The organism is Thermocatellispora tengchongensis (genome assembly GCF_014202315.1).
Classification (GTDB): domain Bacteria; phylum Actinomycetota; class Actinomycetes; order Streptosporangiales; family Streptosporangiaceae; genus Thermocatellispora; species Thermocatellispora tengchongensis.
The window spans coordinates 161,740-274,926 of sequence record NZ_JACHGN010000008.1 but is presented as its reverse complement, the minus strand read 5'-3'; the positions used below and the strand labels follow the sequence as shown (position 1 = coordinate 274,926).

General features: G+C 74.8%; 101 protein-coding genes, 2 pseudogenes and 1 riboswitch (2 of these 104 cut by a window edge). Of the genes and pseudogenes, 48 read left to right on the top strand and 55 right to left on the bottom strand.

Features of this window, described 5'->3' with window-relative positions; genetic code table 11:
- A protein-coding gene (locus tag HNP84_RS20575) for a carbohydrate ABC transporter permease (RefSeq protein ID WP_221336503.1) crosses the window boundary here: on the bottom strand, positions 1–261 show its start. It extends 666 nt beyond the left edge of the window; only the first 261 of its 927 coding nucleotides appear in the window; it begins with the start codon at positions 259–261; its stop codon lies off the left edge, out of view.
- A gap of 6 nt (positions 262–267) precedes the next feature.
- Positions 268–1,647 (bottom strand): ABC transporter substrate-binding protein, encoded by a 1,380-nt coding sequence (locus tag HNP84_RS20570; RefSeq protein WP_185051383.1) that lies wholly within the window; start codon positions 1,645–1,647, stop codon positions 268–270.
- Between the two features lie 260 nt (positions 1,648–1,907).
- Here HNP84_RS20570 and HNP84_RS20565 point away from each other — a divergent pair, with 260 nt between their 5' ends.
- Positions 1,908–2,543 (top strand): isochorismatase family protein, encoded by a 636-nt coding sequence (locus tag HNP84_RS20565; RefSeq protein ID WP_185051382.1) that lies wholly within the window; start codon positions 1,908–1,910, stop codon positions 2,541–2,543.
- 55 nt (positions 2,544–2,598) lie between these two features.
- Here the strand turns inward: HNP84_RS20565 and HNP84_RS20560 are convergent, their stop codons facing one another.
- Positions 2,599–3,297: a phosphoribosyltransferase gene (locus HNP84_RS20560; protein WP_312925328.1), complete on the bottom strand. Its 699-nt coding sequence runs from the start codon at positions 3,295–3,297 to the stop codon at positions 2,599–2,601.
- Between the two features lie 153 nt (positions 3,298–3,450).
- The gene (locus HNP84_RS20555; RefSeq protein WP_185051381.1) at positions 3,451–4,011 is read right to left on the bottom strand and encodes a DUF4291 domain-containing protein; all 561 of its coding nucleotides are present in this window, start codon (positions 4,009–4,011) and stop codon (positions 3,451–3,453) included.
- Positions 4,012–4,272: 261 nt separating this feature from the next.
- Positions 4,273–4,417: riboswitch (cyclic di-AMP (ydaO/yuaA leader) on the top strand.
- Between the two features lie 12 nt (positions 4,418–4,429).
- On the opposite strand from HNP84_RS20555, the gene HNP84_RS20550 reads away from it, so the two are divergent.
- The 4 genes from HNP84_RS20550 (at position 4,430) to HNP84_RS20535 (ending at position 7,350) form a co-directional block, all read left to right on the top strand.
- Entirely contained in the window at positions 4,430–5,407 is a 978-nt protein-coding gene (locus HNP84_RS20550) for a D-alanyl-D-alanine carboxypeptidase family protein (protein ID WP_185051380.1), read from the top strand.
- A gap of 107 nt (positions 5,408–5,514) precedes the next feature.
- The gene (locus tag HNP84_RS20545; protein ID WP_185051379.1) at positions 5,515–6,465 is read left to right on the top strand and encodes an SPFH domain-containing protein; all 951 of its coding nucleotides are present in this window, start codon (positions 5,515–5,517) and stop codon (positions 6,463–6,465) included.
- Positions 6,466–6,470: 5 nt separating this feature from the next.
- Positions 6,471–6,731, top strand: a complete 261-nt coding sequence (locus tag HNP84_RS20540) for a type II toxin-antitoxin system antitoxin (protein WP_185051378.1) — start codon at positions 6,471–6,473, stop codon at positions 6,729–6,731.
- Positions 6,706–7,350, top strand: coding sequence for a GOLPH3/VPS74 family protein (locus HNP84_RS20535; RefSeq protein WP_221336502.1), 645 nt, complete (start codon positions 6,706–6,708; stop codon positions 7,348–7,350). Before HNP84_RS20540 ends, HNP84_RS20535 begins: the two co-directional genes overlap by 26 nt.
- A gap of 75 nt (positions 7,351–7,425) precedes the next feature.
- Here HNP84_RS20535 and HNP84_RS20530 read toward each other — a convergent pair whose 3' ends face one another.
- The 5 genes from HNP84_RS20530 to HNP84_RS20510 form a co-directional block, all read right to left on the bottom strand.
- Positions 7,426–8,232 (bottom strand): IclR family transcriptional regulator, encoded by an 807-nt coding sequence (locus HNP84_RS20530; protein WP_185051377.1) that lies wholly within the window; start codon positions 8,230–8,232, stop codon positions 7,426–7,428.
- Between the two features lie 24 nt (positions 8,233–8,256).
- Entirely contained in the window at positions 8,257–9,219 is a 963-nt protein-coding gene (locus HNP84_RS20525) for a PDR/VanB family oxidoreductase (RefSeq protein ID WP_312925324.1), read from the bottom strand.
- Positions 9,216–9,407, bottom strand: a complete 192-nt coding sequence (locus HNP84_RS20520; protein WP_185051376.1) for a hypothetical protein — start codon at positions 9,405–9,407, stop codon at positions 9,216–9,218. The genes HNP84_RS20525 and HNP84_RS20520 overlap by 4 nt, the downstream gene beginning before the upstream one ends.
- Positions 9,404–10,477 (bottom strand): Rieske 2Fe-2S domain-containing protein, encoded by a 1,074-nt coding sequence (locus HNP84_RS20515; RefSeq protein WP_185051375.1) that lies wholly within the window; start codon positions 10,475–10,477, stop codon positions 9,404–9,406. The genes HNP84_RS20520 and HNP84_RS20515 overlap by 4 nt, the downstream gene beginning before the upstream one ends.
- 242 nt (positions 10,478–10,719) lie before the next feature.
- Complete coding sequence (locus HNP84_RS20510) at positions 10,720–10,956, bottom strand: hypothetical protein (protein WP_185051563.1); 237 nt, start codon at positions 10,954–10,956, stop codon at positions 10,720–10,722.
- Here HNP84_RS20510 and HNP84_RS20505 point away from each other — a divergent pair.
- Entirely contained in the window at positions 10,937–12,064 is a 1,128-nt protein-coding gene (locus tag HNP84_RS20505; protein ID WP_246518400.1) for an SGNH/GDSL hydrolase family protein, read from the top strand. The genes HNP84_RS20510 and HNP84_RS20505 overlap by 20 nt on opposite strands.
- 923 nt (positions 12,065–12,987) lie before the next feature.
- Here HNP84_RS20505 and HNP84_RS20500 read toward each other — a convergent pair.
- From HNP84_RS20500 to HNP84_RS56715, 3 genes and pseudogenes are all read right to left on the bottom strand, one after another.
- Positions 12,988–13,347, bottom strand: coding sequence for a hypothetical protein (locus tag HNP84_RS20500; RefSeq protein WP_185051374.1), 360 nt, complete (start codon positions 13,345–13,347; stop codon positions 12,988–12,990).
- A 31-nt stretch (positions 13,348–13,378) separates the two neighbouring features.
- Positions 13,379–14,218, bottom strand: a complete 840-nt coding sequence (locus tag HNP84_RS53200) for an FAD-dependent monooxygenase (RefSeq protein ID WP_246518399.1) — start codon at positions 14,216–14,218, stop codon at positions 13,379–13,381.
- A 212-nt stretch (positions 14,219–14,430) separates the two neighbouring features.
- A pseudogene (locus tag HNP84_RS56715) lies at positions 14,431–14,505 on the bottom strand (hypothetical protein); the annotation flags it as partial.
- 96 nt (positions 14,506–14,601) lie between these two features.
- On the opposite strand from HNP84_RS56715, the gene HNP84_RS20490 reads away from it, so the two are divergent.
- Positions 14,602–15,240: a TetR family transcriptional regulator gene (locus HNP84_RS20490; RefSeq protein WP_185051373.1), complete on the top strand. Its 639-nt coding sequence runs from the start codon at positions 14,602–14,604 to the stop codon at positions 15,238–15,240.
- Positions 15,241–15,379: 139 nt separating this feature from the next.
- Complete coding sequence (locus HNP84_RS20485; protein ID WP_185051372.1) at positions 15,380–18,946, top strand: WD40 repeat domain-containing serine/threonine protein kinase; 3,567 nt, start codon at positions 15,380–15,382, stop codon at positions 18,944–18,946.
- 20 nt (positions 18,947–18,966) lie between these two features.
- Here the strand turns inward: HNP84_RS20485 and HNP84_RS20480 are convergent, their stop codons facing one another.
- The 5 genes from HNP84_RS20480 to HNP84_RS20460 all read right to left on the bottom strand — a co-directional run bounded on the left by HNP84_RS20480 (position 18,967) and on the right by HNP84_RS20460 (position 24,146).
- A complete protein-coding gene (locus tag HNP84_RS20480) occupies positions 18,967–19,818 on the bottom strand; it encodes a DUF72 domain-containing protein (protein ID WP_185051371.1) in 852 nt (283 codons plus the stop codon).
- A gap of 49 nt (positions 19,819–19,867) precedes the next feature.
- Positions 19,868–20,686, bottom strand: a complete 819-nt coding sequence (locus HNP84_RS20475) for a carbohydrate ABC transporter permease (RefSeq protein ID WP_185051370.1) — start codon at positions 20,684–20,686, stop codon at positions 19,868–19,870.
- Positions 20,679–21,635 carry a carbohydrate ABC transporter permease gene (locus HNP84_RS20470; RefSeq protein ID WP_185051369.1) on the bottom strand — a complete coding sequence of 319 codons (957 nt, stop codon included), beginning with the start codon at positions 21,633–21,635 and terminating at the stop codon, positions 20,679–20,681. The genes HNP84_RS20475 and HNP84_RS20470 overlap by 8 nt, the downstream gene beginning before the upstream one ends.
- Before the next feature lies 1 nt (position 21,636).
- Positions 21,637–22,887, bottom strand: a complete 1,251-nt coding sequence (locus HNP84_RS20465) for an ABC transporter substrate-binding protein (protein WP_185051368.1) — start codon at positions 22,885–22,887, stop codon at positions 21,637–21,639.
- A gap of 92 nt (positions 22,888–22,979) precedes the next feature.
- Positions 22,980–24,146 carry an ROK family transcriptional regulator gene (locus HNP84_RS20460; protein ID WP_185051367.1) on the bottom strand — a complete coding sequence of 389 codons (1,167 nt, stop codon included), beginning with the start codon at positions 24,144–24,146 and terminating at the stop codon, positions 22,980–22,982.
- Between the two features lie 74 nt (positions 24,147–24,220).
- Between HNP84_RS20460 and HNP84_RS20455 the strand changes: the two genes are divergently transcribed.
- The 9 genes from HNP84_RS20455 to HNP84_RS20415 all read left to right on the top strand — a co-directional run bounded on the left by HNP84_RS20455 (position 24,221) and on the right by HNP84_RS20415 (position 35,797).
- Positions 24,221–25,477 (top strand): Gfo/Idh/MocA family protein, encoded by a 1,257-nt coding sequence (locus tag HNP84_RS20455; RefSeq protein WP_185051366.1) that lies wholly within the window; start codon positions 24,221–24,223, stop codon positions 25,475–25,477.
- Positions 25,478–25,521: 44 nt separating this feature from the next.
- Positions 25,522–26,394, top strand: a complete 873-nt coding sequence (locus tag HNP84_RS20450; RefSeq protein ID WP_185051365.1) for an ROK family protein — start codon at positions 25,522–25,524, stop codon at positions 26,392–26,394.
- A 163-nt stretch (positions 26,395–26,557) separates the two neighbouring features.
- Positions 26,558–28,225 (top strand): hypothetical protein, encoded by a 1,668-nt coding sequence (locus tag HNP84_RS20445; RefSeq protein ID WP_185051364.1) that lies wholly within the window; start codon positions 26,558–26,560, stop codon positions 28,223–28,225.
- Between the two features lie 88 nt (positions 28,226–28,313).
- A complete protein-coding gene (locus HNP84_RS20440; protein ID WP_185051363.1) occupies positions 28,314–28,922 on the top strand; it encodes a class I SAM-dependent methyltransferase in 609 nt (202 codons plus the stop codon).
- Between the two features lie 138 nt (positions 28,923–29,060).
- Entirely contained in the window at positions 29,061–30,311 is a 1,251-nt protein-coding gene (locus HNP84_RS20435) for an MFS transporter (protein WP_185051362.1), read from the top strand.
- Between the two features lie 89 nt (positions 30,312–30,400).
- Positions 30,401–31,510 carry a tetratricopeptide repeat protein gene (locus HNP84_RS20430; protein WP_185051361.1) on the top strand — a complete coding sequence of 370 codons (1,110 nt, stop codon included), beginning with the start codon at positions 30,401–30,403 and terminating at the stop codon, positions 31,508–31,510.
- Positions 31,507–33,750, top strand: coding sequence for a CHAT domain-containing protein (locus HNP84_RS20425; protein WP_185051360.1), 2,244 nt, complete (start codon positions 31,507–31,509; stop codon positions 33,748–33,750). The genes HNP84_RS20430 and HNP84_RS20425 overlap by 4 nt, the downstream gene beginning before the upstream one ends.
- Positions 33,747–34,856, top strand: coding sequence for a hypothetical protein (locus HNP84_RS20420; protein WP_185051359.1), 1,110 nt, complete (start codon positions 33,747–33,749; stop codon positions 34,854–34,856). The genes HNP84_RS20425 and HNP84_RS20420 overlap by 4 nt, the downstream gene beginning before the upstream one ends.
- On the top strand, positions 34,853–35,797 hold the full coding sequence (locus HNP84_RS20415; protein WP_185051358.1) for a hypothetical protein: 945 nt from the start codon (positions 34,853–34,855) through the stop codon (positions 35,795–35,797). Before HNP84_RS20420 ends, HNP84_RS20415 begins: the two co-directional genes overlap by 4 nt.
- A gap of 9 nt (positions 35,798–35,806) precedes the next feature.
- Here HNP84_RS20415 and HNP84_RS20410 read toward each other — a convergent pair whose 3' ends face one another.
- Positions 35,807–36,820, bottom strand: a complete 1,014-nt coding sequence (locus tag HNP84_RS20410) for a LacI family DNA-binding transcriptional regulator (protein ID WP_185051357.1) — start codon at positions 36,818–36,820, stop codon at positions 35,807–35,809.
- A gap of 242 nt (positions 36,821–37,062) precedes the next feature.
- Here HNP84_RS20410 and HNP84_RS20405 point away from each other — a divergent pair, with 242 nt between their 5' ends.
- Genes HNP84_RS20405 through HNP84_RS20390 form a run of 4 tightly spaced genes read left to right on the top strand, consistent with a single transcriptional unit; the run spans position 37,063 to position 42,379 of the window.
- Positions 37,063–38,136 (top strand): sugar ABC transporter substrate-binding protein, encoded by a 1,074-nt coding sequence (locus HNP84_RS20405; protein WP_185051356.1) that lies wholly within the window; start codon positions 37,063–37,065, stop codon positions 38,134–38,136.
- 1 nt (position 38,137) lies between these two features.
- Positions 38,138–39,652 carry a sugar ABC transporter ATP-binding protein gene (locus tag HNP84_RS20400; RefSeq protein ID WP_185051355.1) on the top strand — a complete coding sequence of 505 codons (1,515 nt, stop codon included), beginning with the start codon at positions 38,138–38,140 and terminating at the stop codon, positions 39,650–39,652.
- Complete coding sequence (locus HNP84_RS20395) at positions 39,645–40,637, top strand: ABC transporter permease (protein WP_185051354.1); 993 nt, start codon at positions 39,645–39,647, stop codon at positions 40,635–40,637. The genes HNP84_RS20400 and HNP84_RS20395 overlap by 8 nt, the downstream gene beginning before the upstream one ends.
- Positions 40,637–42,379: a CocE/NonD family hydrolase gene (locus HNP84_RS20390; RefSeq protein WP_185051353.1), complete on the top strand. Its 1,743-nt coding sequence runs from the start codon at positions 40,637–40,639 to the stop codon at positions 42,377–42,379. The genes HNP84_RS20395 and HNP84_RS20390 overlap by 1 nt, the downstream gene beginning before the upstream one ends.
- A gap of 129 nt (positions 42,380–42,508) precedes the next feature.
- On the opposite strand, the gene HNP84_RS20385 is transcribed toward HNP84_RS20390, so the two are convergent.
- Positions 42,509–46,390, bottom strand: coding sequence for a glycoside hydrolase family 2 protein (locus HNP84_RS20385; RefSeq protein WP_185051352.1), 3,882 nt, complete (start codon positions 46,388–46,390; stop codon positions 42,509–42,511).
- Between the two features lie 164 nt (positions 46,391–46,554).
- On the opposite strand from HNP84_RS20385, the gene HNP84_RS20380 reads away from it, so the two are divergent.
- A complete protein-coding gene (locus tag HNP84_RS20380; protein WP_185051351.1) occupies positions 46,555–48,039 on the top strand; it encodes an MFS transporter in 1,485 nt (494 codons plus the stop codon).
- 14 nt (positions 48,040–48,053) lie between these two features.
- The gene (locus tag HNP84_RS20375) at positions 48,054–48,323 is read left to right on the top strand and encodes a metal-sensitive transcriptional regulator (RefSeq protein ID WP_185051350.1); all 270 of its coding nucleotides are present in this window, start codon (positions 48,054–48,056) and stop codon (positions 48,321–48,323) included.
- Between the two features lie 16 nt (positions 48,324–48,339).
- Here HNP84_RS20375 and HNP84_RS20370 read toward each other — a convergent pair whose 3' ends face one another.
- The 4 genes from HNP84_RS20370 to paaK all read right to left on the bottom strand — a co-directional run bounded on the left by HNP84_RS20370 (position 48,340) and on the right by paaK (position 52,203).
- Positions 48,340–48,948, bottom strand: coding sequence for a class I SAM-dependent methyltransferase (locus tag HNP84_RS20370; RefSeq protein ID WP_312925311.1), 609 nt, complete (start codon positions 48,946–48,948; stop codon positions 48,340–48,342).
- Positions 48,949–49,097: 149 nt separating this feature from the next.
- Positions 49,098–50,072, bottom strand: coding sequence for an alpha/beta fold hydrolase (locus tag HNP84_RS20365; protein WP_185051349.1), 975 nt, complete (start codon positions 50,070–50,072; stop codon positions 49,098–49,100).
- A gap of 132 nt (positions 50,073–50,204) precedes the next feature.
- Complete coding sequence (locus HNP84_RS20360; protein WP_185051348.1) at positions 50,205–50,831, bottom strand: TetR/AcrR family transcriptional regulator; 627 nt, start codon at positions 50,829–50,831, stop codon at positions 50,205–50,207.
- A 31-nt stretch (positions 50,832–50,862) separates the two neighbouring features.
- Positions 50,863–52,203, bottom strand: coding sequence for a phenylacetate--CoA ligase PaaK (paaK, locus tag HNP84_RS20355; RefSeq protein ID WP_185051347.1), 1,341 nt, complete (start codon positions 52,201–52,203; stop codon positions 50,863–50,865).
- Positions 52,204–52,380: 177 nt separating this feature from the next.
- Between paaK and HNP84_RS20350 the strand changes: the two genes are divergently transcribed.
- The 8 genes from HNP84_RS20350 (at position 52,381) to paaE (ending at position 58,678) form a co-directional block, all read left to right on the top strand.
- Positions 52,381–53,181, top strand: a complete 801-nt coding sequence (locus HNP84_RS20350; RefSeq protein WP_185051346.1) for an enoyl-CoA hydratase/isomerase family protein — start codon at positions 52,381–52,383, stop codon at positions 53,179–53,181.
- Positions 53,178–54,032 (top strand): 3-hydroxyacyl-CoA dehydrogenase family protein, encoded by an 855-nt coding sequence (locus HNP84_RS20345; protein WP_185051345.1) that lies wholly within the window; start codon positions 53,178–53,180, stop codon positions 54,030–54,032. The genes HNP84_RS20350 and HNP84_RS20345 overlap by 4 nt, the downstream gene beginning before the upstream one ends.
- 44 nt (positions 54,033–54,076) lie before the next feature.
- Positions 54,077–54,868, top strand: a complete 792-nt coding sequence (locus tag HNP84_RS20340) for an enoyl-CoA hydratase/isomerase family protein (protein ID WP_185051344.1) — start codon at positions 54,077–54,079, stop codon at positions 54,866–54,868.
- 102 nt (positions 54,869–54,970) lie between these two features.
- Positions 54,971–55,948: a 1,2-phenylacetyl-CoA epoxidase subunit PaaA gene (gene paaA / locus HNP84_RS20335; RefSeq protein ID WP_376771927.1), complete on the top strand. Its 978-nt coding sequence runs from the start codon at positions 54,971–54,973 to the stop codon at positions 55,946–55,948.
- On the top strand, positions 55,945–56,232 hold the full coding sequence (paaB, locus tag HNP84_RS20330) for a 1,2-phenylacetyl-CoA epoxidase subunit PaaB (RefSeq protein WP_185051342.1): 288 nt from the start codon (positions 55,945–55,947) through the stop codon (positions 56,230–56,232). Before paaA ends, paaB begins: the two co-directional genes overlap by 4 nt.
- 18 nt (positions 56,233–56,250) lie before the next feature.
- Entirely contained in the window at positions 56,251–57,087 is an 837-nt protein-coding gene (gene paaC, locus HNP84_RS20325; protein ID WP_185051341.1) for a 1,2-phenylacetyl-CoA epoxidase subunit PaaC, read from the top strand.
- Entirely contained in the window at positions 57,081–57,599 is a 519-nt protein-coding gene (paaD, locus tag HNP84_RS20320; protein WP_185051340.1) for a 1,2-phenylacetyl-CoA epoxidase subunit PaaD, read from the top strand. The genes paaC and paaD overlap by 7 nt, the downstream gene beginning before the upstream one ends.
- A complete protein-coding gene (gene paaE / locus HNP84_RS20315) occupies positions 57,599–58,678 on the top strand; it encodes a 1,2-phenylacetyl-CoA epoxidase subunit PaaE (protein ID WP_185051339.1) in 1,080 nt (359 codons plus the stop codon). Before paaD ends, paaE begins: the two co-directional genes overlap by 1 nt.
- 24 nt (positions 58,679–58,702) lie before the next feature.
- Here paaE and HNP84_RS20310 read toward each other — a convergent pair whose 3' ends face one another.
- Complete coding sequence (locus HNP84_RS20310; protein ID WP_185051338.1) at positions 58,703–60,724, bottom strand: CehA/McbA family metallohydrolase; 2,022 nt, start codon at positions 60,722–60,724, stop codon at positions 58,703–58,705.
- A 166-nt stretch (positions 60,725–60,890) separates the two neighbouring features.
- Between HNP84_RS20310 and HNP84_RS20305 the strand changes: the two genes are divergently transcribed.
- Positions 60,891–61,337, top strand: a complete 447-nt coding sequence (locus tag HNP84_RS20305) for a DUF4383 domain-containing protein (protein ID WP_185051337.1) — start codon at positions 60,891–60,893, stop codon at positions 61,335–61,337.
- 50 nt (positions 61,338–61,387) lie between these two features.
- On the opposite strand, the gene HNP84_RS20300 is transcribed toward HNP84_RS20305, so the two are convergent.
- The 7 genes from HNP84_RS20300 to HNP84_RS20270 all read right to left on the bottom strand — a co-directional run bounded on the left by HNP84_RS20300 (position 61,388) and on the right by HNP84_RS20270 (position 67,048).
- Positions 61,388–61,594: a hypothetical protein gene (locus tag HNP84_RS20300; RefSeq protein WP_185051336.1), complete on the bottom strand. Its 207-nt coding sequence runs from the start codon at positions 61,592–61,594 to the stop codon at positions 61,388–61,390.
- Positions 61,595–61,646: 52 nt separating this feature from the next.
- Positions 61,647–62,108, bottom strand: coding sequence for a four-helix bundle copper-binding protein (locus HNP84_RS20295; RefSeq protein WP_185051335.1), 462 nt, complete (start codon positions 62,106–62,108; stop codon positions 61,647–61,649).
- A gap of 72 nt (positions 62,109–62,180) precedes the next feature.
- On the bottom strand, positions 62,181–62,714 hold the full coding sequence (locus HNP84_RS20290; protein WP_185051334.1) for a hypothetical protein: 534 nt from the start codon (positions 62,712–62,714) through the stop codon (positions 62,181–62,183).
- Complete coding sequence (locus HNP84_RS20285) at positions 62,711–63,817, bottom strand: MlaD family protein (RefSeq protein WP_185051333.1); 1,107 nt, start codon at positions 63,815–63,817, stop codon at positions 62,711–62,713. Before HNP84_RS20285 ends, HNP84_RS20290 begins: the two co-directional genes overlap by 4 nt.
- A gap of 2 nt (positions 63,818–63,819) precedes the next feature.
- On the bottom strand, positions 63,820–65,028 hold the full coding sequence (locus tag HNP84_RS20280) for a hypothetical protein (protein WP_185051332.1): 1,209 nt from the start codon (positions 65,026–65,028) through the stop codon (positions 63,820–63,822).
- Entirely contained in the window at positions 65,025–66,092 is a 1,068-nt protein-coding gene (locus tag HNP84_RS20275; RefSeq protein WP_185051331.1) for a TRAFAC clade GTPase domain-containing protein, read from the bottom strand. The genes HNP84_RS20280 and HNP84_RS20275 overlap by 4 nt, the downstream gene beginning before the upstream one ends.
- The gene (locus HNP84_RS20270; protein WP_185051330.1) at positions 66,080–67,048 is read right to left on the bottom strand and encodes a protein kinase family protein; all 969 of its coding nucleotides are present in this window, start codon (positions 67,046–67,048) and stop codon (positions 66,080–66,082) included. The genes HNP84_RS20275 and HNP84_RS20270 overlap by 13 nt, the downstream gene beginning before the upstream one ends.
- Before the next feature lie 167 nt (positions 67,049–67,215).
- On the opposite strand from HNP84_RS20270, the gene HNP84_RS20265 reads away from it, so the two are divergent.
- From HNP84_RS20265 to HNP84_RS20205, 13 genes are read left to right on the top strand one after another with little or no spacing between them, the layout of a single operon-like run.
- On the top strand, positions 67,216–68,181 hold the full coding sequence (locus HNP84_RS20265; RefSeq protein ID WP_312925302.1) for an effector-associated domain EAD1-containing protein: 966 nt from the start codon (positions 67,216–67,218) through the stop codon (positions 68,179–68,181).
- Positions 68,178–68,876 carry a hypothetical protein gene (locus tag HNP84_RS20260; RefSeq protein WP_185051328.1) on the top strand — a complete coding sequence of 233 codons (699 nt, stop codon included), beginning with the start codon at positions 68,178–68,180 and terminating at the stop codon, positions 68,874–68,876. The genes HNP84_RS20265 and HNP84_RS20260 overlap by 4 nt, the downstream gene beginning before the upstream one ends.
- Positions 68,873–69,943, top strand: coding sequence for a HesA/MoeB/ThiF family protein (locus HNP84_RS20255; RefSeq protein ID WP_185051327.1), 1,071 nt, complete (start codon positions 68,873–68,875; stop codon positions 69,941–69,943). The genes HNP84_RS20260 and HNP84_RS20255 overlap by 4 nt, the downstream gene beginning before the upstream one ends.
- Complete coding sequence (locus tag HNP84_RS20250) at positions 69,940–71,463, top strand: effector-associated domain EAD1-containing protein (protein WP_185051326.1); 1,524 nt, start codon at positions 69,940–69,942, stop codon at positions 71,461–71,463. The genes HNP84_RS20255 and HNP84_RS20250 overlap by 4 nt, the downstream gene beginning before the upstream one ends.
- Positions 71,460–72,653 carry a JAB N-terminal domain-containing protein gene (locus HNP84_RS20245; RefSeq protein ID WP_185051325.1) on the top strand — a complete coding sequence of 398 codons (1,194 nt, stop codon included), beginning with the start codon at positions 71,460–71,462 and terminating at the stop codon, positions 72,651–72,653. The genes HNP84_RS20250 and HNP84_RS20245 overlap by 4 nt, the downstream gene beginning before the upstream one ends.
- On the top strand, positions 72,607–73,449 hold the full coding sequence (locus HNP84_RS20240) for a hypothetical protein (protein WP_185051324.1): 843 nt from the start codon (positions 72,607–72,609) through the stop codon (positions 73,447–73,449). Before HNP84_RS20245 ends, HNP84_RS20240 begins: the two co-directional genes overlap by 47 nt.
- Positions 73,446–75,296, top strand: coding sequence for an ATP-binding protein (locus HNP84_RS20235; protein WP_185051323.1), 1,851 nt, complete (start codon positions 73,446–73,448; stop codon positions 75,294–75,296). Before HNP84_RS20240 ends, HNP84_RS20235 begins: the two co-directional genes overlap by 4 nt.
- 28 nt (positions 75,297–75,324) lie before the next feature.
- Positions 75,325–76,515, top strand: a complete 1,191-nt coding sequence (locus HNP84_RS20230; RefSeq protein WP_185051322.1) for an AAA family ATPase — start codon at positions 75,325–75,327, stop codon at positions 76,513–76,515.
- An 18-nt stretch (positions 76,516–76,533) separates the two neighbouring features.
- Positions 76,534–77,325, top strand: a complete 792-nt coding sequence (locus tag HNP84_RS20225; RefSeq protein WP_185051321.1) for a hypothetical protein — start codon at positions 76,534–76,536, stop codon at positions 77,323–77,325.
- 1 nt (position 77,326) lies between these two features.
- On the top strand, positions 77,327–77,599 hold the full coding sequence (locus tag HNP84_RS20220; RefSeq protein ID WP_185051320.1) for a hypothetical protein: 273 nt from the start codon (positions 77,327–77,329) through the stop codon (positions 77,597–77,599).
- On the top strand, positions 77,596–78,273 hold the full coding sequence (locus HNP84_RS20215; protein WP_185051319.1) for a soluble NSF attachment family protein: 678 nt from the start codon (positions 77,596–77,598) through the stop codon (positions 78,271–78,273). Before HNP84_RS20220 ends, HNP84_RS20215 begins: the two co-directional genes overlap by 4 nt.
- Position 78,274: 1 nt before the next feature.
- The gene (locus HNP84_RS20210; protein ID WP_185051318.1) at positions 78,275–79,876 is read left to right on the top strand and encodes a DUF8588 domain-containing protein; all 1,602 of its coding nucleotides are present in this window, start codon (positions 78,275–78,277) and stop codon (positions 79,874–79,876) included.
- On the top strand, positions 79,873–82,950 hold the full coding sequence (locus tag HNP84_RS20205; protein ID WP_185051317.1) for a WD40 repeat domain-containing protein: 3,078 nt from the start codon (positions 79,873–79,875) through the stop codon (positions 82,948–82,950). Before HNP84_RS20210 ends, HNP84_RS20205 begins: the two co-directional genes overlap by 4 nt.
- A 15-nt stretch (positions 82,951–82,965) precedes the next feature.
- On the opposite strand, the gene HNP84_RS20200 is transcribed toward HNP84_RS20205, so the two are convergent.
- The 12 genes from HNP84_RS20200 to HNP84_RS20150 form a co-directional block, all read right to left on the bottom strand.
- A complete protein-coding gene (locus tag HNP84_RS20200; RefSeq protein ID WP_185051316.1) occupies positions 82,966–83,175 on the bottom strand; it encodes a radical SAM-modified peptide, FtsH ternary system-associated in 210 nt (69 codons plus the stop codon).
- Between the two features lie 2 nt (positions 83,176–83,177).
- The gene (gene amrS, locus HNP84_RS20195; protein ID WP_221336498.1) at positions 83,178–84,185 is read right to left on the bottom strand and encodes an AmmeMemoRadiSam system radical SAM enzyme; all 1,008 of its coding nucleotides are present in this window, start codon (positions 84,183–84,185) and stop codon (positions 83,178–83,180) included.
- 3 nt (positions 84,186–84,188) lie between these two features.
- Positions 84,189–84,911: a hypothetical protein gene (locus HNP84_RS51150; RefSeq protein WP_221336497.1), complete on the bottom strand. Its 723-nt coding sequence runs from the start codon at positions 84,909–84,911 to the stop codon at positions 84,189–84,191.
- Entirely contained in the window at positions 84,908–85,048 is a 141-nt protein-coding gene (locus HNP84_RS20190; RefSeq protein WP_185051315.1) for a hypothetical protein, read from the bottom strand. Before HNP84_RS20190 ends, HNP84_RS51150 begins: the two co-directional genes overlap by 4 nt.
- A gap of 106 nt (positions 85,049–85,154) precedes the next feature.
- Positions 85,155–86,249 (bottom strand): LacI family DNA-binding transcriptional regulator, encoded by a 1,095-nt coding sequence (locus tag HNP84_RS20185; protein WP_185051314.1) that lies wholly within the window; start codon positions 86,247–86,249, stop codon positions 85,155–85,157.
- A 173-nt stretch (positions 86,250–86,422) separates the two neighbouring features.
- Positions 86,423–88,114 carry a hydantoinase B/oxoprolinase family protein gene (locus HNP84_RS20180; protein WP_185051313.1) on the bottom strand — a complete coding sequence of 564 codons (1,692 nt, stop codon included), beginning with the start codon at positions 88,112–88,114 and terminating at the stop codon, positions 86,423–86,425.
- Positions 88,111–90,183 carry a hydantoinase/oxoprolinase family protein gene (locus HNP84_RS20175; RefSeq protein ID WP_185051312.1) on the bottom strand — a complete coding sequence of 691 codons (2,073 nt, stop codon included), beginning with the start codon at positions 90,181–90,183 and terminating at the stop codon, positions 88,111–88,113. Before HNP84_RS20175 ends, HNP84_RS20180 begins: the two co-directional genes overlap by 4 nt.
- Entirely contained in the window at positions 90,180–91,166 is a 987-nt protein-coding gene (locus HNP84_RS20170; protein ID WP_185051311.1) for a substrate-binding domain-containing protein, read from the bottom strand. Before HNP84_RS20170 ends, HNP84_RS20175 begins: the two co-directional genes overlap by 4 nt.
- Positions 91,167–91,220: 54 nt before the next feature.
- The gene (locus tag HNP84_RS20165) at positions 91,221–92,282 is read right to left on the bottom strand and encodes an ABC transporter permease (RefSeq protein WP_185051310.1); all 1,062 of its coding nucleotides are present in this window, start codon (positions 92,280–92,282) and stop codon (positions 91,221–91,223) included.
- Entirely contained in the window at positions 92,279–93,067 is a 789-nt protein-coding gene (locus HNP84_RS20160; RefSeq protein WP_185051309.1) for an ATP-binding cassette domain-containing protein, read from the bottom strand. The genes HNP84_RS20165 and HNP84_RS20160 overlap by 4 nt, the downstream gene beginning before the upstream one ends.
- A complete protein-coding gene (locus HNP84_RS20155; RefSeq protein WP_185051308.1) occupies positions 93,064–93,912 on the bottom strand; it encodes a PfkB family carbohydrate kinase in 849 nt (282 codons plus the stop codon). The genes HNP84_RS20160 and HNP84_RS20155 overlap by 4 nt, the downstream gene beginning before the upstream one ends.
- 1 nt (position 93,913) lies before the next feature.
- Complete coding sequence (locus HNP84_RS20150; RefSeq protein WP_185051307.1) at positions 93,914–94,942, bottom strand: SIS domain-containing protein; 1,029 nt, start codon at positions 94,940–94,942, stop codon at positions 93,914–93,916.
- Positions 94,943–95,578: 636 nt separating this feature from the next.
- Here HNP84_RS20150 and HNP84_RS20145 point away from each other — a divergent pair.
- Complete coding sequence (locus HNP84_RS20145) at positions 95,579–96,139, top strand: helix-turn-helix transcriptional regulator (protein WP_185051306.1); 561 nt, start codon at positions 95,579–95,581, stop codon at positions 96,137–96,139.
- Here HNP84_RS20145 and HNP84_RS20140 read toward each other — a convergent pair.
- A complete protein-coding gene (locus HNP84_RS20140; protein ID WP_221336496.1) occupies positions 96,136–96,528 on the bottom strand; it encodes a nuclear transport factor 2 family protein in 393 nt (130 codons plus the stop codon). The two genes, HNP84_RS20145 and HNP84_RS20140, sit on opposite strands and share 4 nt — an antisense overlap.
- A gap of 88 nt (positions 96,529–96,616) precedes the next feature.
- Between HNP84_RS20140 and HNP84_RS20135 the strand changes: the two genes are divergently transcribed.
- Positions 96,617–97,183, top strand: a complete 567-nt coding sequence (locus HNP84_RS20135) for a TetR/AcrR family transcriptional regulator (protein WP_185051304.1) — start codon at positions 96,617–96,619, stop codon at positions 97,181–97,183.
- Between the two features lie 91 nt (positions 97,184–97,274).
- Here HNP84_RS20135 and HNP84_RS20130 read toward each other — a convergent pair whose 3' ends face one another.
- Entirely contained in the window at positions 97,275–98,834 is a 1,560-nt protein-coding gene (locus HNP84_RS20130; RefSeq protein WP_185051303.1) for an MFS transporter, read from the bottom strand.
- Between the two features lie 125 nt (positions 98,835–98,959).
- Positions 98,960–99,370, bottom strand: coding sequence for a DUF7144 family membrane protein (locus tag HNP84_RS20125; protein WP_185051302.1), 411 nt, complete (start codon positions 99,368–99,370; stop codon positions 98,960–98,962).
- A gap of 292 nt (positions 99,371–99,662) precedes the next feature.
- On the opposite strand from HNP84_RS20125, the gene HNP84_RS20120 reads away from it, so the two are divergent.
- Positions 99,663–100,457, top strand: coding sequence for a putative protein N(5)-glutamine methyltransferase (locus HNP84_RS20120; protein WP_185051539.1), 795 nt, complete (start codon positions 99,663–99,665; stop codon positions 100,455–100,457).
- A gap of 173 nt (positions 100,458–100,630) precedes the next feature.
- Here the strand turns inward: HNP84_RS20120 and HNP84_RS20115 are convergent, their stop codons facing one another.
- The 9 genes and pseudogenes from HNP84_RS20115 to HNP84_RS20075 all read right to left on the bottom strand — a co-directional run.
- Positions 100,631–103,273 (bottom strand): hypothetical protein, encoded by a 2,643-nt coding sequence (locus HNP84_RS20115; protein ID WP_221336495.1) that lies wholly within the window; start codon positions 103,271–103,273, stop codon positions 100,631–100,633.
- 49 nt (positions 103,274–103,322) lie between these two features.
- A pseudogene (locus tag HNP84_RS20110) lies at positions 103,323–103,940 on the bottom strand (NADPH-dependent FMN reductase); the annotation flags it as partial.
- Between the two features lie 112 nt (positions 103,941–104,052).
- Positions 104,053–104,730 (bottom strand): VOC family protein, encoded by a 678-nt coding sequence (locus HNP84_RS20105; RefSeq protein ID WP_185051301.1) that lies wholly within the window; start codon positions 104,728–104,730, stop codon positions 104,053–104,055.
- Positions 104,712–105,863 carry an NAD(P)/FAD-dependent oxidoreductase gene (locus HNP84_RS20100; protein ID WP_185051300.1) on the bottom strand — a complete coding sequence of 384 codons (1,152 nt, stop codon included), beginning with the start codon at positions 105,861–105,863 and terminating at the stop codon, positions 104,712–104,714. The genes HNP84_RS20105 and HNP84_RS20100 overlap by 19 nt, the downstream gene beginning before the upstream one ends.
- Positions 105,850–106,917, bottom strand: coding sequence for a hypothetical protein (locus tag HNP84_RS20095; RefSeq protein ID WP_185051299.1), 1,068 nt, complete (start codon positions 106,915–106,917; stop codon positions 105,850–105,852). Before HNP84_RS20095 ends, HNP84_RS20100 begins: the two co-directional genes overlap by 14 nt.
- Positions 106,910–108,151, bottom strand: a complete 1,242-nt coding sequence (locus HNP84_RS20090) for a metallopeptidase TldD-related protein (protein ID WP_185051298.1) — start codon at positions 108,149–108,151, stop codon at positions 106,910–106,912. The genes HNP84_RS20095 and HNP84_RS20090 overlap by 8 nt, the downstream gene beginning before the upstream one ends.
- A complete protein-coding gene (locus HNP84_RS20085; RefSeq protein WP_185051297.1) occupies positions 108,148–110,388 on the bottom strand; it encodes a lantibiotic dehydratase in 2,241 nt (746 codons plus the stop codon). Before HNP84_RS20085 ends, HNP84_RS20090 begins: the two co-directional genes overlap by 4 nt.
- On the bottom strand, positions 110,385–111,818 hold the full coding sequence (locus tag HNP84_RS20080; protein WP_185051296.1) for a hypothetical protein: 1,434 nt from the start codon (positions 111,816–111,818) through the stop codon (positions 110,385–110,387). Before HNP84_RS20080 ends, HNP84_RS20085 begins: the two co-directional genes overlap by 4 nt.
- A protein-coding gene (locus HNP84_RS20075; RefSeq protein ID WP_185051295.1) for a lantibiotic dehydratase family protein crosses the window boundary here: on the bottom strand, positions 111,806–113,187 show its 3' portion. Its footprint extends 892 nt past the window's final position; 1,382 of the gene's 2,274 nt are visible here — the last part of the coding sequence; its start codon lies beyond the right edge, outside the window; its stop codon occupies positions 111,806–111,808. Before HNP84_RS20075 ends, HNP84_RS20080 begins: the two co-directional genes overlap by 13 nt.

Here is a 113,187-nt window from a genome sequence, read left to right as displayed (position 1 = left end):
CGCGGCCCAGAAGTCCGGGTTCGTCAGCAGGTAGCGATAGTTGTCCAGGCCGGCCCAGCGGTAGGTCGCACCGCCGTGCCAGTCCAGGAAGCTGAGCTGGAAGGCGTAGTACAGCGGGTAGGCGGCGAAGGCCGCGAAGAACACGAAGAACGGGGTCACCAGCAGCAGCCCCCGCCAGCCCGTACGCGGGCCGCGGGCGGCGCGCGCGGGGCGGGTGGCGGGCGCACGACGGGCGGCCACCCGGTTCGCCAGTAGCGACACGGCCGATCAGTTCCTGTCGATCAGGTTCTTCTGGATGTCGGCCGTGGACTTGGCGATCACCTCGTCCACCGACATCCTGCCGTCCATCAGGCGCTGGATGTTGGCGCCCAGGTACTTGGCGGCCTGGCCGTACCAGGAGGGGGCCGTGTAGCCGGCCGGGATGTCCAGCGCGGCCTTCGTGCTGATCGCCCAGTTGTCCACGCCGCCGAGCTGGGGCAGCCGGTCCACCAGCGGCTTGGCCGGGTCCAGCGCGGACTTGACCGACGGCACCACGGTGTTGAGGCCGGTCGGGTAGACGCTGTTCTTGGAGAACACCGTGCGGTACCCCTGGGGGTCGTAGACGGCGAACTCGTAGAAGAGCCAGGCCAGCTCCGGGTTCTTGGCCTTGGCGGGGATGACGAAGGAGCTGCCGCCCATGAGCCCGGAGCGGGCGCCGCCGGGCGTCCAGGCGGGCAGGCCGGTCACCCGCCACTTGCCCGTCGTCTTCTTCAGGCCCGACTGCGGGATGAAGATGAACCAGATCGCCCACGGCACCAGCGAGATGATGCCGTCGTCGAGCATGGTGATCTGGGCGGTGCTCGCGAACTTCTGCCGTGCGCCCAGCCCTTCGTCCACGATCGTCTTGATCCAGGTGAGCGCGCGGCGCGAGGCCGCGCCGTCCAGGGTCAGCCTGCCGGAGGGGTCCACCAGACCGTGTCCCTGCTGCTGGTTCAGGAACATCGTGTACCACATCATGCCGAGGGTGTTGTCCTGCTCCAGCGGGATGGGCCTGGCCTTGGGGTTGCCGGCCTTGATGGCGCGGGCGGCCTCCAGCAGCGCGTCATAGTCGGTGAGCGAGGCCGGGTCCACTCCGGCCCCGGTCAGGATCTCGTCGTTGTAGTAGAGCAGGCCCGGGTCGGTGTCCCAGGGGATACCGACCAGCCGGCCGTCGTGGGTGAGGACGTCCAGCTTGAACTGGACGGTGTCGTCGCGGTACCTGCCCATCAGGGCGGTCAGGTCGTAGAGGTGGTCGGCGTGCTGGCCGATCTGGTCGTCCTCCCAGAAGGAGCCGTCGGGCAGGCCGGTGCCGCTGACCAGGGCGGGCGGCAGCTTGGTGGCGATGTCCACGCCCTTGAGGTTCACCTTCACGCCGGGGTACTTGGCGTTGAAGGCCGGGACCACCGTGCGGAAGACCTTCAGCAGGTCGTCGTCGCGCATCCACAGCGTGATCTCGCCACGGGCCTGCCCGGCGGACGGGGCCGCGGAGGTACCGAGCGCGGCGGGTGCCTCCGACTCCGTGGGCACCCCGCAGGCGCCCAGCGCCCCGGCCGCGGCCAGTCCTCCCAGTCCGAGCAGCAGATCGCGCCGGGTGGGGTTGTTAGCGTTAACAAGTCGTGGGCGGACCATGTCGTCTCCTCGGGGTCCGAAGGCGCCGGCAACGGGTGGCTGACTGTCCCGGAATTGTTAACGATGCCATTCCATGCCGTCAAGGCTTGATTTCCCCTTATGCACTGGATGACTACCGGACTGTTATCGTTGCCATCCTTTGCCGGAGGCCGCGGGCGGGACCGCATGCGCGGGTGCACCGGGGGGGCTAAGTGTCCATCTGGTCATTAAGAGTGCTATCGTCTTAGTAACCAAATGGTCATTAGTGACATGGAGGCATCATGTCCCTGGAGCCCCTGACCCCGGCCAACACCACGATCGTGCTGGTGGATCACGCCGTCGGGTTCGCCAACGTCCTGCGCTCCCATGACACGGCCGCGCACATCAACAACGTCGTCGGCCTGGCCAAGACGGCCGTGCTGTACCAGAGCGGACTGGTGGTGACCAACGGGTTGCCCAGCAAGCCCTCCGGCCCGCTGTACCCGCAGCTCCTGGAGGTGATCGGGGATCACCCGGTCATCGAGCGCGGCGGCAACTTCAACGGCTTCCTCGACGAGGGGTTCGCGGAGGCCGTGCGGCGGACCGGGCGCAGGAAGCTCGCCATCGCGGGGGTGTCCACCGAGGGCTGCGTCCTGCAGACCGTCCTCGGCGCGCTGCGCGAGGGCTACGAGGTGTACCTGGTGGTGGACGCCTCGGCCAGCGTCACCGCCGAGACGCACGCCGTCGCGGTGCAGCGCATGGTCCAGGCGGGCGCCGTCCCCGTCACCTGGTTCTCCCTGGCCGGGGAGTTCCAGGTGGACCACCGGTACCCGACCGCGCCGCACTACCAGCGGCTGATGCGCGAGCACGTCGCCACCATGGGCATGGGCGTCCAGTCCTACCTGGCCGCCCTCGACCAGGCCAAGGCCGCCGTCTGACCGCCGCCGGTGTTCCCGGCCGCCGCCCCCGCGGGCCGTGCCGTACGCCGTCGTGTCAGCCGGTGTGCGCGGGGTGGGGGCCGTCGCGGTGGCGGGCGGGCGGGGACGCCGCACGGGTCAGCAGCGTGGTGACCTCGTCGTCGGTGGTCTGGGCGAAGTCGGAGTACCAGGAGCCGATGCTGAACAGGTCGCGCGGCGCGCGCAGGCAGATCACCTCGTTGGCCGACCTGCGCAGGACGGCGATGGCCTCCGGCGCGCCCACGGGCACCGCGGCGATCACCCGGGCGGCGCCGCGGGCCTGGGCGACCTGGCAGGCGGCCCGCATGGTGCCGCCGGTGGCGACGCCGTCGTCCACGACGATCGCGGTACGGCCCTCCAGCGGCGCGGCGGGCCGGCCGCCGCGGTAGCGGGCCGCGCGGCGTTCCAGCTCGGCCCGCTCGCGCCGCTCCACCGCGGCCATTTCGGCCTCGGTCAGCCCGGCGTGCTCGACGACGTCGGTGTTCAGCACCCGTACGCCCTCCTCGCCGATGGCGCCGAAGCCGAGCTCCGGATGGAACGGCACGCCGAGCTTGCGCACCACGATGACGTCCAGTCGCGCGTTCAGGGCCGCGGCCACCTCGAAGGCCACGACCACGCCGCCGCGTGGCAGCCCCAGCACGATGGGGTCGCCGTCCTTCACGTGCCCGTGCAGGCGCTCGCCCAGGCGGACGCCCGCGTCACGGCGATCGACGAACACGTGCCTCACCTCCCCCACGGATCACTCCCCCGGGCCCGGCGCTCACGACGGGGCCGAGCCGAGGGCCCCCGGATCCTCCCTTCCAGGATGCTGCGGCCGGGGCCGGTCAGGAAGGGGCCGAAAGTCAGTCGATCGCGGTCCGGGCCCGGACGACCCGGGCCTACGCGCCGGTCAATCCGCCACGGTCGCGCCGATCCGCTGCGCCAGATCCGGCGGCAGCGGGTACGGGCGCTCCTGCGGCACCCGGTCGCGGAGCCCTTCGGTGATGTCGGTGATGGAGACGGTCCAGTCCTCCGCGTAGCGGCGGATGGCCTCGCCCGACAGGCCGACCTGGATGGAGCGGTGCGGCAGCGGGTTCAGCTCGCGGTCGCGTTCGGGGTCCCACTGGATGCGGACGGGGCTCTCGCGCAGCAGCGCCCGCCAGGACTCGTGGTCGGCGTGGTGCTCGCGGTCGTAGTGGCTCAGGCAGGCGTGCGCGAGCGCCCACTCCCAGCCCTCGCGGGTGATCTCGACGGCGAGGACGTGGCTCTGGCCGGGCTTGGCGGCCCAGCCGCAGCGGTACATCATCCACAGGAAGGACGGCTTGATCCAGGTCATCCGGTCGAGCTTGAACGGGGGCACGAAGCGCTGCGCGGCGACGGCGGGCCTGGCAATGGCGGAGCTGTACGCCTGGTAGACGGTGATCGTCTCGTCGGTGTAGGCGGCGCGGATCTGCCGGAACGGCACGTTCATGGCGATCACCATGCACGAGCGCCGCCGGCCGGGGCAACGCGATTTCCGGCTCGGCGGGATGCGTGTGACGGGTGGGGCGTGCGGCCCTGACACGACCAGCCTGTCCAACTTCTCCTGACTTGTGATGTTAAATCATCTTTTACGCTAATTGCACTATTTGTCGGTTTTCGATTACCGTGCAGGCTACGGCACGCATGCGACCCACGCCCGCTGCCGTATGTCATCGCCCGGACCGCACGTCCCGGCCGCCCCCGGCCGGAGCGCGTGCGGCCGCCGAATCCGCGCCTCGCGGAGCCGGGGACCCACCCATGGGGGTGAATCGGCGCGCCCGCCAGCGGCGGCGCCCGTAGGGCACTTTCCAGCCCGAACCCGTCAGCTAACCCGGTAGGCGGCATGGAAGCAAGGAGCCGACATCCGCATGCCCCTGCAATCCCCTGACTCTCCCCGCAAGAACCGTCTTCGTTCCGCCCTCGCCGGCCTGGCGGTCGCGAGCGCCGTCGTGACCGGCGGCGCCACCGCGGCACAGGCGGCCGTGGCCGTGCCCACCGCCCCTGGCGTGCCCGCCGCCCCTGCCGGGACCGAGGTGCCCGCCGTGCCCGCCGTCCCCGCCGCGCCGGCCGCGAGCGTCGCGGACGACAACGCGCCCGCGGTGCTCGGGCGGGCGGCGTACCTGCTGGACGTCTCCACCGGTAAGGTGCGCTTCGCCAAGCAGGCCGACGTGCGCATGCCCGTGGCCAGCCTGACCAAGCTGATGACGGCCTACACCGCGCTCGCGCAGGCCAAGCCGGGCGACATGGTCACGGTCACGGCCGAGGACGTGCGGTACGCCTCCCGCGGCGGCGCCGCGGTGGCGAACCTGCGGGCCGGCGACCGCTTCACCGTCGAGGAGATGCTGTACGCCCTGCTGCTCCCCTCCGGCGCGGACGCCGCGCACGCGCTGGCCCGCACGTACGGCCCCGGCGTCGAGGGCTTCGTCGGCGAGATGAACGCCACCGCGCGCAGGCTCGGCATGCGCGACACCCTGTACGTCAACGCCGACGGCATGCCGTACGGGGGCGGAGGATACTCCACCGCGCGCGACCAGACGCTGCTCACCGAGGCGGTGCTGCGCAACCCGACGCTGCGGAAGGTCACCTCCACCCGGTACCGCTCGCTGCCGGCGACGGACGAGCACCGCGCGTACACCTGGCGGAACACCAACCGGCTGCTCGGCACGGCGGGCGCGATCGGGGCCAAGACCGGCTTCACCCGCGCCGCCGGCTACACCCTGGCCTTCGCCGCCGAGGTGAACGGCCACCGGCTGGTCGGCGTCCTGCTCGGCGAGACCAGCTCCAGCCGCCGATTCGACACCGCGGCGGCGCTCCTCGACTGGGCGGCCACCCACCCGGCGAGGTGACCGCAGGGGAGTAGTTCCGCTACCGCCGTCGCCCGCCCCTGGCCCCGTGCGCCAAAAAGTGATATCACTTTGCTAGCAAGGTGAAGGCACGAGGAAAGGGGCAGGCGATGGCCGACGCGACCGGCGGGATCGCCATCGAGGGGACCGCCGTGGAGATGCCGGCGCCGACCACGCGCGAACGGCAGGTGCGGGCGACAAGCGGGTTCATGATGCTGGGGGTGTCAACGGTGCTCGTCCTGGCGGGGATCGCGCTGTTCGTCGTGTCCATCGCCACGCTCGCCTCCGGCGCCGGGCAGGGCGGCGTGTGGCTGATGGTGGTGTCCTTCCTGATGATCATCGCGGGCGTGGTGCTGGCCTGCGGCCTCACCGCGGTGGCGCCCGGCGAGGCGCGGGTGGTGCAGTTGCTCGGCCGCTACGTCGGCACGCTGCGCACGCCCGGCCTGCAGTGGGTCAACCCGATCACGGTACGGCGGCGGGTGTCCACCAGGATCCGCAACCACGAGACCGACGTGACCAAGGTCAACGACGCCGACGGCAACCCGATCCAGATCGCGACCGTCGTGGTCTGGCAGGTGCAGGACACCGCGCAGGCCGTCTTCGAGGTGGACGACTTCGTGGAGTTCGTCGCCATCCAGGCCGAGACGGCCGTACGGCACATCGCGGGCCTGTACCCCTACGACTCCCACGGCGAGCCGCGGCTGTCGCTGCGGGACAACGCCGAGGAGATCAACGAGAAGCTGTCGGCGGAGATCTCCGCCCGCGTGGCCTCGGCCGGGGTGAAGGTCATCGAGTCCCGCATCATCCACCTGGCGTACGCGCCCGAGATCGCCCACGCCATGCTGCGCCGCCAGCAGGCGGGCGCGGTGGTCGCGGCACGGCAGCGGATCGTCGAGGGCGCGGTCGGCATGGTGGAGATGGCGCTGGACAGGCTCGCCGAGCACGACGTGGTCGAGCTGGACGAGGAGCGCAAGGCCGCCATGGTGAGCAACCTGCTCGTGGTGCTGGTCGGCGACCGCGACACCCAGCCCGTGGTCAACACGGGCACTCTCTACCAGTAACCGCCGTGGAGCGGAAGAAGATCCTTCTGCGGCTTGACCCGGTGGTGCACGACGCGCTGGCCCGGTGGGCCTCCGACGAGCTGCGCAGCACGAACTCCCAGATCGAGTTCCTGCTGCGGCGGGCCCTGGCCGAAGCCGGGCGGCTACCCGGCGGCGTGGGCCGGATGCGCCCGCGCGGACGGCCGAGGAAGACCTCTCAGGACACCCCGGACCCGAGTCCGGACGAGGAGGAGAAAGCCGATGGAGACGCTGATGAAGCAGGGTGAGTCGCTGCCGGGCTCGGCCTTCCTGCTCGCCTTCGACCTGCGCAGGGAGCGGCCGGGCAACCGCGGCGAGCTGGGCTACCTCCTGCGCGCTGCGGCCCTGGCCGAGCTGCTGGCCGGCGGCAACCTGGCGGACGAGTCGGGCAAGGCCCGCGCCGTGACCGCCCCCGCCGACCCGACGCCGCTCCAGGCGGCCGTCTGGGAGCAGATCGCGAACTCCCGGCCCCGCTCGTGGCGGCGCTGGGTCGGCAAGGACCACTCGCGGGCCTTCCACCTGGTGTGCGACGAACTGCAGGCCGCCCATCTGGTCCGCGTGGAGCGGCGCAAGGTCCTGCTGTTCCCGGTCACCCGGATCACCCCGAGCCGTCCGTACCTCTCGCGCCGGCTCGCCGAGCGCGTCGCCCGCGCCGTACGCGACGGCCGGCCCGCCGACCGCGTGGAGCAGGACGTCCGCATCCTGGCCGCGCTGGCCGGCGCGGCCAAGCTGAAGACGGTCCTGCCGGGCCGCGAGTGGCGCCGGCACAAGGCCAGGCTCGCGGAGCTCACCGCCCCGATCGAGCCGGTCGCCACGGCCCTGCGCAAGACCCTGGACGCCGCGAGGTCGGCCGCGGCCGCCGGCTGACCCGCCCAGGCCGGCCCGGCCCCGATCGCCCCGGTCCCGATCGCCCCGCGTCGATCGGTCCCGCGCCGGCCCCGGTCAGGGCCGGGCGGTCAGGGCGCGGGAGATGGCGCGGGCGCTGGTGCGTACCAGCGGGGCGAGGGCGCTCGGGGTGACGCTGCCGTGGTGCACGACGAGCGAGACCGCGGCCACGACGTCGCCGTCGGCGTCGTGGATCGGGGCGGCGACCGACAGGGCGTCCATGGTGACCTGGCGGTCGCTGACGGCGTAGCCGCGGGCGCGGGTGCCGGCCAGGGCGGCGCGCAGCTCGTGCGGGGTGGTCAGGGTGCGCTCGGTGTAGCGGGTGACGGGGCCCGCCAGGACCTGCTCCTGCACCTCGGCGGGCGCGTACGCGAGCAGGACCAGGCCGACGCCGGTGGCGGTGAGCGCGAAGCGGCCCCCGACCCGGGTGAGCACCGGCACCGCCTTGCTGCCCGCGATGCGCTCGACGAACACCACCTCGGTGCCCTCGCGCACCGCGAGCTGCACGTTCTCCCGGGTCACCTGGGACAGGTCCTCCAGGAACGGCAGCGCCGCCTCGCGCAGGCCGAGGCCGCGCGGCGCGAGCGAGCCGATCTCCCACAGCCGCAGGCCGATGTGGTAGCAGCCCGAGGGGTCGCGTTCCAGCGCGCCCCAGGCCACCAGCTCCGCCGCCAGCCGGTGCACGGTCGAGACCGGCAGGCCGGAGTGCCGGGACATCTCGCTGAGGGTGAGCGAGCGCCGATCGGGGGTGAACGCGGCCAGGATCTGCAGCGCACGGGCCACCACGGGCCCGGTGCGCTCAGCCCGCTCACCGCGTCCGGCGGGGCGGTCGGCGCGTCCGGTGGGAAGCGAGGTCACGGGCATCGGGGCTCCTGCGGTCGCGGGGTGTCACAGGTCGAGGACCAGCCTGGGGCATGCGGCGCGGGAGACGCAGACGAACATGGTGTCGTGCGCCGCCCGCTCCTCGGGAGTGAGCAGCGAGTCGCGGTGGTCCACCGTGCCGGCGAGCACCGCGGTCTCGCAGGTCCCGCAGGTCCCCTCACGGCACGAGGATAGGACCGGCACGCCGGCGTCCTCCACGACCTCCAGGATCGAGCGGTCCGGCGGCACGGTGAGGGTCACACCGGTGGCGGCCAGCTCGACCTCGAACGACTCCGCCGCGACCGGCCCGCCGGGGTCCGCGGGCGTGAACCGCTCCACGTGCAGAATGCCGGTGGGACGGCCCTCGCAGCGCTTCGCGACGGCATCCAGCAGCGGGGCGGGGCCGCAGCAGTAGACGAGCGTGTCCGGCGGCTCCCCGGCCAGGAGGGCGTCCAGGTCCAGCAGGCCGTGCTCGTCCTGAGGGCGCAGGACCACGCGGTCGCCGTACGCGGCGCGCAGCTCGGCGGCGAAGGCCATCGAGGCCGCGGTGCGCCCGCCGTAGACCAGCCTCCAGTGCGAGCCCCCGGCGTCGGCGGCCCGGACCATCGGCAGGATCGGCGTGATGCCGATCCCCCCGGCGATGAACAGGTGGCGGGGAGCGGGGTGCAGCGGGAAGTTGTTGCGCGGCCCCCGGGCCAGGACCGTCGTGCCCGGGTGCAGCTCGTCGTGCACGTACGCCGAGCCGCCCCGGCCGTCCGGCTCGCGCAGGACGGCGATCCGCCAGGTCGTGCCGTCGGCGGGGTCGCCGCACAGCGAGTACTGGCGGACGAGGCCGCCGGCGAGGACCAGGTCGATGTGCGCGCCCGGCGTCCAGGCGGGCAGCCCGGCCCCGGCCGGATCGCGCAGGTCGAGCGCCACGACCCCGTCGGCGGCCCGCCACCGGTCGTGCACGACCAGCTTGCGCTCGTCCGCGAGCCCGGCCCGCGTCACGGCGCGGCCCCCGCGCCCGACGGCGCCGCCACCAGGACGGGCGGGGGCGCGGCGTCGTGCCCGTCGGGGTGGCCGAGCAGCCACTCCCAGATCTCGGCCGGGCCCTCGGCGACATGCTCGGCGCCGCAGTGGCAGATGCCGCGCAGCAGGTCGCCGCCGGGCACCCAGACCACGCGCAGCGTCCTCATGACCGCGGCGCCGGGACGGCCGTGCCGGACGGGGCGGTGGCCTGTCCCGCCATCCTGGCCAGCAGGCGCCGGGCCGCGAGCCCGCCGGTGTCGATGTTGATCGACAGCTCCTGGTAGCCGGGCGGCTCGGTCGCGATCACCCGCTCCAGGACGTCCAGCGCGGCCACGTCCTGGAGCACCACGGTGCGGTTCTGCTCGGCCAGGAAGTCCGACACGCCCTGGTCGTCGAGGGCGAAGTCACGGGCCACGGCCCAGAAGTCGTGCGTGGAGTGCTCGGTCTCCGGGGTGATGGCGTAGACGACCTCGACGTGGAAGGCGTCCGGGTCGCTGCCGTCGGGGTTCGGCAGCACCCCGAGCGGGGCGATGCGCGAGTGCAGCTTGTACAGGCACGGCGGGGTGTACTCGATGTCCTGCCAGCGCATGATCCGCCCGGTCAGCCCGGTGGACTTGGCGTAGAACGGCGGGCACTCGGCGTCGTCCATGTGCCGGCTGACGTAGACGATCCCGGCCTCCTCGTCCACCTCGGTGGTGATCGGGGTGGCGGCGACCTCGGGGGTGCCGATGTAGCCGCCGTGCAGGTACGTCTCGTGCGACAGGTCCAGCAGGTTGTCCACCAGCAGCCCGAAGCGGGCCCGCAGCGGCTCCATGCCCGAGACCGTGGTGTAGTCCGGGGAGACCAGCCACGGCGCCCGCGGGATGCGCGCGGCGTCGGCCTTGGCCGGGTCGCCGATCCACACCCACACGAAGGAGTCCTGCTCCACCACCGGGTACCGCTTCAGCCGAGCGGTGCGCGGCACCCGGGTCTGGCCGGGCACGGCGACGCAGACGCCGTCGGCGCCGTAGGTGAAGCCGTGGTAGCCGCACACCACCTGGTCCTCCACCAGGCGGCTCGGCGCCTGCGAGAGCGGGAAGCGGCGGTGCACGCACCGGTCGGACATGGCGGTGACCTCGCCGGCGCGGGTGCGCCAGAACAGGATCGACTCACCGCAGATGGTGCGGCTGAACAGGTCATGGCCGATCTCGCGCCCGTACGCGGCGACGTACCACTGATCGCGGGGAATGGACGACACAGGCGGCTCCTTCGTGGCCCGGGGGAACGGCACGATGGTGACCCCGGTCACACCCTCGGCGGAACCGCGTTTCCCGGATGCCGGAAAACGAATCTCCGGGCCGCGCGGCGGAGGCCCTCGCCCCTCCGGGGGCCGGCCGGTCTCGGCGGCCCGCTCCTTGACGCCCCGCCCTGACCTCCCTACCGTCGCGGCTGCCAACCGGGAGGGTGGATTCCCGGCGTGCGAATTCCCGGCTTTTCCCATCACCGAGAGGACGTGATCCGATTGGGCAAATTGTCGTCGATATTAAACGTGATCGCGGCGGGAACGCTCGCCGTGACCGCGGTCGCGTCGAGTCCCGCGTTCGACGCGAAATCGGTCGCGAATACGGCCGCGCGCGCCGAATCCGCCGGCGTCGCGACGAACGGCCACTGGGTGAACACCTGGGTGTCGATGCCGCAGCTCACCGAGCCCCACAACATGCCGCCGGCGCCGTTCACCCAGGAGAACCTGGTGCTCGCCGACGCCACACTGCGCCAGACGGTGCACGTCTCGGTCGGCGGGCGGCAGATGCGGCTGCGGTTCTCCAACGCCTTCGGCGGGGCGGCGCTGCCCATCACGGCCGTCTCGGTGGCGCTGCCGGCCGGCGGCAAGGCCGGGGTCGGCGCCATCCAGCCGGGGAGCGCCCGCCCGGTGACCTTCCACGGCGGGCGGCCCTCCACGGTCGTGCCCGTCGGCGCCCAGGTCGTCTCCGACCCGCTGCCCTTCGACCTGGCCCCGCGGTCGAACCTGTCGGTCTCGGTCTACCTGGCGCAGGGGCAGGCGTCCAACTCGATCACCTCCCACCCCGGCTCCAGGACCACCTCGCACATCAAGGCCGGCAACCATGTCGCCGCCCAGGACCTGACCGGCTCCACCCCCACCGACCACTGGTACTTCCTCAGCGGCGTCGAGGTGACGGCCAAGCCGGCGACCTCCGCGGTGGCGATCGTGGGCGACTCGCTCACCGACGGGCGCGGCTCGACCACCAACATGAACGACCGCTGGCCGGACCGGCTGCTGGAACGCCTGCACACCTCCCCCGCCACCGCCGGCGTCGCGGTGCTGAACCAGGCGGCGGGCGGCAACAGGGTGCTCAACGACGGCCTCGGCCCCAACCTCCTGGCCCGGCTGGACCGGGACGTGCTCGCGCAGAGCGGCGTCGAATGGCTGATCGTCTTCGAGGGGATCAACGACATCGGCACCGCCGAGGCCACCCCCGAGGCCCAGCGGCAGATCGCGCAGGACCTCATCGCCGCCTACGACCAGATCATCGTCCGGGCCCACGCGCACGGCATCCGCGTCTACGGCGCGACACTGCTCCCCTTCGGCGGGAACACCTCCTACGACGACCCGGCCGGCTTGCGTGAATCGGCCCGCCGAACGGTCAACGAATGGATCCGCACCAGCCGCCGCTTCGACGCGGTCATCGATTTCGACCGCGTGGTACGCGACCCGGAGAATCCCCGAAATCTACGCCCGGAACTCGAAGTGGGCGACCATCTGCATTTGAACCCCGACGGCTACAAGGCCCTCGCCGACGCCGTTCCCACATGGCTGTTCCGCTGACATGACACAGGCGGCCGACCGTGAAACCAACGGGCTTGCGTTCATCCCCGAACCATGCCCCCGGCGGCCGGCCGCCCTCCCCGACCGCGGCCGTGCCCGGCGGAGGTAGGGGGTGGCATAACGGTTGGGCGCGGACACCAGGTGGCGGACGACCCCTACCTCCCCAACCCGGGCCAACGCCACCGCACCGCGCCCGGCCTACCCACGGGGACACGGCCGGAACACGGCGGCCACGCCAAGACAGCCGGTGCGTGAGCGGCCGGGAAGGGGTGTGCCCGTTCCGGAGGAGGAGACGGCGACGGCGGGAGGACAGCGCGTTCCCGCACGTTCCGGCATCCGCCTCATCCCGCCCAGAGACCCACCCCTCGCCCCACCCACTCCCTCTCACCACCCGAGAAGCAGCGGGTGTCACCCCCTCCCACCACGGATACACGCCACGCCTCCGGCGACGGGCGGGTGTGCGATCCGTAGGGGCGGATGTACACCCTCCGACCACGAACACGGGGCCACGCCTCCGACTGCCTGCGGCGAGGGGCGGGCGTGCGAACCGCGGGGGGCGGGTGCGCCCCCTCCGATCACGGGCACGGGGCCACACCTCCGACTGCCTGCGGCGAGAGGCGAGTGTGCGATCCCCGGGGGCGTGTCCACCTTCGGGAGAAGGCGCGGGGAGGCTCGCGGGGTTCAGCACTCGCCCCCATCCCGCCTGGAGACCCACCCGTCGCCCGGCCACTCCCTCTCACCACCCGAGAGGCACCTGGTGCCGCGCCCTCCCACCACCGGTATGCGGGCATGCCTCCGGCTACCAGCGGCAACGGGCCAGTGTGCGAACCGTTTGGGCACTCGCCCATCCCGCCTCGGGAAAGATCCACCGTTGCCTGACTCCCCGCGTGGGAGCCGGCACCCGGAGGGCGAAGGGCGGGCTCTTATGACTGGATGAGTCGTTCGGCGTGGTGGGACTCGTCGTCGTGTACGCGGGCGGGGTGGGCGTGGAGGAGGCGCCAGCGGGTGACCAGGCCGTCCGGGCCCTCCAGGGTGGAGTGTGCGAGTGCCGTCTCTATGCGGCGCCGGACCTCGGGCTCCATGGCCGGGTCGGCGGCGAAGAGGACGTGCAGGGACAGTTCGTGGCCGTTGTGGTCGGCGCTGGTGTGGTGGGGGGCGATGGGGCACGGCGGCTCGTGGTCCCAGTGGCCGCACAGGGCCGCGGTGATGGCGGCGCCGGGTGCTCTCGGGTCGCCGTGGGGTTCGAGGGCGACCACGGCGTCGTGGGCGAATGCCTTGCGCATGACCCATTCTCGCACGGCCCGCTCAGGCAGGTCACGAGGTCCGTGGTGCCGGCAGTCGTCCCGGGTCGTAGTCGTACAGCCAGCCGGTGGCCTTCTCGTAGAAGCGGTTGAAGAAGAACGGCATCATGATCTCGCGGAGGCGGGCGGTCACGGGTCCCGCGGTCTTGGCGTCCCGGTTGGCGGCGGCCGTCTTGGCCAGTTTGCCGGTGCGGTGGTGGCGCAGACGGTCGAAGGCGGCCAGGGCCGTGGGGACGTCCGCGGCGGTGGCCAGTTCGCGGGCGAGGGCGACGGCGTCCTCGATGGCCATCGAGGCGCCCTGTCCGGCGCCGACCGGATGGGCCGCGTCGCCGACGAGCACCGTACGGCCGTCGTGGCGGCGGGTCACCGGGGGCAGCACGTGCAGCAGGGTGGCGGCGGTCACGGCCGAGGAGGCGCCGAGCACGGCGAGCGGGGTCTTCTCGGCGGCGAACAGCTCGCTCAGCTCGGCCGGGCCGAGGGCGGACGGGTCGGGCGGCGGCTCGGCGGCGGCGACCTGCGCCGACCACCAGACGGCGCCGCCGGGCGCGGGCAGGTAGATGAAGGCCCTGCGGCGGGCGAAGACCATGTTGAAGCCCTGCGGCCGGTCGCCGGGCAGGCGCACGGGCCCGTCGGTGGTGCCGGAGACCGAGTACAGGCCCGCGTAGCGGGGCTCGGGAGCCGTGGGGTCGAGCGCCCGGCGGGTGGCCGACCAGATGCCGTCCGCGCCGACGACCAGGTCGGCGCCGGACGTGCGCTCGTCCAGTGAGCCACCGGAGAGCCGTGTGCCCACAACGATCCGGGCGCCGGCCCGCACCGCCTCCTCCCGGAGCGCCGTGACCAGGTCGGCGCGCATCGCAGCGGGTCGCCGGCTCGCCGCCCGCGCGGCACGTCGCCCAGCGGCCGGTCCCTGCCGGACCACATGCGCTGCCGCTCCACCGGGAAGCCCGCCCGCTGGACCGCGTGCAGGCACCCGAGGGCGTCCAGGGCGCGCAGTCCGTTGACGGACAGGCTGACGAACGACCCGACCGGGCCTGCCGGGTCCTGGTACGCCTCGTAGACCGTGACCCGCGCGCCGACCCGTGCCAGCGCTATGGCGCTCGCCGATCCGGCGACCCCGCCTCCGACCACCACTGCCCGCATGCCACATCCTCCTGAATCCAGATTCACCGAATCCATATTCGGCGAAATCGGGTTCAGTATGCTGATGCGGCGATGACGGCGTCAAGGAGAGGTCCTGTGGGAGTACGCAAGGCCAGGGCGGCGGAGACCGAGGCGGCGCTGAAGGAGGCCGCCCGGCGGCAGTTCGCGGAGCGCGGCTACCTGAACACGAAGATCACCGACATCACGGCCGCGGCCGGCCGGGCCACCGGCTCCTTCTACGACCACTTCGCGAGCAAGGAGGACCTGCTCCGCGCCCTGCTGGCCGACATGCACGGCGCGGCGCACGACCGGCTGGCGAGCGAGCCCGGCGGCGCCGGCGCACAGGGGGATCATCCGCCGCACGAGCTGACCGACCGCGACCAGCTCCGCGAGCACCTCGCGGTGGCCTGGCGGCTGATGCGCGACAACCGTGCCGTCATGGTCGCGCTGTTCGAGTCGGCGATGGCCGCGGGTCCCGGCGCGGGCGAGATGTGGCGCCGCCTGATCGAGGACACCCGGGTGTTCCGCGAGCATCTGGAGCACCTGCGGGAGGCGGGGCACCCGCTGCCGGGAGACCCGGAACTGGTCGCGGCGGCGATGGGCGGGATGTTGTCGATGCTCTCCTACGCGCTGCTCGACGACGGCTCGGGGTCCGGCCGCTCCGACGAGGAGGTGATCGACACGCTCACCCGGCTCCTGCTGCACGGCCTCGCCGGTCCCGGAGGCTCCGCCTGACCATCGCGCCAGGCCGCTCTCCAGGGACACGCCGGAGTTGTTTGCATACACAACGGCCGGGCGTCCTCGCCCGTGGCGAGGAGCCGGGCGGATCATCGCATTCGCGGCGGCTCGATCGGCCGCAGCCACTATGGTGCCCGTGATCGTCGAAGGGGCCGGTGGGCTGGAGGGTGCGATGGCGGCGGGCGATCCCGAGCGGCTGGGCGGGTACTGGGTGGCGCGGCGGCTCGGGGAGGGCGGCCAGGGCGTGGTGTACGAGGCGTACGACGACGCCGGCGCCCGGGTGGCGGTCAAGGTGCTGCGCCGCGGGGCGCGGGGGCGCGACTTCGCCCGGGAGGTGGCGGCGGCCCAGCGGGTGGCGTCGTTCTGCACGGCGCGGCTGATCGCGGCCGACGGCTCGGGGCCGGAGCCGTACCTGGTGAGCGAGTACGTCGAGGGGCCGAGCCTGCGCCGGGCGGTCGCGGAGGGCGGGCTGTTCGGCGGCGACCGGCTGCACGGGCTGGCGATCGGCGTCATGACGGCCCTGGTGGCGATCCACGAGGCGGGCGTGGTGCACCGGGACCTGAAGCCGGACAACGTGCTGCTCAGCCCGGACGGCCCGAGGGTGATCGACTTCGGGATCGCCAGGACCGAGGACATGTCGCTGTCGGCGGCGAGCCTGGTGCAGGGCACGCCGCCGTACATGGCGCCGGAGGTGCTGCGCGGCGAGCGGGCGGGGCCGCCCGCGGACGTGTTCGCCTGGGCCGCGGTGATGCTGTTCGCGGCGACCGGGCGCAGCCCGTTCGAGGGCCCCACGATGGCCGCGGTCATGCATCGGGTGCTGACGCTGGAGCCCGACGTCGGCGTGCTGCCGGCGTCGCTGCGCGAGGCGGTGGGACGGGCGCTGGCCAAGCGGGCACAGGACCGCCCGCCGGCGCGGGACCTGCTGCTGGGGCTGCTGAGCGTGCGCGGCGGCGGCCGGGACGACGGGGGCCTGCTGGACCGGGGCCTGAGCGCGGCGGCCGAGGTCCGGCCCTCGGTGGTGGTCACCTCTCCCCCGCTGGGCGCGGTGGCCGAGCGCGTGTACGACTCGCTCTCCCCCGCCGAGCGGGCGGTGGTGCCCGACATCCTGCTGCGGCTGATCCAGACGACCGAGGGCGGCGGGGACATGCCGCGCACGGCCGACCCCGACGAGGTGGGCGGCGGGCGGCCCGGCCACGAGGCGGTGCTGTCGGCGCTGCTCGCGGCGGGGCTGGTGGTGCGGGAGGAGGCGGGGGTGCGGCTGGCGAGTGCCGCGCTGCCCCGGGCCTGGCCGCGCCTGCGCGAGTGGCTGGACGCCGAGCGGCCGGGGCTGGCGATCCACCGGCGGCTGGGCGAGGCCGCACGGCTGTGGGAGCTGCACGATCGGCGGCCCGGCGACCTGTACCAGGGCAGCGCGCTGGAGATCGCGCGCACGTGGGCGACCGAGGGCCGGCGCGTCGTGACCCTGAACCCGCTGGAGGAGCGCTTCCTGACCGAGGGCGTCACGATGGCGGCGCGGCGGGTGCGGCGGCGGCGCCAGGTGACCGCGGCGCTGGTGGCGCTGTCGGTGGTGGCGGCGGGTGCGGGCGTCTACGCCGAGGCGCGGCGGCGGGAGGCCGTGGCCGAGCGGGCGGCGGTGGCGGCGCACCTGGACCGGGCCGTGGCGCGGTCGCTGGCGGTGCGGGCCGAGGGCATGCGGGTGAGCGACCCGCGTACGGCGATGCTGCTGAACGTGGCGGCCTGGCGGATCGGGCCGCAGGAGCCGGAGACGCGGGCGGGGCTGCGCGGCGCGGCGGCGCATCCGGCCCGCGACGTGTTCACCCCGCCGGGCGCCGGCCCGGCCACCGTGTACGCGCTGAGCACCACCGGCACGCTGCTCGCCGGGGTGCGCGACGGCGTGGCGACGGTGTGGGACGTGGCCTCGGGCCGGCAGGCCGCCCGGATCGAGGGCGTGAGCGCCGGGGCGCGGCAGGCCGCGCTGAACCACGACGGCTCGCTGCTCGCCGTACGGGACGAGCGCTCGGTACGGCTGTGGGACGTGCGCTCGGGACGGCCGGACGGCGCGGGGTTCGGCGGCGGCTTCTCGTTCCTGGCGCCCGGCTCCATGCGCTTCAGCCCGGACGGCCGCTTCCTGCACCTGCCGTCCGGGACCGGCGACGCCGTCGAGCCGGCCTGGATCGACCTGCGCACCCGGCGGCCGGTGCGCGCGCCCGGCGGCGGCCTGGTGGAGGTCCTGGGCCCCGGCGGCCGGTACGGCGTGACGGGCCTGGCCTCCGAGGGCGCGACGCCGGTGCGGCTGTGGGACCTGAGCGCGGACCGGCGGCGGGCGCTGGAGTGGCTGTCGGACGAGCTGGGCGTGGGCGGCGCGCTGTTCAGCGCCGACGGCCGCACCTTCGCCACCGTACGCGACGGCGGGGTGCGCTTCTGGGACCTCGGGACCGGCGAGAGCCGCGACTGGTGGGTCGGCGACGGGGCGGCGGGCGAGGGCCAGGCGGCGCTGTCGCCCGACGGGGCGCTGCTGGTCGTGGACAACGGCGCGGAGATCACGACGTACCGGACGCGCGACGGCGCCCGGCTCTCGCGGCTGCCCTTCGCGACCTCGGGGGTGGAGCCGCCGGCGGTGTTCGCCGCCGACGGCAGGACGCTGCGGGTCCTGGGCCCCGGCGGCACGGTGCTGACCCTGCGCCCGGCCGAGCCGGGCGGCGCCCGCGACGGCGATCACCTGGCGGTCGCGGTGGGCGGCGAGGTGGCCGCGGTGGTCAAGGGCGGCGTGCTGGAGGTGCGGCGGGCGGCCACCGGGGAGCGGCTGCGGTCGCTGAAGGTGCTGGCCCACGGCGAGGACGGGGCGTGCTTGTGCCAGGTCGCGGTCAGCCCCGACGGCGCGCTGATCGCCGTGGGCGGGTTCCTCGCCCTGCCCGGCACCCGCCCCGGCACGCCCTCGGTGGCGGTGCTGGACTCCGGCTCGCTCGCGGTGCGCGCGGCGTTCCCGCTCAGGCAGCGGCTTGAGGGGGTCGCGGAGCTGGAGTTCAGCCCCGACGCGACCCTGCTGGCGGTGGCCCCCGCCCAGGCGGGCGACGTGGACGTGGGCGGCGAGGCGCCGATGGAGCTGTGGCGCTGGCGCGAGCGCAGGGGCACGGAGCTGCGCGGGGTGAACGCCGGCGAGCAGGTGGCATTCAGCCCCGACGGCCGCCTGCTGATCGCCGGCGACGGCGTGGTCGCGGAGCTCCCGTCGGGCCGCGTCGTCCGCCGCCTGCCCACGGCGGCCGGCCAGAGCCCGGCCTTCGCTCCCCGCGGCGGCCTGCTCGCGATGGCGGGCCCGGCGGGCGTCACGCTGTGGGACACCCGTACCTGGCGTCCGTCGGGAGTGCGGCTGGATGACCGCTATCCCTCGGCCCCGGCCTTCTCCCCCGACGGGCGCTCGCTCGCCGCCTCCACCCCGGCGGGCGTCCGCCTCTGGGACGTCGCGACGGGGCGGGCCATCGGCGCGTTCACGCCCGGGGAGGAGGCGGCCGACCTGGCCTTCGCCCCCTCCGGCGCCCTGTTGTACGCCGCCGGGCCGTACGGCGAGGTGCGAGCGGAGGAGGTCGATCCCGTACGCGTGGCGCGGCGGGTCTGCGCCCTGGCGGGCCGGGAGCTGTCGCGCGAGGAGTGGCGCCGCCACATCCCCGAGCTGCCCTACCGCCGGGTGTGCGGCCATGCCCGATAGTGCGCGAGCGCGGTCGGAACTCAGAACAGGGTGAGCGGCTCGGACGGCATCGGCTCGGGCAGCGGCTCGACCTCGGGCACCAGGGCGCGGACCTCGTCGTGGAACCGGCGGGCGAGGGCCAGGGCCTCGGCGTTGTCGGGGGTGTGGATGAACACCGTGGGCGAGCGGCCCTCGCGCAGCCAGCCGGCGACCTTGCCCACCCAGGGCCGCCACCCCTCCACCGTGCGGGCGGTGTCGTCGCGGCCCAGGTAGCGCACGATCGGGCGGTCGGTGAGCGCGGGGGCGCGGCGGGGCAGGCGCGGCTTCCTGGTCCACGCCTCGCGCTCGGCGTCGCTGGTGGGCGGGCTGCGGAACAGGACGGCGGTGTCGAAGGTGATCCACTCCGCGCCCGCGCCGCCGAGCACCCGCTCCAGCAGCCGCTCCGAGCGGCCCTCGTCGAAGAAGGCGGGGTGCCGGACCTCGACGGCGTACCGGTAGGAGCCGGGCAGCCGGCGCAGGAAGGACGCCAGCGCGCCCAGGTCGGACGGCGCGAACGAGCCCGGAAGCTGCACCCACAGCGCGTGCGCCCGCGGCCCGAGCGGCTCGATCGCGTCCAGGAACGCGCGCAGCTCCTCCTCGCCGCCGGTCAGCCGCCGCTCGTGGGTGATCGTCTTGGGCAGCTTGACCACGAACCGGAAGCCGGGATCGGTCTGGCGGGCCCATGACTCCACGGTGCTCCTGGCCGGGGTCGCGTAGAAGGTCGTGTTCCCCTCCACGGCGTCGCACCAGGTCGCGTACGCGCGCAGTCGCTCCGCCGGCGCGAGCGGATGGGGCAGGAAGCGCCCCTGCCACGGCGCGTGCGTCCACATCGCGCATCCCACATGAAGCCGCATGCCCCGACGCTACCGGAGCCCGGCGCGGCCCGATCCCGGAGGCACCGGCTCAGCCCTTGATGCCGGAGTGGGCGATGCCCTGGATGAACTGCCGCTGGAGCAGGACGAAGACCGCGATGACCGGCAGCGAGGCGAGCAGCGAGCCGGCCATGAGCACCGGGTAGTCGGTCTGGAACTGGCCCTGGAGGGAGGCGAGGCCGGCGGCGAGGGTGAGCCGTTCGGGGTCGGTGTTGGCCACGAGCGGCCAGAACAGGTCGTTCCACGACCACAGCAGCACCAGCACCGCGAGCGCGACCAGGCCGGGCCGGGCCAGCGGGAGCATGACCGACCAGTAGATGCGCAGCGGGCCCGCGCCGTCGAGCCGGGCGGCCTCCTCCAGCTCGCGGGGCAGGCCGAGGAAGAACTGGCGCAGCAGGAACACCCCGAACGCGCTGAACAGGCCGGGGACGATGAGCGCCTGGAGGGTGTTCAGCCAGCCCAGCGAGGACATGATCTGGTACTGCGGGATGATGAACAACTGCGGCGGCACCATCAGCACCGACAGGAACAGCCCGAAGATCAGGTTGCGGCCGGGGAAGCGGAGCCGGGCGAAGGCGTAGGCGGCCATGGAGCACAGCAGCACCTGCCCGGCGGTGCGGGCCGCGGCCACGAGCACGGTGTTGAGGAACTGGTCGGCGAAGGGCAGCAGCTCGAAGATCCGGCCGTAGTTCTCCCAGCGGCCCTCGGGGAGCAGCGAGGGCGGCACGGCGGTGGCGCTGCTGAGCGTCTTCAGCGAGGTGATGAACTGCCAGGCGAAGGGGGTGACCATCGCCAGCGAGGCGGCGATCAGGACCGCGTGCACCCCGACGCGCGGGCGTGGCCTACGCATAGTGCACCCACCTCCGTTGCAGCCGGAACTGCGCCGCGGTCAGGGCGACGATCAGCACGAGCAGCATCATCGCGATGGCGGCGGCGTACCCGCGGTCGTTGGTGACGAAGGCGCGGTCGTAGAAGAGCTGCACCACCGTCTGCATCCGGGGGTAGGCCGGGTTGGCACGCGCGGCGCCGCCCGCGCCGGCCATGACGTAGACCAGGTCGAACAGTTGCAGCGAGCCGATCACCGAGACGACCGAGACGAAGAACGCGGTGGGCGACAGCAGCGGGACCGTGATCCGGAAGAACTGGCGGACCGGGCCGGCGCCGTCGATCGCGGCGGCCTCGTAGTACTCGGCGGGGATCGCCTGCATCCCGGCCAGAAAGATGATCATGTTGTAGCCGAGGCTGCTCCACACGCCCACCACGACCAGCGCGTACAGGGCGGTGGCCGGGTCGGCGATCCAGTTCGGGCCGTCGATGCCCACCAGCGACAGCAGGTGGTTGATCAGGCCGTAGTCGCCGTTGTAGAGCCAGCGCCACACCATGGCCACGGCCACCGGCATGGTGACCACCGGCAGGAAGAACAGCGTGCGGTACACGCCCACGCCGCGCAGCCCCTTGCGGTTGAGCAGGGCGGCGAACACGATCGCCAGCGGGATGCCGGCCAGGCCGAGCGCGGTGTAGGTCAGCGTGTTGACCAGCGCCCGGCCGACCTCGGGGTCGGCGAGCAGGCGGGCGTAGTTCTCGGCGCCGGTCCAGGTGTGGCCGCCGAACACGCCCCACTCCGTCATGGAGAAGTACGCGGTCTGCAGGACCGGCCACAGGTAGAACACGGCCAGGCCGAGACCGGTGGGGGCGATGAAGGCGAACCCCCACAGGGCCTCGGCGACCCGTCCGCGCCGGGCGGCCCTCCGGGCGGGCGCCGTGTGGGCGGCGCCCGCCCTGGTGGTGGTGATGGTCATCTCATTCCTTGGCGAGCAGCTCGTCCATCGCCTTGGCCAGGTCGGCGGCGGCCTGTTCGACGGGCTGCTCGCCGGCCCACGCCTTGGTGAGGTAGGTCAGCTCGGCCTCGTTCCAGGCGGCGGTGTTCTTGGAGACCGGGTACGGCTGGGCGTACGCCACGCTGTCGAGGAAGGTCTGCAGCTTGAACTCGGGGTGCGCGCTCACCCAGGCGCTCTGGGTGCCGGTGTAGGCGGGGATCGGGCCCTTCTTGCCCAGGATCTCCGCGGCCTGCCTGGACCCGAGGAACTTCACGAACTCCCACGCCTCGGCGGGGTGCTCGGTCTTGGCCGACATGACGTTGGCGACGCCGTGGATGATGGTGGCCTGCTTCTCGCCCCGGGGCAGCGGGGCCACGTCCACCTTGTCCTTGGTGTAGGAGTTGGCGGAGAACTCCGCGACGTTCCAGGAGCCGCCCCAGTACATCGCGAGCTTGCCCGCCTCGAACATCGCCAGCGGGACGGTGTCGGTCATGGTCTTCAGGTCGGGCGACTGCTTCTTGTCGATCAGGTCGGTCCAGAAGCGCAGGCCCTCGATGGTCTTGGGGTCGGCGTAGCCGGACTTCCTGCCGTCGGGGGAGATCACGTAGCCGCCGGCCTGGGCGATGGTGTTGTACTGGTACTCCTGGAAGCTGGTGAGCTGCGCCCCCACGGCGTAGACGCCCTTGCCGGGGTCGGTCAGCTTGGCCGCGGCCTCGCGGAAGTCGGCCCAGGTCCAGTCGTCGGCCGGATACTTCACCTTCGCGGCGTCGAACAGCTCCTTGTTGTACCAGACGCCGACGGTGTCCATGTCCTTGGGCAGGCCGTACAGCTTGCCCTCGTAGGTGTACAGGTCCACCAGGGGCTTGGGGTAGACGGAGGTGTCCACCTGCTCCTCGATCGGGCGGATCACCCCGTTGGAGGCGTAGAGCTGGAAGTTGGGGCCGTTCATCCAGAAGACGTCGGGGATCTCACCGCCCGTGACCGCCGCCTTGAGCTTGGTCCAGTAGTCGGTCCACGGGGTGAGCTGGACGTTGACGGCGATATTCGGGTGAGTCTTGGTGAACTCCGCGGCCAGCTCCTCCATCACGGGCTTCTGGTTGTTGTCCCACACCGCGTACGACAGCGTGACCCTCTCCTGGCTCCCCGCCGCGGTGGTGGCCGGCTCGTTCCCGCCTGAACAGGCGGAAACGGCCAGCACCACCCCCAGCAGGGCCGCACTCGAACGCAACCGCATGGACCTTCCTCCCGGTGGACGGGGCGCGCCGGGCGCCGTCCCAGTCGAATGGGATTAATAATGGAGTCCATAGAAATTAAGTCAAGACTCGATTAGGTCACGGGGCGTTGACCGGCGGCGAAGCGGTCCGGTGAGGTCAGCTCGGCGCCGCCGTGCAGCACGCCTTCGACGTGGTCCAGCGCCAGGCGCACCGCGCCGAGGACCACGCCCTCGTCGCCGAAGGCCGAGACCCTGACCTCGGGGGTGCGGATGCACCAGCGGTCCAGCTCGCGGCGCAGCGGCTCGGCGATGAGGTCGGCCGAGCGGGAGAACCCGCCGCCGAGCACGACCAGCTCCGGGTCCAGCGTCAGCACCAGCGCCGAGGCGCCGAGGGCGATGTCGCGCACGTAGCGGCGCACGATGCCCGCGGCCTTCCTGTCGCCGCCGCGGGCGGCCAGGAAGATGTCCTCCACCGCGCCGGGGCCGGTGGCCGGCCAGGACTTCAGGTGCTCCTGGGCCCGGATCCAGCCGGCCGCGGGCAGGGCGCCGATCTCGCCGGCCGCGTTGCCGAAGCCACGGTGCAGCCTGCCGTCGATGATCAGCCCGGCGCCGGTGCGCAGCCCGGCCAGCAGGTAGACGACGTTGCGGGCGTAGCGGGCCACGCCGCGCCAGCACTCGGCCAGCGCCGCCACCTTGGCGTCGTTCTCCACCCGTACGGGGCCGTTGACCAGCCGCCCGACGTGCCCGGCCACGTCCACGCCGGTCCACTCGGGCAGCGCCTCCGACAACATCACCCGGCCGGCGCCGTCGACCAGGCCGGTGGTCGCCACCCCGGAGGCCCACACCTCGGCGGGGGTCACGCCGGCCCCGCGCAGCGCCTCGGCGACGGCCTCGTCCACCGCGGCCAGCCGCTCCTTGCGCCCCATCTCGGGGGTCACCGCGACCTCGGCGCCGTGCAGCACCTCGCCGTCCAGGTCGGCGACCCTGGCCCGGATCTTGTGCCCGCCGATGTCCACGCCGAGCACCCGGCCCGCCTCGGCGCGGAAGCGGTAGCGGCGCGCGGGGCGGCCCACCGAGCCGGCGGTGGCGCCCGCCTCGGCCACCCACCCCAGCTCCATCAGCTCGCGCACCACGTCCTCGGCCGACGCGCGCGACAGCTTCGTGCGCCGGGCCAGCTCGGTCAGCGTGAGCGCCTCCTCCTCGCGCAGCGCGCGGATCACGGCGAGCGCGTTGAGCTGGCGGAGCCGCGACAGGTCGCCCCCGGTGAGTTCTGCGGTCACCACACCCCCTCTTGAGGTAATCGGCTTTGACCCTAATATTGATGGAGTCCAGAGGAATTACGCGAGAGGATTCCATGTCTGCGGTGACTCTAGCCCTCGTCGGCGCCGGGCTGCGCGGGCAGTCCTACGCGCGCCACGCGGTCGCGTCGGGCGCGGGCCGCGTGGTCGCGGTCGCCGAACCCGACCCGCACCGCCGCGAAGCCGTGGCGGCCGAGTTCGGCGTCGCCCCCGGCCTGGTGTACGCCGGCTGGTCCGAGCTGGTGGCCGCCGGGCGGCTGGCCGACGCGGCGGTCATCGCGACCCAGGACCAGTTGCACACCGGCCCGGCCGTGCGGATGGCCGACCTCGGCTACCACATCCTGCTGGAGAAGCCCATGGCGACCAGCGAGGACGACGCGGTGCGCATCGCCGAGGCGGCCCGGCGCAACCGGATCATGCTGGCGGTGTGCCACGTGCTGCGCTACACGCCCTACACGCGGGTGCTGCGAGGGCTGCTCGCCGAGGGGCGCATCGGCCGGCTCGTGAACGTCCAGCACCTGGAGCCGGTGGGCTGGTGGCACCACGCCCACTCCTTCGTCCGCGGCCACTGGCGCCGCCAGGACACCTCGGCCCCGATGCTGCTGACCAAGTCCTGCCACGACATCGACTGGCTGGTGCACCTGTTCGGGCAGATGCCGGTCAAGGTCAGCTCCTTCGGCAACCTGACCCACTTCCGCGCCTCCGAGCGCCCCGAGGGGGCCGCCGACCGGTGCGTGGACTGCCCGCTGGAACCGTCCTGCCCCTACTCGGCCAAGCGGCTCTACCTCGACTGCCTGGCCGACCCCGGCCGCCACTTCTGGCCGCTCGGCGCGGTCACCGAGGCGCGTACGGAGGAGGGCGTGCTGGAGGCGCTGCGCACCGGCCCGTACGGGCGCTGCGTCTACGCCTGCGACAACGACGTCGTGGACCACCAGGTGGTCAACATGGAGTTCCCCGACGGCGCCACCTGCTCCTTCACCATGAGCGCCTTCACCCCCATGGCGCACCGCCAGACCCGGCTGCTCGGCACCCACGGCTTCATCGAGGGCGACGGCGAGAAGCTGCGCGTGGTCGACTTCCGCACCGGCGAGGAGGAGATCGTGCCCGGCCAGGCCCCCGGCCCCTCGGCCGCCGACGGGCACGGCGGCGGCGACCAGGGGCTCGTCGCGGCCTTCCTGACGGCCGTCGCCAGCGGCGACCCGGCCCTGCTGCCCACCGACGCCGCCGAGAGCCTGGCCACGCACCGCGTGGTGTGGGCCGCCGAGCGCGCCAGGACCACCGGCATCGTCGTCCACCTGGACGGCCGGCCGTGACGCCCGCGACGACCCCTGCCACGACCCCTGCCACGAGCCCTGCCATGACCCCCGCCACGACCCCCGCCACGAGCTACGTCGTCGCGATCGACGTCGGCGGCACCGGGATGAAGGGCGGCCTCGTCACCGATGACGGCGAGATCGCCCTGCACCGGCACCGGCCCACCGACCGCGCCGCGCCCGTGGCCGGGGTGCGCGCCTTCGCCGCCGAGCTGGCGGCGCTGGGCGCCGCGCACTTCGGGCACGGGCCGCGCGCCGCCGGCCTGGCCGTCCCGGGCCTGGTCGAGGACGGCGTGGCCCGCTACTCCGCGACGCTGGGATGGCGCGACGTGCCCGCCGCCGAGTTCTGCGACCTGGACGTTCCGGTGGCGCTCGGCCACGACGTGCACGCCGCCGGCCTGGCCGAGGCGGAGCACGCCCCCGAGCGCGACTTCCTGCTGCTGCCGATCGGCACCAGCATCGCGGGCGCGATGGTGCTGCGCGGACGGCCGTACGCGTCCACGCTGGCGGGCCAGATCGGGCACATCCCCGTCTGGCCCGACGGGGAGGCGTGCCCGTGCGGGCAGCGCGGCTGCCTGGCCGCGTACGCGTCCGCCGGGGCCATCGCCGCCCGCTACGGCACCCCCGGCGCGGCCGAGGTGGCGCGGGCGGTCGCCGCCGGGGAGCCGAGGGCCGGGGCCGTGTGGGCGCGGGCCGTCGAGGCGCTCGCCCTCGCCCTGGCCACGTACACGCTGATCCTCGACCCCGCCGCCATCGTGATCGGCGGCGGCCTGGCCCGCAGCGGCGACCTGCTGCTCGCCCCGCTCCGCGACCGCCTCGCCGCCCGCCTCGCCTTCCGCGACCCGCCCGCGCTGCGCGCCTCCGCGCTCGGCACGCGCGCGGGCGTGCTCGGCGCGGCCATGCTCACCCGCGGTTGACCGCGACGGGGCGAATCCGGGAAGATCTCCCGGTCACCGTGGGCCGCGACCCCCGATCGCGGCCACCGAGACCTCGCGCGGCAGGCGCACCGGCCCGGTGACGCACCCCTTCCGTTCTCCCCGGCGCCGGCCGGGGTCCGGTCCTGTGGCGAGGTGGGCACGCGTGAGGCGGACAGGCGGGCGGCGGTCGCCGTCCTGGTTACCAGAACCGGCGCGGCCGCAGTCGTACGCCCTGTTCTGGTGGTGGACCGCGTTCCTGCTGCCCGCCTCGACGCTGGTCCACAGCCACGTCCCCGCCCTGAGCGAGGAGCTGTACATCTCGTGCTCGTGGTCGGGCTGGGAGCCGGCCGACACGTCATGGTCGGCCGCGGTGGCGTGGATCTCGGAGATCCTGGCCGTGCTGTTCCCCGGGATCCCGGTCGTGCTGGTGCTGTGCGCCTGGCTGGTCGCCCGCCGGGGCTCCGGCCGACCCCGGGTGCACCTGTGGGCGGCCGGGACCGCGGTCACGCTGATCGCGGGGTCGTACACGCTGTCCCGGGTGCAGAGCCTGCTGGAGCCGGTGCCCGAGTACGCCACCTGCACGGTGGACCCGGCGACGCTGAACGAGGTGTCGCCCGCGCGGATCGCCCTGGCGCTCACGCCCGCCGCCCTGGTGCTGGTGGCCGCCTGGACCGGCCTGCGCCCTCCCCCGCTCCCGCCCCGCCGGCCGGTGCCGTGGCGGCCGATCCTGGTGGCCGCCGCGTTGTTCGCGCTGCCGGTGGCCGGGGCCGTCGCCCTCATGCGCCTGACGCCGTACGAGCCCGCCGAGCCCGTGCTCGCCGCCGACGGCACGCCCAGGTACGCCCTGGCGCTGGGCGACCGGCTGACCGTGGTGGACCTGGCCGAGGGCGGCGAGCCCGTCACGGTGGCCGCGCCCGACCCCGAGTTCTACCAGTACACCGCCATCGCCCCGGACCGGGAGCCCGGCCGCTACGTCGCCTCGGTCACCACGGCGGGCGACGGCGCCTTCGGCGGGCGCCGCTCGCGGATCCACCGGGTGGACCTGGACGGCGACGGCGGCGCGGTCGTCCTCGGGCAGGTGGGGCCCGAGGTCGAGGGGATGATCTCGGACGTGGCCGTCTCGCCCTCGGGCGAGATCGCCTACGCCCGGCTGGTCGCCGAGCCGGGCGACTCGTTCGAGGTCGGCACGACCCATGTCGGGCTGGTGAACGCCCGCCGGGAGTGGTCCGCGCCCCGCGGGCAGGGCCTCGGCGCGTTCGGCGACGGCGCGCTCGGGCTGCACTGGCGCGACGCCGGCACGCTGGTCTTCCGCGCGGTTCCCCCCAAGGCGCGCTCGCCCCGCCTGGTGGCCCTGGACGTGCGCCGTCCGGGCGCCGACCTGTTCGCCGCGACGACGACGGTGCACGCCATGCCCGAGCTGAGCGACGGGCTCGCGCTCGCCCGGCCCGGAGGCGAGCGCATGCTGCTGTCCAAGAGCGCCGCCATGGACACCTGGAACCACGAACTGCTGGTGCTCCAGCCACCCGCGCGGCCACGGGTCACCGGCTCGGCCTTCCACGCGGGCTGCGGGTTCATCGCCGGCTTCACCCTCGACCCCTCCGGGCGGCACGCGCTGGTCGCGGTGGACTACAGGGCCGGCATGTACCAGGGCGACCCGCCGGAGCCGATGTGCCCGGGAGCGCCGCCGTACGCGCTGTACCGGATCGACCTGGCCCCGCCGCCGGGCGCGGCCACGCCGAACCCCGCCGGATACTCCCAGTACCCCGACCTGGGCCTGCCCCACCGATCCGTGTGGGAGGGCGACCGGCCCATCGGCCCGCTGGCGTGGTAGTTTGCCGTTCCCGCAACACCGTTTGGCGGTCCGGCATCTCAGGGGCCACCATGGGCGCGCACACGACCCGACGGGAGGCCGGAACGGAATGGACGCGCGGTTCTGGGATGAGAAGTACAGCGGCACCGAGCAGGTGTGGAGCGGCGAGCCGAACGGGGTGCTCGTCGTCGAGGTGACCGGGATGCCGCCGGGGCGCGCCCTGGACCTGGGGTGCGGCGAGGGCGGCGACGCCATCTGGCTGGCCCGGCAGGGATGGCGGGTCACCGGGGTGGACGTGTCGCGGGTCGCGCTGGAACGCGCCGCCGCGCGGGCGGCGAGCCTGGGCCTGGAGGTGGAGTGGGCGCAGGCCGACCTGACCGCCGAGGCGCCGCCGGCGGGGCCGTACGACCTGGTGTCGGCCCACTACTTCCCGCTGCTCCGCCAGGACGGCCACGCCGCCCTGCGCCGCCTGCTGGACACGGTGGCCCCGGGCGGGACCCTGCTCGTCGCGAGCCACGACCTCGCCGAGGTGCCCGCGGACCACGGGCACGGCCACGGCTTCGACCCGCACGCCTTCTACGAGCCGCACGAGATCGCCATGCTGCTCGGCGACGGCTGGACGATCGAGGTGGACGAGACCCGGCCCCGCGTCTCGCCCGCCCCGCCGGGCACCCAGCACACCCGCGACACCGTCATGCGGGCCCGGCGCCGCCGATGACCCCTGGTCCCGGCGCGGCACGGTGACCTAGGATCATCGCGTTTCCTGCTTGTCGCAACCTGGACGACCGGCCACCGGCCAGGACGTGATCGCGCCGCGGTCACGCGGGGGTCGGTCCCGGTGCCGTCTGGGGGTCGGATGACTGTCGCGCGCGTCCCGTTCCGGGCGCCTGTGGTCCTCGCGTACACCGCCTTCGTGCTCATCGGAGTCAGCGCCGGAGTGGGCGGGGTCCTGCTGCCGGCGCAGATCGGCGACTACGGCGTGGACATGGCCACGATCGGGATCACCTTCTTCACCTTCTCCGCCGGGTTCATGCTCTCCGGGGCCACTGCCGGCGGGCTGATCGAACGCCACGGCCCGCGGCTCACGCTGGCCGTGGGCGGCGGGGCGTTCATCGCGGCGGCGCTGTACACGGCCACGCGCCCGCCGTTCTGGGCGCTGCTGGCCGTCCAGATCGTGGCCGGCTACGGCGGCGGCCTGCTCGAATCGGTGCTCAACGCCTACCTGGCCAAGCTGCCCTCGGCCACCACCCTGCTCAACCGGCTGCACGCCTTCTTCGGCGTCGGCGCCCTGCTCGGCCCGCTGCTGGCCGCCTGGATGCTGACCGCCCTGCCGTGGACGGCCGTGTGGCTGGTGCTCGCGCTGGCGTGCGTGCCGCTGACGATCGGGTTCCTGCTGGTCTACCCCCGGCACGACCCGCCGGGGGACACCGCCCAGGCAGCCCCGCCCGGCGACCAGGACGCGGTGCCCGTGGCGGTGCCGCGCGGCGACGGCGGCGCCCCCGCCGCCGAGCTGGAGCGCACCGGCCTGCTGACCACCGTCCTGCGCGCGCCCGCCGTCCTGCTGGCCTCGGTGTTCCTGTCGGTCTACGTCGGACTGGAGGTCGGCGTGGGCAACTGGGGGTTCAGCTTCCTGGTGACCGAGCACGAGGAGCCCGACCTGGTGGCGGGCTACATCGTCAGCGGCTACTGGCTGGGCCTCACCGCGGGCCGCTTCCTGATCAGCCCGGTCGCCACCCGCCTCGGACTGACCGCGACCGGCATGACCTACGCCTGCCTGGCGGGCGTGACGGCCGCCTCCGCCCTGATCTGGGCCGCCCCCGGCGGCGCGGTGGCCGGCGCGGGCTTCGTCCTGCTCGGCTTCTTCCTCGGCCCGATCTTCCCCACCGCGATGGCCGTGGTCCCCCGCCTGACCTCGGCCCGGCTGGTCCCCACGGCCATCGGCGTGCTGAACGGCGTGTCGGTCATCGGCGGCGCCGCACTCCCCTGGCTGGCCGGTGCCGTCGCCGAGGGCGTCGGCGTATGGACCCTGATGCCCTTCGCCCTCATCCTGGCCCTGGTCCAGCTCGCCATCTGGCGCCTGATCGAGACCCGGATGACGCCGGAGTGATTCGCTCGACGGCCGCTCGCCGCCGCGCGATGATCGGGTGATGGACCTTTCACCGGCTGTGGCGGGCCGCCGACGGCGAGAGCGGTGTCATGCCGCGGACACTTGACGATCTGTTCCGGCTGCTGGACGGCGCCGGCCTCCCGCCCGAGGGCTTCGCCATCGAAGCCGACAAGACCCTGGCCGCGATCGGCGACCGCATGCGGCGGGGCCCGGCCGCGCGCGCCCGCGCCCTCCTGGACGACGCGATCGCCGAAGCGCGGCGGGCACGGCGCGCCGCGCTGCTCGGGATGGGGGAGCTCTCCGGCCGCCGGGCGTTCGACTTCGACGGCTACCTCGCGGAGCTGCACTGCCGGCGGGCCGGGCTGCACCTCGCGGCCGGCGATCTCGCGGCGGCGCAGGCGGATCTGGCGCTCGCGTGCCTGCTCGTGCCGGCACACCGGACGGCCGGGCCGCTCCTCGTCGAGGTCTACGAGCGTCTGGGCCGGCTGGATCTCGCCGTCTCCCGGCTCTGCCGCATGTACCGCGCCGACGCCGATCTCGGCCTGGCGATGGTCACGCTGGTGTGCAACGCGCGGGCGGGCGGCGCCCCGCCGTCCGCGGTCGCGCCGGCGCTCGACGCGATGCGCGAGCGCGAGCCGGACGGACTGTTCGGCATGGTCGCCGCCCATCAGGCGGCGACGTACGCCGACGCGCCGCTGCGGCCACAGGACGCCGAGACCCGCTACCGGCAGGCGGTGGACGCCTACATCGGCGGGCACGAGGAGCGGGTGCCCGCGCTCCTGCTGCCCGTCCTGGCCTGGGCGCCGCGGGTAGCCGAGGGCTGGATGCTCTACGGGGTCGCGCACCTGTCGCGCCTGGGGTCCGCGGACGGGGCAGGCGCCCGCGCGAACGTGGCGCACGCGGTGACGGCGCTGACCGCGGCCGTCACCATCGACCCCGGCGACGCCCGCTGCTGGACGGAGCTCGCCAAGGCGCACCTGGCCGGGGAACGGCCCGACCGGGCGGCGAACGCGGCGCGGCGGGCGGCACGGCTGGCCGCGGACGACGCGACCGCGCACGCCGTGCTCGCCGTGGCACTGCTGTCCCTGGGCGACGTGGAGGAGATGACGGCGGCGCTGCGGAACGCGATGGCACTGGACCCCGGGCACCCTCTCGTACAGGACCTGATCGCCGCGATCACACGCGAGGAGGGGACGTGACGGCCGATCGCGAGGCCATCCAGGAGGAGGCGCGGCGGCTGGGGATCGACGCGTCACTGGCCGCGATCGTCCTGCGACCGCACGTCTCCGAGGGCTACAGCCTGTACAACGACGTCGTCCTCCTGCCGGTGGACTTCCTGTCGGCGTTCGTCGCGGCCGGAGGGCTCTCCCCGGAGACGCTCGCCGCCGGCCTGAGACGGAGCGTCGAGCTGCTGCGGCCCCACGGTGACACGCTGCTCCTCGGCACCAGCCTGCTCAGCCTCGCCCAGGCGCTGCGGCTGCGGGCTTCGGTGGAGGAGCGCTGGCAGATCCTGGCCGAGGCCGTCGAGGTCTTCACGCGTCTGGGCAACGCGCGCCAGGCCGGACGCTGCCTCCTGGAGGTGGGCACCACGCTGCGCGACCACGGGCTCGACTACGACGCGCTGACGGCCTACGACCGGGCCGAGGAGCTTCTGTCGCGCGCGCAGGACGTCTCGGGGCTGCGGGTGATCCGCCATCAGCGGGCGGTGGCGTTCCGCGCCGCGGGCCAGTACGAGGAAGCCCTGCTGGAGCTGGACCGCATGGCGGGCCTGCGCCTGGAGGACGAGGCGAACCCGGCGGTGAAGGACGCCTGGCTGAGCGAGAGGATCGCCTGCCTCATCGAGACGGGAGACCTGACCGGGGCCGCCGCGCACCTGGAGGACTACCGGGCCGGCGCGGACGAGGACGCCGCGGGCTTCAACCTCGCCATCGGCCACTACCTGCGCGGCCGCCTCATGCTCGCCCGCCGCGAGGAGGAGGCCGCGATGGACGCCCTGCTCGCCGCCGCCGTCTCCGCGGCCCGCACCGTCCGGCGGCACGCGACGCTCTCCTTCAGGGTGTCCGACCGGCGGCAGCTCGACGTGACGTTCACCGCCGCGCTGGCCCAGGCGATGCGCCTGCGCCGCGGCGACCTCGTGCCGGGGATACTGGCGCTGGCCAAGTCGGTACGCCCCGGCGCGCTGCTCCCCCACGGCGGGCAGTCCGCCGGCGACGAGGGCGACGCCCCGGACGACCGGGACGGCCGGGACGAACGTGACGACCGCGACGGCCGGATGGCCTCCTCGCTCCGGGCCCTGGCCGTCGAGGCCACCAAGGCCGCCGTCTCACACCGTCATGACCGGCTGGACGCGATCTCCCGGCAGGCCGCTGCCCTGACGGACGCGCGCCAGATCCTCACCCCCGGCGTCCCTGCCGGCGGCGTCCGGCCCGCCGCCGAGCTCGCGTCCCTGCCGGCCGGCCGGCTCCCCGCCGGCGTCATGGCCGCCGAGGTGTTCCGGGCCGCCGACGACCGGCTGTGGATCGCCGCGCTGAGCGCGGGAGAGTCCGTGCTCCTGCCGACGGCCATCACCTACCGAGAGGCGGCCCTGCTGGCCCTGGGTGTGCATCGGGAGCTCGAAGCCCGTCAGCCCTGCCGGGCGCTCGACCGCCTGGGCGCCGAGCTGCTGGCGCCGCTCGCCGACCGGCTCCCCGCGCTGCGCCGCCTGTACCTGGTCCTGCCCGAGCCGCTGGCGAGCGTGCCCGTGCACGCGGCCGCCACGGACGGCGTGCCGCTGCTCGCCCGGCTCGACGTGGGCTATCTGCCGTCCTTGGAGTATCTGGCGACGGGCACGGCCGGCTCCCCCGCCGCCGCTCCCGTGGCCCTGGCCGTCTCCGACCCGGTGTACGAGACCATGGACGTCCTGGACGCGCTGCCCGCCGAGGTCGCCGCCATCGCCGACGCCTTTCCCGGCACCGAGGTGTACGCCGAGGAGCGGGCCACCACCGAGGTGCTGAAGACGGCCATGAGGGCGCCGATCCTGCACATCGGCGGGCACGCGGCCTTCGAGGGCGCACGACCGCTGCTCGCCCGGGTCCTGCTCGCCGACCGCCCCGCCTTCGCCTTCGAGATCGCCGCGCTGCGGTCGCAGGCCACCGTGGTCAACCTCAGCGGCTGCCGTACCGCGGCCGCCCTGCGGCATCCGGGAGGAGAGAGCGAGGGTCTGGCCGCCGCCTTTCTCAGCGCGGGCGCCAAGACGGTGGTGGCCACCTGGTGGCCCATCCAGGACGAGGCGGGCGCGGCCTTCAACCGGGCCTTCTACGCCGCGCTCGCCACCGGGCTCCCCGTGGAGGACGCGGTCGCCGGCGCGCAACGGAGTTTGCTCGGCACGGCACGGTTCGGGCATCCCGCCGACTGGGCGGCCTTCGTGACACTCGGCGCGGCGCTTGAGGAGTCGCCGTGACCGTGGTGGAGACGCACGGCACGCCGCTGCCGATGGCCGAGCGGGCGCCCCTCATCTCCTTCGAGGCCGAGAACTCCTTCTGGACGGGCCTGCGCGCCTCCTTCGGGCCCGTCCGGCACGAGCCGTTGCGGGGGTCCCGGCTCCTGCTGGCCTCGCTGGGCGTCGCGCTCCACCTGCCCGAGGAGACCGCGCTGCTGTGGGCGCGCTACGAGGTACGCGCCGGCGAGGCCCCCTGCGCCGCGGTGTTCCCCTCCCTGGTGACCGAGCAGGCGCAGCCCGCCGGGCCTGCTCGGTTCGAGGACGGACGGCTGGAGCGCGATCTCGTCCCCGTAGCGGGCGGCGAGATCGGCCCCGCCGTCAGCGGGTGGGTGGACGGCGGGCACAACGCCGTCTGGGACTTCCACCCCCGGCCCCCCGCCGCCGCCTGGGCCGCGCCCTATCCGCTGGCCTGCTTCGCGGCTCCGCCCGGGACACTCCAAACGCGGCACCGCCTCGTCGCCCACCTGGCGCACCGCATACTCGGCAGGCGGCTCGCGCTCTTCACGGCCTCCGTCACCGGCACCGAAGGAGACCCCATGGCAGACCGGCCGGCTTCTGGGCGGGGGCTGTCCTCGTCCGCCCACGTCGTCGCCTCCCGCGAGCGGGTCGAGGACCTGCGCGGGCTCCTGGCCACCGGCGAGCACGAGTTCGCGGTCGTCGTGGACGGCGAGCGGGTGACGGCCCTGCTGAACCTCGACGGCGCCATGGCCCTGGACCCGGCCGGGGATCTGACCGCCCTGCCCCTGCGGCCGCCGCCGGCCTTCCCGGTCGAGCGGCCGGTCCTGGAGATCGCCCAGGCCGCGCGCGCCGAGCTGGAGCGGGATCCGCGCCTGCTCGGCGTGGTGCTGCTGGACGGCGGCGGGCCGGTGGGAGTGCTGCGTACGGAGATCCTGCTGGCCCTGGCCGGCACGCCCACGCGCGGCGTGGACCGGCTCGGGGGCGACCCGCTGAGCCGGCTCGCCTTCGTCTGCCCGGTTCACGACGAGCGCGTCGAAGTCGCCTACTACGACCCGGACGACCCGCCCCGCTGCAGCCACGGCGACCTCATGAGACGGCAGCGCTCATGATCGACTCGGCCGTCACGGGCCTGGAGCGGGTCTTCGACCGCGCGTTCATCCTCGGCGCGTTCCTGCCGCTCCTGCTCTTCACGGTGCTGAGCGGCCTGCTGGCCGGCGTGGTCAGCGGCAGGGGCGCGAGCGCCGTGAGCGCCTGGGAGAAGGCCCCCGGCATCACCCAGGGCCTCGTCCTGGGCGGCCTGGTCGCCCTCGTGGCCGCCGCGGCCTATCTGGTCGCGGCCCTGCAGTTCTCCCTGCTGCGGATCATGGAGGGATACTGGCCGCGCCGCCTGGGCTTGGAGCGGCTGCGGCGGCTGGCGACCGGCCGGCACCGCCGCCGCTGGGACCGTCTCGCACAGGCCGAGCGAACCGCGGCCGAGCAGGGCCGGCTCGCCGAGCAGAACGGCCTGCAGATGCTGATGGCGCAGCAGTACCCGCCCCGCACCAGGCTCGACCTCATGATGCCCACCCGGCTCGGCAACATCCTGCGGGCCGCCGAGATCTACCCTCACGAGCGTTACGGCATCGACGCCGCCGTGATCTGGCCGAGGCTCAGGCCGCTCCTGCCCGACACGGCCACCGCCGCCATGGACGACGCGCGGGCGGCGATCGACGCGTTCCTGCTGCTGCGGTTCCTGTCCATGGTGTTCGGCACCTTCTGGCCGGTGCTCCTCCTGCTGTCCGGGCACGGGTGGCCGCTCGCGGCACTGTGCCTGCTCTCCTGGGCGGTGGCCGCGCTCGCCCATCGGTCGGCGCTGGCCACCGCCATCGCGTACGGAGAGCAGGTCAAGGCGGCCTTCGACCTGCACCGGCACCTGTTGCTGACGCACCTGGGCCTGCCGGTGCCCGAGCGGATCGCGCGAGAGCGGGCGCTGTGGGACGACCTGGCCCACTTCTACCTGCGCAACCTCCCGTTCGAGCACCCCGTGGAACCCGGGCCTCGGGCACAGTAGCCGTGCGGCTCAGGAGCGGACGCTGGACTCTCTGATGACCAGTTCCGGTTCGAAGAGCACCTGTCGGTGGCGGTGGCGTTCGCCCTCGTCGATCTCCTCCAGGAGCAGTTCGGCGGCGACGCGGCCCAGTTCCTCGCGGGGCTGGCGGACCGAGGACAGGGGGACCGCCGCGCCGGCGGCGTAGGCGATGTCGTCGTAGCCGATGAGCGCCACGTCGCCGGGGATGCGCAGGCCGAGCGCCTGGAGCCCTTGCATCAGGCCCAGGGCGAGCAGGTCGTTGGCGCAGAACAGCGCGGTCGGGCGCTCGCCGGCGGGGAGGGCGGCGAAGCGGTCGGCGGCGTGCCTGCCGGAGGCGAAGCTGGGCGAGGGCACCTCGACGAGTTCCAGGGTCGCCTCGCCGCCGGCCTCGGCCACGGCCTCCTCGGCCCCCTTGTGGCGCTCGGCGACCTGGCTGATCGTCATCGGGCCGCCGACGAAGGCCAGCCGCCGGTGGCCCTGGTCGAGCAGGTGCTCCACGGCGATCCTGCCGCCGAGGACGTCGTCCACGGCGGCGGAGCAGCGGTTGCGGCGGGTCGCGCGGTGGTCGAGCAGCACCACGGGGGTTCCCCGGTCGATGAGCTGCTCCAGCCGCTGGGTCTCGCCCGCCACGGGGGTGATCAGGATGCCCTGGACGCGCTGCTCCTCCAGGTAGTCCAGGTAGCGGCGCTCACGCGGGCCGTCCTGGTCGCTGTTGCACAAGGTGATGATCATGCCGCTGGCGTCGGCCGCGGCCTCCACCCCCTTGGCGACGTCGGTGAAGAACGGGTTGGTGACGTCCAGGACCACCAGGCCCATGGTGCGGGTGCGGCCGGAGCGCAGGGCGCGGGCCGACTCGTTGCGGACGAAACCGAGCTCGTTCATGGCGTTGAGCACCCGCTCCCGCGTGGCCGGCGCGACCATGTCGGGACGGTTCAGCACGTTGCTGACGGTCCCGACCGACACGCTGGCCAACTGGGCGACCTCCTTGATGCTCGCTATCGCCATGGGCCCTCACAGCACGAAGCGGACATTTTCTCCAATCCCAGGATCTTGACCGCAGCGTACTATACGGCGGCGCTCGCCATTGAAACGTAATAATGCCTCACTCGGCATGCAACGCGTCGCGACATCTTCGTGACCTGGAAACTTCTCTGTAACCCTTGACGCTGCTTCCGTGACAAACCTAGCCTTCCCTGCCAGGCGGCTGAAACGTTTCATTCCCCTGCGGCCGCCCTAGGGAGGCACATGTGAACGGCTCATGGGAGCGGGCGATCCGCCTTTCCGCGGTGCTCGCCGCCGTGCTCGCCGGCACCCTCGGGTGCGGCGGAACCACCCCCGCCCAGGACGCGCCGGCGGCCGACGGCGCCGCCGCGACGACGACGGCCGCGCCGCCCACCCCGCCCCCCGGCGTGGTGGAGTTCGAGCAGGCCGAGCCGGGCAGCGGCACGGGCATCACGATCGGGTTCACCCAGCTCTCGCTGGCCTCCGGCTTCCCGCAGGACGTGCAGAAGAGCGTGGAGGAGCAGGCTGAGCGGGCCGGCGCCGAGCTGATCACCTGTGACTCCAAGCTGGACGCGGCCAAGGCGCTCGACTGCGCCAAGCTGTTCAAGACCCGCGACGTGCAGGGCCTGATCACCTTCCAGGCCGACACCAACGCCGCGCCCCGCATCTGCGCCGCCGGCCCGTCGGTCCCGGTCATGGCCGTGGACATCACGCAGAAGCCGTGCGAGACCTCCTTCGTCGGGGCGGCCAACACCTACGCCGGTCAGCTCATCGGCTACGAGCTCGGCAAGTACTTCAAGGAGAAGTTCGACTGCCAGTACGACGCCTTCATCTCGCTGGAGGCGCTGCAGGTCGGCGAGGTGAACGAGCAGCGCATGGGCGGCATCCGCGACGGCTTCGCCGGCGTCTGCGGCGAGGTGCGCAACCTGCGCAAGCTGGACGCAGGGGGCGCCGGGGGCGACGTGGCGCAGAAGCTGGTGACCGACACCCTCACCGCGCTGCCGGGTCAGCACCGGATCATCCTGGTCGGCATCAACGAGGACGGCATCCTGGGCGCGCTGGCCGCGGCCCGCGCGCAGAACCGTACGAACGACCTCTACCTGGGCGTGCAGAACCTCAACCCGAAGAACTGCGTCATCTACCAGCACCCGAACTGGATCGGCAGCGTCGCCTACTTCCCCGAGCGCTACGGCGAGATCCTGGTGCCGAACCTGATCAAGGCGATCAAGGGCGAGAAGGTGGCCCCGCAGCTCCTGGTGCCGCACGTGGTGATCAACAAGGCCAACATCAAGCAGCACTACCCCCAGTACGCCTGCTGACATGGCCGTGCGACCCTTCCTCAGCGCGCGCGGCGTCCGCAAGTCCTTCGGCGCCGTGGAGGTCCTGCACGGCGTGGACCTCGACGCCGCCCCCGGCTCGGTGCTGGCGCTGCTCGGCGAGAACGGCGCCGGGAAGTCCACCCTGGTCCGGATCATCGCCGGCGACCTGCGCGCGGACTCCGGCGAGATCGCCCTGGACGGCGTGCCGCACGACGTGCGCGACGTGGCCGCGGCCCGCGCCCTGGGCATCAAGCTGATCTACCAGGAGATCAGCGACGCCCCGCCGCTCAGCGTCGCGGAGAACATCGTGCTCGGCGCGTGGCCGGCGCGGCGCGGCTTCGTACGGGGCCGCGAGACGCGGGTCCGCGCCCGGGAGGTTCTGGACGCGCTGGGCGTGGACCTGCCCCTGGACGCGCCGGTGAGCAGCCTGCGCCTGGGCGAGCGGCAGCTCGTGGAGATCGCCCGCGCGCTCACCGGGCAGGCCCGCTGCCTGATCTTCGACGAGCCCACGGCGGCGCTGTCCGACGCCGAGACCGAGCGCCTGTTCGAGGTGATCGAGGGGCTGAAGGCGCGCGGCGTGGCGATCCTGTACATCACCCACCGCCTCGACGAGGTCTTCCGCATCGCCGAGGAGGTGTGCGTCCTGCGCGACGGGCACATCGTGCTGCACGAGAAGGTCGCCGACGCGGGCAAGGATCAGGTCATCGAGGCCATGGTGGGCCGCTCGGTGGAGCGGCGCGCCCGCGGGCGCGAGGAGGCGGCCCCGGGGGCGGACCGGCCCCCGGCGGTGCGGCTCGACGGCGCCTCCAGCGGCGAGCTGTTCCGGGACGTCGCCCTGGACGCCCGCCCGGGGGAGATCGTCGCGCTGTACGGCAAGGTCGGCTCCGGCGCGTCGGAGGTGGCCGAGGCGATTTTCGGCATGCACGCGGTGGACGCGGGCGCGCTGCACGTCGGCGGCAGGCGGGTCAGGTTCCGCCACCCCGCCGACGCCATCGCGGCGGGCGTCGGCTGCCTGCCGGGCGACCGCCAGCGGGAGGCGATGTTCCGCTCCCGTTCGGTGGCGGAGAACCTGGCCGCGCCGAGCTGGCGGGCCATCGCCGGCGCGAGCGGGCTCGTCACGCGGGGGCGGGAGGCGGTGGCGTACCGGCGCTGGCACGATCGGCTGCGCATCCGCTCCCGCGACGACCCCGAGCAGCCGATCTGGACGCTGTCGGGCGGCAACCAGCAGAAGGTGGTGCTGGGCCGCTGGCTGGAGCGCGGTTCGAAGGTGATGGTGCTGGTCGAGCCGACCCGGGGCGTGGACGTGGGCGCCCGGCAGGAGATCTACCGCGCGGTCCGCTCCCTGGCGGAGCAGGGCAGCGCGGTCGTGGTGGCGACCTCCGACTACGAGGACGTCGTGGAGCTGGCCGACCGGGCGATCGTCATGGTCCGCGGCAGGACCGTCGCGGAGTTCGCCGGCGACGCCATCGGGGTGGAGGCCCTCACCGGGGCGGCAGGAGGAGTGATCGATGAGTGAGACGCTGACCCAGCGGGCGACGCCGGCGCGCGACGCCTCCGCCCGGCCGCGGGGCCGGCGGCGGGCGCCGGAGACGATCGGGCTGCTGGTCTTCCTCGTGGCGGAGATCGTCTTCTTCTCCGTCCAGTCCCCCTACTTCCTGAACTGGGACAACTGGGGGAACATCATGACCGCGGTCGCCATCACCGGCGTCCTGGCCGCGGCGGGCACGCTGCTGCTGGTGGCCGGGCAGTTCGATCTGTCGGTCGGCTCCGGCGTGGCGTTCGTGGGCATCGTACTGGTGCAGACCGCCCCCTCGCTCGGGATCGTGCCCGCCATGGCGCTGGCCGTGCTGGCCGGGCTGGGCATCGGCCTGCTCAACGGGTTCCTGGTCACCGTCGTCGGGGTCAACGCCCTGATCACGACGCTGGGCATGCTGGGCATCTTCCGCGGTCTCACTTTGGTCATCGGCAAGGGGCAGAGCATCTTCATCGAGGGGTTCGACTGGGCCACCGCCCGCCCCTTCCTGGGCATCCCGATGCCGGCCATCGTGCTCGTCGCGGTGATCGCGGTCTTCTTCGTGCTGATGCACTTCACGGTGTACGGCCGCAAGATGTACGCGATCGGCGCCAACCCGGTGGCCGCGCGGCTGGTGGGCATCCGGGTCAACCGGGTGATCTTCACCGGGTTCCTGCTGTCGGGCGCGTGCATGGCGCTGGCCGGGCTGCTGGTCACCTCCCAGCTCGGCTCCAGCTCGGCCAACACCGGGGTGGGCCTGGAGCTGGCCGTGGTCACCGCGGTCATCCTGGGCGGCACCAGCCTGTCGGGCGGCACGGGCACGATCTTCGGCACGGTGGTCGGGCTGCTGATCGTGGGCGTGCTGAGCAACGGCCTGACCCTGCTCAACGTGGACTCCTCCTGGCAGCAGGTCGCCACCGGCGTGCTGCTCATCCTGGCCGTCGCGGTGGACCGGCTGCGGCAGGCGTACCTGAGGAAGGCGGGCTGATGGGCGCGAGCGTGCGCGTCGAGCGCGGGGTCGAGGTGCCCATGCGCGACGGCACCGTCCTGCGCGCGGACGTGTGGCGCCCGGCCGAGGGCGGCCCGTGGCCGGCGCTGCTGCAGCGGCTGCCGTACGACAAGTCGTCCTCCTTCATGGCGCAGCACATCGTCGGCCTGGAGCCGCTGCCGGCGGTGGAGCGCGGGTTCGCGGTCGTCATCCAGGACACCCGGGGCCGCTACAGCTCCGACGGGGTGTTCAACCCCTACTTCGACGAGACCGAGGACGGCCTGGACACCATCGCCTGGGTGCGCGCGCAGCCGTTCTGCGACGGCCGGGTGGGCATGTACGGCGCGTCGTACATCGGGGCCACCCAGCTTCTGGCCGCCCGCGCCGCGCCCGAGGGGCTGGTCGCCATCGCGCCGCAGCTCACGGCCGCGGAGTACCACGACGTGTGGTCCTACTCCGGCGGCGCGCTGCAGCTCGGCTTCCTGCTGCTGTGGATCGCCGAGTCGCTGGCGCCGCCCGACCTGCTGCGCCGCCCGCGGGGCCCGGAGCGCGAGCGGGCCGAGCGCACGCTGCTGGAGATCCTGCGCGACCCGCACGCGGCGTACAGGCGGCTGCCGCTGGACCGCGACGACCTGGCCGAACTGGCGCCGTACTACCGCGAATGGCTCAGCCACCCGCGGCGCGACGTGTTCTGGCAGGTCATCGACCCCGGCTCGGCGCACGCGCGGATGGACGTGGCCGGGCTGCACATCGGCGGCTGGCACGACATCTTCCTGCCGGGCACGCTGCGCAACTACACCGGCATGCGCGCGGACGCGCCCTCGGCCTGGGCCAGGGAGAGCCAGCACCTGATCGTGGGCCCGTGGGCGCACGGCAACCTGGGCGACCACCAGGGCGACGTGTGGTACGGCTACGGCGGCGCCTCGGCCGCCCTGGACCTGACCGCGACGCACGCGGAGTTCTTCCGGGCGGCGGTGGAGCGGCGGCCCGCCGAGCTGCCCCGGGTGAAGATCTTCGTCATGGGGGCCGGGGTCTGGCGCGACGAGGAGGAGTGGCCGCCGTCGCGGGCCGTGGAGACGGCCTTCTACCTGCGCGGCGGCGGCAACGCCAACTCGGCAGCGGGCGACGGGCGGCTCGGCCGCACCCCGCCGGGCGTGGACGAGCCGGCCGACATTTACGTCTCCGACCCCGCCGACCCGGTGCCGACCGCGGGCGGGGCGACGTTCCTGCCCGGGGTGCTGATCGGGCGCAACTCCGGGCCCAAGGAGCAGTCCGCGGTCGAGTCCCGCGCCGACGTGCTGGTCTACACCGGCGAGCCGCTGGCGGAGGACCTGGAGGTGACCGGCGAGGTGGTGATCGAGCTGCACGCCGCCTCCGGCGCCGAGGACTGCGACTGGGCCGCCCGCCTGGTGGACGTGCACCCCGACGGCCGGGCGTACGGCGTGGTGGACGGCATCCTGCGCGCCCGGTACCGCCACGGCACGGGCCAGGAGGTGCCGCTGCGGCCCGGCGAGCCGGAGCTGTTCCGCTTCCCGCTCGGGGCCACCAGCCAGGTGTTCAGGGCGGGGCACCGCATCCGGCTCCAGATCGCGAGCTCCAACTTCCCCCGCTTCGACCGCAACCCGCAGCGGATGATCCCGCCCGCCACGGCCACCGAGGCCGACATGCGCCCCGCGCGGCAGACCGTCTTCCACGACGCGGCGCGGCCGAGCCGGCTCATCCTGCCGGTGATCCCGGGATGACCGGTGATCCAGAACTGACCGGTGATCCAGAACTGACCGGTGATCCAGAACTGACCGGTGATCCCGAAGCGACCAGTGACCCCGGGGTGACCCGTACGGGCCGCCCCGGGGCCGGGCCTGCGGGGTGGCCTACGGGGTGGCCAGGGTGATCTCGTCCAGGCCCAGGGTGAGCCCGGTCGAGGCGGGGTTCTTGCCGACGACCTCGAAGCGCACCTTGACCGGGCCCGAGGGGAGCTGGCGCACGCCCAGGTCGAGCCGCCGGTAGGTGTCGCTCGGGGCGTAGCAGTCCACCTCGCCGGCGACCTCGCCGTTCACCGAAACCCGCATGACGCCGCGGGAGACCTGGGCCTTGTAGCCCACGCTGATCCGGTAGGGCGTGATGTCGCCGATCGCCGACTCCGGCGTGGTGACGGCGGGCGCGGTGAGGGTGTACTCCACCCAGTCGCCGGTCTGCGCGGGCTCCAGCTTGGTGCCGGCGTCGCCGCTCATGTCGGCGTCGGCGAAGGTGGAGTGCGTCGCGCCGGTGGCCACGGTCGCGGGCAGGCTCTCGGTCTCGGCCACCACGTCCTTGGGCACCAGCCTGATGTAGTCGATGATCAGGTCGTGCGCGGAACTGGCCGCGTTCTTGCCGGTGACGGTGAAGCGGAACCTGGCCTGGTGGCTGGCGCCGGTGAAGGTCCACGACCCCAGGTTCAGCTCCGCCGATTCCTCGGCGGCGGCGTAGGTGTCGAACGCCGTGCCGAGCGGGGCGGTGTTGATCCGCAGCAGCGTCCGGCCGCCGGCGGGGTGCTTGCGGTAGCCGACGACCACGTCGTACGTCCGCGCGGCCACGGCCAGGTGGTACTCGATGTAGGAGCCCACCCCGTTGGCCGCCAGCCGGTCGGCCGCGCCCTCGCCGTAGGCCGCGCCGGTCACCCGCTGCCGGGTCCCCGCGATCACCTGGTGGGCGTCCACCAGCTTCTCCACCTCGACCGCGCCCGGCCGGACCGTGCCCGCGGGGGCGGCGGTGGGCTGGGCGTACAGCTCGAACTCGCGCACGTCGTACGCGCCGGTGCTGCGCGTGCCCGCCAGCCGCCAGAACCGGGCGCTGGTGGCGGTGAAGGTGAGCGTGTCGCGCCCGCCGTCGCCGGCGGTGACCGAGGCGACGGTGGTCCAGGTCACGCCGTCGGCGCTCTTCTGCACCTCGTACGCCGTGCCGTGCTGCTCGCCCCACAGCACGCTCGCCTGGGCGACCTGCGCCGGCTTCCACAGGTCCACGGTCAGGGAGGCCGCGCCGGCGGTGGGCATGCGGTAGGTGGAGTAGTTGGAGATGGAGGTGTAGGCGAGGTCGCCGTCGGTGGCGTACAGCGCGTTGCGCCGGGAGTGCTTGCCGAGCCCGGGGTTGTAGGTGTAGTCGCCGACGCTGCCGTACGACGGCTTGCCCAGCGCGAGGTTCGGCGAGGAGACCGCGGACGCGCCGATCTGGGAGACCGAGACCGGGCCGGTGCCCGGCTGGCCGTCGAAGCCGGTCACCTTCACCGTCGCCGACTCGCCCGGCAGCAGGGTGAAGTAGTTGTCGGAGGCGTGCTCGTCGGGCCGGGTGACGATCTGCACGCCGTACATGGCCGCCTGGCCGGTGTTGGTCACCGTGTACGTGCCCGAGCCGCCGCTCAGCCGCAGCTTGGCCGGGTCGGCGGCGGCCGCGACGGTGTACATCGACCGGTTGGGCTCGGTGGTGAACAGCGCGTCGTTGCGCGCCACCCGCCGCCCGGAGGCGTCCTTGACCTCCATGACCAGCACGAACGCGCCCCGCGTGTCGGGCGCGGTGAACTGCTGCGCCACCCGGGTCCGCCCGCCGTCGGCGTTGGCCGGCACGTCCACGGCCTGGGTGCGCCGGGCCAGCTCCTGGCCGTCCAGCGTGGCCAGGACCGTGGTGAGCGAGTGCCCGGTCAGGGCGGCGCGGTTGTCGTTGAGCACGTCCACGTTGGCGGTGAAGGACTCGCCGGGCGTGAACCAGTACTTGGCGTAGTCCGCGCGCACGGCGACCTTCTGCCAGACCCGCTTGAGCTGGTAGTAGCTCACCTTGGGCACGCCCTCGAAGTCCACCACCGCCCAGCCGGCCATGGGCGCCATCTCGTTGTAGGCCCACACCAGGGCGCCGGAGCTGCGCCACTTGTTCGCCTTGACGTAGCCGGTGTTGTACGACATCGCGATGCCCTGGGCGAGCTGGGTCTTGGCGGCCAGGTCGGCGTTGGAGCGATAGGTGCCGAACTCGTTGGGCCGCAGGTACTCCACCTCGTTCATCGCCCGGTACGCCCGCTCCAGCCGCTCGCCCTCGTAGGTGGCCATGGTGGAGGGGTCGGCGGCGCTGGCCATGCCGAGCTCGGACATGAAGCCGCAGGTGTTGCTGCCGTGCGCGTCCTGGTAGCCCTCCGAGCCGATCATGTGCACGTGTCCCCAGCGGTGGCACATCCCGCCGGCGGGCGAGGTGGCGAAGAACTGCCGGGTGCCGTCGTGGGTGTCGTAGGACTTCTTCACCTGCTGCACGAAGTCGAACGCCTCGGCCTGCGCCCGGTTCCCGTCGGCGGCCCCGGTCAGCTCGTTGCCGCCGGACCAGCTCGCCAGCGCCGGGTAGTTGCGCAGCCGCAGCACCATGTCGCCCGCGTTGTCGTCCCAGAGCGCGGCGTCCACCGTGTAGGTCTGGTTGCCGTGGAAGAACTCCTGCATGATCATGATGCCGTAACGGCTGGCCAGCTCGTAGAACTCGGGCAGCTCCTCGGCGCTGCCGCCGTTGACGCGCAGCATGCGCAGCCCCGCCTCATACGCCAGGCGCAGGTCACGGCGGTAGTTGCGGGACATCGTCTGGGAGCGGTAGAGCGGGTCGGCGGGCACCCAGTTGCCGCCCTGCATGTAGATGGGCTCGCCGTTGACGACGTAGGTGAGGTCGTAGTGGTCGGCCCCGGCCGAGGTGTTGCGGCGGAAGCTCAGCGACCTGATCCCGATCGTGCCCACCTCGGCGGCGTCCAGCACGGTGGCGCCCTCGGTCAGCTCGGCGCGCAGCTTGTACAGGTAGCGGCTGCCGTCGGGCAGGGTGTAGCCGTAGCCGTTCGGCCACCACAGCTTCAGCCGGTCGTACGGCACCGTGATGTCGTAGGCGACCTCGGTGCGGCCGGGGGCGGCGGTGACGCTCTTCTGCCCGGTGATGGGGGTGATGGTGAAGTTCTCCCCCGCCAGCGACCACTTCACGGTGACGGGCCGGGCCGCGGAGGTGGTGTTCAGCACGCTCTGGCTCACCCTGACGGTCGCCGAGGTGGACTCGGCCGTCAGCCCGGCGCCGATCGTCACCTTGGGCCGTCCGTCGAGGATCAGCTCATCGCCGGCGGTGGCGATCAGGTCCACCCCGCGCCACAGCCCGACGGTGCGGATGTTCTTGCGGTACTGCAGGCCGCGCCAGCTTGAGACGCTGTTGCGGATGGCCGGCCGGGCCTCCACGCCGCGCGGGTCGATCCTGGTCCTGATCGCCAGCACGTTGGTCCTGCCGCGCAGGCTCGCGGCGTCGAGGTCGAACAGCTCCTCGTCGTAGATGCCGTCGGTGGAGCCCACCTTGACGCCGTTGACGTAGACGTCGGCCAGGTCCATCGCGCCGTTCAGGCGGAGCCGGACACCGCCCCAGGTGGACTCGACGGTGAACGTGGTGCGGTACCACCATTCGCGGTCGTCCACCCAGTCCCAGCCGGTGCTGCCCAGGTCGAGCGGGTCGGGGGTGAGGTTCTGGTCGGCGAGCGTGCCGTTGGCGGTGCCCGGCACGGTGGCCCGCAGCCAGCCGCTGTCGTCGGTCGCCGGGTCGGCTGCACCGGCGGCGAGCCCGGCGTCCAGGGCGTAGTCCTTCAGCCGCCACCCGTCGCCGTCGAGGCTCACGGTCGTGGGCGCGGGGGCGGCGGCCGTGACCGCCGCGGCGGGCGGCGGCAGGGTGAGCGGCGTGAGGAGGGGCGCGAGGAGGGCGAGTAAGCAGGCGAGGACGCGAAGGAGCACGGGGACGCCTCCCGGAGGGGGGTTACGGGGGTGATTCGCGTTGATTACGAAACCCCGGCCAGGTGGGCGAGGTCAATATGCTAATACGAATTATCGTCGGCGCGATCTCACACGGCGAGACGGCCATTGACCCGAACATTAGTTGAGGTTCCATCCTCGGACCCATGACGAGAACCGCCGGGACGACGGGCAGGCGGGCGTGGGCGGGCCTCGCCGTGCTCGCGCTGCCCGCCCTGCTCGCCTCCCTCGAACTGACCGTGACGAACCTCGCGCTGCCCGCCATCGGGGAGGACCTCGGCGCGAGCGGCGCCGAGCTGCTGTGGGTCGCCGACATCTACGCGTTCCTGCTGGCCGGTTCGCTGCTCGCCATGGGCGCGCTGGGCGACCGCATCGGACGCCGGCGGCTGCTGCTGGCGGGGTCGGCCGCGTACGCGGCGGCCTCGGCGCTGGCGGCGTACGCGCCCGATCCCGCCGCTCTGATCGCCGCGCGGGCGCTGATGGGGATCGCCGGATCGACGCTGATGCCCTCCACACTGGCCCTGGCCGCCGCGCTGTTCCCCGACCCCCGCCGGCGGGCGGTGGCCATCGGGGCCGTCGTCTCCAGCGTCTCGGCGGGCACCGCCATCGGGCCGCTGGTCGCCGGGTGGCTGCTCGGCCACTTCTGGTGGGGGTCGGCGTTCCTGCTCCCGGTGCCGTTCATGGCGGTGCTGCTGGTCCTGGGCCCGGCGCTGCTGCCGGAGCGCCGCGGCACGGGCGCGGGCCGGCTGGACCTCGGGGGCGCGCTGCTGTCACTGGCCGCGGTGCTGCCCGTGGTGTACGGCCTCAAGCGCGTCGCGGCCGAGGGACCGGACCCGGCCGCCGCGGCCTCGATCGCGGCCGGGCTCGCCATCGGGTGGGCCTTCGCGCGCCGCCAGCTCCGGCAGCCCGACCCGTTCCTCGACCTGCGCCTGTTCGCCGGCCGCGCGTTCGCCGTCGCCACCGCCACGCTGGCCCTCGGCATCTTCGTGCTGTGGGGCTCCAACTACGCGCTGGCCCAGTACCTCCAGCTCGTGCACGGCATGCCGGTGCTGGAGGCGGGCCTGTGGACCGCTCCCCCGGCGGTGGGCGTCATCGCCGGCTCCACCCTGGCCCCCAGGATCGCCCGCCGGGTCAGCCCCGCCGTGGTGATCGCGGCCGGCCTGGCGGTCTCGGCCGCGGGCTACGCGCTGCTCACCCGGTCGGACGCCGGGCTCGCGGTACTGATCACCGGCGCGGTCGTCGTGTCGGCGGGCCTGGGCCCCATGATGGCCCTGGCCACCGACCTGGCCGTCGGGGCGGCCCCGCCGGAGCGCACCGGCGGCGCGGCGGCGATCTCCTCGGCGGCGCCCCAGATCGGCGGCGCGCTGGGCATCGCGGTCCTGGGCAGCGTGATCACCGCGGTCTACCGGGCCGCGCTGCCCCCGGGCGTGCCCGAGCCCGCTCACGACGGTCTCACCGCGGCGGCGTCGCTGGCGGCCACACTGCCGGAGCGGGCGGCGTACGAACTGCTGGGCGCGGCCCGCGCGGCGTACGTGGACGGCTTCCACGTGGCCGCGGCCCTCAGCGCGCTGCTGATGGCGGCCACGGCCGTGCTGGTGGTGACCCTGCTCCGCGAGAAGGCCGCGCGCTGAATATCCTCGCGGTCATGGAGCTGAACGCGGCGACGGCCGGCGACGCCCTCATCCGGCTGCGCCGCGCCCACGGGCAACTGGCGGGCGTGATCGCGATGATCGAGGCGGGCGAGGACCTGACCAAGGTCCTCACCCAGCTCGCCGCGGTCTCCAAGGCCCTGGACCGGGCCGGTTTCAAGATCGTCGCCACCGGCCTGCGGCACTGCCAGGCGGCACGCGACCGGGGCGAGGAGCCCCCGATGAGCGCCGAGGAGCTGGAGAAGCTCTTCCTCGCCCTGGCCTGACCGCCGCACCGCCGCCTCAGCGGGCGCGGCGGGCCAGGTAGACCAGGGCCGGGGGGAGGTTGCGCCAGACCGTGCGCGACAGGGTCACCTCCTCGAAGGCGGCGCGCAGGTCGCGCAGGTAGCGGCGGGCCGGGGGCGCCCAGCGGGTCCAGCCGTACGCGAACTGCGTGAACACCCCGTCGTACGCCAGCGCCCGCGCCACCACGGACAGCAGGGGCGGGTCCCCGTCGGGGCGGTAGGCCACCCAGGGCAGGCCGCTGACCACCACGTCGGCGGTGTGCAGGCCGCGCCCGGCCATCAGCTCCGGGAGGCGTACGGCGTCGGCGTGCACGACCTCGACGCCGGGGAACCGCCGGGAGAGCTGGGCGGCGAGCCGGGGGTTGAGCTCGATCGCCAGGTGGCGGCCACGCCCCGCGAGCCGGTCCTGGATGAGCCCGGTGAACGCGCCCGTCCCGGGCCCCAGCTCGACGACGACGGGCTCCCCCCGCTCCGGGATCGGCACCACCATCTGCGCGCCGAGCCACCGCGAGCTCGGCGCGACCGTGGCCGTCAGCCACGGCGCGCGCAGGAACTCCCGCAGCAGCGAGGTGGGGGCGGGTTCGGCGACGGGTCCGGTCGGTCTCACCGTGCATGCTCCAGGATCGTGGCTCGATGGGCACGATCATGCACCGGCCCCGTCGCCCTCCTCGCGTCGCACGGATGAACGCAGATAAACAGATGACCGGACATTTCCCCCGGGCAAGGTCCCCCAGGCAGGTCCCCCGGGCAGGCCCTTCAAGCGGGCAGGGAGGCGAGCCAGCCGGTCAGGATCTCGTTGACCTCCTCGGGGCGCTCCTGCTGCACCCAGTGGCCGCAGCCGTCGAGGATGTGCGAGGAGATCAGGCCCGGCAGGGTGACCGGATGGGCCGCGATGGCGCCGGCCATCCAGGTCGTCGAGGCGTCCAGCGCGCCGCCGAGGAACAGCGACGGCTGGGTGACGGGCAGCCCGTTGAAGGCGGCCAGGTCCTCCCAGTCGCGGTCCATGTTCCGGTAGCGGTTCAGCGCGCCCGTCATGCCGGTGCGCTCGAACTCCGCGGCGTAGACGTCGAGATCGTCATCACCGAGCCAGGCGGGCGGGCGGCCGGTGGGGAACCGGTCGCGCAGCGTCCCGCCGCGGGAGACGAAGTGCGGGCTGGGGGCGCCGAGGGGCGGCATGGTGCCGGCCGACAGGGCGGCGTAGAAGCCGGCGAGCCAGCCGCGCACGTCCGGCTCGATCTCGGCCTCGGCCCGGCCGGGCTCCTGGAAGTACGCGGTGTAGAACTCCTCCTCGCCGCCCATGCGGGCGAAGACCTCGCTGGGCCGCTCCCCGCCGGGCGGGGAGTAGGGCACGCCCAGCAGGCCGACCGCGCGGAAGACGTCGGGCCGGACCAGGCCGCAGGCGGCGGCGATGCTCGCGCCCCAGTCGTGCCCCACGATCACCGCCGTCCGCTCGCCCAGGGCGCGCACCACGGCGACCTGGTCCTCGATCAGGTCGAGCATCCGGTACGCGGCCACGGCCCCGGGCTTGGAGGAGCGCCCGTAGCCGCGGACGTCCACCGCGACGGCCCGGTGACCGGCCGCGGCCAGCACCGGCAGTTGCCGACGCCAGGAGTACCAGAACTCGGGGAACCCGTGCACCAGCAGCACCAGCGGCCCGGTGCCCTGCTCCACCAGGTGGACGCGGCCGGCGGGGGACGGGACCAGGCGATGTGCGACCACGAGCCGCGCCATCGAACCTCCAGAACTGTCGATCGTCGTGCCGGGTTCGCGGCACCGGCCGACGCATCATCCGGGAGCGGGCGAGGCCGCCGCCAGTCGTGTTGCCGTTCCGGCAAACCGCCCGGGACGCCGCGGGACGGCGGTCTAGGCGCCGGCGGGCGGGGCGGCGCGCAGGCCGTCGAACAGGATCGTGGCCAGGGCGTCGGCCAGGGCCGCCGGGGACAGGTCGCCGCCCGGCCGGTACCACTCGATCAGGGAGTTGACCGTGCCGAACAGCAGCCTGCTGGTCAGGCGGGGGTCGATGTCGTCGCGTACGCCGCCCTCGGCCGCGGCCCGCGCGACCAGGTCGGCCACGCGGTGGTCGAACTCGCGGCGGCGCTCCAGCGCCCGCCGCTCCACCGCGCTGTTGCCGCGCACCCGCAGCAGCAGGGTCACGTACGGCAGCTCGCGGGCGAGCACGTGGACCGCGCGCCGCACCGTGCGCTCCAGGCGTTCGGTGGCCGACGACCCGGCGGCGTTCTCGTCGTCCAGGACGGCGAACAGCGCGTCCAGCGCCCGGCTCACCGCCAGCTCCAGCAGCTCGTCCTTGCCCGAGACGTGGTGGTAGATGGCGGACTTGGTGATGCCGAGGCGCTTGGCCAGCTCCTCCATGCCGGTGCCGTCGTAGCCGCGCTCGTTGAAGACCGCGACCGCGACCTCCAGCAGCGATTCGCGGTCGTAGCCGGGACGGCCGCGGCGCCCGGTCCGCGCGGCGCGCACAGGTGTGGTCATGTCCGCCACTTTGGCACAGCCGGGGACCTGGTCAGTCCGCACGCCGGTCCACGACCCGGCGCAGCTTGCCGACCGAGCGCTCCAGGGTCTCCGGATCGACGATCTCGACCTCGGCGCTGACGCCCACGCCGTCCTTGACCGCGCGGGCGATGGCCGCGGCGGCCGACTCGCGCTCGGCGGCGCCCGCGCCGGGCCGGGCCTCGGCGCGCACGGTCATGTGGTCCATCCGGCCCCGGCGGGTGAGGAGGAGCTGGAAGTGCGGCGAGACGCCCGGCGTGCGCAGCACGATCTCCTCGATCTGGGTGGGGAAGACGTTCACCCCGCGCAGGATGATCATGTCGTCGCTGCGCCCGGTCACCTTCTCCATGCGCCGGAACGCCGGGCGGGCGGTGCCCGGCAGCAGCCGGGTCAGGTCGCGGGTGCGGTAGCGGACGACGGGGAGCGCCTGCTTGGTGAGCGAGGTGAACACCAGCTCGCCCCGCTCCCCCTCCGGCAGCACCTCGCCGGTGAACGGATCGACCACCTCGGGGTAGAAGTGGTCCTCCCAGACGTGCAGGCCGTCCTTGGTCTCCACGCACTCCTGGGCCACGCCGGGGCCGATCACCTCCGACAGGCCGTAGATGTCCACGGCGTGCAGGTCCAGCCGCTCCTCGATCTCGCGGCGCATCTCCTCCGTCCACGGCTCGGCGCCGAAGATGCCCACGCGCAGCGAGGTGGTGCGCGGGTCGATGCCCTGCCGCTCGAACTCGTCCAGCAGCGTGAGCATGTACGTCGGCGTGATCATGATGATCTCGGGCCGGAAGTCCTGGATGATCTGCACCTGGCGCGCGGTCATGCCGCCGGAGGCCGGGATGACGGTGCAGCCCGCCCGCTCGGCCCCGTAGTGGGCGCCGAGGCCGCCGGTGAACAGGCCGTAGCCGTAGCTGACGTGCACCTTGTGGCCGGGCCTGCCGCCCGCCGCCCGGATCGAGCGGGCCATCACACCCGCCCACATCGACAGGTCGTCCTCGGTGTAGCCGACCACCGTGGGCCGGCCGGTGGTGCCGCTGGAGGCGTGCACCCGGCGCACCTGCTCCATCGGCACGGCGAACATGCCGAAGGGGTAGGTCTCGCGCAGGTCGGCCTTGGTGGTGAACGGGAAGCGGGCCAGGTCCTCCAGGGTGCGGCAGTCCTCGGGCGCGACCCCGGCCTCGTCGAACTTCTTGCGGTAGTGGCCGACGTTGTCGTACGCGTGGCGCAGCGTCGCCCGCAGGCGGCGGAGCTGGAGCTCGCGCAGCTCGTCCGGGCCCATCCGCTCGGCGGGGTCGAGCAGTCCGGCGGGTGGCGGATCGCCCAGCCGCCGGGCCTGGGGGGCGGTCGCGTCACTGCTCATGCGGGCTGCCTCCTGCGCACCTCGTGACGAGCGCGGTCCACGCTTGTATACTGACCGAACATTCGGTTATGTTTCGCTGCGGTCCAGTATTCCGCTTCCGATCCCCGTGTCAAGACCTCCATGTCAAGACCTGCTTGTCAGGACCCGCCTTCGATGAGCCTGCGAAGAGGTGGACGCATGCCCGAAACACCACCACAACCGGATGATCTCCCGCCCGACGCGGCCCCCGCCACAGGTCCGTACGAAACCCTGGCGGTGGAGGAACGGCAGGACCGGGTCGTGGTCACGCTGCGCCGCCCCGAGGCGCGCAACGCGATCAGCGGCCGGATGGTCGCCGAGCTGCACGAGGTGTGCGGCCTGCTGGAGCGCGAGCCGAGGCCGCTGCTGCTCACCGGGCACGGCGGCGTGTTCGCCGGCGGCGCCGACATCGGCGAGCTGCTGCGGCGGGGCCGCGAGGAGGCGCTGCAGGGGATCAACAGCCGCCTGTTCGAGCGGGTGCGCCGCCTGCCCATGCCGACCGTGGCCGCCGTCGAGGGCTGGGCGCTGGGCGGCGGGGCGGAGCTGGCGTACGCGTGCGACATCCGCATCGCCGGGCCCGGCGCGGTCTTCGGCAACCCCGAGCCCGGCCTGGGCATCCTGGCCGCGGCCGGGGCCTGCTGGCGGCTGGCCGAGCTGGTCGGCGAGTCGGTCGCCAAGCAGGTGCTGCTGGCCGGGCGAACCCTGGACGCCGGCGCGGCGCTGGCCTGCGGCCTGGTGATCGACGTCGTTCCCGGGGACAGGCTGCTGGAGGAGGCGCACGCGCTGATCGACCGGATGACGCGCTCCTCCGCCCTGGCGCTGCGGCTGACCAAACTGGTACTGGACGCCCCCGGCGCCCACCCGGTCGCCGACGACCTGGCCCAGGCCGTGCTGTTCGAGGGACCGGACAAGAAGGACCGGATGACCCGGTTCCTGAACAAGAGAGGGAGCACGACATGAGCACCGTTCCTGCGCTCGTCGGGGTGATCGGCGGCGGCCGGATGGGGGCCGGCATCGCGCAGTCCTTCGCCACGGCCGGGGCGTCGGTCGTGGTGGTGGAGGCCGGCGAGGAGGCGGCGCGGGCCGCGGTGGAGCGGATCGCGGCCGGGCTGGAGCGGGCCGCCGAGCGCGGCAGACTGGCCGAGCCCGCCGAGGCGGTGCTGGCCCGGGTCACCATCGCCGAGGCGGTGGAGGCCCTGCCCGCGGACGCCGAGCTGGTCGTGGAGGCCGTGCCCGAGGACGCCGCGCTGAAGGCGCGGGTGCTGGCGGCGGCGGAAAAGGCCGTGGGCGAGCGGACGGTGCTGGCCACCAACACCAGCTCCCTGCCGGTCACCGAGCTGGCCGCGGCGCTGGCCGTCCCCGGCCGGTTCCTGGGCATGCACTTCTTCAACCCGGTGCCGGCCTCGGAGCTGGTCGAGCTGGTCGTCGCCCCGCAGACCGGGCCCGAGACGGTGCGGGCCGCGCTGGAGTGGACCCACGGCCTGGGCAAGAAGGACGTGGTGGTCAAGGACTCCCCCGGCTTCGCCAGCAGCCGGCTCGGCGTCGCCCTCGGCCTGGAGGCGATCCGGATGGTGGAGGAGGGCGTGGCCGAGCCCGAGGCCATCGACGACGCGATGACGCTGGGCTACAAGCACCCGATGGGCCCGCTGCGCCTGACCGACCTCGTGGGCCTGGACGTGCGGCTGGCCATCGCCGAGCACCTGCACGCCACGCTGGGCGAGCGCTTCGCCCCGCCCGCGCTGCTGCGCGAGAAGGTCGCCCGGGGCGAGCTGGGCCGCAAGAGCGGAAAGGGGTTCTACACGTGGGCGTGAACCCGGGCGCGGCGAGCGGAGCGAGTGAGGAGGGTGAGCGACCGGTGAGCACTACTGCGGGCGTCACCTACGAGGTGCGCGACGGGGTCGCGGTGATCGAGCTGGCCCGTCCGGAGGCGGGCAACGCCCTGGACCGCGACGTGAAGCGGGGCCTGCTGGAGGCCGTGCGCGAGGCGGGCGGCGAGGGCGTACGGGCGGTGCTGCTGACCGCGCGGGGCCGCAACTTCTGCGTTGGGCAGGACCTCAAGGAGCACGCCGAGGCGCTGGAGCGCGATCCGGCCGCGGCGTTCGCGACGGTGCGCGAGGAGTACAACCCGCTGGTGGAGGCGCTGCACGCGCTGCGGCAGCCGGTGGTCGCGGCCGTGGAGGGCGCCTGCGTCGGGGCCGGGCTGGGGCTGGCGCTCTGCGCCGACCTGCGGGTGGCCGCCGAGGGCGCGAAGTTCGCCACCGCCTTCACCGGGATCGGCCTGGCCGTCGACACCGGCGTCAGCCGGGCGCTGCTCCGGGCGGTGGGCCCCTCGCGGGCCGCGGGCCTGCTGCTGCTCGGCGACCGGTTCTCCGCGGCCGAGGCGGCGGCGTGGGGGCTGGTGCACCGGGTGGTCCCCGACGGCGAGGCGCACGCCGAGGGGCTGGCGCTGGCGCGGCGGCTGGCGGCCGGGCCCGCGCTGGCGTACCGGGAGGTCAAGGCGCTGCTGCGGGACGTGGCCGAGGCCGACCTGGCCGCGGCGCTGGAGCGCGAGGCGGCGGCGCAGGAGCTGCTGGGCGCGAGCGAGGACCACCGGGGCGCGGTGCGCGCCTTCCTGGCCCGCGAGAAGCCGGTCTTCCACGGCCGCTGACGCCAACGCCGCTGACCGCCGCTGACATCGCGTCTTGCCTGGAGCGGCGAGATGCGCGACACTATTAACTGAACGAATGGTCGGTTAGGAAAACGTGGATCGATGGGACCCATGACGACACAGGCCACCACCGGCGATGCCGAGGCACGCCTTCAGGAGCACTTCGACGCCACGATCGGCCGCGACCAGCGCATCGAGCCGCGTGACTGGATGCCCGACGGCTACCGCAGGACGCTGATCCGGCAGATCGCGCAGCACGCCCACTCCGAGATCATCGGCATGCAGCCCGAGGGCCAGTGGATCACCCGCGCGCCCTCGCTGCGCCGCAAGGCGATCCTGCTGGCCAAGGTGCAGGACGAGGCCGGGCACGGGCTCTACCTGTACTCCGCCGCCGAGACCCTGGGCGCCGACCGCGCCGAGCTCACCGAGATGCTGATCGACGGCAGGCAGAAGTACTCCTCGATCTTCAACTACCCCACCCTCACCTTCGCCGACGTGGGCGTGATCGGCTGGCTGGTGGACGGCGCCGCCATCTGCAACCAGGTGCCGCTGTGCCGCAGCTCCTACGGCCCCTACGCCCGCGCCATGATCCGCATCTGCAAGGAGGAGTCCTTCCACCAGCGGCAGGGCTACGAGCTGCTGCTGACCATGATGCGCGGCACCGACGCCCAGCGGGAGATGGTGCAGGACGCGGTGAACCGGTGGTGGTGGCCGTCGCTGATGATGTTCGGCCCGCCCGACGACGCCTCGCCCAACTCGGCCCGGTCCATGGCCTGGAAGATCAAACGGCACTCCAACGACGAGCTGCGCCAGCGGTTCGTGGACATGACCGTGCCGCAGGCCGAGAAGCTGGGCGTCACCCTGCCCGACCCCGAGCTGCGCTGGAACGACGAGCGCGGCCACTACGACTTCGGCGCCCCCGACTGGGACGAGCTGCGGCGGGTGATCTCCGGCGACGGCCCGTGCAACGCCGAGCGCATCGCGCGCCGCCGCGCCGCCCACGAGGAGGGCGCCTGGGTACGCGAGGCCGCCGCCGCGTACGCGGCCAAGCGGGCGGCCGGGAGGAGGGCGGCGGCATGAGCGACGCCGGCACCGAGCTGTACGAGGTGTTCGTGCGCGGCAAGCGCGGCCTGAACCACGTCCACGTCGGGTCGCTGCGCGCGGCCGACCCGCGCATGGCGCTCACCCGCGCCCGCGACCTGTACACCCGGCGCAACGAGGGGGTGAGCATCTGGGTGGTGCGCTCGGCGGACATCACCGCGTCCACCCCGGACGAGAAGGACCCGTTCTTCGCCCCCAGCGGCGACAAGGTCTACCGCCACCCCACCTTCTACGCCATCCCCGACGACGTACCCCACATCTGAGGCGGGAGGACGGCCATCGTGCACGACGACACCGCCTACTCGGCCCTCTCCGAGGAGCACGAGGACGACGCCCGGTGGGCCTACGGGACCGGGTTCCACGACCCGCTGCACGGCATCGACACCACGGTGCCCGAGGGGGTGGACGGCGCCGAGCTGGGCGCGTACTGCCTGGCGCTCGGCGACGACGCGCTGATCTCAGCACAGCGGCTGGCCGAGTGGTGCGCCCGCGCCCCCGACCTGGAGGAGGAGATGGCCCTGGCCAACATCGGCCTGGACCTGCTCGGCCAGGCCCGCATGCTCTACACCCGCGCCGGCCAGGCCGACGGCAGCGGGCGCGACGAGGACGACCTCGCCTACTTCCGCGACCCGGCCGAGTTCCGCAACGTGCGGCTCGCCGAGCTGCCCAACGGCGACTTCGCGTTCACGATCGTACGGCTGCTGGCGCTGTCGGCGTGGCGGCTGGCGGTCTTCACCCGGCTGACCGCCTCCCCCGACCCGGTGCTGGCCGCCGTCGCGGCCAAGGGGGTCAAGGAGCTGGCCTACCACCGCCAGTACGCCGCCGAGTGGGCGGTGCGGCTGGGCGACGGCACCGAGGAGTCCCGCCGCCGCATGGTCCGGGCCATGGAGGAGGTCGCGCCGTACCTGGAGGAACTGTACGCGGCCGAGACGTGCACGACGATCGGCGAGGAGGTGGAGGCGGTGCTGCGCCAGGTCGCCGGCGAGGCCGGGCTCGCCTGGCCGCGGGTCCGCCCGCTGCCCGGCTCCGGTCGCGACGGCGGGCACACCGAGCACCTGGCCCCGCTGCTGGCCGAGCTGCAGGGCACCGCCCGCGCGTTCCCGGGGGCGGCATGGTGACCGCGACGGACCTGCTGGAGCGGGCGCGGCGGGCGGCCGAGGAGGTCGCCGACCCCGAGCTGCCCATGCTCACCCTGGCCGACCTCGGCGTGCTGCGCGGCGTCGAGGTCGGCGAGGACGGCGCGGTCACCGTGGCGCTCACCCCCACCTACACCGGCTGCCCGGCCATGGCCGAGATGCGCGCCGACGTGGCGCGGCGGCTGCGCGCGGCGGGCTTCGCCGAGGTGCGGGTCACCACCGTGCTGGACCCGCCGTGGACCACCGACTGGATCACCCCCGAGGGACGCCGCAAGCTGGCCGCCTGCGGCATCGCCCCGCCCGGCCCCGCGCCCGCGCGGCGGCCCCAGGGGCCGGTGCCGCTGACGCTGTCGCCCACCAGGCGCACGGTGCCGTGCCCGCGCTGCGGGTCCGCCGACACCGAGGAGATCTCCCGCTTCTCCGCCACCGCCTGCAAGGCGCTGCGGCGCTGCCGGAGCTGCCTGGAGCCCTTCGAGCACGTCAAGGACATCTGATGACCACTGCCGCCCGGGTACGCCGCCCGGCCTTCCACTCGCTGCGGGTCGCCGCGGTCGAGCCGTTGTGCGAGGACGCCGCGGCCGTCACCTTCGACGTGCCCGCCGAGCTGGCCGGGGAGTTCGCCTTCGCGCCGGGGCAGAACCTCACCCTGCGCCGCGAGATCGACGGCCGCGACGAGCGCCGCACCTACTCCATCTGCGCCCCCGCCGGCTCCCCGCCGCGCATCGGGGTGCGCGCGGTCCCCGGCGGCCTGTTCTCGACCTGGCTGGTGCGCGAGGTGCGCCCCGGCGACACGGTCGAGGTCATGGCGCCCACCGGGAACTTCACCCCCGACCTGACCGAGCCGGCCCACCACGCGCTGATCGCCGCGGGCTCCGGCATCACGCCGATGCTCTCGATCGCCGCGTCCGTCCTGGCCGCCGGCCCGGAGTCCCGGGTCACCGTCCTGTACGGCAACCGGCGTTCCGGCACCGTGATGTTCGCCGACGAGCTGGCCGACCTGAAGGACCGTTACCCGGCCCGGCTGCAGATCGCGCACGTCCTGTCCCGCGAGCCGCGCGAGGCCGAGCTGCTGTCGGGCCGCCTGGACGCCGGCCGGCTGGGCGCGCTGATCGACGCCCTGGTGGAGGACGCCGACCACTGGTGGCTGTGCGGGCCGCACGGCATGATCCTCGACGCCCGCCGGGTGCTCGCCGAGCGGGGAGTCCCGGCCGAGCGGGTGCACCAGGAGCTGTTCTACGCCGACGGCGAGCCCGTACGCCCCGCCCGCCCCGCCGACGACGGGTCCCCCGGCGGCGCGTCCAGCCGGGTCACCGTCATCCTGGACGGCCGCGCCACGACCGCCGCGCTCCCCCGCGACCGCACCATCCTCGACGCCGCCCAGCGCACCCGCCCCGACCTGCCCTTCGCCTGCAAGGGCGGCGTCTGCGGCACCTGCCGCGCCCGGGTGACCGCCGGCGAGGCCGACATGCGGCGCAACTTCGCCCTCGACCCGGCGGAGGTGGCGGCCGGATACGTGCTGACCTGCCAGAGCTTCCCCGCCTCCGAGGCCCTCACCGTGGACTACGACGCCTGACCCACGGCGGCGGGGAGGAACCGGCTACGTGGGCCTGAGCCTGCTCCGGTACACCTGGCGGGCCCGTTCGCACAGCTCCAGGTGGTCCCGGCGCTGCTCGTCCGCCTCGAACCGGCCGGACTTCGCCAGTGCCGCCTCCAGCCGGTCCAGGCAGGCCAGGCACCACCGCACGTCCGCCTCCCTGGCGACGTGCTCGTCGGCCACGTCCAGGTAGACCGGGCTGGTGTGCGCGTACGCGCGGCGGTGCTGGCTGCGCGGGTGCGGGCCGCCTGCGGCCACGGCCACCACGTACGTCGGCGTGCCCGCCTCCAGCGACGCGGTCAGCCGTCCCGGCGGGCCCTTGGCGAGGACGCCGTCCGCGGTGCGGATCTCCAGCGTCTCGACCTCCGGGCCGACCGACTCCACCGTGATCTCCACGCGCTCGCCGGGGCTCAGGTCCAGCGTCGCGCCGGGCCTGTGGCCGTTCACGGTGAGCTCCAGCCAGGGCCCGGTGGTGGCGAAGGTGCGGCCGAGCGCGACGGCCCGGGCGTACGACTCGGCGGTGAGCCCTTCCGGGACGTGGGCGTAGACGCGCGCCCAGCCGGGCGGCCCCGAGGCGGTGCCGCGGTGGCACCAGGACAGCACCGCGTCGGTGCCGGCCGTGACCGCCAGCCGGTTGCCGGCGCCGATCAGCCGGCGATAGACGCGCGCCGTGCCGAGCATCGAGGAGTGGTTGAGCACGTCGAGGGCGTCGATCAGGCCGAGCGCGGCGTCGGCGACGATCTCCCTGGCGGCGCAGTCGCGGCTGAGGTCGAAGACCCGCTCGGGCGGGTCGTCGTCGTCGGTGTAGGCGTGGAAGGGGTGGCCGTAGCCGAGCAGCCCGCCCAGTTCGCGCAGTTCCTCGCACGCGGCGGCGTTGGGCGGCCAGTCGGGCGCGCCGGCGAACCCGGTGTGGTAGCGCTTGGGCAGGCCGCGCAGCCCGAAGGCGGTGAGGTGCCCCAGCATGTCGTTGCGGTACTCCACGCCGAACCTGGCCAGGTGCGTGGCGTCGGACCACGGCAGGTCCCGCCCCGCCCAGTGCGTCAGCGCCTCCAGGTCGTAGACGCGCTCGCCGGCGGCGTTGCCCGCCACCAGATGGAGCACGTGCAGGTCCTCGCCGTGCTGGGCCGCCGCCGCCAGCGCGGGCGCGGCCGGCTCCTCGCCCATCCAGTTGAGGTGGACGTGCAGGTCGCCGCCGTACCAGCCGCGGGCGGCGGCGTCGTAGAGCCGCTCGGGCGCCATCGCGACCAGGGTCTCCTCGCCCGCCGCCGGGGTCAGGGCCCGGACGGACTCGCCGTACTCCATGCCCCTGGTCACCGTCACCGTGATCGGCTCCGCGGGCACCGCGACCACGAGGTCGTCACCGTGGAAGTACGGCCGCAGGTGGGCGTCCACCTTGGGCGGGGCGCCGTGGGGATACCAGCCCTGCCCGTTCGCGCCCACCACGCTCCACCGGCAGGGGAACCCGGCACGCAGCCGGATCGTCGCCGCGGGCGCGCGCCTGAAGACGGGCGACAGGTCCACCGGCCGCCCGCCGGCCAGGACCTCCCGCTCGGCCCGCACCACCTTCGCCCCGCGCGGCGGCACCTCGACCGGGCCGCCGTCCACCACGACGGTGACCGGCTCGTCGCGGGCGGAGTCCAGCAGCAGCGCCGTGGGGTACGGCCCGTCGCCGAGCACGACCCGGGGCTCGGCCTCCAGGGCGTGCCCTTCGGGGGTCAGGCGCAGCGCGGGCAGATGGGCGAGCACCTGGCCGCCGAGCGCGTCGCGCACCGCCCTGGCCTCGTCCACCACCTCGCCCATGCGGGCTTCGAGGTCTTCCCCCGAGGCGTCCGGGTAGCGCTCGGCGACCTGCCGTAACGCCGCGTTCCAGTAGTCGTGGCGGCGGTCGAGGAACACCGTGGCCCACGCCTGCACGATGTAGGCCAGCCGCTCCTCGCCCCAGCAGACGCCGTACGCGTCGCGCAGGGCCCGGTAGCCGTCCAGGGCACGGGCGACGGGCTCGGGCAGTAACGGATCGTCGGACATCGAACACTCCCTGAGATCGGCCGCCACGTCATCGTGACCACGAATCACGCGCCGCGCAAGACCGCACCGTGCTCAGGGCCTGTGCGCGGCGCCCGCATGATTGAGAGGGCGCGCGCCGGGTAGCCGGGGCACGGCAGGGTAATCGGCCTGCCACTAGGGGGTATCCATGAACGCCTCGCACACCACCGCCACCCGGTCGCCGCTGCAGCTCGCCGCGCTCGTCATGGGAGTGGTGTTCCTGCTCGTGGGCGTGCTCGGCTTCATACCGGGCATCACCACCGACTACGGCGCCATGCGGTTCGCCGGCCACGAGTCGGGCGCGCACCTGCTCGGCGTGTTCCAGGTCTCGATCCTGCACAACATCGTCCACCTGCTGTTCGGGATCGCCGGCGTCGCGCTGGCGCGCTCCTGGGCCGGGGCCCGCAACTTCCTGATCGTCGGTGGCGCGATCTACGCGCTGCTGTGGCTGTACGGGTTGCTCATCGACCACGGCAGCCCGGCGAACTTCGTCCCGCTGAACACCGCGGACAACTGGCTGCACCTGATCCTGGCGGTCGTGATGATCGCCCTGGGCGTGCTGCTGGGCCGCCGCGCCGCGGCCACTCGCCGGTGACCCCGCAACGCCCCGGCCCGTGCCGTCCGGCACGGGCCGGGGCGCCGGGTTCACTCCAGGTCGTCCGGGTTCAGCTCCTCGCGGCGCTCCTGTTCGTCGCCGGAGGCCGCGGACGTGCGCTCCGGGGCGCCGGGCGTGGAGCCGGCGGGGCGCTTCGAGGTCTCCTCCTCCGTCTCGGTGAGCGGGGCGCCGGTGGCCTCCTCGCTCGCGCCGCGCTCGACCTTCGGGCGCGGCTCGCCCGTCGGCTTGTCGTTCATGTGTCGTCCCCCCTGTTCTCCGTGCGATCTTCGTCCGACCGGACGGCCCCGCTCAGCGGCCCTGCTGCGGGACGCTCTTGCTCGGCGGCCCGGTCGCGCCGGCCGGCTGGAGCTCGGGCAGGAGCTGCTTGAGCGCGTTCTCGGTCTCGCGGCACGCCTGAGCGCACACGCGGCAGTGCTCGTGCCTGTCCGCGTGCTCGGCGCACGAGTCGCCGCAGGTGCGGGTGGCCTGGATCGCCGCCTCGACCTGGGCGACGGTCAGGCGGGCGTCGTACCCGGTGTGCCGGGACAGGACCGCGCCCGTCGTGGCGCAGATCTCCGCGCAGTCGAGGTTGTCGCGGATGCAGCGGGTGAGCGACGGCAGCTCCTCGGCCCGCTCCGACAGGCAGGCGTCGGCACAGGCCGTGCACGCCTGGGCGCAGGTGCTGAGCGCGTCGATCACGGACGCCAGCCGCCCGCGGTCCAGGTTGATCTCGGCCGGGTAGGCGTCCAGCATCTGCTGGGCGTAGGTCATGGCGACCTCCTGGTGCAGTAGCCGGTTGCGTCGTCCTTCCGGCACCGCCTACCCCGGGTGCGGGAGCTAATCTCAGCAGTCCACGAGGAAGTAGACGTCCAGGTAGAGCCGGTCGGTGAGGCCGCCGGTCTCGTAGTTGAGATTCTCGATCTCGGCCCGGCCGAAGGTGGCGGGGCGGCCGTCCTTGATCATGCGCGCCGCCGCCAGGGCGGCGTCACGCGCGGCCACGCGCTGGGCGTTGGGGGCCAGGCCGTAGGCGTAGATCAGGCCGCCCTGGCGCCCGCGCATGCCGGCGCGCCTGACCTCCGCGTCTACCTGGGCGAGCAGCCTGGCCCGGGTGGCCGGGTCGCGCTCGCGCAGGCCGCGGAAGGAGATCCCGCGGATCGTCAGCCGCCTGCCCTCCAGCTCGTACGACGTGGGGCAGTCGGACCTCGTGGGGCTCGCCGTCGGCGAGGGCGACGGGGTGGGCTCGGGCATCGGCTCCATCACGCCCTGACTGCCCAGCGAGGTGACCAGCAGGACCAGGAACAGGTCGGCGAACAGCCATCCGGCCAGCGCGATCGGCGAGCCGAAGCCCCGGCGGCGGGGACGGTCGGGATGGGTCATCGCCCGGTCACCGCGCCCGGGGCCGGGGCCGGGGGCGGCCGGTTGCCCCGGACCGGCGCGGGGCCGCCGTTGCCGGTCTCGTCGTCCAGGATGCGCAACAGCTCCTGGAGCTGGTAGACCAGCGTGCCGATGGCGTCGCCGTGCTCGGCGAGCATGGCCAGGCTCTCGGCGCAGCGCTCCAGGGTGCGCCGCGCGTCCTGCGAGACGGCGCTCAGCGCGCGGGTCTCCTGGGCCGAGTGCTGGGTGGCGCGTTCCAGCGAGCCGAGCAGCCCGCCGAGCGCGTCGCGCAGCCGTTCCTGGTCGCGGGCGTGCCGCTCGTAGATCCCGATCAGATCGCGCAGCGTGTCGGCGGGGGCGCTCAGGTTCTCGCCCAGCTCGGTCAGCGAGGCGGCCGTACGCTGCCAGCTCTCCAGCCCGGCCGTCAGCGAGCCGACCGCGGCCTTGATCGACTCGGCCGGGCTGGTGTTCAGCACCTCGACCAGCTCGCCCGACAGCTTGCCCATGGCCGCGTCGAGCTTGGTGGTGCTCTCGTGGATCTGGCCCGCGATCCGGGTCAGGTCGGCCGAGGAGACCTGGCTCGGCGTCATCGGCACCGCGATCAGCAGCGTGGCCCTCCCGAGCGCCGCGGCCAGCCGCCGGCGCCGCTCGGCCCTGGAGCCGATCCGCGCGCCGATCCGGTCGCAGAGGGTGACGAGGAGGGTCAGCACGACGACCGCGCCGAGCGCGCCGACCACCCACAGGGCGGAGGTGCTGAGCGCGACGATGCCGCCCGGGGCCGTCTGCCAGAAGCGCAGGAAGGTGAGGTCGGTGTCGCTGCGCTGCCAGGCGATCAGGGCCATGCTCAGCGACCACCACGTGGCCGCGATCGGTACGAACACCGCGATGTCCCGCAAGGTCCCGCAGACCGTGGCGATGCCGGTGAACACGCTGGGACGGTCGGGCAGCAGCACGTCGGGCGGGTAGGCGGCCAGCAGATCGACCCCCGCCACCCGCGAGCCGCCCGCGTCGAGCTCCTTGGCCAGCTCGGTCAGCGTCTCGGCGCCCGGACCGCCGTCGGCCGCGGCCAGGCGCACCTGCTCGGCGCAGTCCTTCAGAGGGCTCACCCTCACCTCCAGAGCCGGGCCGTGGCGAACAGGACGAAACCGGCGGCGACCGCCAGGACCACCACCGCGACGAGCACCGGGATGGCGTGCCGCCACCGCGCCAGAACGCCCCGGGAGCGGCGCCCGCCGGCGCGGGCCAGCCTGCGCTCCAGCTCGGCGCTCACGGCCTCGGTGACCGGGTCGGTGCGTCCCTCGGCCCACAACCGCACCAGCTCGACCAACTCGGCGTCGGGGAAGCGGGCGATCATGGCGGCGACCTGGCCGCGGCCCTCGGCGGAGGCGAGGTAGTCGCGCTCGCGGGGCGACAGCCGGCCGCGTGCGGCGGCCGTGGCCAGCAGGAAGGCGTCGTCGAGCACCCCGGGCGCGCGCTGCACGGCCTTGGCCCACCGCCGCACCCGCGCGGGGTCGGTGAGCGGCCGGGACGGGCGGATGCGCTCCATGCCCTCGCTCCCCGAGCGCAGGTAGGCCGCCACCAGGGTCTCGGCCAGCGGCGCCGCCGGGGCGCCCGCGGGCGCGATCCGCTCGCGCGGCACGCCGTGGGAGGAGAACTCGGGCTCGGCGGTGAGGATGATCAGCCGGGTGGCCTCGCGCCCGGCGTCGTCGGACTCGCGGGTGGCGAAGGTCCACGGATCGGCGCCGAAACCGCGCGCCACCCCCAGCACGACCTGGGCCAGGCCGAGCGGGTCGGACGCGGGGGCGACCACGGTGTAGCGGGCCGACGGGCAGCGCAGCACCCGATCGACCACCGCCGCCGCCTCGGCGGCCAGGACGGGATCGGGCCGGGGCAGCGGCGCGCGCAGGGTGGGGCTCCAGCGGAACGCCTCCAGCGCGCCGCCGGCGGGCAGGGGGTCGCCGGGGTCGAGCCAGCCCTCCCAGTGGGCGTACGCCAGCGCCGCCTCGGGGGTGAGCGCCGCCGCGGGCCCGACCAGGGCGTGGGTGAAGGTGGAGCCGGGACGGCCCGTGGCGTCCTGTACCGGCCACTTGCGCAGGACCGCGGCCTCCTCGGCGTACCGGAGGTAGGCGATGCCGGGCGGGCTGCCGGGCGGCTCGGCCGCGGCCCAGATCTCGGTGCGCAGCAGATCGGCCCAGTGCCGCAGCCCGTCGTACGGCAGCGACGTGGCGACCGGCCCGACCCCGCGGGTGCCGAGCAGGCTGGTGGCCGACCACTGGAAGACGATCTGGTCGAGGTAGGCGCCGGTGTGCGCGGTCATCGCGTTCCCCTCTGCCCGCCGCCGGCCGGGCCCAGGACCTGCCGCTGCGCCAGGAGCCAGAGCAGCGGCTTGACGGTGCGGCGGGGCCCGAAGCCGCGCTGGCGGAAGCGCTCGCCCGCCTCCATGGGCGAGGCGCCGGCCGCCGAGGCGAGGTGCAGGCTCGACCGCAGGAAGACCGAGGCGGGGCCGAGGAAGCCGGGGCCGCGCAGGCTGAGCAGGCGGTGGACGTCGCGGCTCTCGTCCTCCACGGTGTCCAGGTCGAACTGCTCGGAGTCGGGGTGGGCGAACCACCGGTTGACGTCGGGCTCGTCCAGGAAGCGCAGCCGGTCGGCCTTGGCGACCACGAGCGCGGCGGGCAGCGCGAGGTGGCCGGCCCTGGTGTAGCCGTGCAGCGAGGTGAGCCTGCTGATCACGGTGCCGAACACCCGGTCGCCGCCCCGCGCGCCGCGCCTGCCGAGCAGCAGTTCGCCGTCGACCACGAACAGCAGCGCGTTCAGCGCCCGCAGGAAGTGGTTGTCGCGGTCGGCCTCCAGTCGCTCGCCGCCGACGTCGAAGAAGACCACCGCGTGGTAGCCGCGGGTGCGCGGGTTGTAGACCCGCAGCGCGTCGGTGAGCTCGATCGTGGCGGTGGCGGGGGTGATCGGCAGGACGCGGCGCTCCTCCAGGAACGGCACGATGGCCCGCTGCTCGAAGCGGCGGTGGATGCGCAGGTCGAGCGGATCGACGCGGAGGGGCAGCGCGCCGGTGCGGCCGGCGTGCATGAACGAGCGGACCATGGCCGCGAGCAGGTGGGTCTTGCCGGCCGAGCCCTGGCCGACGACGCCGATCACGACCGGCGGGCCGTAGTGGCCGTAGCCGTAGGGCAGGAAGTGCTCGCCGAGCCCGCCGCCCGCGCAGACCCGGGCGAGCCGTTCCTCCTCGGCCCTGCGGTCGGCGGGGTCGCGGCTCTGCCCCGGGACGTACGGGGAGGTCCGCCCGTCGTCGCCGATCACCACCACCCGGGCGGTCTCCCAGGTCAGGCTCCGGGCGCACAGGGGGCAGCGGATGCGCATCACCTCACCCACCCGAGGATCAGCGACACCAGGGCGACGCACAGTGCCACGACCGCGGCGGCCGCGAGCAGGCAGCCGGAGCGGAAGCGGCGCAGGACCATCGGCGGCGGCGCGAACGGGCGGAACAGGTGCGACTCCTCCACGCGCACGGTGGCCGGATCGATCAGCGGCGCCCGGTCGGCGAGCTGGGCCGCGCGCATGGCCGCGAAGCGCCGGTCGGCCTCGGCGGCGCGGGCCAGGTGCGCGGGCGGGCGGGGCGGGGGCGGCGGCGACCAGCGGCGCAGCAGCTCGCGCAGGTCGGGGGCGGCGGGGCCGTCGTAGGCGCCGGCGAGGCGGTCGAGAGGGCCGGGCAGGTGGTGGGCGAGCCGTTCGCGCATGCGGGCGGGCTCGGGCTCGGGCGGCTCGCCGGAGTACAGCCAGAACAGCACCTGGCAGGCGCTGTGCAGGTCGTCGGCGAGGGACGCCCGGCCGCCGCCGGCCAGGTCGGCGGGCGAGCGCCACTCGGCGGGCACCGGGGAGCCGGGCGGACGGTCCTCGCCCACCACGACGGCCTGGGAGTAGTCGGCGATCTGCAGGCTCTCGCCGTCCCACAGCAGCGAGCGCGGGCAGATCGCGCGGTGCACCACGCGCGAGTCGGCCAGCTCGCGCAGGCCGATGAGCAGGTCGAGCGCGGCGGCGTCCTTCTGCGCCTCGGTCAGCGTGATGTCGTCGAGCGGGCGGCCCTCCTGGGCCAGGACGGCGAGGTCGCGGTCGTGGCCGACGAGCATGGCGAGCTGCGGCGGGTAGGCGCCGAAGGCGTACTGGGCGGCGAGCCGGGCGCCGATGGCGACGACGCGGCCGAGCGCGGCGGAGCCCGGCCGCTCGGGGGTGAGCACCACGGCGGACGTGCCGTCGCCCAGCCTGCACGCGCGCGCGATCAGGCCGTCGCGCTGGACCACCGAACCGGTGAAGGCGGTCTCCAGCGTCACCCGGCCACGGGATTCACCACCGGGCCGGAACACCTGCACCGAACCGCGAGTCTCGGCCAATCTCGCCCCTCCCAGGGCCGTGAGAATATCGCACTTCAGCGCGCCGTTTCCCGGCCGTCCGGCACTTTTTCCATTGAGCGGATGACGCTGGCCGTAATTTGCGATTCATGCGGCCCGATATCGCGGAGAATGCCGGTGTCCACGTCGCCACAGGGGGTACACGCGAGCCCTTGATGTGCGAAGATTGTGCGGCACGACGCGCGTGGAGAATGCACGGGGGTCCGATCGCACCGATGGCAGAAGACGACTACGAGCGATTGCGGCGCGGCGACGGTTTCGCGCTGCTCGCACGCCTGTTCCCCGATGAAATGAGCACGCGCGCGCTACTCGAAGATGCGAATGTGGCATTACACAGGCTCCGCCCTTATGGTCACCTTCGGGGGGATTTGTACTGGCGCGCCGCGTGCCGGACCATCGCCGACGGCGCGTTCCCCGAATCGAGCATCGCGGTCCTGCTGCGCGAGGCGCTGCGCCACTACCCCGGCAACGCGGCCCTGCTCGCGCTGGCCGGCGAGCCCTCCCGGCAGAACTCCGAGGTGCGGGTGCTGTGCCTGGCCGCCCAGCCGGGCGACAAGGCGCGGCTGCGCCTCGGCGCCGAGTACCGCGAGATCGTCCGCGAGACCCGGGGCAGCCGGGTGGTCCCGACGATCCGGCAGGCCGTCCAGTACGAGGACCTCGACGCCTGCCTGTACGACGCGAGGCCGCACATCCTGCACTTCAGCGGCCACGGCACCGCCGGCGGCGAGATCCTGCTGGAGGACCACGGCGGCTTCGGCCACCCGCTCGGCGCCGCCGCGCTCGCCCGCGTCCTGGCCGCCTTCGGCCGGCTGAGCGCGATCGTGCTCGGCTCCTGCCACACCGCCGCCGCGGCGCGGCCGCTGCTCGCCGTCAGCGACGTGGTGGTCGGCGCCTCGGGGCCGCTGCACGACATCTGCGCCCTGCACTTCACCCGCCACCTCTACCGCGGCGTCGCGGCCGGCGAGCCGGTGGCCCGCGCGTTCGCCGCCGCGACGGCCGTGCTCGACGGCCTGGGCTGCCCGCCCCACGAGTTCGCGATCGAGGAGGCGGCATGACCGGCACGACGGGCGCGACCGGCGCGACAGGCGCAAGCAGCACGACGGGCGCAGGCGGCACAACAGGCGCGACGCCGGCGGGCGACGGGGCCGAGCGCAACGTCGTCAAGGAGTTCCGCGCCGGCGTGCGCCTGGGCGAGGACCCGGTCAACACGGTGGTGCAGGACGGCCCGGCCGTCACCACCTGGCGGTCGGAGTGGATGGGCGGCTACTGCCCCGTCTGCGCCCACAGCTTCCGCCAGGACGACCCGGTGCTGCTGCGCATCGGCGACGACGGCCGCCTGGCCGAGGTGCGCCACGACCCGGCCCACCTGCCCTGGTGCGGTCTGGCCGAGGCCGAGGAGCACGGCGAGTCCGCGGTGGGCCGCGCCTTCTTCGAGGCGATCGACGCCATGGACCCGCCCTTGGTCCGGTACGTCCGCCGGCTGCACCCCGGCGACCCGCTGCTGCGGCCGCGCGAGACCGTGCGCCCCAGCGACCGGCGCCAGTGCTGCTTCGTGTGCCGTGAGTCCTTCCGGCCCTACGAGTTCGTGGTGACCTGCGTGTGCCGCCCCGACGACCCGCAGTGCTCGCTCACCGTCCACCGCGACGCCGCGCACAGCCTGCTGTGCTACGAGGACTTCATCGACAGCCGCAGCGGCCTGCGCCAGTGCCCCATGGACATGCGGGTGCTCCCCCAGGAGCAGCGGCCATGAACGACCGGTTCGCGCGGCACGAGCTGATCCCCGGCTGGCGGCAGGACGCCCTGGCCGGGGCCACCGTCGTCGTCCTCGGCGTCGGGGCGCTGGGCAACGAGACCGCCCGGCTGCTGGCCATGGCCGGGGTCGGCGGCCTGGTGCTGTGCGACCCCGACGTCGTGTCCGCCTCCAACCTGAGCAGGTGCGCCCTGTTCCGGGCCGGCGACGTGGGCGCGCCGAAGGTGGAGGCGGCGCGGCGCGGCCTGGCCGGGCTGGCGCCCGGCACCCGGGTCACGCCCAGGCGGGCGGCGCTCGACACCGGGGTCGGGCTGGCCGAGCTGCGTGACGCCTCGCTGGTCGTCGGCTGCCTCGACTCGGTGGCCGCCCGGGTGCAGCTCGCCGGCCGCTGCGGGCTGGCCGGCGTGGGCTGGCTCGACGGCGGCACCGGGCCGTGGGGCGGCGAGGCGCGGCGGTTCACGCCCGGCGGCGCCTGCTACGGCTGCCTGGCCGGGCACGCCGGGCGGGCCGTGCTGGACGACCCGGTCGGCTGCGGCGCCCTGGCCGTCCAGGCGCCGGCGGGCGCGTCGGCGCCGGTCACCGCGCTGGTGGGCGCCTGGCTGGCCACCGAGGGCGTACGCCTGCTGTGCGGGCTGCCGCCGGGGCCCGAGGTCGTCGTCTTCGACGCCGAGACCGGCGCCCGCCCGGTCGGGGTGCGCCGCTCCGCCGACTGCCCGCTGCACGAGCCGATACCCGCCGGGTCGGTCACCCCGATCGGGCTGAGCCGCGCCGCGACCGCGGGCGAGGTGCTGGCCGCGGCGGCCGGCCCGGGTGAGGACGTGCTCACCTGGAACGGCTTCGGCGCCGGGCCCATGCCGGGGCGGGCGGGCCGGGTCGTGACCCGGCTCGGCGCGGCCGACCCGCGCGCGACGCTGCGCTCGCTGGGGGTCGCCCCCCGGGAGATCCTGCCGGTGGCCCGCCGCGACGGCCTCGGCGACATCCGCTACATCGAGCTCGCGCCCGGCCCGGAGGAGGACGGGGCGGGCGCGGCGCCGCAGGCCGACCGACAGGGAGTGAGGGCCCGATGAAGAACCGGACCGAGTTCCTCGAAGAGCTGGCCAGGGTCTTCGACCAGCAGGCCGAGGCGGAGGCGCTGCTGGAGGCGATCGGCTTCCCGCGGGGCGAGCGCCCCAACTGGGAGGGCTTCCGCACCGCCGCCCTGTACTGGGGACAGGTGCTGCGCGAGATCGAGAACGGCCGCATCGACGGCCACGGCCCCGAGGCGCTGGCCGTGGCCGCGCACCGGCAGTACCGCGGCAACGCCATCTTCCGCCGCGCCGCGGAGGAGGTGCCCGAGCCGCTGCCCGACGCCCAGGTCAGGGTGACCCCTCGAGAGGGCGGCCGGGCGGCCGAGACCCCGGAGGAGTGGCCGACCCTGACGTTCCGGGGCAGCGAGCACTACGAGGAGTTCGTGCGGCTGGCCCGTCAGGTGATCGGCCCCGACACCCAGTTGCTCTACACCGGGGCCGAGGAGGCCGCGCTGTACGTCCCGGGCGGGCTGGACGAGGCGCGCCTGGGCCGGCTCCGGCGCGAGGTCGCCGACCTGGGCCTGGGCGAGAACGTCGAGGTGCTGTTCGAGGTCTACCCCTTCCAGCCCCACCTGTTCGAGCAGCTGCGCCTGGTGGGGCCCGACCAGCAGGTCTTCTACGCCGAGAACGTGCCCAACACCACGCCGGTGCGCGACATCCCGCACGCGGTGCTGTTCCAGTACGGCGAGGAGACCCGCCAGGACCGTTTCGGCCGCGCCCGGCGCACGGTCGTGGACCGGGTGGTGCCGGGGGCAACCCCGCAGGATCCGCCGCAGGAGCAGCGGCTCGACCCCGACCTGACACTGCAGCAGGCCGGGGTGCGCGAGGGCGACGAGCTGCACATCAGGCCCGAGAGCACCGCGGGCGCGATCAACCCCCGGCTGCGCCGCGCCGCCCTGGCGCGGGTGCGCAACGAGATCCGCGACTACGAGCGGGCCAACCCGGGCTTCGAGATCGTCTACACCGACGACGAGTTCCTGCCCACCTGCTACGAGGTCCAGTTCCGGGCGGCGGGCTTCGAGCCGCCGCGCGAGCAGGCGGCCGACCCGGCCGACCTGCGCCCGGTGCCGCGCGACGTGCACAAGGCACTCATCGTGCTGTACGACCTGTTCCCGATCAAGGCGCCGGCGGTGATGTTCACCACGCCGATCTTCCACCCCAACGTCGAGCCCCGCGGCACCGACTCCCGGCCCATGGGGTGGGTGTGCATCGGGGCGCTGGGCGACGACGCCTACCGCACCGACCTCGACTTCCACGTGCTCTGCGCGCTGATCATGGACATCGCGGCCTACCGCAACTACGGCGCGCTCCCCCACGGGTTCCTCGACGCGCACGGCTTCCTGAACAGCGAGGCGGCGCTGTGGGCGGTCAGCGAGCAGGGCCAGGAGATGATCGTGCGCCGGGGCGGCCGGCCCCTGCTGCCGATGATCGGCATCGAGGAGACACCGCCACCCAAGCCGATCCGCATCCGGGGCGCGCACGCGCCCCGCCCCGGAGACGCGGCGGGAACCGGCCGGTGAACGCCGAGCCCGGCGGCCAGCCGAGCGGGCAGCCGCACTTCCACCTGGAGGACACCAGCGACGGGCGGGTCTTCGACGTGGCCCCGATGATGCCGCTCGTGCGCCGGGCCCTGGCGCGGCACCTCGCCGAGGACCACGAGGTGGACATCGAGCTGCGCTTCGGCGGGGCGGGCGGCCGGCAGGCCGCGGGCACCGCGCACGAGCCGGCGCACATCCCCTACCTCGACACCGAGCCGTCCCGGGTCGAGGTGCAGGTCACCCACAAGGACGCGACCCTGCACTCCGGCGCCTACCTCGTCCGCGAGCTGTTCGGCAAGGTGATGACCGAGCTGGCCGCGCGCATGCGCGACCCCGACGCCAGGTGGGGCTACCGCCTGGTCAACGTGGGCCGCGACCGGCCGCTGGTGTTCCGGGCCCCGGCCCTGCGGGTGAAGGACGAGACGCTGCTCCAGGTGGCCATCCGGCCGATCCAGGCCGGGCAGCGGGTCATGGTCGTCGTCGATCTCACCGCCATCGCGGGCAGGCTCGCCGAGCGCATGGGCACGATCCGGCCCACGCCGCAGGTCGAGGGCAGCGTCGTGGTGGATCCCAAGCGGCCCCGGCGCAACTTCAGCATCCGCAAGATGGAGGAGCCGGAGCTGCCGGAGCTCGATCCGGCGGCGATGGGCATGGCGCCGGAGCATCTCACCCGGATCAACGTGGCGCTGACCCCCGAGGTGCACGAACTGCTCGACAGCGGGCTGGAGCTGAGCGGGCGGGTGGAGGAGGGCGGTTTCCTGGCCGGGCGGGTGTTCGCGCTCGGCCCCGAACGTCACCTGGTGCGGGTGGAGCGGGTGCTGTCAGCCGAGCACACCGGGGCGTCCTTCATCCACTTCACCTTCACCAGCGACTCCTTCCAGGCGCTCACCCAGGCCCTCCGCGCGGGCGGCGAGGGCGAGCGGCTGGTCGGCTGGTGGCACACCCACCTGCTCGGCATCGACGTGGAGATGGGGCTGTCCGAGACCGACGTGATCCTGCACCACGGCACGTTCCGCCAGCCGTGGCAGGTCGCGGGCCTGATCAACCTCGGCAGGCGGGGGCGCGCGCTGCGCTTCTACGCCGCCACCGCCGACGCCATGGAGGAATGCGCGTTATGGACGATCGATGAGCGCGACGGATACCGCCTTGCGTCTCCTCCTGTGGGCCACTGACCGCTCCGGCCCCGAGCCCCCGCCGGCGGGCGACCTGTCCGACGTGGGCGCCCTCGCCGAGCCGCCGCCGGAGGTCCGGCAGGCCGCCGTGGGCCTGGCGGCCCGCACCGCGGCGCGGCTGCGGCTGAGCGCGCCGCCGCTGGGCGACGGCCGCCCGGTGACCTGCGGGGTGGTGCTGCTGGCCGCCGCGGCGGGCGCGTGGCCCGGCGGCGGGGCCGCGGCCGACCTGCTGGGCGCGGTGGCGCGAAGCTGCTCGGCGTACGAGCTGCTGGCCCGGCACGGGCTGGCCGAGGCGCTGCTCGCGGCGGGCTGCGATCCGGCCCTGGGCGGCGCGCTGCGCGACTTCTCCCCGCTGACCGCGCTGCTGGACGAGCCGGGGCCGGGGGGCCCGGCCCGTTGCGAGCTGGTCCTGGACGAGCTGCTGGCCGACCCCGAGGGCCGCAACCTGTTCACGCTGGCGTTCGCCGCGCCGCCCGCGACCGACGGGCAGAGCGCGTGGCGCGGGGAGGTGCTGGCCGGGCTGCTGCCCGCCGAGAAGGAGCTGGTCCTGGACGTGTACGAGACCGCGATGCCCCAGGCGGGCCCGGCCCACCTGGAGCGGGTCGGCGCGGCGGCGCGCCGCCTGCGACCGCCGAGCGACCTGGCCCCGGCCGCGGCGACGGCCCGCTGGTGGCAGGCCCTGGCCCGGCTGGACCGCACCGAGGGCGAGGGGCTGCGCTCGCGCTACGGGCTGAGCGGCCACCGGCCCGGCCTCGACCTGTACTGGCAGATGTTCCGGCTGGGGGTGCTGGGATGAGCGACGCGCTGACGATCGTCGCGGTCGGCGACGCCGACCGCGACCGCTTCCACGGCGCCCCGCCCGCCACGCCGCTGCGCACTGTCCTGGCGCAGGGCGCCTACCTGCTGCTGCGCCCGCTGGACCCCCGGCTGGCCGAACGCCCGGTGCGCGAGCTGGACGTCGAGGTCACCCTGCTCGCCGAGTTGCCCGTGGGCACGGCGGTGTACCCGACCGGCCTGGCGCCGGCCGCGCCCCCTGACGCGGCCACCGGCCCGCCGGAGCCGGCCGCCGCGCCGCGCGAGGGCCCGTGGCTGCCGGTGCCGCCACCGCCGCCCGCCCAGCGCTTCCCGGAGGAGCTGACCGACCGCCAGGCCGTGGAGATCGCGTACGCCGCCGAGATCGGGCAGGTGGGCTCGTTCCTGCGCCGCCGCATCTCCAGCATCGTCACCTGCGACAAGCTCGTCGTGGAGCATCTGGGCCCGCTGATCGGCGAGCGGGCCGGCGCGGTGCCGATCCTGCTGGAGACCCCGGAGGAGGAGCAGGACCCCTCGGCGCTGATGGCGCCGCGCAGCCGGCGTCAGCGCCAGCTCGACCAGCTCCGCACGCTGCTGCGCGAGCTGAAGGACGGCCAGGTCCTGGTGATCCCGCACCTCGACCTGCTGTGCGGCGGCGGAGACGGGCTGACCGCCGAGGCCCGCGACCTGATCGAGCTGCTGTACAACCACTCCTCGCAGCTCATCCTGGCCTTCGCCGACCCGACCATCGGAGTGCCCGAGGTGCTGGCGGAGCGGTTCGGCGCCCGGATCGCCATCACCGGCAGCCCGCGGGTCGTCGTCGACCCGGTTTCGGGCGAGGAGCTGCCGCTCGGCGTGTGCATGGTGACCAGGAGCGAGGCCGGGCTGTTCGCGGGCTACAAGCCCGAGGAGTTCCACAAGTACGTCGCCGGCCTCAACCCGATCCGGCTGCGGCAGGCGGTGCGCTACGCGTACGCCGAGCACGCCGGCCGCGACAAGCCCACCGACGCCGATCTGCGCAACACGATCCGGGGGTTCAAGGCGCGCATGTCGGCCAGCTTCGAGGTGCCCGACGTCAGCTTCCGCGACATCGGCGGCTACCGGGAGGTCAAGGCGGCCATCGCCGACGCCCTGGAGATCATGACCGGGCTGCGCGACCTGGGCGACCGCTCGCAGAGCGAGCTGATGCCGAAGGGGTTCATCTTCTACGGGCCGCCCGGCACCGGCAAGACCCTGTTCGCCAAGGCCATCGCCAACCACCTCAACGCCACGATCATGGTGGTCTCGGGCCCGGAGGTCACCGACAAGTACGTCGGCGAGGGCGAGCGGAAGATCCGCGAGCTGTTCGCCTCCGCCCGGCGCAACGCCCCCTCGGTGATCGTCTTCGACGAGTTCGACGCCATCGCCGGACGGCGCAGCGAGCGCGACGACGGCGGCAGCCGGGCCGGCAACGCGATGGTCGCCCAGCTCCTCACCGAGCTGGACGGGTTCCGCGAGGACGTGCCGTTCCTGGTCATCGGCACCACCAACCAGCTCGGCCTGATCGACCCGGCCCTGCTCCGGCCGAGCCGGTTCCTGCCGATCCGGGTGGACCTGCCCTCCCAGGAGGCCCGCCGCGAGATCGTGGCGGTGCAGGCCCGGCGCTTCGGCATCGCGGTCTCCGACGAGCTGACCGGGCTGGTCGCCGAGGCGACCAGCGGGCGGTCCGGCGACGACATCCAGTCCATCTTCCGCGACGCCTACGTGGGCGAGCGCCTGCACGGACGCCCGGCCGCCGACCCGGCCGTACTGGGCGAGCTGGTGGGGCGGCTGAACCGCTCGGTGCGCGAGAAGCGCGAGGAGACGCTGTGAGGGCGAGGAGAACGGCGAGGGAGCGCCCATGACGATGCGCACCGGCGTGCCCGCGGAGTGGGGCCAGGAGGACGCCGCCACGATCAACCGGCTCGACGCGGTCTACCGGCGGCTGTCGCGCCGGTACGTCGGGCGCGACCGGGCGATCAGGCTGTTGCAGATCGCGGTGCTGAGCCGCGAGCACCTGCTGCTGCTCGGCCCGCCGGGGACCGCCAAGACCGACCTGGTGCTGCGCTTCTCGGAGCTGATCGACGTCCAGCGGACCTTCACCTACCAGCTCACCCGGTTCACCGAGCCGTCGGAGATCTTCGGCCCGCTGGACGTGGAGGAGTTCCGCAACAGCGTCTACCGGGTGCGCACGGCCGGGATGCTGCCCGAGGCGGAGATCGCCTTCCTGGACGAGGTGTTCCAGGGCAGCAGCGCGATCCTGAACTCGCTGCTCACGCTGATCAACGAGAGGCGGTTCTACAACGGGGCCCAGCCGCAGGACACGCCGCTGGTGACGCTGATCGGGGCGTCCAACGACCTGCCCGACGATCCGGTGCTGCGCGCGTTCGCCGACCGTTTCCTGCTGCGCATCGAGCTGACGCCGGTGGCCGACGAGCGCCTGTACGACCTGCTGCGGCTCGGCTGGGACCGCGAGCAGCTCGGCCTGCGCGGCCAGGCCGAGCCGAAGGAGCGGCGGATCGTGTCGCTGGCGGCGCTGTCGGCGCTGTCGCGGCGCACCGCCGAGGTGGATCTGGAGCCGGCGCTGCCCGCCTACCGCGACGTGGTCCAGGAGCTGCTGGCCGCCCGGATGACGCTGTCCGACCGGCGGATCGTGCGCGGGCAGAAGCTCGTGGCCGCCGCGGCGGTGCTGCGCAACTCCACCGTGGCCGAGCCCAAGGACCTGTGGCCGCTGGCGTACTTCTGGACCGACCAGGCCGACGCGCCCCAGTTCCTGGAGGCGGTGCAGGGCCGGGTCGAGGCCGACGGCGGTGAGTCGCTGGACCCGGCGCCCTCGGTGGCGCACATCGTCAACGAGATCGAGACCGTCCACGAGCAGGCGCGGCGGCGCCTGTCCGCGGGCACGGCCACCCCGGCGATCGTGGACGGCGAGCTGAGCCGGCTCACCGAGCTGCGCAACAAGCTGCTGCAGTACCACCCGGGCGCGCAGCAGGAGATCGCCGACGCCGACCAGAAGATCAAGGAGCTGATCTCCCTCATGCGCGACGCGTGAGGGAGCGGAGGGATCGCCATGTGCAACCCGCGCAGAGTGAAGGTCCGGGCGAGCAAGCGGCTCTCCCAGGCGTGGCAGGCCGAGCTGGAGCGCACGGTCGCGCTGAGCGCGACCGTGACCGGGGAGGCGAGGATCATCGAGCCGGTCGGCGCGGGGCTGGCCCCGCCGGTGCGGGCCCGGCTGGCCGAGATCCTGGCCGACGACCCCGACTGGGAGAAGACCGAGGACGGCCTGCGCCGGGACGTGCCGGGCGGCCACCTGCTCTACCACCCCGACACCGGCGAGCTGGAGATCGTGGCGACGGTCGCGGCCGAGGTCTCCGCCGAGGGCCAGGCGCGGCGGGTAATCGGCGGCGTCGCCGAGGCCGAGGCGCAGGTCGAGGTGACGGTCGGCTACTACGAGGACGGCTACCGCGGCCGTACCAAGCGGGTCGCCGAGCGCGAGGGCCGCGAGCAGGCGGAGGGCGAGGCCGAGAAGCAGGCGGTCCGGGAGGCCGCCGAGCGGGCCGGCAGCGAGCGCGAGGCCGCGGAGCGGCGGCTGCGCGAGCAGGAGGGGGCGCTGCTGGCCGAGGCGCGGGCCGACGCCGAGCAGGCGCTCGCGGGCGCGCGGGCCGCCCGCCAGGACGAGGTGACCGCGGGCGCCGAGCGCCGGGTCAGGGAGCTGCACCAGGGCTACCTCGGCTACTTCAACCGCCCGCTGACCCATGCCTACCGTGACGTGCTGCTGGAGCGGGCGGCCCGCGCCGACGCGCACAACCTGGTCTACGTGGAGGACGAGGGCGTCATCAAGATCCAGTTCGAGGTGGAGTGACATGGCCTACCGCGTCACGGTGCAGATCAACGTCGAGACCGGCGAGTTCGAGGTGTTCCAGATCGACGACATCGCCACCGGCGGCACCGGCGCCCGGCACAACGCCGCGCACGAAGCCGCCGCGGCCGAGCTGGGCGGGCTGATCGAGCGCCGGCCGCTGATCGAGGAGGTCCCGCTCGGCGGGCTCGACCCGTCGGCGGCGGCGATCCCGCGCATGGAGCCCGAGGCGGAGCAGACCGTCCGGCCGGCGCGTCCGAAGACCCAGGAGCGGTGAGCCGGCGCACCGACCTGCTCACCCGGGCCGCCGCCTGCTACGAGAAGGCGAGCCTGTATTCCGACGCGGCCCGGTGCTACCGCGACGCCGGGCACATGCAGCGGGCCGCCGCGGCGTACGCGCGGGCCGGCGACCTGGCCACCGCGGCCGAGTGCTACCGCGCGGGCGACGACTTCGCCGGAGCCGCCGACCTGTACCTCGCGCTGGGCCGCCCCGAGGACGCGGCCGAGTGCTGGCGGGAGGCGGGCGACCGGCTGCGCGCGGGCTGGGTGCTGGCGACCGGCACCCGCCTGTTCCTCCAGGCCGAGCGCCTGCTGACGGCCGCACCGGCGGAGGAGACCGGCGCGCGGCTGCGTCGGGAGCTGGCGCTCGGCGTGTGCCGGGCTCGGGGCGGCGGGCGCGCCGACGCGCTGGAGCGCGCGATCCTGGCCTGCGAGCGCGACCTGGCCGAGGTGCGCGGGCACCGGCAGCGGGAGCTGGTGGAGACCTGGGCGGTGCAGGCGGCGGGCCTGCTGGGGCGGCACGACCTGGCGGCGCGGGTGTTCGCCGCCTCCTACGCCTGCCGCACCCGCGACGCGGCGCGGCGCTGGCGGAGCTGGGCGATGGTGAACCTGGGCGACACGTTCGGCGTCCCCGAGGCGGACGGCCCCGACGCGGCGGACCAGGAGGCGTGAGATGCCGATACGGCGGCGCGGCTCGCAGCGCAGGGCTCCCACCGGGCCGCGGATCAAGGTGTTCCCGCAGCCGGCGTCCGACCAGCAGGCGCCGCGGCGGGCCGAGCCGGTGCCCGACGAGAAGCGCCTGGGCGTGCTCGGCCGTTTCACCGGCCCGGTGCAGACCCTGGCCTGCTGGTCGCTGCTGCTGGGCGAGTCCGACGAGCACGACCCGCCGGTGCTGCACCGGGAGCCGGGCGGGGCGTACTGGCTGGTGGCATGGCTGTCCCCGGGGGTGGGCGCGGGGCTGATCTGGGCCTCGGGCGGCGACGCGTACCGGGTGGAGGCCACCGCGGAGGAGATCGCGTTCGTGCCGCTGGGCGGCACCGGCCATCCGCCGCCCGCGCCGGCGGAGCTGGTGCGCTGGCCGGAGGCGAACCCGCTGTCGCTGGTGCCCCGCGTGCCCCTCGCCCCCGGCCGCGAGCGGGCGTACCCCGCGCTGGGCGTGCTCACCACCGGGCAGCTCGCGCACCAGATCATCCGGCGGTGCCTGGCCGACGGCGCGAACGTGGCCTACCGGCCGGTGCTGCGGCACGAGGTCTTCGTGGACGCGGGCGAGCCCGAGCCGGCCGTGCTGATCCGGGTGAGCGGGCCGGGGGCGGGTGAGGTGCCGCGCCGGCTCGTCGCCAAGCTGACCCGGCTCCCCCACACCATCGTGGGCCGCTACGCCGACCCCGGCGAGAGCCTGCTCCTCGATGTGGACTTCCGGCTGCCGGCGCAGGACGCCCACCTGTGCGGGGCGGTGCCCGCCGGCGCGCGCTGGGTGATCGGCCGGGCCGGCGCGGGGGCGTGGGCGGTCGATCCGCAGGCGGGCGAGAAGCCGGCCCACCTGATGCTCACGGCCCCGGGCCTGCCGCTGACGCCCGCCCCGGCGGTGCCCGGTGCGCGCGGGTTCCGGGCCTCGGAGCGGATCGAGGTGGGCCTGGTGCGCAGCTCCCGGCACCACGGCCCGATCGACGCGGTGCTGCTGGAGCGCGACCAGCTCGGGGCGCTGGCGGAGTACATGCGCGGCCGGCCGCTGGCGGAGGAGGCGTACCTCATCCCGGGCCAGGACGCGTACCTGCTGACCGAGCCGGCGCGGCTGCTGAACAGCGTGCCGCTGGGCCGCCCGCTGCGCCGCGTCGGGCCGTTCGGGTTCTATCTGGCGCACGGCTACGCGCTGGACCCGCCGCTGCCGCCGGCCGCGCGGGAGGACCTGTTCGCGGTCTCGCCGAGCCGCGCGGTGGTGGTGTGCCCCGGCGAGGCCATCGCGTTCGACGTCGAGAGGGCCAGGCCGGTGTGGCACCTGTGGCTGCCCGACGAGCTGCCCGCCTTCCGCGGCGGGCTGCCCGAGCGGGGGCGTGCGATCCTGGAGCGGATCGAGCGGGCGCGCGCCGGGCGCGAGGACACCGCCGCGCAGGAGCCCGGCAGCGAGGCGCGCCGGGCGCGGCTGCGCCTGGCGGCGATCCAGGCGCAGCTCGCCGACGAGCCGGAGGAGGCCGCCCGGCTGCTGGAGGAGGCGGGCGACTACGCCCGCGCCGCGCTGGCCCTGGAGCGGCTGGCCCGCGCGGAGGAGGAGGCGTGAACCTGGCGGAGTTCCGGTCCTGGGCCATCGAGGCCGACCGGCCCGTGGGCGTCGGGATCGCCCCCGACGGGAGCTGCTTCGCGGTGGCCGACGCCGCCGGGCTGATGCTCGTCGAGGACGACGGCAGGATGTTGTGGCGCCGCCCGGAGCCCGGCCCGTCGGTGACCGAGATCGCCTGGCCGCCGTCCGGCGACCGGTTCTTCGTCTGCGAGAACGGCTGGGTGCGGGAGTTCGACACCGACACCGGCGAGGAGGGCGTGCTGCCCGAGGCGCTCAACCCGCACTTCGACGCCACCGCGGTGGCGCTGTCGGCCGACGGCGGGCTGCTGGCCGCCGGCACGGCGCGCGGGCCGGTGCGGATACTCAACCGGGCCACCGGCGAGGTCCAGGTGCTGCACGGCTTCGACCCGGTCACCGCGCTGGCGTGGCTGGGACCGGCCACGCTGGCGGTGGCCACGGCCGGGAGCCTGCAGATCTGGAAGGCCGACCAGCGCACGCTGATCCGGACCCTGCTGGTGCGCGACGGCGTCCGCGCGCTGTCGTACGCCCCCGGCAAGGCGCGGCTGGCGGTGGCCGGCCCGAGCCGCGTCCAGGTGCTCGCCGACCCGCGTGCGGGCGAGCTGGAGACCGTGGGCCACGTGCGCTCGCCGGGCGCCATCGCGTACGCGCCCGACGAGACCGCGGTGCTGGCGGCGGTGACGACCCCACCGCCCGCCGGGACCGCGGGCGGCGAGCGCGGCGCGGTGACGGTGATCGCGGGTCACGTGCGGGCCAGGGCGGGGATCGCGGTGTCGCCGAGCGGGCTGATCGCGGTCTGCGCCGAGACGGCCGCGGTGACCGTCTACGAGCCGCCCGGGGCCGCGCGGCTGCTGCGCCGCGACCGGGAGGTCTCGGCGCGCAGCAGGTGGGCGGCGGGCATGGCCCGCACGGTGGGCCGCTCGGCGGCGCCGCGCCCGGCCTCGCGCATCCCGGTCATCGCCGAGGCGACCCCCGATCCGCCCGAGCCGCTGTACGCCTTCGCCTGGTCGCCCGCCTCCGACGGCTGGTACGCGGCCTCCGGCGACACGCTGACCCGGCACGGGCCCGGCGGGGAGGTGATGTGGACCTACGACGCCGGGGTCCTGCTCGCCGACCTCGCCGTGTCGGGCGACGGCACCGTGATCGCCGCGGCGGCCCACCACGACATCGGGATCGTGCACCTGATCGACGCGGCCGAGGGGCGGCCGATCGGCCGGGTGCCGGGCGGCCAATCGCCGGCGCTGTCGCCTGCGGCGCTGCTCGCGGTGCCCGAGCCCGGCGGCGATCCGCGGGCCGTCCTCGTCTACCGCGTCGCCGACGGGCGGGAGGTCGCGCGCCGCCCGGTGCCGGGCGGAACCGGCCGGGTGGCCTGGTCGCCCGACGGCACGAGGCTGGCCGCCGCCGCCGACGGCCGGCCGGTGATCTGGTCGGCGGGCGACTGGCGGCGCGTCGCGGGGCCGCGGCAGATCTCCGGGGCACCGCCCCTGGGGCAGATCGCCTGGTCCCCCGACGGCGCCTATCTGGCGGTGGCGCCGGTGGCCGGCCGCGGGCCGGTCACCGTGTTCGAGACCGCCACGTGGACCGCGCACGCGCGTCTCGGCGCGCCCGGCGGCTTCGCCTGGGCCGGGTCGCTGGCCTGGTCGCCCGACTCGCGGCTGCTGCTCCTGCCCGGCCACGACGCCGAGGCGATGGAGCTGTGGGACGTCGGCGCCGGCGTCAAGGTGCGTGAGATGGCCCGGCCCCGGTCCTGTTCCGGCACGGTGTGGCAGGCGGCGTGGTCGCCGCGCGGCGACGCGGTCGCGGTCCTGTACGACCAGCTCGCGCGCTACTCCGTGCACGGCGAGGTGACGTCCGCGTCGCGGCCGGAGCCGCTGCCGTTCCCGGCCGAGCTGCTGGCCCGCCTGGGCGGGATCTGCGGCGAGGCCAGGGCGCGCGCCCCGCTGTCGCTGCTGGCCGGGCTGCTCGCGCTGACCGGGCAGGGCGGGGACCACCCGGTGCCCCGCGAGCTGCTGCCGCTGTGCGACCTGCGCGCGGTCAAGGCGCTGCGGGCGCTGCGCTGGCCGCTGGACGCCCGGATCGGCATGGTCGCGCTGCTCACCGCGGACCTGCCGGGCGAGGACCGCTTCGCCGCGCCCGCCGGCACCGGCCGCTACGACCTGGCGGCGGCGCTCGGCGCGGTGCTCACCGCCACGCAGGTGCCGCCGGTCGCGCCGCCCGTCCCGGTCGCCGAGCTGACCCGGGCCGCCGAGCGGCTGGACGACCGGATGCTCAGCCTGCTCACCATCCTCGGCCCCGAGGCGGTGCAGGCCGACCCGCTGCTCCCGCTGCGGCTGCGCGGCATCAGGCACCGGCTCTCGCCGCTGCCGCCCCGGCAGCGGCGGCTGCTCGGCATGCGGCTGTCGATGACCGAGGAGGGACAGGCCGAGGGCCGGGGCGGCGGCGACGGCCGGGTGGGCCTGTCCCGGCAGGGCGACCTGCCCCACCTGCTGCCCTCGCAGCTCGCGCTGCCGGAGGAGGTGTTCCTGTACCGCCTGGCGCACGACCAGCTCCTGTACCGCACCCGGCGGGGGCGGCTGCCCGCCGGGAACCGGGGCACGATCCTGCTGCTGGACGACACTCCCCCGGCCCACGGCCAGGTCGGCGTGACGCTGCGGATCTGCGCGCACCTGCTGGCGACCTCCATGATCGAGCGGAGCTGCCCGTGCGCGCTGGTGCCGCTGGGCGACCCCATGGCGGTGCGGCGCCTGGACCGCAAGGCCGACCTGGTGGAGGTGTGGCGGCTGACGTCGCTGCGCCCGGCCGACCTGGGCCGGGCCCTGGACACCGTGCGCACCCTGACGCCGCGCATGACCGACGACCTCACCGGGCCGCCCCGGCTCGTCCTGCTCACCCACCCCCACCAGAAGGTGACCGGCGCGCCCGGCGACCTGCACGTGCTGCGGGTGCACTACCCGGGCCGGAGGGTGCGCGCGGCCGACGGGGCGGTGCTCGCCCCCGATCCCGACCCCGGCGAGCTGCGCCGGGTGCTCAACGCCGTGCTCTCGGACGGCGGGTGACGCGGGACCGGGCGCTCAGCCGCACATCATCTGCTCGACCGCGTCGGGGCCGAGGAGTTCGAGCAGCCGCTCCAGCACCTCCGGGCGCATCGCGTCGCCCAGCACCTCGACCGCGCCGTCCTTGACCGAGATCTCGATCCGGACCAGCCCGCCGCCGGGATGCTCGGCGTACTCCTCGGGCTGGATCAGGTCGGGCAGATGCTCGGCGATCTCGTATCGGGCCATGCTCACCATCGTCCGGGTATCGGGTGGCCGCAGTACTCGCACCGGCCATCGTAGAGCGCCAGCGACTCCAGCGACCAGATGCCGCGGCGTACGACGACGGCGTCGCAGGCGGGGCAGCGGGTCTCGCGGCCGCCGGGGCCGAGCGCCCGCTCGACGTACACGTGGCGCAGCCCGGCCGCCCGGCCGATCGCCACCGCCTCGGCCAGCGCCGCCGGAGTGGTCGGCGCCTCCTCCCGCATCCGGAAGTCGGGGGTGAAACGGAGCAGGTGCCAGGGCATGCCGGGGTCGATCTCCGCCAGCAGCCCGGCCAGCGCCGCGAGCTGCCCCGGCTCGGACATCACGCCCGGGATGAGCGGGGTGCTCACCTCCACCCACACGCCCGCGGCGGCGAACGCGCGCAGCGTCCGCAGCACCGGGGCCAGCGGCGCGCCGGTCAGCCGGTGGTGGGCGCGCTCCTCGACGGCCTTGACGTCGATGTTCACCGCGGCCAGCCGGGGCGCGACCAGCCGCACGGCCTCGGGGGTCAGGAAGCCGTTGGACTTCCACACCACCGGCACGCCCGCGCGCCCGCCCTCATCGGCCAGCGCCAGCGTGAGCTCCACGGCCAGCGACGGCTCGGTGTAGGACAGCGCCACCGACGCGCCCTCCGCCGCCGCGGCGGCGACGATCTCGCGCGGGTCGGCGGGCGTGGCCGTCCAGGGCAGGTCCTCCTCCCGGCCGTACTGGGACATGCGGTGGTTGACGCAGTAGTCGCAGCGGAAGGTGCAGCCGGGCGCGGCGAGCGTCAGGGTGTGGGTGCCGGGCCGGAAGTGGTAGAGGGGCTTGCGTTCGACGGCGTCGAGATGACGCACGGACGTGGCGAAGGTCGCGGTCTCCAGGATCTCGCCGGAGCGCCTGCGCACCCGGCACGGCCCGGTCTCGCCGTCGGCGAGCAGGCAGCGCATCGGGCACAGCAGGCACTGCACCCGGGAGCCGCGGGGGCGGTGCAGGATCGCCGGCGTCCAGTCCACCGCTCACCCCGAGACAGTGGGGGTGGCAGTGGGGGTGGCGGTGGGCGTGGGAGAGGGGGCCGGCGCGGCCTCGCCGCCGCCGGTGGCCGCGAGGAAGGCGGCCGCGCCCAGCGCGACGGCCACCACGCCGGCCATGGTCCTGATCCGGGCGGCGCGCACCGCCTCGGCGACCAGCCAGGCGTGGATCAGGTCCACCAGGCGGCGTTCGAGGCGGACGGCGAGGGCGACGTTGGCCTCGGCGTCCTTCAGCGCCTGCTCCAGGACCCTCCTGCGCTTCTCGCCGGTCTCCCGGGCCAGGGCGGCGGCGAAGGCCGCGGCGGCCTTCTCGTGGAAGACGCGGGCGTCGCGCAGGCTCTGCGGCGAGCGGCCGAGCGGGCCGTAGAAGGCGTCGGGGTCGCGCTCGACGACCTCGCGCAGCGAGGCCAGCTCGGGACGCCCCAGGTCGCCGAGCAGCGCGACCCTGGGCAGCAGCGCGTTCCCGGTGTGCCAGACCGCGAAGGCGACCCCGCCGAGCGCGAGCAGCAGCCCGGCGGACGCCAGGGCCGCCTCCCAGCCGGCGTCGATCTTGCCGGCAGCGGCGATCGGGCCGCCCCCGAGCAGCAGCGCCCCGACCGCGCCCATCGCCGCGATGGTCCACTTCGCCGTCGCGCGCAGGTCGGCGACGGCGTCGGCGGTGGCGCCCGCGGCGACCGCCCCGCCGCCGGGCTCGGGCGCGGCCTGGGTCACTCCTCTCCCCGGTGGGTGCCGTACCCCTCCGACGGCAGCCGCTCGTAGCGCACCCACTTCTGCCCGTCGAAGATCTCGATCTCGTCGTCGTCGGTGAACCGGAGCTCGTTGGGCTCGGGCGTCCGCTCTGTGCTCACCGGCTCAGTATGACGCGCCGCCCCCGGGCCGGGCAGGGCTCCCGCGGATTCCGGGCGGACCGGCGGCCGGCGCGACCCGGTGGACCCCCGGCGCCGTGGGACGCGGTCAGTCCGGGGGCGGGGCGGTGGACTCGCGCTCGATCAGGGTGACGTCCATGAAGGTGGGGCCCGGCGCCGGCGCCCCCCGGTCGCCGATGCGGGCGACCAGCCGGCGCGCGGCCTCGGCGCCCATCTCGTAGACCGGCTGGGCGATGACGGTCAGGGCCGGGGAGACCAGCACGCTCCAGTCGAGGTCGTCGAAGGCGACCACGGACAGCTCGCGCGGCACCGCGATACCGGAGTCGCGGATCGCGTGGTAGGCGCCGACCGTCATCAGGTTGTCCACCAGGAACACCGCGGTCGGGGGCCGCTTGAGGGCCAGGGCCCGCTTCATCTGCTTGTACGCCGAGTCGGCCTCGTACGCGCCGGTGCGGCGGACCAGCTCGCGGCGTACCGGCACCCCGGCGTCCCAGTGGGCGCGCAGGTAGCCGAGCAGGCGCGCCTCGCTCGGGCTGAGCGTGCCCAGCGACGGCTCGGAGCCGCGGGTGAGGTAGGCGGCCCAGTCCTGCTCGCGCGGCTGGCGCAGCTCGGTGACGATCGCGATGCGGCGGTGGCCGAGGGCGATCAGGCGGCTGACGGCCTGGTAGGCGGCCTTGGCGCCGTCCACGATCACCGCGTCGGCGTCCAGCTCGTCGCTCATGCGGTCGAACAGCACCACGGGCGTGCCGCTGCTCTGCGCCTGGGCGAGATGGGCGACCTGGCGCACGTCGGCGGGCGCGCAGATGATGCCGTCCACCTGCTTGTCCAGCAGGAGCTGCACGGCGTTGCGCTCGCTGGTCAGGTCCTCGTCGCTGTTGGTGACCAGGGTGCTGAAACCGTGGCTGTGCGCAACGTCGGAGATCCCGCGCAGCGCGCGGGCGAAGAACGGGCTCTCTATGTCGGCGCAGATGACCCCGATCGTGTCGGTACGCCCGGTGCGTACGCTCGCCGCGAGCCGGTTCGTCCGGTAGTTCAGCTTCTCGGCCGCGTCGAGGACCCGCCTCTTGACGTCCTCGCTGACGCTTCCGTAGCCCCCGAGGGCGCGCCCCGCGGCGGCCGTGGAGACGCCCGCCAGCGCGGCGACGTCGGGCAATGTCGCTCGGCGCTGCCTGGATACGGGCACGTATTCTCCTCTTCAACCGTGGATCGCCGGATGGGCCGGTCCCGGTCCGCGGAGTGCGTCCCGCCGCGCGGGGAGTCCGCGCGGGGGCGCATGGGGTCAAGGCCGGCCGCCGGTGATCCATCAGGGTCGCACGGCCGCCGCGGCTTGAAAAGCGCGGACCGGGATGAGGTGGCCTATCGGGCGTCCGTCATCGCGAAATTGTAGTGTTCACTTGCGTGACCGGCGGTGATGCGCCCGGCGCGCACGTCGGCCGCCACCGCCTCGGCCGGGCGCTCGGCGGGGTCGCCGAACCCGGCGCCGCCGCCGGCCCGCAGGCTGATCACCTCGCCGGGCGCGGCGACGTGCTGGCCCTTGGCGGGCAGCGGGGTCTCGGTGCCGTCGGCCCGGATGAGCACGATCGACGCCGGGGTGCCGGGCCTGCCGCCGTCGAGCCCCTGCGGGGCGTGGCGGGGGTCGCTCTGCTCGGCCTCCGACAGGAACGGCATCGGGCCGTCGGAGATGTTGCGGTAGTCGGCGCGGATGCCCGCCCCGCCCCGCGTACGTCCCGCGCCGCCGCTGTCGGCCTGCAGCTCGTACCGCTCGACCCGCAGCCGGTAGCTGGACTCGATGATCTCCGCCGGGATGATGGCGCAGTTGGCCATGTGCACGTCCACGGCGTCGGCCCCGTCGTGGGCCGCCGTGGCGCCCGCTCCCCCGGCGACGTTGGCCAGCAGCACCACGCCGTCGCCGGTCTTGGGCGAGGTGGACTCGCAGATCAGCACCGGCCAGCCGACGAACCACTCCGCCGAGGCGCGGTGCGGCGCGGCCGGGGCCAGCGCCCTGGTCATCACCGACGCCAGCCGCTGCGAGGCCAGGTGCCGGTCACCCACGGCGGCGGGGAAGACCGGGTTGACCGCCGAGCCCTCGGGGGCGTGGATGGTCACCGGCTCCATCGAGCCCTCGTTGAACGGCACGTCGCCGGGGAGCAGGCACTTGATCGCGTAGTGCACCACCGAGCGCGTCGTCGAGGTGGGGATGTTCATCCCGCCCGGCATCTGCGGGTCGCACCCGGAGAAGTCCACGTGCGCGCGGTCGCCCTCGATGGTGACCCGGGCGGCCAGGCGCACCCGGGCGCCGGGGTTGATGCCGTCGTCGTCCAGCCACCCCTCGGCCTCGTAGCGGCCGTCGGGCAGGGCCGCCAGTTCGGCCCGGGTGCGCTCGGCGGTGTAGGCGATGAGGTCGTCGATCGCGGTGACCAGCGTGTCGCCGCCGTACCGCTCGGCCAGCCTGGCGAAGCGGCGCGCGCCGGAGCGGGCCGCGGCGACCTGGGCCCGCAGGTCGCCGTGGTTCTGCTTGGGGTGGCGGGTGTTGGCGGTGATGATGTCGCGGACGTTCGGCTCCGGCACGCCGCGGACCTCCAGCTTGACCGCGGGCAGCATGACGCCCTCGTAGAAGGCGCTGCGGCTGGTCGCGGCGGCCGTGCCCGGCACGACCCCGCCCCAGTCGGCGTGGTGGGCGATGGCGCCGGTGAAGCCGATCAGCCGCTCCTCGCCGTCGAAGACCGGCACGAACAGGTTCAGGTCGTTGGTCTGGCAGGCGCCCAGGTAGGGGTGGTTGCTCAGGAAGACGTCGCCGGGGTGGATGTCCTCGCCCCACTTGTCCAGGCACGCCCGCAGCGCCGGGGACATCGAGGCGAGCAGGGTGGGGATGTCCAGCGCCGCGGCCAGCAGCCTGCCCGTCCGGTCGAAGACGGCGCAACTGTAGTCGCGCATGTCCTTGACCACGACGCTCAGCGCGGTGCGCCGCAGGGCGGTGCCCATCTCCTCGGCGATCGTCTCCAGCGCGTGGCGGATCACCTCGGTGGTGATCGGGTCCGTCCGCCTCATGCCGCGCCTCCTTCCGTGGTGTTCGCGTCCAGGGTGAGGACGAGGTTGAGGTCGTCGTCCACGCGTACCCGGGTGCCCGGGGGCACGACCGTGGTGGCCTCGCGCTCCTCGACGATCGCCGGGCCGTGGAAGGCCGCGCCGGGGGCCAGGCCGGCGCGCTCGTACACGGGGGTGGCGGTCCAGCCGGGGCCGCGGAAGAACACCTGCCGCACCGACACCGGGGCGGGGGCGGCGGCGCCGGCCGGCGGCGCGGATCGCCGGGACGGGCGGGGCAGCACGCCGTGCACCTCCACGGCCACGGCGACCAGCTCGACCCGGGCGTCCTTGTCGCTGTGGCCGAACTCGAACTCGTGCTGGGCGTGGAAGCGGTCCAGCGCGTCGGCCAGGCTCTCCTCGTCCACCGGGCCGGGCCGCAGCAGCACCTCCACGTCGTTGTCCTGCCAGGCGTAGCGGAAGCGGGCCAGGCGGTTCTCGATCCGGCCGGTGGTCAGGTGCTCCACCCGGGCCAGCCGGTCGCGGGCGCGGCCGAGCAGGCCGGCGAACAGCTCCTCGATCCCCTCCGGGGTGAGCGTGTCCACCGGCGCGTCCACGGTCCGGGAGAAGTCGTAGGTGAGGTCGGAGGTGGCCAGGCCCACGGCGGAGAAGGTGCCGGGGTTCGGCGGGACCAGCACCGCCCGGATGTCCACCAGCTCGGCGACCGAGACGGCGTGCATGGGGCCGGCGCCGCCGAAGGGCAGCAGCATGAAGTCGCGCGGGTCGTAGCCGCGGTTGACGCTGACCACCCGCACACCGCGCGCCATGATCGCGTCGGCGACGTCCAGGATGCCCTGCGCGGCCTCCTCGACGCTCAGCCCCAGCGGTTCGGCGACGTGCGCGCGCACGGCCTCGCGCGCGGCTTCGGCGTCCAGGGTCATCTCGCCGCCCAGGAACCGGGCCGGGTCCACCCGGCCGAGCACGACCTGCGCGTCGGTGGTGGTGGGCCGGGTGCCGCCGCGGCCGTAGCAGGCCGGGCCGGGGACGGCCCCGGCGCTCTCGGGGCCGACGCGGAGCATGCCGGCGGCGTCCACCCGGGCCAGCGAGCCGCCGCCGGAGCCGATGGTGTGGATGTCGAACTGGGCCACCTGGAGCGGGCGGCCCTCGAACTGCGAGGCGCGGTCCAGGCGCGGCCTGCCCTCGTGGATCAGGCAGATGTCGGTGGAGGTGCCGCCCATGTCGAAGGTGATCTGGTTGGCGTACTCCGGCCGCTCGGCCACCCGGGCGGCGGCGAGCACGCCCGCCGCCGGCCCCGACAGCACCATCTTGTGCGCGGCGGCCGACGCCTCGGCGGCCGACAGCGCCCCGCCGGAGGACTGCATCACGAAGAACGGGCAGGTGACCCGCTCGCCCTCCAGGCCGGCCTCGACGGCGGACAGGTAGCGCGCCACCAGCGGGCGCAGCGCCGCGCTGATCGCGGTGGTCGAGGCGCGCGGGTACTCCTTGATCTCCGGGGCGACCTCGGACGAGACCGCCACGTGCACGCCGGGCAGCCTCTCGGCCAGCCGCGCGGCCACGCGCCGCTCGTGCCCGGGGTTGCGGAAGGAGAACAGCAGCACCACCGCGCACGCCTCGGCGCCGCTCGCGGCCACCTGGTCCACCACCCGGTCGATCTCCGCGTCGGCCAGCGGGGTGACGACCTCGCCGAGCCGGTCCACGCGCTCGTCGATCTCGAAGACCAGCTCGCGCGGGATGACCGGCTCGGGCTTGGTGACGCCGAGGTCGAACAGGGCCGGCCTGAGCTGGGTGCCGATCTCCAGTACGTCGCGGAACCCGCGGGTCACCACCAGCGCGGTGCGCGGCAGCTTGAACTCCAGCAGGGCGTTGGTGGCGACCGTGGACCCGTGGGCGAACATGCTCAGCGCGCCGGGGTCCACGCCGTGGGTGCGGCGCACCGCGCGCACCCCGTCCAGCACGCCGCCGGCCTGGTTGTCCGGAGTGCTGGGGACCTTCTCCACCAGGACCCGCCCGTCGTCGTCGATGACGACGACGTCGGTGAAGGTCCCGCCCACATCGATGCCGAGGCGGCGGCTCATTGCTTCCCCTTGTAGAAGTACTTGGCGACCTCGGGGTCGTCCATGTTCGACTGCGTGGCCACGACCGCGTCCACGGTGGTGTCCTTCGGCTTGGTGCCGTCCTTGATGTACGCCGCGAGGTCGGCGACCGCGGTGGCGCCCATCTCGCCCGGCTTCTGGATGATCAGCGCGGAGACCAGGCCCCGCTTGAGCAGGCTCACCTGGTCGGGCGAGGCGTCGAAGCCGACGATCTTCACCTGCTCGGACTTGCCGGCCGCCTGCACCGCCTGGGCCGCGGCGAGGGTGGGGTTGCCCCAGTTGGCGAAGATGCCGTTCAGGTCGGGGGTGCGCTTGAGCACGGCGGTGACGGTGCCCGCGATGGTGGTCAGGTCGGCGCCGTCGTACCGCTCGGCGACGGGGGTGAGGCCGGGGGCCTCCTTCAGCCCCGCCTTCCAGCCGGCGAGGCGGGCGTCGGTGCTCGCCACGCCGGGCGTGTAGCCGATGAAGGCCACCTTGCCCTTGCCGTCCAGCAGCTCCGACATCGTCGTGGCGGCCAGCCTGCCCCCGGCCTCGCCGTCGGAGGCGATCGTGGCCAGGCGCGCGGAGGGGTCGGCGACGTCGGCGTCCACCGTGACGATCGGAATGCCCTGCGCCATGACCTGCTTCATCGGGGCGATCATGGCCTTGGCGTCGAGGGCGGACATGATGATGCCGTCGGGCTTGCGGGCGGCGATCGACTGCAGGAGCTGGGTCTGGGAGGCGACGTCCAGGGTGGCGGGGGCCTGCCAGCTGAACTCGATGCCCAGCTTCTTCGCCTCGGCCTGCGCGCCTTCGACGAGGGTGAGGTAGTAGGGGTCGAACTGGTCGTTGAGCAGCATCGCGATCTTCTTGCCCCGCAGGGTGCCGCTACCCGATGAGGCCGCGTCCTGCGTGGAGCCCGAGCCGCATCCGGCGAGGCCGGCGGCGAGTACGCAGGCGGCGAGGGTGTGGATGATCCGCTTCATCGGTCTTCCTTTTCCGTGGTGCACCGGCGCTGCGGCCGGCTGGGGGGCGGCGGGTCAAGCGCGCGTCTGGGCACGGATCTTGACCTGGTCCACATAGACGGCGACGAGGAGCACGACGCCGACGGCGACGTTCTGCCAGAACGGCTGGACGTCCATGATCACGAACCCGCTCTGCAGGACCGCGGGGATGAGCGCGCCGACGATGGTGCCGGAGATGCGCCCGCGCCCGCCGAACAGGCTCGTGCCTCCGATGACGACCGCGGCGATGGCCGCCAGCCCGTCGCCGGAGTGGCTGGTGATGGAGGCGGTGCCGAACCGGCCCACGTCGATGATCGCGACCAGCCCGCACAGGGCGCCCATGCCGGCGTACAGCAGGACCATGTGCCGGCCGACGTCGATGCCGGCGCGCCGGGCGGCCTCCAGGTTGGCGCCCATGGCGTAGGTGTGCAGGCCGAAGCGGGTCTTGGCGAGCAGCACCCAGGACACGGCGGTGACGACGGCCGCGATCACGATCGGCCACGGGACGACGCCGAACAGCTTGCCCAGCCCGAACCCGGTCTGGAACGGCAGCGGCACGTTCTGGACGTTCTGCCCGTCGGTCCAGACGCTGGCCAGGCCGAGGACGATGCCGCCGGTCGCGAGGGTGGCGATGAACGGGGGGATGCGGGTGCGCACGGCCAGGACGCCGTTCAGGACGCCCCAGCCCAGCCCGACCGCCAGACCGCCCCCGACGGCCGCGGCGACCGCCACGGCCAGGTTCGGGTACTGGAAGTCGGCGGCCTGCGCCGCGGTGCCCGCCAGCGCGCCCATCACCTTGGCCACCACGACCGCGGAGAACACGGTGACCGCCCCGATGGACAGGTCCAGGCCGCCGGCGATGAGCAGGAACGTCGTGCCGCAGGACAGGATGAGGAGCTGGGAGGCGGTGAGCAGGACCGATTCGAAGTTGCTCAGCGAAAGGAACGTTCCAGCGGGCGTCAGCACGGAGAACGCGGCGATCATCCCGATCAGGAGCAGCAGGATGGTCGCGTCGGACAGCCGCTGCGCGCCGATGGCGCGGCGGCGGCGAGCCCCGGCCTCGGGGGCCTGCGCCGGCCGGGAGGCGAGATCGGTCATGATGCTCCTCTGAGCGTGTCGGCGCCGGTCATCGCCTCGATCAGGCCGGTGGCCGTGACCTCGCCGATCGGCGCGGTCAGCACCCTGCGGCCCAGCCGCAGCACGGTCACCCGGTCGGCGACGGAGAACACGTCGGGCAGGTTGTGCGAGATGAGCAGCACCGGCAGGCCCTTCTCGTCGCGGATGCGCCGGATCAGGTCCAGGACCGACTCCGTCTGGGCGACGCCGAGGGCGGCGGTGGGCTCGTCCATCATGATCAGCGCCGAGCCCCACATCGCGGCGCGGGCCACCGCGACCGCCTGCTTCTGGCCGCCCGACATCGAGCCGACCTCGGCGCCGAGGTCCTGCACCTTGGAGTTGAGCGAGCGCAGGTGCGTGCCGGCCGCCTCGCGCATCGCCTTGCGGTCCACGAAGCCGAGCCGTCCCAGCAGGCCGGGCCGCGCCGGCTCGCGGCCCAGGAACAGGTTGGCGTCCGGCGGCAGCGTCGGCGCCAGCGCCAGGTCCTGGTAGACGGTCTCGATGCCGGCCCGCTGCGCGTCTCGGGGGCTGGTGAAGCGGTGCCGCCTGCCGCCGATCTCGATGCTGCCCTCGTCGGGCGTCACGGCCCCGGCGAGCACCTTGACCAGGGTGGACTTGCCGGCCCCGTTGTCGCCGAGCAGCGCGTGCACCTCGCCGGGGGCGATGTCCAGGTCCACGCCGCGCAGCGCCTCCACGTGGCCGTACCGTTTGCGCACGCCGCGCACGCGCACGGCGTACGCGCCGGGGTCGCTCGCGCCGGTCGTCATGTGGTCTCCTCCTGCGTGGGCGGGGGCATCGGGTCCTCGTACAGCGCGGCCAGGTCGGCGGGGTAGCCGTAGCCGCCGGGGTGGCGGCACACGGCGGCGGCGTACGCGGCGGCGCGCGCCATCGCGATCTCGGGGGCCGCGCCCGCGTGCAGCGCCACCAGTAACTGGGCGGCGAAGGCGTCGCCCGCGCCCAGCGTGTCCACGACGGTGGTCGAGACGGCCGGTTGCCACACTCTATGCTCCGGCGTGGCCAGCAGCGCTCCCCTGTCGCCGCAGGTCACGACCACCTGGCGGGGGCCGAGGGCCAGCGCCTCGGCGGCCAGGCCCTCGCACCCCTCCCGGTCCAGCGCCGGGCGGGAGAAGAACGCGATCCCGACCGACGGCAGCAGCGGGCGGGCGTACGACATGTCCTTGTAGGAGAAGTCGAACGACACCCGCGTGACCCGGGCGATCTCGGCGAGCTGGCGCTCGACCAGGCTGGTGTGGCCGCTGTGCGCCAGGTCGAACGAGGCCAGGTAGTCCAGGTCCGCCGGCCGCAGCCGCAGCTCCTCGGTGTAGGCCCGGTAGTCGGTGAAGGTCCGGTTGCCCTGGGCGTCCAGCTTGATGTCGGCCCAGGCGGTGGGGTGGTCGCCGTACCTCGCCCACCGGATGTCGACGCCCTCGCTGGCCAGGCAGTGCCGGATCAGGTCGCCGGGGGCGTCGCGCCCGATCGAGCCGAGATAGCCGGCCCGCGCGCCCAGCCGCCCGGCGTGCACGGCCACGTTGCACGCGCTGCCGCCCGGATAGACCACGCCGAGGTCGGGGTATCTGTCGACGACGTTGTCGCCGACGCCGCACAGCCGCATCTCAGTAGGCCATCTTGTGCATGTAACGGCGCTCGTCGAGGGAGTGGCCCGTGACGGACTCGTAGTGGTCGGCCAGGCGGGTGGTGAGCGTGGCCAGCACCGGCGCCGACACCTCCCCGCGCGCGGCGGCGGGCACGCCGGGCAGCTCGAAGGCGGCCGAGTCGAGCGCGTACGCCCGCGAGGTGAACCGCGGCAGGAACGCCCACACCCGGTCGGCCATCGCGCGCGAGGCGTCCTCGCCGCGGAACAGGATCACCGGGGCGTCGTCCACGACCATCTCGAACGCGCCGTGGAAGAAGTCGCCGGTGGAGACGTAGGCGGACTTCTTCCACTGCATCTCGGTCAGGTAGCAGACCGACATCAGGAAGGCCAGGCCGTAGGAGGCGCCGCCGCCGACGACGTACGTCATGTCGGCCTCGCCGATCTCGCGGGCGATCCGCGCGGCGGTCTCCTCGTGCTCCTCGGTGACCCGCGCGAGCACGTCCGGCAGCGCCTCGTAGCCGCGGCGCACGGCCTCGAAGTCGAGCGCGGCGCCGTCGAGGCGCAGCAGCTCCTGCGCGAGCTGGCCGAGCAGCACGTGCTTGGCCGAGGTGATCGTGCGCTCGCTGCCGTAGGTGAGCGTCACGTCGCCCAGCTCCCCCAGCGCGTTGTCGGCGTCGGTCGCCACCGACACCACGTACGCCCCCGCCTCCTTCGCCAGCCGCGCCGCGGCCACCGTCTCGGGCGTGTTGCCCGAGTGCGAGGACGCGACCACCAGCGAGCGCTCCGACAGCCGCGGCGAGGGCGCCGCCAGGAACTCGGCCGCGTTCAGGTTGTGGCTGATCAGCCCGGACGCGTGCGCCGACAGCGTGACGTGCGCCGGCACCGAGGAGGCCCACGACCCGCCGCACCCCAGGAAGAACACATCCGTCACCCCTCGGCCGGCCGCCGCGGCCGCCACCTTCTCGGCGACGCCCCGCTGGTTCACCGCCCCGCCGATGACCTCACCGATCCGCGGATCGACGGGCCGCAACGGAAGCTTCTCAGTCATGCGCACTCCAGAAGTAGAACGTTCTCACTGTCACGGCGAGAGCGATGTAGAACGTTCTCACCGGATCGAGAGAAGGTTCTCAACCGAACCTCCCGAAGTCAACCCCCTCTTTGCCCTGGCGTTACGCGCCGGCCCCTTTTGAGTCGGAGATGACTCAGGACGAACGGGGCCGGCCCGCCCACACTCGGAGCCGTTCACGGCTCGGCACGGCGGGGGAACCATGGGGATGGGAGTGCTCGCGCGACTGGTCGTCGCGGGGCTCATCGGGACGGCCACGGCCGCCGCGACGGTGGCGGTGGCGCCCCAGGCCGCGGTCCTGCTGCAGGCGGCGGTCACAGGACAGGCCGCGGCCTCGGGACAGGCGGCGGTCCGGGAGAAGGCCGCGGTCCCGGAGCGACCTGCTGCTGTTCAGCGGCGTGCCCGAGCGCGCCGAGGAGTTCTGCGCCGCCCCGCCCGCCTGGGCGAGCGCCCACGCGCGCCTCCGGCTGGGCTTCATCCGGGCCGTCAACCTGGTGTGGGGCTTCGACCGGGCGGAGGAGGCCGTCCGGATGATGACCGAGGCCGCCCCCGCGGTGCCGGCCTCCCCCTGGCGCGACGACCTGGGCCCCACGTACGTCGCCTGGCTGGACCCGGCGCATGGGCGCGGTGCCGTGGGAGCCGGCCTTCCTGCACGACGTCGTACGCCTGGGCGAGCCCGGCGCGGCGCGGGCGCGGCTCGCCGAGCTGACTGGTGAGCTCGACGGGCCGCTGCCCGCCCTCTACCTGCGCCACGCCACCGCCCTGGCCCGGCGCGACGGCCGGGCCCTGGAGGCCGTGGCCGCGGAGTTCGCCGCGCTGGGCGCGACCCTGCACGCCGCCGAGGCGGTCTCCCAGGCGAGCGTGGCCCACCGCGAGACCGGCAGGATGGACTCCGCGCGCAGGTGCGCCTGGCGGGCCGCCGAGTGGACGGCCGCCTGTCAGGGCGCCCGCACGGCCGCTCTGGACCTGGAGCACGCCAGGGTGCTGACCCGGCGCGAGTACCAGATCGTGCTGCGCGCGGCCCGGGGCGAGACGAACCCGCAGATCGCCACCGCCCTGGGCATCGCCCCGCGCACGGTGGGCAACCACCTCTACCGCAGCTACGAGAAGCTGGGCATCAGCGGACGCGCCGAGCTGCCCCGGCTCTTCGGCGACCTCACCCGGAGCGAGCGTGGCTAACCGGCGGCGGCGCGCACCCGGCCGACGGCGACGGCGTCCATGTAGTCCCTGGTGTGGACGATCTCGCCGTCCCTGATCCGGAGCACGAGCAGGCCGGGGACCGTGATCGGCCTGCCCCCCGCACGGACGTGCGTGTCCTGTTCCACCACCACGACCTCGGGGTCCTGGGTGCGGTGCAGCGCGAGCCTGCGTACCTCCTCGGCCTCGAACGGCGACGCGTCCCACATGGCGTGGTAGCCCGCCCGGATCTCCTCCCGCCCCCGGAACGGCTCCAGGCCGCCGAACGGGAACTCGTGCAGCGCGTCCTCGGCGTACAGATCGGCCAGTTCGTCGGCCGACTTGCGCAGCATCGCGCCGTGGTAGCCGGTGACGATCTCTTCGATGGACATGGCCATCCTCCCAATTCGCTCAACGCCCGTTGACTCAACGAGCGTAGAGCGAAAGGGACGCGCCGGTCAACGCATGTAGAGTCGGAGCGTGAGCGACACACCGCTTCCCCGGGCCGAGCGGCGGCGCAGGACCGAGCGGAGGATTCTCGACGCGGCCAGGGCGCTCTTCGCGGAGGTGGGGTTCGAGCGCACCACGATCAGGGCCGTCGCCCGCACCGCCGAGGTCGATCCCGCCCTGGTCATGCAGTACTTCGGCAGCAAGCAGGAGCTCTTCAGGCGGGCCGCGCAGGTGGCCCCGCCGCCCGAGGCGGGCCTGGACGCGGACGAACTGGTCGAGCACCTGCTCGGCACCCTGGACCGGAAGATCGGCGACCTGCCCCAGGGGTCGCTGGCCATGATGCGTTCCATGCTCACCCACCCCGAGGCCGCCGCCTCGGCCCGCGAGGTCCTGGGCCGGCAGATCGACCGCCTGGCCGAGTCCATCCCGGGCGAGGATGCCCGCCTGCGCGCCGCGCTGATGACCGTGATCATGCTGGGTGTCACGGTCGGCCACCAACTGCTGGAGCTCGACGAACTCCGCGCCGTCCCCCAGGAGGAGATCGCCCGGCTGCTCCGCCCGAGCCTGCGCGCGCTCGCGAGCCCGGAAGCCTCCTGAGCCGGACGAGCCCGGAAGCCTGCCGGGCCGGGCGGCCCAGAGGTCGCGTGAGCCGGGGCGGTCCCCGAAGCCTCCCGACCGGGAGCGGCGGTCAGCCGTGTTCCTGACGGGCGCCGGTGGGCCGCACGTGCCGGAGCAGGACCGTGGCGAGCACGGCCACGACGGCGAGCAGGGCGGCGCTGATGCCGGCCACCGTGTGCAGGCCGCTGGTGTAGGCGTCCCTGGCCGGGCCGAGCAGGGCCGCCGCCAGGGTGCCGGGGAGGTCGCGGGCGGCGGCGGTGGCGCCGATGAGCGTGTCGCGGGCGGCCTGGACGGCGGATTCCGGCAGGCCGGCCGGCAGGGCCGTCTCGACGTGCGCGCGGTAGACGGCGGTGCCGATGCTGCCCAGCGCGGCGATGCCGAAGGCGAAGCCGAACTCCGCGAAGGTCTCGTTCAGCGCGGCGGCGGAGCCCGCGCGGCTCGGCGGGGCCGACCCGATCACCAGGTCCATGCTCAGCGTGACCAGGGGGCCCGCGCCGAGGTTGACGATCGCGAACCCGGTCACCAGCGTCACCGGGCCGGACACCGCGTCCACCTGGGTCATCAGCAGCAGGCCGGTCACCGAGAGCGCGAGCCCGCCGCCGATGAGGTACGCCGGACGGAACCGGCGGGCCAGCAGCGGCGAGCAGAGGAAGCTGATCGCGTTGGTGGCGACCGCGGGCATCATCCACAGCCCGGCCGACAGCGGGGAGAGCCCGTGCACGAGCTGGAGCTGCTGGGTGATGAACAGCATCATCGCGCCCATCAGCATGGTGCCGAACATCATGCTGCCCAGGGCGGTGCTGAACGCGCCGTCGCGGAACAGGCGCAGGTCCAGCAGCGGATCGGCCAGGCGGCGCTGGCGGCGTACGAAGACGGCGGCGACGGCCGCGCCCACCCCGAGGGCCGCGAGGGGCACCGGCGCCCAGCCGCCCTTGGCCAGCTCCTTCAGGCCGTACACGACGGGCAGGATCGCGGCCAGCGAGAGCGCCACGCTGGTCAGGTCGAGCCCGCCCTCGCCGCCGCGGTACTCCGGCAGCAGCACCGGGCCGAGCACGAGCAGCAGCACCATGGCGGGCACGCCGAGCAGGAACGCCGAGCCCCACCAGAAGCTCGCCAGCATCGCCCCGCCGACGACCGGGCCGATGGCCGCGCCGCCCATGAAGCACGTCATCCACACCCCGATCGCCAGCCCGCGCTGCCTCGGGTCGCGGAACATGTTCCCGATCAGCGCCAGCGTGGACGGCGCCAGCGTCGCGCCCGCCACGCCCAGCAGCGCCCGCGCCGCGATCAGCATCCCGGCGCTGACCGAGTACGCGGCCAGCACCGAGGCGATCCCGAACGCCGCCGCGCCGATCAGCAGCAGCCGGCGCCGCCCGATGCGGTCGCCGAGGCCGCCCATGGTGACCAGGAAGCCGGCCAGCATGAATCCGTATATGTCGGTTATCCAGAGCTGCTGGGTCGCGCTCGCGCCCAGGTCCGCGCTCAGGTACGGCAGCGCCAGCAGCATCACGAACACGTCGATGGAGACCAGCAGGGTGGGCAGCGCCAGCACGGCCAGCCCGACCCACTCCCGCCGTCCCGCCCGCGCGGGCGCCTGCGCCGGCGTCCCGGCGAGCGTTGTGGTGCTCATGTCGTCCCTACTCCTTCCCGTGGCCCCGCGGGTCCTGCGGGGCCTGTCACGGGAAGGTCGGAGCCGCCACGCGCTCCTCTACACGCCGGGCGGAGAAATCTTCCGGGCCTCTCGCGAGCGAGCCGTCAGCGGCCCGCCTCGGCGGCTTCGCGGCCGTGGACGATCAGGGCGTACAGGATGACGACGTCCAGGGCGATGACGGCCAGCGACCACCACGGATTGATCGTGATCCAGATGAGCTGGGTGATGGCGTTGATCATGACCAGGACCGCCGCGACGACCCGGGCCCAGGTCTGGCCGACGCTGACCGCGACACCCGCCACGACCAGGAGTACGCCGAGCAGCAGGTGCACCCAGCCCCAGGCGGTGAGGTCGAACAGCAGCAGCCGCCTGGCCGTCTGGATGTAGAAATCGCCCTTGAAGATGGCGTAGAGGCCGGAGATGGCGTTGAAGACGCCCGACATGATCATCATCAGGCCGGCGAACCACACCCAGCCGACCCAGCCGGTGACGTGGCGCCGCGCTTGGTAGGTCATGGCGACTCCTCTCGGTATACGGCCATGTACCTGACAGTACTGAGACGGTGAAAGCTGCGGCTTTTGCCGAGGTAAATGTTGTTTCGGCGGGTGTTCCGGACCCGGTCCTACGCCCGGCGGGGGCTGCTGTAGCATTTTCCTCTCCGGCACACTGCGGACCGAGGAGGTGAGACCCATCACGCCAGTACAGGCCGGGTGCTCTCACCTCACGCCCGCGCGGCCGCCCGCGAGCGGCTCGCCGCGCTGACCGCCGAGAGCGCCCGTCGGCATCGCGAAAGGCGCTCACGTGCGGATCTCCCCATCTTCGTCATCTTCTTCTCCCCTGTCCTCGATCGTGGCCAGGCTCCGGGCCGCGGGCTGTGTGTTCGCCGAGGACGAGGCCCGGCTGCTGGCCGGCTCGGCGGCGGGCCCGGCCGAGCTGGACGCCATGGTGGACCGGCGGGCGGCCGGACTGCCGCTCGAACACGTCCTCGGCTGGGCCGATTTCTGCGGCCTGCGGGTCGCCGTCGAGCCGGGCGTGTTCGTGCCGCGCCGCCGCACCGAGTTCCTGGCGCGGCAGGCGATCGGCCTGACCACGCCGGGAGCGGTCGTGGTGGACCTGTGCTGCGGGGCGGGCCCGGTCGGCGCGGCGGTGGCCGCGGCCGTGCCGGGGATCGAGCTGCACGCCGCCGACCTCGACCCCGCCGCCGTACGCTGCGCGCGCCGCAACCTCGGCCCCTTTGGGGGCCGGGTCCACCAGGGCGACCTGTACGACGCGCTGCCCGGCGGGCTGCGCGGGCGCGTCGGCGTCCTGGTGGCCAACGCGCCCTACGTGCCCACCGGCGAGGTCGGCCTGCTGCCCCCGGAGGCCCGCGAGCACGAGCCCCTGGTGGCGCTCGACGGCGGCGCCGACGGCCTGGACGTGCTGCGCCGGGTGGCCGCGGGCGCGCCGGACTGGCTGGCCCCCGGCGGCCACCTGCTGTTCGAGACCGGTGAGAGGCAGGCCGCGCGCATCGCCGCCGAGGTCGCCGGGCACGGCCTGGAGCCGTGCGTGGTGACCTCCGGGGAGCTGTACGCCACCGTCGTCGTCGCGCGCCGCCGGGAGTGAGGCCGCTCTCGCCGCCACCAGGCGCGGCGACGGCCGGGATCGCAGCGGGCACCACGCGCGGCGACGGCCGAGATCGCAGCGGGCACCACGCGCGGCAACGGCCGAGATCGCAACGCACCACGCGCGGTGACAGCCCGGATCGCAGCGCACCCCGCGCCGTGACGGCCCGGATCTCAGCGCACCATGCGCAGGAAGCAGCCGAGGCGCAGTTCGGCGCACTGCGGCTCGCCCCCGGGACGCCACCACAGCTCCCCGGGGGTGGGCAGCATCTCGGTGACCAGCACCTCGGCGGGGTCGAGCCGGGCCAGGTCCTCCACGGCGAGTGGGTCGAGGAAGTCCACGTGGAAGGGCTTGGCCTCGGCGGGGTGGCGGACGAAGACGTGCCGCGGCAGGCCGTGGGCCTCCTTGAGCCGGTGCAGCCGCAGCCAGCGCTCGAAGGGGTCCTCGGCGCGTTCCTCCGGCAGGCGCACCCGCCACCGCTCGCGCTGGTAGATCATGTCGTCGATCATGATCCGGGGAGTGTGGGCGCCCAGGTCCACCGGCACGGGCACGAGCGCCGGCAGCGACAGCGCGCGGTGCAGCGGGGACGCGGCCACGTCGCCCGGGTAGAGCCGGTAGCGCCGCCCGGCGACCTCCACCGCGTCGGCCGTGGGCGGCACCACGGCGTCGGCGATGGGCGCGGTCTGCCCGCGCGGCTTGCCCGACAGGCCGCTGAGCTCGATGGACAGGCCGGGCAGCTCCGGGGTGACGTGGGCGTTGCGCCGCCGCGAGACGACCGTGGCGACGCCGGCGGGCGGGACGTACCGGCCCGCGCGGGCGAGGAAGCCCCGCCACAGGCCGTCGGGGTCGGAGTGCAGCCGCCCGGCCAGCCCGCCGTAGATGGAGCCGCAGTCGTCGTGCAGCTCCGACAGCAGCCACGTGGCGGTCGCCAGGTCGGGGCCCACGGCCATCATGTCGGGGCTGGGCAGGCAGGCGTCGATGTCGTCCGGCGGGGCGGGCTCCTCGGCGAGCGCGGCCCACAGCGGGGCGGTCGCGAGCGACACGTCACGGCCGCTGAGGCGTACGGTCTGGCGGGCGCCGGGGGCGGCGCCGTCGGCGTGGGCGGCCACGAGGTCGCGCAGGAGGGAGGTGAGGGCCCGCAGCCGGGGGGAGTCGGCGCGCAGGTTCGCCACCGCGAGCCGGGCCAGCGGCGCGGCGCGTCCGGCCAGCTCGGCGCGGAGCGCGTCGCGGGCGTCCTGCCGGGCCAGCAGCGCGGCCAGCGCGCAGACCGGCAGCACCGACGACAGCGCGTCCCGGAGCCGGGCGAGCGCGGCCCCGCCGATGGTGACCCGCTCGCTGTAGGGGCTGGACCGGTCCTCGTGGAAGATCTCGCGGTCGGCGTAGTGCCGCCCGGCCCCCTGTCTCGGCTGGGCGCCGAGCCCGGCGACCACCGCCTGCGCCGCCTCGAAGTGGGCCGCGCGGACGGGCCAGGGGGCGCTCTCGTACCGGGAGCGCAGCTCCGACAGCGCGGCCAGCGCCGCACCGGCCGCGCCCGCCGCCGCGCCGCCCGAAGCGCCCCCGGAGACGCCCCCGGATGCGCCCACGGACACCCCGCCGGACACGCCACCGGACGTGGTGTCGCCGCGGACCGCGCGGGACAGGGCGGTGAGGGGCCGCAGCTCGGTGGCGGGGAGCCGGTGCCAGGAGATGATCACGGCGGGGCCGAGCGCGCGGGCGAGCGCGACGGCCTCCTCGACCGGCAGGCCCAGCTCCCGGGCCAGTTCGCCGAGCGTGCGCCGGCCGTCGGCCGCCCGCCACAGCCGCAGCGCGGGCTCGGGCACCCGCACCCGCCTGCCGTCCAGGGTGCGCTCCAGGCCCGGGGCGGGTCCCTGCTCCGGGGGCGGCTCGCGGAAGACGGGGCTGCGCCACACGCGCAGACCGGCCGGGGCGGCGGCCCGTTTCAGCACGTCCTGGAGGTGGTCGGCCAGCCACGCGCTGGCCTCGACGACCACCCGCTCCGGCCCCGGCTCGCCGACGAGGAGCGCGGCGGGCTCGCCGGGGTCGAGACGGGCGTGCAGGGTGGGGCCGAAGAACGAGACGGTCTCGCAGCGGGTGGCGAAGCGGCGCAGGTAGCGGTGGACGGTGGCGATGAGCAGCCGGGACCGCCGGTCGGCGCCGGCGTCCTCCTCGCGCGGGAGCGGCCCGTCGCCGGCGGCCCGGTGGAAGCCGGGGTTGGAGACGAACACGGCGTGCCGCACCGCGTCGTCGTCGTACGCCTCGGCGACCCGCCTGCGCGCGGCGGCGAGGGCCCTGGCGTGGGCGCGGGCGGCGTGGCCGTACGCCTCGCGGGCGGCGGCGACCGCGATCTCCCAGCGGGCCACCCACTCCGCCTGCCCGAGCTGCGCCAGCAGCCCGATCTCCTCCTCCCCCAGCGGGACGCCCTCGCGCACGGCGCGCAGGCAGTGCCGGGCGATCTTGCGCGAGCGGCGTACCGGCTCCATGCGCACCACCGCCTCGCGCATGGCCCGCGCGTTCGCCTCGAACGCCCGCCGCGCGTCGTCGATGTCGCGCTCGGCCGCGAGCACCCGATCGGTGAGCCGCCCCGCCTCTTCCCCCGCCAGCCCGTCCAGCAACCGCACCGGCATCCCGGTGGTGCGCAGCAGGAACCAGGGGAACAGTTCCACGGCCAGCTCTCCGCCGCCCGCCGCCACCCGCCACGCGAGCGCGCCGCCCTCCTCCGGCTCGTCGCCGCCCTCCCGGACCCCGCGCATGGTGCGCGGGGTCCCGGGAGCGGGGGTGGTGTCCTGTGGGGTGGGGGTGGGTTCTGCGATTCGCATGGGTTCCTTCCGCAACGGTGTGTGGAGGAGGGGGTGGGGCGGGTGCCGGTCAGGCGCGCTGCAACTCGGCGGCTCGTTTTCGGGCGACGATGCGGGCCAGGAAGATCACCTGGCCCAGCATCACGCACGTCTGCGCGCGGGCGCGCTCGTGCCCGGGGACGGGGACGGGATCGGGGATGGGGGCGCCAGCGGGGAGGGGATCGGGGATGGGGGCGCGGGCGGGGGCGGGGGTGGGGGCGGCGGCGGGGATGGTGGCGGTGTGGGGTGGGTCGGCGAAGCGGGCGGACTCGCCGGACAGGGCGATCCCGAGCGGGGTGGGCCAGCCGCGCAGGGCGTGGGCGACGGTGCGCAGGGTGGCCAGGGTGGTGGTGGCGCCCTGGTCGCCGCGGGCGACCGCGACGCAGCCCACGGCACGGCCGTCCAGGAGGGGGCGTTGCGGGGCGGCGAGGTCGTTGACGTAGTCGAGGGCGTTCTTGAGCAGGCCGGAGACGGTGCCGTGGTAGGCGGGCGAGACCAGGACGACGCCGTCGGCGCGCTCCAGGGCCTCCAGGTACTCGCGGACCCGGGGATCGGCGTGCTCGCCGGACGGGTGGTAGTGCGGGAACGTCAGGTCGGCGCCGCGGAACAGGCGGGTGGTGGCGCCGTGGCGGGCGCACTGGTCGGCACCACGCCGCCACGCGTTCGGATCTGGAGTCGGGGTTGAGCGATCCGCTGAGGAGGACCACTGCGGGGACCGGGCTCATGACGTCACCTGCTCCTGTCGTGCGTTCTGGTACGCCTCACGGCAGCCTCACCGCGATCCGGCCGCCGCCGTGGGTCTCGACCACGACCTCGCGCACCCCGCACGGCGCGTCCGGCTCGGTGAGGACCGGGAGGTCGGCGCCCCCGAGCCAGGCGTCCAGGTCGGCGGGTGCGGTGCCGCCGGTGCCGACGACGAGGGCGGAGATCGCCGAGGGGGTGGTCCGGTGCCGGGCCGCGGCCAGGTCGCGGGGGACTCGGGCGCGGCGCAGCGGCCAGGCGCCGTACTCCAGGAAGAACGGGCGCGCGGGCTTCCGCCACGAGGCCGTGTACGCCGCCTCGGCCCAGGGCAGGCGCAGGCCGCCGGGGCGTACCGACTCGCCGCGGAGCAGGCCGGGGTCCTCGCCCAGCAGCCCGGCGACGCGCCGCGCCGCCTCCTCGATGCCCTCGACCAGCACGGCCCAGGTCAGGAAGGCGGGGCCCGCGGCGGTGCGCTCCATGAAGCCGTCGCGGATGCCGGCGGCGGCCATGGCGTCCTCGTCGCGGGGCACGACGACCTCCAGGTACTGCACGTCCGGCGTGTCGAACGGCACCACCCAGTTGGCGGTCCCGTCGTGCAGCGGGCCGCCCTCGGCCAGGCCGAACCCGTAGCGGTCCCACAGCAGCTCACGGGCCTGCCCGACGTCGCGGGCGCCGATGGTCACGTGGTCGATGCGCATGCCCTCGCCTCCGCCGCCCGGCTCGGGCACATGCTCGCGGGCAGGTCGAACCAGGTGCCGGTGGTCAGGGCCGCGGCCACGCTCTCGGCGGTGAGCCGGGCCGAGATCAGCCCGTGGCCGGCGTGCCCGGAGGCCACCCAGAGCCGGCCGCCGCGCCCGGCCTCTCCGGGGACGCGGCCGATCAGCGGGCGGCCGGTCGCCGACACGGGCCGCAGTCCGGAGCGCAGCGCGGTCGGGGTGGCCGAGAGCAACGAGGGCATCGTGGCCGCGGCGAAGCGCAGCAGCCGGGTGATGCCGGAGACGTCGCACCGGTCGTCGAAGCCGGCGTCCTCCTCGGTCGCCCCCGCGATGATCTCGCCGTCCACGCCGGGGGCGAGGTAGCAGATCGAGGAGAAGATCAACGGCAGTGTCTCCTCGCTCGCGATCGTGACGAGCTGGCCGCGTTGCGGGTACACCGGCACGCCCTTGCCGGCGAGCCCGGCGGTGCCGGACCAGGCGCCGGCGGTGATCACGGTGCGGTCGGCCCGCACCGTGCCCGCGGAGGTGACCAGCGCCGCGCCGTCGCCCACCTCCAGCACCGTCGTACGCTGCCGCCACGCCACGCCCAGGTCCAGGCAGCGCCGGCGCACGGCGGCGAGGTAGCGGGCACCGTCCACCATGAGGCCGTTCTCGTCGTACAGGAAGCGGCGGCGCTCGTACGACAGGCGCAGCCCCGCGGTCAGGCCCTGCGCGAGCCCGTCGGCCAGGCCGCGGGCGAGGTCGCCGGCGAGGGCGCCCGGGTCCAGCCAGCCGGTGACGCCCGCGGCCTCCAGCGCGGCGGCGTACTGGTGCACCTCGGCCAGGCGCAGCATCCGCAGGATGGGCCGGGTCAGGCTGAAGGCCCCATAGCGCGGCTCCAGCCGCTCGATGTCGGTGTCCAGGCGCAGCCGGGCCCGTTGCAGCCAGCGGTAGAACTCCAGGTCGGTGACGTAGCGCAGCGACGGCACCGCCACCCCGGCGGCCCGCACGCTGGCGTGCCCGGCCTCGTCGCCCGCGTCGAGCACGGCCACCGACGCGCCCGTGCCGGCCAGTTCCTCGGCCAGGCAGGCGCCGACGATGCCGCCCCCGACCAGGACGAAGTCATAGCGCTGCAATGGTGCCCTTCCCTTCCGCCGCGAGTTCGCGGGCGCTCGGCAACAGCAGTGAGGGGGTCGTTACGTCGGCGTCGGCGCACGCCGTGACGGGCTCGCCGGCCGCGCCCGAGACGGCGCGCAGGAGCGCCTGCGGGCGGGCGCGCACGCGTACGGCGAACCACTCGCGCGGACGGTGCGCCACCCGGGCCAGGCAGATCAGCCGCACGCCGCCGCCGGGGTGGTAGCGGCGCAGGCCCTCCACCGGCCAGACCAGCTCGGCGAACCCGCCGTCCGGCTCCGGGACGGCGGCGAGGCCGGACAGGCGCACCCGGGCGAGCGGGGCCGGGACGAGGGCGCCCAGGTCGTGGTCCCACACGGCCCGGCCGGGCAGCGCGCCGGTGGCGGGCTCCCGGGGCGGCGGGCACAGCACGCCGCCGGCCACCAGGGGGATCGCGGACGCCGGGCGCGCGGCGTCGTCGCGGGCCGGTTCGGGGTGCGCGGTGGGCAGGTCGGTGAGGGTGAGCGCGGGCAGCACCCGGCGGCCGTGCCGGGAGCGGGCGGCCGGGGAGGTCAGCACCAGGCTCGTGCCGGCCACCACCGCCGCGGCGACGGCGGGGCGGAGCAGCAGCGGCAGGGCCTCCCAGCCGGGCGGCGGAGGCCCTGGGGGCTCGCACGGCGGCAGGAGGAGGCGACCGTCCAGGTCCGGCAGGGCGGCGCCGGCCGCCGAGGGGGCGGACACGCCGGTGAGCATCGGGCCGGAGGGGGTCTCCACGCGGGCGAGGACCCGGGCCCAGCGCCAGCGCAGCGCGGGCAGCTCGCGCACCTCGGCGAGCACGCTCTGCAACGGCGTCGCCGCCAGGGCCCGCGCCGCGCGGTCGAGCAGCGCGCGCACCGCGGCGGGCGCGCCGTGGCCGGGCGGCGGGCCGCCGGGCAGGCGGCGGGACCCGCGGATCGCGCCCGTGTCGTCGCGGCTCATGGCCAGCGCCTCGGCCGACAGCCTCACCCCGGGCGTGCCGGGTCCGGGCGTGAGGGTGCCGCGCGCCCGTACGACGAGGTCGTCCACGGCCTCACGCATCGGGGACCGCCTCGATCGAGACCGCGTGCGCGGGCAGCCGGACCCCGGAGTTGGCGAAGGTCACCAGCAGCGGGAACTGGCCGAGCTTGCCGCAGCCCCGCCGGGCGCGGGCGTACTCGGCCACGCCGGGGTCGGACGGGCTGAGCGCGGCCAGCACGCGCAGCGCGTCGCCCGCGATGCGCAGGGGCGGCAGGCGCAGCGGCGGGCCGTCCTGGCGGCGCAGCAGCGGGGCGGGGGCGAGGAAGGCGAAGGCCCCCGTGGCCAGGTTCATCGACTCCAGCAGCAGGCCGCAGGGCTCGATCCACTCGTGGGGGGCGGGCTCGGCGGTGGCGTCGGCCAGCGCGCAGGTGTGCGTCATGCGCGGGATGGCCGGGTGGCGGTAGTCCAGGCGGCGGCCGTGCCCGGTGGGGGCCTGTCCCGTCAGGCGGGCGGTGGCGAGGTCGGTCATGGGGCGGCCGACCACGCCCCGGTCGATCAGGGCGACCTCCGAGCAGGGGGTGCCCTCGTCGTCGAAGGCGGCGCGGTATCCGGCCGCGGCCCGGGTGGCGCCGTCCACGACGGACAGCCACTCGGGGGCGACGCGCCGCCCGGCCAGCGGGGCGAGGTAGCCGGTGCCCGAGCGCAGCACGTCGGCCTCCATCGGGTGGCCGACCAGCTCGTGGAAGAACGCCCCCGCCCGGCCCGGCCGCAGCACCAGGTCGCGCCCGGCCGGCACCTCGCCGGTACGGCGGGCGGACTCGCGGGCGCGGACCCGTTCCACCGCCCGCCCGGCCTCGGCCAGGTTCGCCGCGAGCGGGAGGTCCGGCCGCCAGGGCACCGCCTCGCTCCCGGCCGCACCGGGCCCCGGGGCCGCCTCCAGGGTGCACACCAGCCGCTCGCCGGTGCGCGCGGCGCCGTCGCCGCCCGCGGCGACGTGCTGGTGCAGCCCGCTGAGCACCAGCGTGAGGCCCGTCTCGCGGCTCAGCGCGCGCAGCGCGTCCTCGGCCTCGGGCCCGGCCTCGGCATGGGGGCGCTCCTGGACCTCGCGGGCGGCGTCGGCGACCTGGCGCTCAACGCGGCGGCGGGGCTCGCGCAGCAGCTCGTCGCCGTCGGCGAAGCGGTGCACGACCTCGCCGGGGCCGTGGTGCTCCTCCAGGCAGGCGCCGCGGCGCACGGCGGAGCGGCGGCGTACGGAGCCGTCGGGCCGCAGCTCCAGGCTGAACCGGAGCGTGTGCTCCGCGAAGCTCGTGATCATGGCCGCTCCCGCCCGATGACCTGCATGCGCAGCTCGCAGACGTACCGCCTGCCCTCGGGGTCGCGCAGCCACAGCTCCTCCGGGCCGGGCGCCATGGGCTCCACCGTCAGCGCGCCGCCGCCGCGGGCGACGTGGCCCAGCAGGTCGGCGGCCAGCGGCGAGGCCAGGTCGATCAGGTACGGCTTGCGCTCGCGCTCGGCCCGGCAGAACACGAACCGCCGCCCGGTGCGCCGGGCCAGGCGGCGCAGCGCGAGGAACCGGGCCTCCGGCGCCGCCTGGGTGACCTCGGCCGGGTCGAGCCGCCACCGGGCCCGCTGCACCGCGACGCCGCCGATCCGCACCTCCTCGCACTCGCCGTGCCCGGGGGCGAAGACGGGGTGCAGGACCTGCGGGTGCGACAGGGCGGCGTAGGGCGGGTACTTCACGAAGTCGCCGAGCGGGAGGTAGGCCCGCACCTCCCGCCCGCCCGGCCCGAACAGCCGCACCCGGTCGCGCTCGACCCGCACGGTCAGCTCCTCGGCCCGCAGCAGCCCCGGGCGCGCCGCGTCGGTCCACGAGGGCGGGCGCAGCGGGACCTCGGGTCCGGGGAAGCGGTAGTAGCCCTTGTTGCGGCGGCCGAAGTCGAAGCCGACCAGCCGGCCGCCCTGCTCGGCGACCCAGGCCGCCGCCTCGGCGGCGAACCCGGCGGGGTCGGGGTACATCGCGCCCAGCCAGCTCGGCACCTGAAGGTGATGGTGGGCGCGGGCGAGCAGCAGCGCGGCCCCGGCCAGGCCGGACACGTCGCCGGCGCGGGGGCACAGGTCGATGACGGCGTACCGGTCGCCGCGGAGCGCCGCGGCCTCCTCGGCCAGCCGTGGCCCCTGCGCGGGGTCGCCGTAACGGGGCGCGTGCGCGGCCTGGAAGGCGCCGCCGGACGCCGGGAACAGGCCGGTCGCGCGGGCGGCGTACTCGGGCAGCGGCAGCTCGCCCCGCCCGCCCAGGGCCTCGGCGACCCGGCGCGAGGCGGCCGTCTGGGCGGCGTGGCCGTGTGCGACGCACGCCTCCAGCGCCGGGCGCAGCCGCCGCTCCCACTCCCGCAGCAGGTCCTCGCCCACCTCCAGCGCGAACGGCGAGGAGCACTCCTCGAAGACCACCGCGCGGTCGGCGTACGTGGCCCCGGCGCCGCGCCGCGCCTCTACGCCGGTGATCGTGACGAACAGCCTCTCCAGCTCGTCCAGGATCTTGATCTTGCCGGCCAGCGGCTCGGTCTCCAGCGCGCCCCGCAGCCGGTCCAGCTCGGCGACGCGGCGCAGCCACTCCTCCCGCGCCGGTGAGGGCGGCAGCTCGGCGAGCTGCGCGGCCAGGGTCCGCAGCGGCCACAGATCGTACGGCCCGCCGCCCAGCGCGACGTCCAGCGCCCCGGCGGCGGCCAGCTCGCGCAGCTCCCAGGCCACCTCGCGCACCGGCCGCCCGGTGGCCGCCCGCAACCCCCGCAGCGTGGCCCCCTCGGGACCGACGGCGGCCAGCAGGCCGTGCTCCCCGCGCTCCCCCTGCTCCCCCTGCTCCCCGTGCTCCCCGTCCTCGGCGGCCCGGCCGGTGCGGTGGAAGCGCAGGTCCAGCAGCATCCGGCTGTCGCGCACGATGGCGCGGACCAGCTCCCGGGCCGCCCACCCGGACAGGAACACCCGCCGCACCCGCGGCAGCCCGGTGCGCAGCACCGCCGTCGCGCCGGGCGCGGTCGCGGTGCCGTAGGCCATCGGGCCGAAGAAGCCCACCGTCTCGCTCTTGGCGCAGAAGCGCTGCAGGTAGGTGTAGAGCTGGCGGCGCGCCCTGCGCCGGCGCGAGTCGAGCGGGACCGGCTCGCGCTCCTCCAGCATCGGCACCAGCATGTTGCGGTACACGCCGGGGTTGGACATGAAGATCGCCTCGTCCACCGTGGGCCGGCGCAGGGCCCGGCGCAGCTCGCCCGTGGCCCGCTCGTCGGCCTCCCGGTACATGGCCCGGTAGCGCGCCGCGCGCTCGCACCACTCCGCGACCTCCGGCACCCCGCGCCTGCCCGGCGGCACCCGCTCCGGGTCGCAGGCCGCCATCGCCGCGCGTACGCCCGGCGGCGCCGCGGCCTGCGACTCCTCCAGGTCCAGCAGCGCGTCCGCGGCCTCCAGCAGGGCGGGCGGCCCGGCCAGCTCCTCCAGCCAGTCGAACGGCATGCCGCAGTGCCGGAGCACGAAGACCCGGCCGATGCGCCACTGACGGCTCATGCGCGGCTCCTCACCACTCCGGCCCGGGTCAGCTCCCCGAGCACGCGCTCGCGGGCCCGCTCCGGCAGGCCGGCGAGCGCCCGCGGATCGCCGCCGGCCAGCGCGGTCACCGCCGGGACCAGCCGGGGGTGCAGGCGGTAGGCGCGTCCGGAGCGCAGGCTGACCGCGAAGGTCCCCGGCCCCCGCCCGTCCGGCCCGTCGCCGCGGGCCTCCACCACCTGGGCGGCCGGGTCCCAGTACGGGTCAGGGCCGCCGCGCCCGGGGGCGGGCATGAGCGCGGCGGCGGCCAGGCGTCCGGGGAACAGGTCGGCGTGGGCGGCGTGCCGGTCGAGCCAGGCGGCGATCAGCGCGCTCACCTCCTCGGGGGTCATGGTGCCGGGCGCGTCGAAGGGGACCCACCGGGCGAGGTCGAGATCGGGATCGGGGCGCGCGGGAGCGCCCCGGCAGGCGGCGCCCCAGCACGTGGCGCCCACCGGCATCCGGTACGGCCGCAGCCCCGCCAGCCGCCACGCCCGCCCGCCGGCCAGGCGGTCCAGCGCGGCCGTCACGGCGTCCTCGGCCATGCCGGGCGCGCCCGCGACCAGCTCGAAGGCCAGGGGCGTGCCCTCGGGCAGCGCGTCCGGCACCGGACGCAGGTCGGCCCGCGCGCCGTCCAGGCCGGTGGCGGCGGCGAGGCCGTCGAAGCCGGTCACCGTGACCGTCAGGCCGCGGCAGCGGGACAGCGCGGAAGGCAGCAGCGCGGCCACGCGCCCGGCGTCCAGCCAGCCCGCCCACGCGCCGCTCGCGCGCGGCAGGCGGGTGCCGTCGATCCAGGCCACCGGCTCGGCGGGCCGCCAGGGGGCGCGCACCACGCGCGGCGGAGACCAGTCGCGGCAGGTCAGCCCGCCTCGGACGCGGAAGCCGGGGATGGCGACCAGCGCCGGGGCGTGCGCGGCGGCGAAGCGCCCGCACAGCGTGACCCGGTCGGGCCCGAGCGCCCGCACCAGCGCGAACGCGGCCGGAAGCTGCTGGTCGCCGTCCACCAGCACGTACGCCCGCCGTCCCCGCGCCACCCGGGCCGCCGCCTCGATCTCGGGGCGGAACAGCGAGCAGCGCCGGGCGGCGGCGAGGACGTCGGCGCTGCGCTGCGTGGTGCCCTCGGTCAGTTCCAGGTCGTCCACGGTCAGCCGCACGGCCGGGTCGCGGGCCAGGCGCAGCGCCGTGCCCACGGCGCGCAGGCGCGCGGAGTCGTACGCGCCGCGCTCCAGCACGGCCGCCGCCGCCCGCGCGAACAGGGCGGCCATGGGGTCGTCGTGGCCGGTGCGCCGCAGCCGCGCGGGGTCGGCCAGGCGGGTGACGAACCGCTCGTTCAGATCCAGCAGCGAGGCGCCGGGCGGCGGCACGACCTCGGTGGTGAAGTCGGTGAGCGGCGGCACGATCAGCAGGTCCACCGGCGCTCCTCCCCCTGGGCGCCCGCGGCGGGGCGGAGGTAGACGCAGCGCAGCTCGGCGGCGAACCGCAGGCCGCCGTCGCGCAGCCAGCACTCCTCCGGGCCGGGCAGTGTCTCGGTCAGGGTGAGCCGGTCGGCGGTCCGCGCGAGCCGGACCAGCCCGTCGAGCAGGGCCGGCGCGCGGGAGTCCACGTAGATCGGCTTGCGCTCGGCGGGCGAGGAGGCGAAGAACGCGCCCGGCAGGTCGTGCTCGGCCCGCAGCCGCGCCATCGCGACCAGCCGCCCGGAGTCGCCGGGCGCGGCGCCCAGCGCGTCGAACCGGTCGCGCCCGATCAGCCAGCGGCGCCGCGACACCACGACGTTGTCCCAGGTCAAGCGGGGGATGTAGGGCAGGTCGGGCAGCGCGGGGCGCCTGATCCTGGGCAGCGCGAGCGCGGTGTGCACGGCGGTGTCCAGCTCGCCGTTGTGGAACAGCAGCGGCCCGGCGAGCCCGTGGGCGCGCAGCTCCGCGCGTTCGCCGTCGCTGTGCACGAACAGCGTGTCCAGCCCGATCCGGCGCCGGCGGGGGTCGGCGGCGACGCCGCCGAGTTCGAGCACCGGGCCGGGGAACTCCAGCGGCGGCAGCCCGCCGCCGCGCCGCGCGATGACGTTCAGCGCGGTGAACCCGGTCAGCGCCCGCTCGATGGCGTCGTCGCGGGCGGCGGTCAGGGCGGCGGCGTCGGGGTGGAACTGCAACGCCCACGGCGTGAGCAGCGCCGCGTCGTGGATGTCGCCCAGCACCAGCGGGGTGCGGCCCGGCTCGTACGCCTCCAGCGCGGGCGCGGCCACCATGACGTCGGCCGAGCACAGCACCGGCGCGGCCGGGGGGACGGGCTCGCGCGCGTGCGCGGCGAGATCGACGGACACCGCGCCGGGGGGCGAACCGCGCAGGATCTCCGCGACGCGCCGGGCGAGCCGGTCGCCGTGCCGGATCTCCAGCCCGGCGCCCGCCCGCAGCGCGTCGGCCAGCCGGAACGCGCCCCGGCCGAGGCGGGCGGCGAGCAGCCGGTTGGTGCGCCACCGGGTCAGCTCGGCGTCCTCGGCGAGCAGGTCGAGCACCCGTGGCACGCGCCCGGCCAGGTCGGCGGCCAGCCCGCCCCCGGCGGTGACCCGCAGCGTGCCCCTGGCCGCCTCGTGCACGATCACCCGGTCGTTGTAGAACCTCGGCCCGCCCCGCTCGCCGGGCCCGGCCGGGCGACGCGCCTCGCCCGCCAGCTCCGCGACCCGCTCCTGGATGGCCGGCTTCTCGGCGGGCGGGGCCTGGGGGTAGCGCTCCAGCAGCCCGGCGATCTCGGCGGCCTCCGGCACCGGCCCGCCGTGGGCCGGGAGCC

Excerpts from the sequence above, each read along its gene's own strand:
- paaD (WP_185051340.1), top strand. The coding sequence starts at position 57,081 with ATGGTGACCGCGACGGACCTGCTGGAGCGGGCGCGGCGGGCGGCCGAG.
- HNP84_RS20565 (WP_185051382.1), top strand. The coding sequence starts at position 1,908 with ATGTCCCTGGAGCCCCTGACCCCGGCCAACACCACGATCGTGCTGGTG.
- HNP84_RS20170 (WP_185051311.1), bottom strand. The coding sequence starts at position 91,166 with ATGAAGCGGATCATCCACACCCTCGCCGCCTGCGTACTCGCCGCCGGC.
- HNP84_RS20570 (WP_185051383.1), bottom strand. The coding sequence starts at position 1,647 with ATGGTCCGCCCACGACTTGTTAACGCTAACAACCCCACCCGGCGCGAT.
- HNP84_RS20240 (WP_185051324.1), top strand. The coding sequence starts at position 72,607 with ATGAGCGCGACGGATACCGCCTTGCGTCTCCTCCTGTGGGCCACTGAC.
- HNP84_RS20400 (WP_185051355.1), top strand. The coding sequence starts at position 38,138 with ATGGCCGTGCGACCCTTCCTCAGCGCGCGCGGCGTCCGCAAGTCCTTC.
- HNP84_RS20085 (WP_185051297.1), bottom strand. The coding sequence starts at position 110,388 with ATGAGCCGTCAGTGGCGCATCGGCCGGGTCTTCGTGCTCCGGCACTGC.
- HNP84_RS20115 (WP_221336495.1), bottom strand. The coding sequence starts at position 103,273 with ATGCGAATCGCAGAACCCACCCCCACCCCACAGGACACCACCCCCGCT.
- HNP84_RS20365 (WP_185051349.1), bottom strand. The coding sequence starts at position 50,072 with ATGGCGCGGCTCGTGGTCGCACATCGCCTGGTCCCGTCCCCCGCCGGC.
- HNP84_RS20535 (WP_221336502.1), top strand. The coding sequence starts at position 6,706 with ATGGAGACGCTGATGAAGCAGGGTGAGTCGCTGCCGGGCTCGGCCTTC.
- HNP84_RS20230 (WP_185051322.1), top strand. The coding sequence starts at position 75,325 with ATGACGATGCGCACCGGCGTGCCCGCGGAGTGGGGCCAGGAGGACGCC.
- HNP84_RS20140 (WP_221336496.1), bottom strand. The coding sequence starts at position 96,528 with ATGTCCATCGAAGAGATCGTCACCGGCTACCACGGCGCGATGCTGCGC.
- HNP84_RS20415 (WP_185051358.1), top strand. The coding sequence starts at position 34,853 with ATGATCGACTCGGCCGTCACGGGCCTGGAGCGGGTCTTCGACCGCGCG.
- HNP84_RS20255 (WP_185051327.1), top strand. The coding sequence starts at position 68,873 with ATGAACGACCGGTTCGCGCGGCACGAGCTGATCCCCGGCTGGCGGCAG.
- HNP84_RS53200 (WP_246518399.1), bottom strand. The coding sequence starts at position 14,218 with ATGCGCGCCGACCTGGTCACGGCGCTCCGGGAGGAGGCGGTGCGGGCC.
- HNP84_RS20390 (WP_185051353.1), top strand. The coding sequence starts at position 40,637 with ATGGGCGCGAGCGTGCGCGTCGAGCGCGGGGTCGAGGTGCCCATGCGC.
- HNP84_RS20430 (WP_185051361.1), top strand. The coding sequence starts at position 30,401 with ATGCCGCGGACACTTGACGATCTGTTCCGGCTGCTGGACGGCGCCGGC.
- HNP84_RS20470 (WP_185051369.1), bottom strand. The coding sequence starts at position 21,635 with ATGACCATCACCACCACCAGGGCGGGCGCCGCCCACACGGCGCCCGCC.
- HNP84_RS20345 (WP_185051345.1), top strand. The coding sequence starts at position 53,178 with ATGAGCACCGTTCCTGCGCTCGTCGGGGTGATCGGCGGCGGCCGGATG.
- HNP84_RS20555 (WP_185051381.1), bottom strand. The coding sequence starts at position 4,011 with ATGAACGTGCCGTTCCGGCAGATCCGCGCCGCCTACACCGACGAGACG.
- HNP84_RS20160 (WP_185051309.1), bottom strand. The coding sequence starts at position 93,067 with ATGACGACCGGCGCGAGCGACCCCGGCGCGTACGCCGTGCGCGTGCGC.
- HNP84_RS20305 (WP_185051337.1), top strand. The coding sequence starts at position 60,891 with ATGAACGCCTCGCACACCACCGCCACCCGGTCGCCGCTGCAGCTCGCC.
- HNP84_RS20450 (WP_185051365.1), top strand. The coding sequence starts at position 25,522 with ATGACCCCCGCCACGACCCCCGCCACGAGCTACGTCGTCGCGATCGAC.
- HNP84_RS20310 (WP_185051338.1), bottom strand. The coding sequence starts at position 60,724 with ATGTCCGACGATCCGTTACTGCCCGAGCCCGTCGCCCGTGCCCTGGAC.
- HNP84_RS20280 (WP_185051332.1), bottom strand. The coding sequence starts at position 65,028 with ATGACCGCGCACACCGGCGCCTACCTCGACCAGATCGTCTTCCAGTGG.
- HNP84_RS20360 (WP_185051348.1), bottom strand. The coding sequence starts at position 50,831 with ATGACCACACCTGTGCGCGCCGCGCGGACCGGGCGCCGCGGCCGTCCC.
- HNP84_RS20410 (WP_185051357.1), bottom strand. The coding sequence starts at position 36,820 with ATGGCGATAGCGAGCATCAAGGAGGTCGCCCAGTTGGCCAGCGTGTCG.
- HNP84_RS20455 (WP_185051366.1), top strand. The coding sequence starts at position 24,221 with ATGTCTGCGGTGACTCTAGCCCTCGTCGGCGCCGGGCTGCGCGGGCAG.
- HNP84_RS20435 (WP_185051362.1), top strand. The coding sequence starts at position 29,061 with ATGACTGTCGCGCGCGTCCCGTTCCGGGCGCCTGTGGTCCTCGCGTAC.
- HNP84_RS20500 (WP_185051374.1), bottom strand. The coding sequence starts at position 13,347 with ATGCGCAAGGCATTCGCCCACGACGCCGTGGTCGCCCTCGAACCCCAC.
- HNP84_RS20095 (WP_185051299.1), bottom strand. The coding sequence starts at position 106,917 with ATGCGTGAGGCCGTGGACGACCTCGTCGTACGGGCGCGCGGCACCCTC.
- HNP84_RS20145 (WP_185051306.1), top strand. The coding sequence starts at position 95,579 with ATGGGCGCGGTGCCGTGGGAGCCGGCCTTCCTGCACGACGTCGTACGC.
- HNP84_RS20125 (WP_185051302.1), bottom strand. The coding sequence starts at position 99,370 with ATGACCTACCAAGCGCGGCGCCACGTCACCGGCTGGGTCGGCTGGGTG.
- HNP84_RS20440 (WP_185051363.1), top strand. The coding sequence starts at position 28,314 with ATGGACGCGCGGTTCTGGGATGAGAAGTACAGCGGCACCGAGCAGGTG.
- HNP84_RS20350 (WP_185051346.1), top strand. The coding sequence starts at position 52,381 with ATGCCCGAAACACCACCACAACCGGATGATCTCCCGCCCGACGCGGCC.
- HNP84_RS20130 (WP_185051303.1), bottom strand. The coding sequence starts at position 98,834 with ATGAGCACCACAACGCTCGCCGGGACGCCGGCGCAGGCGCCCGCGCGG.
- HNP84_RS20295 (WP_185051335.1), bottom strand. The coding sequence starts at position 62,108 with ATGACCTACGCCCAGCAGATGCTGGACGCCTACCCGGCCGAGATCAAC.
- paaE (WP_185051339.1), top strand. The coding sequence starts at position 57,599 with ATGACCACTGCCGCCCGGGTACGCCGCCCGGCCTTCCACTCGCTGCGG.
- paaA (WP_376771927.1), top strand. The coding sequence starts at position 54,971 with ATGGGACCCATGACGACACAGGCCACCACCGGCGATGCCGAGGCACGC.
- HNP84_RS20090 (WP_185051298.1), bottom strand. The coding sequence starts at position 108,151 with ATGATCACGAGCTTCGCGGAGCACACGCTCCGGTTCAGCCTGGAGCTG.
- HNP84_RS20465 (WP_185051368.1), bottom strand. The coding sequence starts at position 22,887 with ATGCGGTTGCGTTCGAGTGCGGCCCTGCTGGGGGTGGTGCTGGCCGTT.
- HNP84_RS20300 (WP_185051336.1), bottom strand. The coding sequence starts at position 61,594 with ATGAACGACAAGCCGACGGGCGAGCCGCGCCCGAAGGTCGAGCGCGGC.
- paaB (WP_185051342.1), top strand. The coding sequence starts at position 55,945 with ATGAGCGACGCCGGCACCGAGCTGTACGAGGTGTTCGTGCGCGGCAAG.
- HNP84_RS20235 (WP_185051323.1), top strand. The coding sequence starts at position 73,446 with ATGAGCGACGCGCTGACGATCGTCGCGGTCGGCGACGCCGACCGCGAC.
- HNP84_RS20375 (WP_185051350.1), top strand. The coding sequence starts at position 48,054 with ATGGAGCTGAACGCGGCGACGGCCGGCGACGCCCTCATCCGGCTGCGC.
- HNP84_RS20165 (WP_185051310.1), bottom strand. The coding sequence starts at position 92,282 with ATGACCGATCTCGCCTCCCGGCCGGCGCAGGCCCCCGAGGCCGGGGCT.
- HNP84_RS20505 (WP_246518400.1), top strand. The coding sequence starts at position 10,937 with ATGCCGCCGGCGCCGTTCACCCAGGAGAACCTGGTGCTCGCCGACGCC.
- HNP84_RS20520 (WP_185051376.1), bottom strand. The coding sequence starts at position 9,407 with ATGAGGACGCTGCGCGTGGTCTGGGTGCCCGGCGGCGACCTGCTGCGC.
- HNP84_RS20210 (WP_185051318.1), top strand. The coding sequence starts at position 78,275 with ATGCCGATACGGCGGCGCGGCTCGCAGCGCAGGGCTCCCACCGGGCCG.
- HNP84_RS20545 (WP_185051379.1), top strand. The coding sequence starts at position 5,515 with ATGGCCGACGCGACCGGCGGGATCGCCATCGAGGGGACCGCCGTGGAG.
- HNP84_RS20225 (WP_185051321.1), top strand. The coding sequence starts at position 76,534 with ATGTGCAACCCGCGCAGAGTGAAGGTCCGGGCGAGCAAGCGGCTCTCC.
- HNP84_RS20155 (WP_185051308.1), bottom strand. The coding sequence starts at position 93,912 with ATGCGGCTGTGCGGCGTCGGCGACAACGTCGTCGACAGATACCCCGAC.
- HNP84_RS20150 (WP_185051307.1), bottom strand. The coding sequence starts at position 94,942 with ATGACTGAGAAGCTTCCGTTGCGGCCCGTCGATCCGCGGATCGGTGAG.
- HNP84_RS20550 (WP_185051380.1), top strand. The coding sequence starts at position 4,430 with ATGCCCCTGCAATCCCCTGACTCTCCCCGCAAGAACCGTCTTCGTTCC.
- HNP84_RS20180 (WP_185051313.1), bottom strand. The coding sequence starts at position 88,114 with ATGAGGCGGACGGACCCGATCACCACCGAGGTGATCCGCCACGCGCTG.
- HNP84_RS20220 (WP_185051320.1), top strand. The coding sequence starts at position 77,327 with ATGGCCTACCGCGTCACGGTGCAGATCAACGTCGAGACCGGCGAGTTC.
- HNP84_RS20200 (WP_185051316.1), bottom strand. The coding sequence starts at position 83,175 with ATGGCCCGATACGAGATCGCCGAGCATCTGCCCGACCTGATCCAGCCC.
- HNP84_RS20105 (WP_185051301.1), bottom strand. The coding sequence starts at position 104,730 with ATGCGCATCGACCACGTGACCATCGGCGCCCGCGACGTCGGGCAGGCC.
- HNP84_RS20290 (WP_185051334.1), bottom strand. The coding sequence starts at position 62,714 with ATGACCCATCCCGACCGTCCCCGCCGCCGGGGCTTCGGCTCGCCGATC.
- HNP84_RS20480 (WP_185051371.1), bottom strand. The coding sequence starts at position 19,818 with ATGCGGCTTCATGTGGGATGCGCGATGTGGACGCACGCGCCGTGGCAG.
- HNP84_RS20395 (WP_185051354.1), top strand. The coding sequence starts at position 39,645 with ATGAGTGAGACGCTGACCCAGCGGGCGACGCCGGCGCGCGACGCCTCC.
- HNP84_RS20250 (WP_185051326.1), top strand. The coding sequence starts at position 69,940 with ATGAAGAACCGGACCGAGTTCCTCGAAGAGCTGGCCAGGGTCTTCGAC.
- HNP84_RS20475 (WP_185051370.1), bottom strand. The coding sequence starts at position 20,686 with ATGCGTAGGCCACGCCCGCGCGTCGGGGTGCACGCGGTCCTGATCGCC.
- paaK (WP_185051347.1), bottom strand. The coding sequence starts at position 52,203 with ATGAGCAGTGACGCGACCGCCCCCCAGGCCCGGCGGCTGGGCGATCCG.
- HNP84_RS20260 (WP_185051328.1), top strand. The coding sequence starts at position 68,178 with ATGACCGGCACGACGGGCGCGACCGGCGCGACAGGCGCAAGCAGCACG.
- HNP84_RS20530 (WP_185051377.1), bottom strand. The coding sequence starts at position 8,232 with ATGCCCGTGACCTCGCTTCCCACCGGACGCGCCGACCGCCCCGCCGGA.
- HNP84_RS20380 (WP_185051351.1), top strand. The coding sequence starts at position 46,555 with ATGACGAGAACCGCCGGGACGACGGGCAGGCGGGCGTGGGCGGGCCTC.
- HNP84_RS20175 (WP_185051312.1), bottom strand. The coding sequence starts at position 90,183 with ATGAGCCGCCGCCTCGGCATCGATGTGGGCGGGACCTTCACCGACGTC.
- HNP84_RS20265 (WP_312925302.1), top strand. The coding sequence starts at position 67,216 with ATGCGGCCCGATATCGCGGAGAATGCCGGTGTCCACGTCGCCACAGGG.